Source organism: Dialister micraerophilus DSM 19965 (genome assembly GCF_000194985.1).
Lineage (GTDB): Bacteria > Bacillota > Negativicutes > Veillonellales > Dialisteraceae > Dialister > Dialister micraerophilus.
This window is the reverse complement of record NZ_GL878519.1, coordinates 512,327-619,825: the sequence shown is the minus strand read 5'-3', so window position 1 is coordinate 619,825 and position 107,499 is coordinate 512,327. Positions and strand designations below refer to the sequence as shown.

At 38.0% G+C, this 107,499-nt stretch carries 100 protein-coding genes, 2 tRNA genes, 2 pseudogenes and 1 riboswitch; of the genes and pseudogenes, 87 read left to right on the top strand and 17 right to left on the bottom strand.

Translation table 11 applies throughout. From position 1 onward, the window contains the following. Positions 1 to 231: 231 nt before the first annotated feature. Genes nrdF through nrdE form a run of 3 tightly spaced genes read left to right on the top strand, consistent with a single transcriptional unit; the run spans position 232 to position 3,884 of the window. Complete coding sequence (nrdF, locus tag HMPREF9083_RS03025) at positions 232 to 1,248, top strand: class 1b ribonucleoside-diphosphate reductase subunit beta (RefSeq protein WP_007554699.1); 1,017 nt, start codon at positions 232 to 234, stop codon at positions 1,246 to 1,248. Further along, on the top strand, positions 1,248 to 1,670 hold the full coding sequence (nrdI, locus tag HMPREF9083_RS03020) for a class Ib ribonucleoside-diphosphate reductase assembly flavoprotein NrdI (RefSeq protein WP_007555915.1): 423 nt from the start codon (positions 1,248 to 1,250) through the stop codon (positions 1,668 to 1,670). The genes nrdF and nrdI overlap by 1 nt, the downstream gene beginning before the upstream one ends. A gap of 21 nt (positions 1,671 to 1,691) precedes the next feature. Continuing rightward, positions 1,692 to 3,884, top strand: a complete 2,193-nt coding sequence (gene nrdE, locus HMPREF9083_RS03015; protein WP_007555914.1) for a class 1b ribonucleoside-diphosphate reductase subunit alpha — start codon at positions 1,692 to 1,694, stop codon at positions 3,882 to 3,884. A 148-nt stretch (positions 3,885 to 4,032) separates the two neighbouring features. Here the strand turns inward: nrdE and HMPREF9083_RS03010 are convergent. Both HMPREF9083_RS03010 and HMPREF9083_RS03005 read right to left on the bottom strand, forming a co-directional pair. Then, positions 4,033 to 4,109: transfer RNA gene (locus HMPREF9083_RS03010), tRNA-Arg, on the bottom strand. Positions 4,110 to 4,113: 4 nt separating this feature from the next. Next, positions 4,114 to 4,189: transfer RNA gene (locus HMPREF9083_RS03005), tRNA-Trp, on the bottom strand. Positions 4,190 to 4,522: 333 nt separating this feature from the next. Further along, positions 4,523 to 4,612, top strand: a riboswitch (glycine riboswitch). 94 nt (positions 4,613 to 4,706) lie between these two features. On the opposite strand from HMPREF9083_RS03005, the gene HMPREF9083_RS03000 reads away from it, so the two are divergent. The 16 genes from HMPREF9083_RS03000 to HMPREF9083_RS02920 all read left to right on the top strand — a co-directional run bounded on the left by HMPREF9083_RS03000 (position 4,707) and on the right by HMPREF9083_RS02920 (position 22,189). Further along, on the top strand, positions 4,707 to 6,062 hold the full coding sequence (locus HMPREF9083_RS03000; protein WP_007555913.1) for an alanine/glycine:cation symporter family protein: 1,356 nt from the start codon (positions 4,707 to 4,709) through the stop codon (positions 6,060 to 6,062). Between the two features lie 311 nt (positions 6,063 to 6,373). After that, positions 6,374 to 7,612 (top strand): dicarboxylate/amino acid:cation symporter, encoded by a 1,239-nt coding sequence (locus HMPREF9083_RS02995; RefSeq protein ID WP_007555912.1) that lies wholly within the window; start codon positions 6,374 to 6,376, stop codon positions 7,610 to 7,612. Between the two features lie 161 nt (positions 7,613 to 7,773). Continuing rightward, on the top strand, positions 7,774 to 8,724 hold the full coding sequence (locus HMPREF9083_RS02990; RefSeq protein WP_007555911.1) for a magnesium transporter CorA family protein: 951 nt from the start codon (positions 7,774 to 7,776) through the stop codon (positions 8,722 to 8,724). A gap of 114 nt (positions 8,725 to 8,838) precedes the next feature. Next, positions 8,839 to 9,465: a nitroreductase family protein gene (locus tag HMPREF9083_RS02985; RefSeq protein WP_007555910.1), complete on the top strand. Its 627-nt coding sequence runs from the start codon at positions 8,839 to 8,841 to the stop codon at positions 9,463 to 9,465. A gap of 204 nt (positions 9,466 to 9,669) precedes the next feature. Further along, positions 9,670 to 11,709, top strand: a complete 2,040-nt coding sequence (locus HMPREF9083_RS02980; RefSeq protein ID WP_035062629.1) for an McrB family protein — start codon at positions 9,670 to 9,672, stop codon at positions 11,707 to 11,709. Then, on the top strand, positions 11,693 to 13,450 hold the full coding sequence (locus tag HMPREF9083_RS02975) for a nuclease domain-containing protein (protein ID WP_007555907.1): 1,758 nt from the start codon (positions 11,693 to 11,695) through the stop codon (positions 13,448 to 13,450). The genes HMPREF9083_RS02980 and HMPREF9083_RS02975 overlap by 17 nt, the downstream gene beginning before the upstream one ends. Then, positions 13,451 to 13,720, top strand: a complete 270-nt coding sequence (locus HMPREF9083_RS02970; RefSeq protein ID WP_007555906.1) for a DUF1294 domain-containing protein — start codon at positions 13,451 to 13,453, stop codon at positions 13,718 to 13,720. A 274-nt stretch (positions 13,721 to 13,994) separates the two neighbouring features. Further along, positions 13,995 to 15,260 (top strand): uracil permease, encoded by a 1,266-nt coding sequence (uraA, locus tag HMPREF9083_RS02965; protein WP_007555905.1) that lies wholly within the window; start codon positions 13,995 to 13,997, stop codon positions 15,258 to 15,260. Positions 15,261 to 15,407: 147 nt separating this feature from the next. Next, positions 15,408 to 15,830: a GNAT family N-acetyltransferase gene (locus HMPREF9083_RS02960; RefSeq protein ID WP_035062628.1), complete on the top strand. Its 423-nt coding sequence runs from the start codon at positions 15,408 to 15,410 to the stop codon at positions 15,828 to 15,830. A 19-nt stretch (positions 15,831 to 15,849) separates the two neighbouring features. Further along, the gene (locus tag HMPREF9083_RS02955) at positions 15,850 to 16,443 is read left to right on the top strand and encodes a TetR/AcrR family transcriptional regulator (protein WP_155800586.1); all 594 of its coding nucleotides are present in this window, start codon (positions 15,850 to 15,852) and stop codon (positions 16,441 to 16,443) included. A gap of 313 nt (positions 16,444 to 16,756) precedes the next feature. Continuing rightward, entirely contained in the window at positions 16,757 to 17,032 is a 276-nt protein-coding gene (locus tag HMPREF9083_RS02945) for a hypothetical protein (protein ID WP_007553787.1), read from the top strand. Beyond that, entirely contained in the window at positions 17,029 to 17,586 is a 558-nt protein-coding gene (locus HMPREF9083_RS02940; RefSeq protein WP_007555901.1) for a hypothetical protein, read from the top strand. Before HMPREF9083_RS02945 ends, HMPREF9083_RS02940 begins: the two co-directional genes overlap by 4 nt. A gap of 129 nt (positions 17,587 to 17,715) precedes the next feature. After that, positions 17,716 to 18,069: a hypothetical protein gene (locus HMPREF9083_RS02935; RefSeq protein ID WP_007555900.1), complete on the top strand. Its 354-nt coding sequence runs from the start codon at positions 17,716 to 17,718 to the stop codon at positions 18,067 to 18,069. A gap of 128 nt (positions 18,070 to 18,197) precedes the next feature. Next, a complete protein-coding gene (locus HMPREF9083_RS02930; protein ID WP_007555899.1) occupies positions 18,198 to 19,598 on the top strand; it encodes an NAD(P)/FAD-dependent oxidoreductase in 1,401 nt (466 codons plus the stop codon). Beyond that, the gene (gene purB, locus HMPREF9083_RS02925; protein ID WP_007555898.1) at positions 19,591 to 20,883 is read left to right on the top strand and encodes an adenylosuccinate lyase; all 1,293 of its coding nucleotides are present in this window, start codon (positions 19,591 to 19,593) and stop codon (positions 20,881 to 20,883) included. The genes HMPREF9083_RS02930 and purB overlap by 8 nt, the downstream gene beginning before the upstream one ends. 16 nt (positions 20,884 to 20,899) lie before the next feature. Beyond that, positions 20,900 to 22,189: an adenylosuccinate synthase gene (locus HMPREF9083_RS02920; protein WP_035062626.1), complete on the top strand. Its 1,290-nt coding sequence runs from the start codon at positions 20,900 to 20,902 to the stop codon at positions 22,187 to 22,189. 115 nt (positions 22,190 to 22,304) lie between these two features. On the opposite strand, the gene HMPREF9083_RS02915 is transcribed toward HMPREF9083_RS02920, so the two are convergent. After that, the gene (locus HMPREF9083_RS02915; protein ID WP_007555896.1) at positions 22,305 to 22,733 is read right to left on the bottom strand and encodes an EamA family transporter; all 429 of its coding nucleotides are present in this window, start codon (positions 22,731 to 22,733) and stop codon (positions 22,305 to 22,307) included. A gap of 427 nt (positions 22,734 to 23,160) precedes the next feature. Between HMPREF9083_RS02915 and hisS the strand changes: the two genes are divergently transcribed. The 6 genes from hisS (at position 23,161) to HMPREF9083_RS02890 (ending at position 33,656) form a co-directional block, all read left to right on the top strand. Continuing rightward, complete coding sequence (hisS, locus tag HMPREF9083_RS02910; protein WP_007555895.1) at positions 23,161 to 24,417, top strand: histidine--tRNA ligase; 1,257 nt, start codon at positions 23,161 to 23,163, stop codon at positions 24,415 to 24,417. A 151-nt stretch (positions 24,418 to 24,568) separates the two neighbouring features. Continuing rightward, positions 24,569 to 24,790 carry a phospholipase D-like domain-containing protein gene (locus HMPREF9083_RS06675; RefSeq protein WP_007555894.1) on the top strand — a complete coding sequence of 74 codons (222 nt, stop codon included), beginning with the start codon at positions 24,569 to 24,571 and terminating at the stop codon, positions 24,788 to 24,790. Between the two features lie 41 nt (positions 24,791 to 24,831). After that, the gene (locus tag HMPREF9083_RS02905; RefSeq protein WP_007555893.1) at positions 24,832 to 27,792 is read left to right on the top strand and encodes a helicase-related protein; all 2,961 of its coding nucleotides are present in this window, start codon (positions 24,832 to 24,834) and stop codon (positions 27,790 to 27,792) included. Continuing rightward, positions 27,785 to 28,381, top strand: a complete 597-nt coding sequence (locus tag HMPREF9083_RS02900; RefSeq protein ID WP_007555891.1) for a DUF4391 domain-containing protein — start codon at positions 27,785 to 27,787, stop codon at positions 28,379 to 28,381. The genes HMPREF9083_RS02905 and HMPREF9083_RS02900 overlap by 8 nt, the downstream gene beginning before the upstream one ends. 174 nt (positions 28,382 to 28,555) lie before the next feature. Beyond that, positions 28,556 to 30,568 (top strand): site-specific DNA-methyltransferase, encoded by a 2,013-nt coding sequence (locus HMPREF9083_RS02895; protein WP_035062623.1) that lies wholly within the window; start codon positions 28,556 to 28,558, stop codon positions 30,566 to 30,568. Position 30,569: 1 nt separating this feature from the next. Beyond that, complete coding sequence (locus HMPREF9083_RS02890; protein ID WP_007555889.1) at positions 30,570 to 33,656, top strand: type III restriction-modification system endonuclease; 3,087 nt, start codon at positions 30,570 to 30,572, stop codon at positions 33,654 to 33,656. A gap of 504 nt (positions 33,657 to 34,160) precedes the next feature. On the opposite strand, the gene HMPREF9083_RS06490 is transcribed toward HMPREF9083_RS02890, so the two are convergent. The 4 genes from HMPREF9083_RS06490 to lpxC all read right to left on the bottom strand — a co-directional run bounded on the left by HMPREF9083_RS06490 (position 34,161) and on the right by lpxC (position 36,556). Next, a complete protein-coding gene (locus HMPREF9083_RS06490) occupies positions 34,161 to 34,328 on the bottom strand; it encodes a hypothetical protein (protein ID WP_155800583.1) in 168 nt (55 codons plus the stop codon). 32 nt (positions 34,329 to 34,360) lie between these two features. Then, on the bottom strand, positions 34,361 to 35,173 hold the full coding sequence (gene lpxA, locus HMPREF9083_RS02885) for an acyl-ACP--UDP-N-acetylglucosamine O-acyltransferase (RefSeq protein WP_035062622.1): 813 nt from the start codon (positions 35,171 to 35,173) through the stop codon (positions 34,361 to 34,363). Between the two features lie 103 nt (positions 35,174 to 35,276). Continuing rightward, positions 35,277 to 35,711, bottom strand: coding sequence for a 3-hydroxyacyl-ACP dehydratase FabZ (gene fabZ / locus HMPREF9083_RS02880; RefSeq protein ID WP_007555885.1), 435 nt, complete (start codon positions 35,709 to 35,711; stop codon positions 35,277 to 35,279). Continuing rightward, positions 35,708 to 36,556 (bottom strand): UDP-3-O-acyl-N-acetylglucosamine deacetylase, encoded by an 849-nt coding sequence (gene lpxC / locus HMPREF9083_RS02875; protein WP_035062621.1) that lies wholly within the window; start codon positions 36,554 to 36,556, stop codon positions 35,708 to 35,710. The genes fabZ and lpxC overlap by 4 nt, the downstream gene beginning before the upstream one ends. Positions 36,557 to 36,790: 234 nt before the next feature. Here lpxC and HMPREF9083_RS02870 point away from each other — a divergent pair, with 234 nt between their 5' ends. From HMPREF9083_RS02870 to budC, 17 genes and pseudogenes are all read left to right on the top strand, one after another. Beyond that, a complete protein-coding gene (locus HMPREF9083_RS02870; protein ID WP_035062618.1) occupies positions 36,791 to 37,198 on the top strand; it encodes an Hsp20/alpha crystallin family protein in 408 nt (135 codons plus the stop codon). Between the two features lie 783 nt (positions 37,199 to 37,981). Continuing rightward, a pseudogene (locus HMPREF9083_RS06835) lies at positions 37,982 to 38,239 on the top strand (phage tail fiber domain-containing protein); the annotation flags it as partial. Positions 38,240 to 38,254: 15 nt separating this feature from the next. Beyond that, on the top strand, positions 38,255 to 38,671 hold the full coding sequence (locus HMPREF9083_RS06830) for a hypothetical protein (RefSeq protein WP_007555881.1): 417 nt from the start codon (positions 38,255 to 38,257) through the stop codon (positions 38,669 to 38,671). Positions 38,672 to 39,038: 367 nt separating this feature from the next. Then, positions 39,039 to 39,239: a hypothetical protein gene (locus HMPREF9083_RS02860; protein ID WP_007555880.1), complete on the top strand. Its 201-nt coding sequence runs from the start codon at positions 39,039 to 39,041 to the stop codon at positions 39,237 to 39,239. A 113-nt stretch (positions 39,240 to 39,352) separates the two neighbouring features. Further along, positions 39,353 to 39,490, top strand: a complete 138-nt coding sequence (gene rpmH / locus HMPREF9083_RS02855; RefSeq protein ID WP_007553759.1) for a 50S ribosomal protein L34 — start codon at positions 39,353 to 39,355, stop codon at positions 39,488 to 39,490. Next, positions 39,483 to 39,866, top strand: coding sequence for a ribonuclease P protein component (gene rnpA / locus HMPREF9083_RS02850; protein WP_155800580.1), 384 nt, complete (start codon positions 39,483 to 39,485; stop codon positions 39,864 to 39,866). The genes rpmH and rnpA overlap by 8 nt, the downstream gene beginning before the upstream one ends. Further along, positions 39,863 to 40,072, top strand: a complete 210-nt coding sequence (gene yidD / locus HMPREF9083_RS02845; protein ID WP_035062616.1) for a membrane protein insertion efficiency factor YidD — start codon at positions 39,863 to 39,865, stop codon at positions 40,070 to 40,072. The genes rnpA and yidD overlap by 4 nt, the downstream gene beginning before the upstream one ends. A gap of 107 nt (positions 40,073 to 40,179) precedes the next feature. Beyond that, positions 40,180 to 40,848: pseudogene (locus HMPREF9083_RS02840) on the top strand (YidC/Oxa1 family membrane protein insertase); the annotation flags it as partial. 128 nt (positions 40,849 to 40,976) lie between these two features. Then, the gene (gene jag / locus HMPREF9083_RS02835; RefSeq protein WP_007555875.1) at positions 40,977 to 41,846 is read left to right on the top strand and encodes an RNA-binding cell elongation regulator Jag/EloR; all 870 of its coding nucleotides are present in this window, start codon (positions 40,977 to 40,979) and stop codon (positions 41,844 to 41,846) included. A 93-nt stretch (positions 41,847 to 41,939) separates the two neighbouring features. Then, positions 41,940 to 43,136: an MFS transporter gene (locus tag HMPREF9083_RS02830; protein WP_007555874.1), complete on the top strand. Its 1,197-nt coding sequence runs from the start codon at positions 41,940 to 41,942 to the stop codon at positions 43,134 to 43,136. Positions 43,137 to 43,409: 273 nt separating this feature from the next. After that, positions 43,410 to 46,223 carry an isoleucine--tRNA ligase gene (ileS, locus tag HMPREF9083_RS02825; protein WP_007555873.1) on the top strand — a complete coding sequence of 938 codons (2,814 nt, stop codon included), beginning with the start codon at positions 43,410 to 43,412 and terminating at the stop codon, positions 46,221 to 46,223. Between the two features lie 229 nt (positions 46,224 to 46,452). After that, on the top strand, positions 46,453 to 48,519 hold the full coding sequence (locus HMPREF9083_RS02820; protein WP_007555872.1) for a transglycosylase domain-containing protein: 2,067 nt from the start codon (positions 46,453 to 46,455) through the stop codon (positions 48,517 to 48,519). A gap of 463 nt (positions 48,520 to 48,982) precedes the next feature. Then, positions 48,983 to 50,689 carry an ABC transporter permease gene (locus HMPREF9083_RS02815; protein ID WP_007555871.1) on the top strand — a complete coding sequence of 569 codons (1,707 nt, stop codon included), beginning with the start codon at positions 48,983 to 48,985 and terminating at the stop codon, positions 50,687 to 50,689. 9 nt (positions 50,690 to 50,698) lie between these two features. Beyond that, a complete protein-coding gene (locus tag HMPREF9083_RS02810; RefSeq protein ID WP_007555870.1) occupies positions 50,699 to 51,781 on the top strand; it encodes an ABC transporter ATP-binding protein in 1,083 nt (360 codons plus the stop codon). Between the two features lie 66 nt (positions 51,782 to 51,847). Further along, positions 51,848 to 52,885, top strand: coding sequence for an ABC transporter substrate-binding protein (locus tag HMPREF9083_RS02805; RefSeq protein WP_007553719.1), 1,038 nt, complete (start codon positions 51,848 to 51,850; stop codon positions 52,883 to 52,885). 18 nt (positions 52,886 to 52,903) lie between these two features. Beyond that, on the top strand, positions 52,904 to 54,316 hold the full coding sequence (gene gndA, locus HMPREF9083_RS02800; protein ID WP_007555869.1) for an NADP-dependent phosphogluconate dehydrogenase: 1,413 nt from the start codon (positions 52,904 to 52,906) through the stop codon (positions 54,314 to 54,316). Positions 54,317 to 54,956: 640 nt separating this feature from the next. After that, positions 54,957 to 55,703 carry a meso-2,3-butanediol dehydrogenase gene (gene budC / locus HMPREF9083_RS02790; RefSeq protein ID WP_007555867.1) on the top strand — a complete coding sequence of 249 codons (747 nt, stop codon included), beginning with the start codon at positions 54,957 to 54,959 and terminating at the stop codon, positions 55,701 to 55,703. Positions 55,704 to 55,780: 77 nt separating this feature from the next. On the opposite strand, the gene pdxS is transcribed toward budC, so the two are convergent. Further along, complete coding sequence (pdxS, locus tag HMPREF9083_RS02785; protein WP_007555866.1) at positions 55,781 to 56,626, bottom strand: pyridoxal 5'-phosphate synthase lyase subunit PdxS; 846 nt, start codon at positions 56,624 to 56,626, stop codon at positions 55,781 to 55,783. A gap of 346 nt (positions 56,627 to 56,972) precedes the next feature. Between pdxS and HMPREF9083_RS02780 the strand changes: the two genes are divergently transcribed. Next, positions 56,973 to 58,460 (top strand): aldehyde dehydrogenase family protein, encoded by a 1,488-nt coding sequence (locus HMPREF9083_RS02780; RefSeq protein WP_035062614.1) that lies wholly within the window; start codon positions 56,973 to 56,975, stop codon positions 58,458 to 58,460. A 94-nt stretch (positions 58,461 to 58,554) separates the two neighbouring features. On the opposite strand, the gene HMPREF9083_RS02775 is transcribed toward HMPREF9083_RS02780, so the two are convergent. Continuing rightward, complete coding sequence (locus HMPREF9083_RS02775; protein WP_007555864.1) at positions 58,555 to 59,187, bottom strand: YigZ family protein; 633 nt, start codon at positions 59,185 to 59,187, stop codon at positions 58,555 to 58,557. 203 nt (positions 59,188 to 59,390) lie between these two features. On the opposite strand from HMPREF9083_RS02775, the gene HMPREF9083_RS02770 reads away from it, so the two are divergent. The 13 genes from HMPREF9083_RS02770 to HMPREF9083_RS02710 all read left to right on the top strand — a co-directional run bounded on the left by HMPREF9083_RS02770 (position 59,391) and on the right by HMPREF9083_RS02710 (position 72,842). Then, a complete protein-coding gene (locus HMPREF9083_RS02770) occupies positions 59,391 to 60,335 on the top strand; it encodes an FAD:protein FMN transferase (protein WP_007555863.1) in 945 nt (314 codons plus the stop codon). 14 nt (positions 60,336 to 60,349) lie between these two features. Then, positions 60,350 to 60,955, top strand: a complete 606-nt coding sequence (locus tag HMPREF9083_RS02765) for a MotA/TolQ/ExbB proton channel family protein (protein ID WP_007555862.1) — start codon at positions 60,350 to 60,352, stop codon at positions 60,953 to 60,955. 2 nt (positions 60,956 to 60,957) lie between these two features. Further along, positions 60,958 to 61,380, top strand: coding sequence for an ExbD/TolR family protein (locus HMPREF9083_RS02760; RefSeq protein WP_007553623.1), 423 nt, complete (start codon positions 60,958 to 60,960; stop codon positions 61,378 to 61,380). Further along, a complete protein-coding gene (locus HMPREF9083_RS02755) occupies positions 61,377 to 62,222 on the top strand; it encodes an energy transducer TonB (protein ID WP_007555861.1) in 846 nt (281 codons plus the stop codon). The genes HMPREF9083_RS02760 and HMPREF9083_RS02755 overlap by 4 nt, the downstream gene beginning before the upstream one ends. A gap of 20 nt (positions 62,223 to 62,242) precedes the next feature. Beyond that, entirely contained in the window at positions 62,243 to 63,001 is a 759-nt protein-coding gene (locus HMPREF9083_RS06130) for an energy transducer TonB (RefSeq protein ID WP_155800577.1), read from the top strand. Positions 63,002 to 63,021: 20 nt separating this feature from the next. Then, positions 63,022 to 64,218: an FTR1 family iron permease gene (locus HMPREF9083_RS02745; protein ID WP_155800574.1), complete on the top strand. Its 1,197-nt coding sequence runs from the start codon at positions 63,022 to 63,024 to the stop codon at positions 64,216 to 64,218. A gap of 36 nt (positions 64,219 to 64,254) precedes the next feature. Beyond that, the gene (locus tag HMPREF9083_RS02740; RefSeq protein ID WP_007553681.1) at positions 64,255 to 64,800 is read left to right on the top strand and encodes an iron transporter; all 546 of its coding nucleotides are present in this window, start codon (positions 64,255 to 64,257) and stop codon (positions 64,798 to 64,800) included. Positions 64,801 to 64,896: 96 nt separating this feature from the next. Then, positions 64,897 to 66,156 carry a DUF2318 domain-containing protein gene (locus HMPREF9083_RS02735; RefSeq protein ID WP_256998182.1) on the top strand — a complete coding sequence of 420 codons (1,260 nt, stop codon included), beginning with the start codon at positions 64,897 to 64,899 and terminating at the stop codon, positions 66,154 to 66,156. Between the two features lie 15 nt (positions 66,157 to 66,171). Further along, positions 66,172 to 67,449 carry an ABC transporter permease gene (locus HMPREF9083_RS02730; protein ID WP_007555856.1) on the top strand — a complete coding sequence of 426 codons (1,278 nt, stop codon included), beginning with the start codon at positions 66,172 to 66,174 and terminating at the stop codon, positions 67,447 to 67,449. Between the two features lie 4 nt (positions 67,450 to 67,453). Then, a complete protein-coding gene (locus HMPREF9083_RS02725; protein ID WP_174249861.1) occupies positions 67,454 to 68,590 on the top strand; it encodes an ABC transporter permease in 1,137 nt (378 codons plus the stop codon). Positions 68,591 to 68,599: 9 nt separating this feature from the next. Beyond that, entirely contained in the window at positions 68,600 to 69,265 is a 666-nt protein-coding gene (locus HMPREF9083_RS02720; RefSeq protein WP_007553765.1) for an ABC transporter ATP-binding protein, read from the top strand. After that, complete coding sequence (locus tag HMPREF9083_RS02715; RefSeq protein ID WP_007553606.1) at positions 69,262 to 69,741, top strand: FMN-binding protein; 480 nt, start codon at positions 69,262 to 69,264, stop codon at positions 69,739 to 69,741. The genes HMPREF9083_RS02720 and HMPREF9083_RS02715 overlap by 4 nt, the downstream gene beginning before the upstream one ends. Positions 69,742 to 70,148: 407 nt before the next feature. Continuing rightward, positions 70,149 to 72,842 (top strand): DNA-directed RNA polymerase subunit alpha C-terminal domain-containing protein, encoded by a 2,694-nt coding sequence (locus HMPREF9083_RS02710; protein WP_155800571.1) that lies wholly within the window; start codon positions 70,149 to 70,151, stop codon positions 72,840 to 72,842. Positions 72,843 to 72,922: 80 nt separating this feature from the next. Here HMPREF9083_RS02710 and HMPREF9083_RS02705 read toward each other — a convergent pair whose 3' ends face one another. After that, entirely contained in the window at positions 72,923 to 74,482 is a 1,560-nt protein-coding gene (locus HMPREF9083_RS02705) for an ArnT family glycosyltransferase (protein ID WP_007555853.1), read from the bottom strand. A 164-nt stretch (positions 74,483 to 74,646) separates the two neighbouring features. Here HMPREF9083_RS02705 and HMPREF9083_RS02700 point away from each other — a divergent pair, with 164 nt between their 5' ends. From HMPREF9083_RS02700 to HMPREF9083_RS02610, 18 genes are all read left to right on the top strand, one after another. After that, the gene (locus HMPREF9083_RS02700) at positions 74,647 to 75,705 is read left to right on the top strand and encodes a glycosyltransferase family 4 protein (RefSeq protein WP_007555852.1); all 1,059 of its coding nucleotides are present in this window, start codon (positions 74,647 to 74,649) and stop codon (positions 75,703 to 75,705) included. After that, positions 75,702 to 76,844, top strand: a complete 1,143-nt coding sequence (gene wecB / locus HMPREF9083_RS02695; RefSeq protein WP_007555851.1) for a non-hydrolyzing UDP-N-acetylglucosamine 2-epimerase — start codon at positions 75,702 to 75,704, stop codon at positions 76,842 to 76,844. Before HMPREF9083_RS02700 ends, wecB begins: the two co-directional genes overlap by 4 nt. A 132-nt stretch (positions 76,845 to 76,976) precedes the next feature. After that, positions 76,977 to 77,216: an AtpZ/AtpI family protein gene (locus tag HMPREF9083_RS02690; RefSeq protein WP_007553628.1), complete on the top strand. Its 240-nt coding sequence runs from the start codon at positions 76,977 to 76,979 to the stop codon at positions 77,214 to 77,216. A gap of 3 nt (positions 77,217 to 77,219) precedes the next feature. Continuing rightward, on the top strand, positions 77,220 to 77,603 hold the full coding sequence (locus tag HMPREF9083_RS02685; protein WP_007555850.1) for an ATP synthase subunit I: 384 nt from the start codon (positions 77,220 to 77,222) through the stop codon (positions 77,601 to 77,603). A 41-nt stretch (positions 77,604 to 77,644) separates the two neighbouring features. After that, on the top strand, positions 77,645 to 78,310 hold the full coding sequence (atpB, locus tag HMPREF9083_RS02680; protein WP_007553795.1) for a F0F1 ATP synthase subunit A: 666 nt from the start codon (positions 77,645 to 77,647) through the stop codon (positions 78,308 to 78,310). A gap of 93 nt (positions 78,311 to 78,403) precedes the next feature. Next, a complete protein-coding gene (gene atpE / locus HMPREF9083_RS02675) occupies positions 78,404 to 78,655 on the top strand; it encodes an ATP synthase F0 subunit C (protein ID WP_007553698.1) in 252 nt (83 codons plus the stop codon). Positions 78,656 to 78,691: 36 nt separating this feature from the next. Continuing rightward, positions 78,692 to 79,186, top strand: coding sequence for a F0F1 ATP synthase subunit B (gene atpF, locus HMPREF9083_RS02670; protein ID WP_007553731.1), 495 nt, complete (start codon positions 78,692 to 78,694; stop codon positions 79,184 to 79,186). Positions 79,187 to 79,188: 2 nt separating this feature from the next. Then, on the top strand, positions 79,189 to 79,728 hold the full coding sequence (gene atpH, locus HMPREF9083_RS02665; RefSeq protein ID WP_245526166.1) for an ATP synthase F1 subunit delta: 540 nt from the start codon (positions 79,189 to 79,191) through the stop codon (positions 79,726 to 79,728). Between the two features lie 21 nt (positions 79,729 to 79,749). Beyond that, entirely contained in the window at positions 79,750 to 81,294 is a 1,545-nt protein-coding gene (gene atpA / locus HMPREF9083_RS02660; protein ID WP_007555848.1) for a F0F1 ATP synthase subunit alpha, read from the top strand. A gap of 5 nt (positions 81,295 to 81,299) precedes the next feature. Continuing rightward, positions 81,300 to 82,190 carry an ATP synthase F1 subunit gamma gene (atpG, locus tag HMPREF9083_RS02655; RefSeq protein WP_007555847.1) on the top strand — a complete coding sequence of 297 codons (891 nt, stop codon included), beginning with the start codon at positions 81,300 to 81,302 and terminating at the stop codon, positions 82,188 to 82,190. Positions 82,191 to 82,225: 35 nt separating this feature from the next. Continuing rightward, the gene (gene atpD / locus HMPREF9083_RS02650; RefSeq protein ID WP_007555846.1) at positions 82,226 to 83,659 is read left to right on the top strand and encodes a F0F1 ATP synthase subunit beta; all 1,434 of its coding nucleotides are present in this window, start codon (positions 82,226 to 82,228) and stop codon (positions 83,657 to 83,659) included. Between the two features lie 3 nt (positions 83,660 to 83,662). After that, positions 83,663 to 84,079 (top strand): ATP synthase F1 subunit epsilon, encoded by a 417-nt coding sequence (atpC, locus tag HMPREF9083_RS02645; protein WP_007555845.1) that lies wholly within the window; start codon positions 83,663 to 83,665, stop codon positions 84,077 to 84,079. A 136-nt stretch (positions 84,080 to 84,215) separates the two neighbouring features. After that, positions 84,216 to 85,151, top strand: a complete 936-nt coding sequence (gene msrB, locus HMPREF9083_RS02640; protein ID WP_007555844.1) for a peptide-methionine (R)-S-oxide reductase MsrB — start codon at positions 84,216 to 84,218, stop codon at positions 85,149 to 85,151. Positions 85,152 to 85,173: 22 nt separating this feature from the next. Continuing rightward, positions 85,174 to 85,869 (top strand): thiol-disulfide oxidoreductase-associated membrane protein CcdA2, encoded by a 696-nt coding sequence (ccdA2, locus tag HMPREF9083_RS02635; RefSeq protein ID WP_007555843.1) that lies wholly within the window; start codon positions 85,174 to 85,176, stop codon positions 85,867 to 85,869. An 11-nt stretch (positions 85,870 to 85,880) separates the two neighbouring features. Further along, positions 85,881 to 86,423, top strand: a complete 543-nt coding sequence (locus tag HMPREF9083_RS02630) for a TlpA family protein disulfide reductase (protein ID WP_007555842.1) — start codon at positions 85,881 to 85,883, stop codon at positions 86,421 to 86,423. 90 nt (positions 86,424 to 86,513) lie between these two features. Next, positions 86,514 to 87,887: an aminopeptidase gene (locus tag HMPREF9083_RS02625; protein ID WP_007555841.1), complete on the top strand. Its 1,374-nt coding sequence runs from the start codon at positions 86,514 to 86,516 to the stop codon at positions 87,885 to 87,887. Between the two features lie 645 nt (positions 87,888 to 88,532). Then, positions 88,533 to 90,452, top strand: a complete 1,920-nt coding sequence (locus HMPREF9083_RS02615) for a TRAP transporter permease (protein WP_256998181.1) — start codon at positions 88,533 to 88,535, stop codon at positions 90,450 to 90,452. Next, complete coding sequence (locus HMPREF9083_RS02610; RefSeq protein WP_007555836.1) at positions 90,449 to 91,432, top strand: TAXI family TRAP transporter solute-binding subunit; 984 nt, start codon at positions 90,449 to 90,451, stop codon at positions 91,430 to 91,432. Before HMPREF9083_RS02615 ends, HMPREF9083_RS02610 begins: the two co-directional genes overlap by 4 nt. Positions 91,433 to 91,510: 78 nt before the next feature. On the opposite strand, the gene HMPREF9083_RS02605 is transcribed toward HMPREF9083_RS02610, so the two are convergent. Beyond that, positions 91,511 to 91,966: a cupin domain-containing protein gene (locus HMPREF9083_RS02605; RefSeq protein ID WP_007555835.1), complete on the bottom strand. Its 456-nt coding sequence runs from the start codon at positions 91,964 to 91,966 to the stop codon at positions 91,511 to 91,513. Between the two features lie 149 nt (positions 91,967 to 92,115). Between HMPREF9083_RS02605 and HMPREF9083_RS02600 the strand changes: the two genes are divergently transcribed. The 10 genes from HMPREF9083_RS02600 to HMPREF9083_RS02555 all read left to right on the top strand — a co-directional run bounded on the left by HMPREF9083_RS02600 (position 92,116) and on the right by HMPREF9083_RS02555 (position 98,944). Further along, positions 92,116 to 92,817: a YggS family pyridoxal phosphate-dependent enzyme gene (locus HMPREF9083_RS02600; RefSeq protein ID WP_007555834.1), complete on the top strand. Its 702-nt coding sequence runs from the start codon at positions 92,116 to 92,118 to the stop codon at positions 92,815 to 92,817. After that, on the top strand, positions 92,814 to 93,272 hold the full coding sequence (locus HMPREF9083_RS02595; protein WP_007555833.1) for a cell division protein SepF: 459 nt from the start codon (positions 92,814 to 92,816) through the stop codon (positions 93,270 to 93,272). The genes HMPREF9083_RS02600 and HMPREF9083_RS02595 overlap by 4 nt, the downstream gene beginning before the upstream one ends. Further along, on the top strand, positions 93,272 to 93,679 hold the full coding sequence (gene sepF / locus HMPREF9083_RS02590; RefSeq protein ID WP_007553707.1) for a cell division protein SepF: 408 nt from the start codon (positions 93,272 to 93,274) through the stop codon (positions 93,677 to 93,679). The genes HMPREF9083_RS02595 and sepF overlap by 1 nt, the downstream gene beginning before the upstream one ends. After that, positions 93,676 to 94,470, top strand: coding sequence for a pyrroline-5-carboxylate reductase (gene proC, locus HMPREF9083_RS02585; protein ID WP_007555832.1), 795 nt, complete (start codon positions 93,676 to 93,678; stop codon positions 94,468 to 94,470). Before sepF ends, proC begins: the two co-directional genes overlap by 4 nt. After that, complete coding sequence (locus tag HMPREF9083_RS02580) at positions 94,467 to 95,258, top strand: YlmH family RNA-binding protein (RefSeq protein WP_007555831.1); 792 nt, start codon at positions 94,467 to 94,469, stop codon at positions 95,256 to 95,258. Before proC ends, HMPREF9083_RS02580 begins: the two co-directional genes overlap by 4 nt. Positions 95,259 to 95,275: 17 nt before the next feature. Further along, complete coding sequence (locus HMPREF9083_RS02575; RefSeq protein ID WP_007555830.1) at positions 95,276 to 95,893, top strand: DivIVA domain-containing protein; 618 nt, start codon at positions 95,276 to 95,278, stop codon at positions 95,891 to 95,893. Beyond that, positions 95,886 to 96,743: a polyamine aminopropyltransferase gene (gene speE, locus HMPREF9083_RS02570; RefSeq protein WP_007555829.1), complete on the top strand. Its 858-nt coding sequence runs from the start codon at positions 95,886 to 95,888 to the stop codon at positions 96,741 to 96,743. The genes HMPREF9083_RS02575 and speE overlap by 8 nt, the downstream gene beginning before the upstream one ends. Positions 96,744 to 96,763: 20 nt before the next feature. Further along, entirely contained in the window at positions 96,764 to 97,492 is a 729-nt protein-coding gene (locus HMPREF9083_RS02565) for a class I SAM-dependent methyltransferase (RefSeq protein ID WP_007555828.1), read from the top strand. Positions 97,493 to 97,555: 63 nt separating this feature from the next. After that, positions 97,556 to 98,233 carry an RsiV family protein gene (locus HMPREF9083_RS02560; RefSeq protein WP_007555827.1) on the top strand — a complete coding sequence of 226 codons (678 nt, stop codon included), beginning with the start codon at positions 97,556 to 97,558 and terminating at the stop codon, positions 98,231 to 98,233. 15 nt (positions 98,234 to 98,248) lie between these two features. Beyond that, positions 98,249 to 98,944, top strand: a complete 696-nt coding sequence (locus HMPREF9083_RS02555; RefSeq protein ID WP_007555824.1) for an SIMPL domain-containing protein — start codon at positions 98,249 to 98,251, stop codon at positions 98,942 to 98,944. A 17-nt stretch (positions 98,945 to 98,961) separates the two neighbouring features. On the opposite strand, the gene HMPREF9083_RS02550 is transcribed toward HMPREF9083_RS02555, so the two are convergent. Together HMPREF9083_RS02550 and HMPREF9083_RS02545 are read right to left on the bottom strand one after the other, a co-directional pair. After that, entirely contained in the window at positions 98,962 to 99,528 is a 567-nt protein-coding gene (locus HMPREF9083_RS02550) for a nitroreductase family protein (RefSeq protein ID WP_007555822.1), read from the bottom strand. Then, positions 99,528 to 99,902 carry a RidA family protein gene (locus HMPREF9083_RS02545; RefSeq protein WP_035062608.1) on the bottom strand — a complete coding sequence of 125 codons (375 nt, stop codon included), beginning with the start codon at positions 99,900 to 99,902 and terminating at the stop codon, positions 99,528 to 99,530. The genes HMPREF9083_RS02550 and HMPREF9083_RS02545 overlap by 1 nt, the downstream gene beginning before the upstream one ends. A gap of 119 nt (positions 99,903 to 100,021) precedes the next feature. On the opposite strand from HMPREF9083_RS02545, the gene HMPREF9083_RS02540 reads away from it, so the two are divergent. Next, positions 100,022 to 101,164, top strand: coding sequence for an iron-containing alcohol dehydrogenase (locus HMPREF9083_RS02540; RefSeq protein WP_007555820.1), 1,143 nt, complete (start codon positions 100,022 to 100,024; stop codon positions 101,162 to 101,164). 387 nt (positions 101,165 to 101,551) lie between these two features. Here HMPREF9083_RS02540 and HMPREF9083_RS02535 read toward each other — a convergent pair whose 3' ends face one another. Further along, positions 101,552 to 102,244 (bottom strand): hypothetical protein, encoded by a 693-nt coding sequence (locus tag HMPREF9083_RS02535; RefSeq protein WP_007555819.1) that lies wholly within the window; start codon positions 102,242 to 102,244, stop codon positions 101,552 to 101,554. Positions 102,245 to 102,278: 34 nt separating this feature from the next. After that, positions 102,279 to 103,187 (bottom strand): LysR family transcriptional regulator, encoded by a 909-nt coding sequence (locus tag HMPREF9083_RS02530; protein ID WP_035062606.1) that lies wholly within the window; start codon positions 103,185 to 103,187, stop codon positions 102,279 to 102,281. A gap of 309 nt (positions 103,188 to 103,496) precedes the next feature. On the opposite strand from HMPREF9083_RS02530, the gene HMPREF9083_RS02525 reads away from it, so the two are divergent. After that, positions 103,497 to 104,000 (top strand): 8-oxo-dGTP diphosphatase, encoded by a 504-nt coding sequence (locus HMPREF9083_RS02525; RefSeq protein WP_007555817.1) that lies wholly within the window; start codon positions 103,497 to 103,499, stop codon positions 103,998 to 104,000. Positions 104,001 to 104,026: 26 nt separating this feature from the next. Here HMPREF9083_RS02525 and HMPREF9083_RS02520 read toward each other — a convergent pair whose 3' ends face one another. Beyond that, complete coding sequence (locus tag HMPREF9083_RS02520) at positions 104,027 to 104,536, bottom strand: hypothetical protein (RefSeq protein ID WP_007555816.1); 510 nt, start codon at positions 104,534 to 104,536, stop codon at positions 104,027 to 104,029. 194 nt (positions 104,537 to 104,730) lie between these two features. Here HMPREF9083_RS02520 and gyrA point away from each other — a divergent pair, with 194 nt between their 5' ends. Then, positions 104,731 to 107,169, top strand: coding sequence for a DNA gyrase subunit A (gene gyrA / locus HMPREF9083_RS02515; RefSeq protein ID WP_007555814.1), 2,439 nt, complete (start codon positions 104,731 to 104,733; stop codon positions 107,167 to 107,169). A gap of 46 nt (positions 107,170 to 107,215) precedes the next feature. Here gyrA and HMPREF9083_RS02510 read toward each other — a convergent pair whose 3' ends face one another. Beyond that, positions 107,216 to 107,395, bottom strand: coding sequence for a hypothetical protein (locus HMPREF9083_RS02510; RefSeq protein WP_035062605.1), 180 nt, complete (start codon positions 107,393 to 107,395; stop codon positions 107,216 to 107,218). Positions 107,396 to 107,499 lie beyond the last annotated feature (104 nt).

The window sequence follows — 107,499 nt, the reverse complement described above, 5'->3', positions numbered from 1 at the left end:
ATAAAAAAGGTATGCGTTTTTTTATTTCCTATGCTTTTTTGTAAAAAATAAATAAAATTTTTATATGCAAAAATTTATGAAACTGCAAAAAGCACGATAATTCATGGATATTTTAAAATTATTTCACTACTATATATAGATTTACGATATTTGATTTGTACTATATATTGTGTTAATCTAAATGTATCGAAAATAAGCGATAAGGTTTGAAAAGCTTTTATGAGGTGAAATATGTCAAAAGAAAATTATTACATGAAATCGCAATCTCCTGTCGAATATGCGTATGCAAAAGACAAGAAAAATATGCGTTCAATAAATTGGAATGTAATGAATGACGATAAAGATTTGGAAGTGTGGAATCGTGTAACTCAAAATTTCTGGCTTCCTGAAAATATTCCCATGTCGAATGATATACCTTCTTGGAATACTCTTTCCGACGACTGGAAACAACTTGTTACACGTACATTTACCGGACTTACATTACTTGATACCGTTCAGGCGTCAATCGGAGATATAGCTCAGATAAAAAATTCCGTAACCGATCATGAGCAGGTTATTTATGCAAATTTTGCTTTTATGGTAGGTGTGCATGCACGTTCGTACGGAACGATTTTTTCTACACTTTGTTCAAGCGAGCAAATCGAAGAGGCGCATGAGTGGGTTGTAAATAACGATGCACTTCAGGCACGTGCGAAGTTGCTCATACCTTACTATACGGGTGACGATCCTTTGAGGTCGAAGGTTGCGGCGGCTCTTATGCCGGGATTTTTGCTCTACGGAGGGTTTTACTTACCTTTCTACTTGGCGTCACGTGCAAAACTTCCGAATACTTCCGACATGATACGTCTTATATTGCGTGATAAAGTCATACATAATTATTATTCGGGTTACAAGTATCAGCAAAAAATCGCAAAGGAAAACGATGCAAGAAAAGCGGAAATGAAGAAGTTCGTATTCGACTTGATGGAAGAGGAAATAGAGCTTGAGAAAATATATTTGCGTGACCTTTACAAGGGATTCGATATTGCGGATGACGCTATAAGATTCAGCGTGTATAATGCCGGAAAATTCCTTCAGAATTTAGGTTACGATTCACCTTTCAGTGAAGAAGAAACGCATATCGCACCGGAAGTATTTGCACAACTTTCGGCAAGAGCGGACGAAAATCATGATTTCTTCTCCGGCAGCGGTTCATCGTACGTTATCGGCACAACTGAAGAAACAACAGATGAGGATTGGGATTTCTGATGAAACCATATGTAGTATACTTTTCGACAAAATCAAACAACACACACAGATTTGTGGAGAAACTCGATTGTGAGAAATCACGTATACCGATAGAGCTTGACGAGGAACTCCATGTAAATCGTGATTATGTGCTTATAGTACCGACCTACGGAGGCGGCGGACATACGAAAGACGGTAAAGTCGACACTCACGGTTCGGTAAAAAAACAAATTATACATTTTTTGAACAATGAAGAAAATCGTAAACATTGCTTGGGTGTAATAAGTTCGGGAAATACGAATTTTGCAGAGTCATATGCAATAGCCGGCCCGATAATAGCGAACAAGCTCAAGGTGCCGTGGCTTTATAAATTCGAGCTTTTAGGCACGAAGTACGATGTGGAAAAAGTACAGAATATTTTAAATGAAATGTTTAAAAAATAAAAAGTAAAAACGAGGGAAAAAATGTCAAAAACATCATCCGAAAAATATATTTCCTTGAATGCACTTACAAAGTTCAAGGACGAAGACGGCAAGTACCACTTTCAGTCGGACAAGGAAGCCGTTCAAGAATACATCAAAACTCAAATCGAACCTTCAATGATGAAATTTTCTACACTTGAAGAAAAATTGAAATACTTGGTTGACAACAACTATTATGATGAAGAAATATTGAACCGATACAGTAAGACTTTCATCCGTGAAATATATGCGATAGGTAAGGAATACGATTTCAAATTCAGAAATCTCATGGGAGCGATGAAGTTTTACACGTCATACGGACTTAGAACGGACGATAAAAAATATTATCTTGAAACATTTACCGAACGTGCGATAATGAATGCGCTTTTTCTTGCAAACGGTAGTGAAGATCTTGCGAAAAAGCTTGTCGGAGATATACTTTCAAACAGATTTCAACCGGCAACTCCCACATTTTTGAATGCGGGGAAAAAACGCAGAGGTGAATATATTTCCTGTTATCTTTTAAGACTTGAAGACAATATGGAATCCATTGCAAGAGGTGTGGCTACAAGCTTGCAACTTTCAAAAAGAGGCGGCGGAGTTGCGCTTTGTCTTACAAATTTGCGTGAAGGACAAGCGCCGATAAAGGGGATAAAAAATCAGTCAAGCGGAGTTGTTCCGGTAATGAAACTTCTGGAAGATACTTTTTCTTATGCGAACCAGCTCGGACAAAGACAAGGTGCCGGTGCAGTATACCTTTCCGCACATCATCCCGAAATTTTGAAGTTTTTGGATACGAAACGTGAAAATGCGGATGAGAAAATACGTATCAAATCTTTATCTTTGGGTGTGGTAATACCCGATATTACATTCCAACTTGCACAAAAGGGTGAAGATATGGCACTTTTCTCACCTTATGATGTATATAAAGTTTACGGAAAGCCGATGACGGATATTTCCATAACAAAAGAATATGAAAATCTTTTGAGAAATGACAAGGTAAGAAAAACGTACATAAATGCACGAAAATTTTTCCAAACTTTGGCGGAAATACAGTTCGAGTCCGGTTATCCGTACATTCTTTATGAAGATACGGTAAACGAAAGAAATCCTCACAAAAAAGCCGGACGTATAGTAATGTCCAATCTTTGCAGCGAAATAGCACAGGTGTCCACTGCAAGTACATACACCGAAGACATGAGTTACTACCATGTAGGTCAGGATATTTGCTGCAACTTGGGTTCGATAAATATTGCCGAAGCGATGAAAGACGGTAAAAATTTCGGAGAAATGATCGGACGTGCGGTAGAAGCGTTGGATAGAGTATCACGTGCATCGGATTTGAATTGCGCACCTTCGATAAAAAGAGGTAATGAGGAAAATCATGCGATAGGCTTGGGTGCGATGAATTTGCACGGATTTTTGGCAACACATCATATTTACTATGATACTCCGGAAGCTGTAGATTTCACCGATATGTTTTTCTATGCAACGGCATACTATGCATTTAAGGCATCACATTACATGGCGATGAAAAAAGGTGCTTTTACCGGATTTGCGGACTCCGAATATGCTGACGGTTCATATTTCAAAAAGTACACCGAAGAATTGAACGTGCCGAAAACCGAAAAGGTAAAAGAATTGTTTGAAAAGTACAATTTTTACATACCTACACAAGAAGATTGGAAAGTGCTTGTGGAAGATATAAAGAAAAACGGACTTGCAAATGCACATCTTTTGGCGGTAGCGCCGACCGGTTCGATTTCTTACTTGTCATCATGCACACCTTCATTGCAACCGGTAGTATCTCCGGTAGAAGTGCGTAAGGAAGGTAAACTCGGAAGAGTATATGTTCCGGCGTATGAGATAGATGATGAAAATTACAAATACTACGAAAAAGGTGCATATGAAGTCGGTCCCGATGCGATAATAGACGTGGCGGCAGCGGCACAAAAACACGTGGATCAGGCGATAGCCATGACACTCTTCGTCACATCGCAAGCAACCACAAGAGATTTGAATCGTGCATACATCAGAGCATTCAAAAAGAAATGTTCATCAATCTACTATGTGAGAATAAGACAAGACGTTCTTGAAGGAAGCGAAAAATTTGAAGAAGATTCAATAATCAAAAACGAAAACAAAGAAGTACGAAATTGTGACGGTTCCGAAGAATGTCAAACATGTATGATATAAAGAAAGGGCAACACTCGGTTGCCCTTTTTGCATGCATTATGAAATTTTGCAAATGCCTATAACTGCAAAAAGACCTTCATTAGAAAGTCTTTTTACAGTGTTTGGGGTTTTGTGACAAAAAAAGAACGATACCGCAGTACCGTTCTTTTGGTGACCCAAGAGAGATTCGAACTCCCGACACCTTGATTCGTAGTCAAGTGCTCTATCCAGCTGAGCTATTGGGCCATATTGGCAGGGGCAGAGGGACTCAAACCCCCAACCTACGGTTTTGGAGACCGTTGCTCTATCAATTGCGCTATGCCCCTGCGCCGTAGGTAAATACCCACGTGACTTATACATAATAGCAAATAAAAATAAAAAAATCAAGTCTTTTAAATGAAAAATTAAAAGCTTGAAAGTAATGCAATTAAAATTTGTAAATTTGTAAGAACTTCGATTTGGACTATAAAAACATTCGGTGATTTTTGAATTTAATTTGCATAAAAAAATAAAAATAAAAAATGCTTGCAAATTTTTTTGTATAGCGTTATAATTATTCTCAACAATTTAACATAGTGGATGAAGGTTACGTGAGAAAGCGAAAGCTTACCGAAGGAGTTACACTCTCAGGTGTCTTGAAAAAGATGGGTAACGTATCCGGACACGTCTCTGGAGAGTCCCGACGGGCGCCGAAGGTGTAAAGGGTCGTAAGGCTTTAATCTCTCAGGCAAAAGGACAGAGCAATTTACAGGATATTTTTATATTTGTGAAATTTTCCTTTAAATTCTTTTGAATTTTTACTCCGGAGTTGTGAACATCCGGAGTTTTTATTTGGAGGTATGTATGAATTTATTGGAAATATTGAGCAGTATAAACTCATTTGTCTGGGGACCGCCGCTTTTGATTTTGCTGGTGGGAACAGGTATATTTTTGACTTTGCGTCTTAAACTTTTGCAAATACATAAATTGCCGAAAGCGTTGTCACTGATTTTCTCGGCGAAAAACGAAGGCAGCGGAGATATAGATTCGTTCAAAGCGCTTTGCACCGCACTTTCGGCTACTGTCGGTACCGGTAACATAGTAGGTGTTGCGACAGCGGTTCACGCCGGAGGCCCCGGAGCGATTTTCTGGATGTGGATAGCTGCATTCTTCGGTATGGCGACAAAATATGCGGAAGGACTTCTTGCGGTGAAATATCGTGAAGTCGATGCAAACGGTCAGATTGCCGGAGGTCCCATGTACTACATAAAGAACGGTTTGGGAGAAAAGTACAAGTGGCTCGGTGCATTGTTTGCAGTTTTCGGTATCGGTGTAGCTTACTTCGGTATCGGTACATTCGCACAAGTAAACTCAATTCTCGAAATGACAAGCATGACATTGGGGGTAAATCCGATTTGGACATCGGCAGTTGTAACAATACTTGTAGCGGCAATTACATTGGGCGGACTTCAATCAATAGCGAAAGTTGCGGAAAAGATTGTTCCTACAATGGCGGTTATTTATGTAATTTCAACTTTCGGAGTTTTGATTTACTTTGCGGACCAAGTACCGGCGGCAATTGCACTTATTTTGAAATCCGCATTCACTCCTACAGCGGCAATGGGAGGATTTGCCGGAGCAAGTGTAATGCTGGCAATACGTAGCGGTGTTGCGAGAGGTGTATTCTCCAACGAATCAGGTTTGGGATCGGCACCGATAGCTGCGGCGGCTGCAAAAACCGAATGGCCCGCCGAACAAGGACTTATTTCCATGACAGGTACATTCATAGACACAATAATTATTTGTACAATGACAGGTCTGACACTTGTAGTATCCGGATTTTGGACAACCGACTTGAACGGTGCCGCACTTACACGTGCCGCATTCATGGAAGCATTCCCTATTTACGGAAGTTACATGCTTATGATAGGACTGTGCCTGTTTGCATTCACAACAATTCTCGGCTGGAACTACTACGGTGAACGTTGCATTCAGTACCTCGCCGGAGTAAAAGCGATATTGCCCTACCGTATAGTCTTCATTTTGATTATTGCAAGTACACCTTTCATGAAACTTGAAGAAATATGGGTACTCGCCGATATAGTAAACGGACTTATGGCAATACCGAACCTTATAGCACTTATAGCATTGTCCGGTGTAGTTGTGGTGGAAACAAAGAAATACATGGATCATCTCGCCGAAAAGAAAAAATTGAAATAATGCTATAAAAGTTTTTAATAGAAAAATCAATAAATAGTTTATAATTAAAATAGTTCATGCGTACCATTATTGAATGAAATTAAAAACAAGTATCTAATTATTAATAAAAAAGTTAGTAAAAATGCGATATTTTTAAAAGTATCGCATTTTTTATTCTTTTAAATTTTTCCGGAAAAAAGTTAAAAGAATAAAAACAATTAAAAGAAAAACTCATAGAATTATGAAAAAAAACTCAATTTACTATTGAAAACATACTTTAGTCTAGGTATAATATAGTAAATTTTTTATTTCTACGAAAAGAGGAAGAGTATATGAACTTATCAATTCAAATCTTTTTATCTCTCGTACTGTCCGTAGTTGTAGGACTTATATTGGGAGAAGGTGCAGCGGCTCCGGTTCAGATGTGGATAGCTCCGATAGGTACCATGTTCATCAATTTGATTAAAATGATGATCGTACCGGTAGTATTCTGTTCATTAGTTGTCGGAATGACAAGTATGGGTGATTTGAAGAAACTCGGTCGTATAGGTATAAAGACTTTGGGTATATACCTTGTTACAACTGCAGTGGCAATCGTTATCGGGTTTGCAGTTGCAGGAATAATTCAGCCGGGTGTGGGCATTACAATAGCGGCAAACGCTGCAGCTCAAAAAGTGAAAGAAGCTCCGAGCATCATGCAGGTAATTTTGAATATGATACCTGCAAATCCTATAGCTTCAATGGCAAAAGCCGATATTCTTCCTGTTATTATATTTGCACTTTTCATCGGTGCCGGAATTATTTCCGTCGGCGGACAACGTGCGGAAACTTTGATTAAATTCTTTGATGCATTTGCAGAAGTATGCTACAAAATCATCAACATGGTAATGAAATTATCTCCAATCGGTGTGTTCGCATTACTTCTTCCGGTAGTTGTAACAAACGGACCTAAAGTATTGTTGCCGTTGCTTTCCGTAATTTTGTGTATGGCAATAGGAAGTATAACTCAAGCGGCGCTGGTATACGGAGGACTTGTTGCGACATTCGGTAAAATGAATCCGATAAAATTCTTCAAAGGAATGTCTGAAGCGATGGCAATTGCATTCACAACATGTTCATCTGCAGGTACACTTCCGATAAATATGAAAAACACCGAAGAAAAACTCGGTGTACGTCGTGATATAGCAAGCTTCGTACTTCCGCTCGGTGCAACGATAAACATGGATGGTACAGCACTTTACATGGGTATTTGTTCGATATTTATCGCAAACGCATTCAATGTACCGCTTACATTTGATCAGATGATTATGATAGTATTTACGGGAACACTCGCATCAATCGGTACTGCAGGTGTACCCGGAGCAGGACTTATAATGCTTGCAATGGTACTTCAATCAGTACAACTTCCAATCGAAGGTTTGGCACTGGTAGCCGGCGTGGAACGTATTATGGATATGTTCAGAACATGTATGAACATTACAGGTGATGCAATGGTTGCGGTAGTTGTAAACCAATCTGAAGGAAAAGAAATAGTAAAAAGCAATATAGAAATATTTACGGACGAAAAATAAAACATAGAAATAAAAAAAGCCCTCCGTCGGGTGTATTCGCAAAACGGATACAACATCAAGCGGAGGGTTTTTAAATGTAAAAACCGAAAAAGGTTGACATAATCTCGAAGACTGTCTATATTAATTATGCAAGTAATAAAAGACAGATCGGAGAACGTGACATGCTCAAAGCGTATAAACACGATGAAAATCATATACTCTGCGAAATACAACCGGAAAAAGCGGAAAAAGGCTCTTGGATAAACTGTTCAAATCCCGATATGGACGAACTTTTGACATTAAACAGATTGACATCCATTCCGATTGAAACGCTCAAAATGGCACTTGACCGTGAAGAACGTGCGCACGTTCAATTGGAAGAAGGATACATATTTGTAGTTGTAAATACTCCAGTAGTACTGGAAAAAGACGCATACGATGCACTTCCGCTCGGTATATTTATCACACCGAAATTTTTCGTGACGGTATGCCTTGAAGAAAACGGAGTGATAGAAAGATTTTTAAATGAAAGTTTTTTGTCATTTTACACTTACAAAAAAACACGCTTTCTATTTCAGATACTTTTGAAATCGGCATCGACATTCCTTTACTTCTTGAAACACATTTACAAACAGACCGAAGAAGTGGAAGATGAAATAAAGAAATCTTTGCAAAACAAAGAACTTTACAGATTACTCGAATTTCAAAAATCACTCACATACTTCAACTTCGCACTTCATTCAAATCAAAATGTAATGGAAAGATTGATGCGACTTCGCAGAGGACATACACCTTCATTACTTAAAATGTATGAAGAGGACGAAGAGCTTTTGGAAGATATAATCATAGAAAACAAACAGGCATTGGAAATGGTAAGTATATACACCAACATACTTATATCTACAATGGAATCGTTCTCTTCGATTATCTCGAACAGATTGTCTCAAATAATGAAATTTTTGACATCGGTGACAATTCTTCTTGCAGTACCGACAGTTATTTACAGTCTGTGGGGAGTAAACGTGCCGTTACCCTTACAAAATTCATCATTGGGATTTATGGTAATGGTGGTATCGGGAATTGTAATAACCGGACTTTTTGCACTTGTCCTATGGTGGAAAGATATGTTATAAACAACTCGAAAGAGTTGTTTTTTATTTACAAAACAATACGCAAAAAAAATAAACGGTTGAAAAATAAATGCGAATAATATTATAATAAAAATCCGATGCACAAGGAGGAGAAACATGATAGAAGCAATTGAAAAAAGACGAAGCATACGAAGATTTATAAAAAAACCGATAGCAAAAAAAGATATTATGGAAATAATTGAAGCGGGAACTCTTGCACCGTCCGAAAAACATGCACAACCTTGGAAATTTATAGTAATCTCGGGAAGCGGGAAAAAAGAACTTGCACGCAGAATGAAAGCAGGCATAGAAAGAAACAGAAACGATTTGCATGCGACATTCGGAAAAAGCTACGAAGCATTGATACCGTCGGCAATTTACACGATGAGAATTTTACAACAAGCCGACACGATAATATTCGTAATGAATACAAAAGGTAAACCCTACAATGAACCGCTCACAATGGCGGAACATCTTCTTGAACTTACTGACGTACAATCTGTATCCGCCGCAATAGAGAATATGTGCCTTGAAGCGACACAAAGAGGTATAGGAAGTCTTTGGACATGCAATATTTATCTTGCATACGAAGAAATTAAGGAATGGCTTCAAACGGACGGTGAAGCGGTAGCGGCAATAGCGTTCGGATACACCGACAGAGAAGCGAGAAAACCGGAAAGAAAACCCTTGGAAGAGGTAATAGACTGGACAAGGTATGAAGAAGCGGAAGAAACAAGTGAATAAAAACTGAGAGAAGGTAAAAACGATTACCTTCTTTTTTTATTTAAAATACAGATAAATAAAAATAAAATTATGATAAAATAAAAATATAAAGGGAGGTGGAGATTTTCGTTTTTTAAAATAAAAACACACAAATTAAAAGACACAAAGTCTTGCGTGATATGGAAAATATTCACCATATCATCAATTAAAAAGAAAGGAAACATGATGGCATATGTAAACGAACCCTTTTCGGGCGAAGACAATAATTTCGCCATAGTAAAGCAAGCACAGGGAAAAGTGCTGGGAAGATTGAGGTATGAAGTAAAAAGTTCCATACCGTCGGCCGGAGTAAAAGACTACCGATTTTTCGCAGATCCGTTATCTCCCGTACCGAGCGAGTATGAAAATGCCGTAAAATTCGGATTTACAGGATTTATGAGCAGACTCGACTGTGAATTCGACAAAATTAAAAATGAAGAAGAAGCAGTACAATTTTTAAAAGAAAACTACAAGGACTGTCTGGTGACATTTACACCGGCATTGAGAAACAACAAATTTTTCGTATTGGACGATTTGCAAAAAGAAGGCAAAACATTATTTATGGATACGGATAAAGACTACATACCCGTACCTGTATTCGGTACGGTAGAGCATCCGGTATTCGGTGGAAATATAAATAAATTTTGCTTTCACATGAAAGAAGGAAAGCCTTTACCCGGGCTTTCAAAAAAATATTGGGATAATGAAATGGAACCGGAATTTGTCATTGCGACAATGAAAACTTATGAAGGAAAAATAGGACCCTACATAATATTCGCACCGTTGTACAATGACGTGTTCAACAGCGAAGTAATAGGAGAAGGCGGAGCGTATTTCAAATCAAAAAGAAATTCCGCACTTGGATATGCACTATACGACATGCAAAATACGGAACTTAAAAATCACGTATTGCGCTGTGCAAAATCTCCCTTATGGTTCATACCTCGTGAATACCTGCCCGAATTCAGAAAAAATTTAAAACCCGTACCTCAAGACGGCGACATATTAAAAGACTTGGGAATAGAAATAATACACGATCCGATATTTTTACCGGCAAAAGAAAATGTTTTAAAAATAGAGGAAACTTTGGCGGATATGGCAAAAAACAATCATAAAGAAAATGAAATCAAAAATGAAGACAAGAAGTACGGTGAAAAAGATTTCATCAAACATTTAATAAAATCATCCAAAGACATGGGCTTTTTATACAGTGAAAAAGACCTCATAAACTTCCATATATCAATGAAATCTTCACGACTTGTCATATTGTCGGGAATGAGCGGAATAGGGAAATCCGGACTTGTAAGAACATACGGAAAAGCACTCGGACTTCCTAAGGAAAGAACCGTACTCATACCGGTAAGACCCTCATGGATGGATGACGGAGATTTACTCGGATATGTAGACATGAAAAATATGATTTACAGACCGGCAGATACCGGACTTTCGGAACTTTTGATAGATGCGGAAAAAAATCCCGAAAAACTGTACATCATATGTTTTGACGAAATGAATTTGGCAAGAGCCGAACACTACTTTGCTCAATTCATATCCGTACTTGAAAATGAAGAAGAAATGAAAATACGTCTGTACAACCCCTCATTGGCGACACGTATTTACAACAGCAATCAATATCCTCCGGAAATAACAATCGGAAACAACATAATGTTTGTCGGAACGGTAAACGTAGACGAATCGACATATAAATTCAGCGACAAAATACTCGACCGTTCAAATGTAATAACACTTAAACAAGGAAAATTTGTGAACCTTTCGAATGTACGAAACTCAAAAGACATAAATTCAAGAGAAATAAGTGCAACGGAATTCAATACATTCAGAAAAACCGGAGATATAGAACTTACAGAAGAAGAACTCAAATTCTTGGACGAATTGAACGACTCCTTCTACGAAAGCGGAATAATGTGCGGCATAGGATTCAGAGTGGCAAAACAACTCGACAACTATTTGAAAAACATACCGGACAAAATAAATTTCACACGCAAAGAAGGCATAGACGTGCAAACGGTACAGCGTATACTGACCAAAATACATGGATCGTCACAACAACTCAAAACGCTTATAGACCATGACGAAGAAGGAAACCTCACCGGAAAAATCGCACAAGTACTGGATAAATACAAACACATATCCATGTTTGAAGAAACACGCCGAGTACTGAAAGAAAAATCCGGAGAGTTGAAATTCTATGACTACACACTCTAAAGAATTCGGACTTACATTCTATACCGGAAACGGGCAAATAATCGAATATCCGAAAAAAGCGTGGAAAAAAGATGTAAAAGATTTTATGAAAGACAAAGTTGAAGCAGGTATAACGATAGCGGAAAATCAGGATATACTCGTGAAATTTCTGGCAAACGAAAAAGACCGCATGACAATGGACGGCCTTGACGTTGCCGAAAGCGAAAAACTCGAAAAAAAAGACGGAGAAATATATATAAAACCGCAGCGAAAGAAAGAAGCGCCGTTACTTATATTCTCCGGAAAAGATTTTCCCTTGGTACCCGGATACTATGTAATAACTGTATACCATGAAAACGAAACATACTACGGACTTTTGGAAATAACACCGAAATTCATGGAAAAACAGAGTTGGCAAAATATGAGAGAAGAACTTATATCCGAAATAAAAACACTCTCATTCGACTTCATGAAAAGAAACATACAAATCACAAAAGCCATGGAAAGTGCATTGGGACTTAATGTGGATATGCTTTTGAGATTTTACATAATACATGAAGAATGCGACTACGTAATATCGGTACTTGACGAATTGGCGAAAACCGCCAACACAAGACTTGTAATAAACAAAAAAAGAGTATACGACCAAAACAAACAAAAAAGCGACGTACATATAAAACCTCAGCACATAAGATTCAGAGAAGGTTCATACTCGCAAACGATAGTATACATGGAAAACACGCTTGACGTGGAAGAAAACAGATTTGTAAAAAGAATAATAAAAAAACTTCACGCTATACTGAAAACATTTATAGAAGAACTCGACAAAAATGCGACAAGACTTGAACTTAGACAAGAGGAACTCAGAGAGTTTTCCGAAAATCGTGAATATAAAATGGGCAAAAAAGCATTGATACACTTTGACGACTTTCGTAAAAGAGCGATGCAGCTTTTAAACATTATAAAAGAAGTCGAAAAAACGAATTGGTTTATACAAACAAGCGACACAAACGAAAAAAATATACCGATGACGGTATTTCTGGATCCACGCTACTCCATACTCTATAAATTGCATAAAAATTTGAACAAACCGGAAGAAAGTTTGTCGGTATCGTCATTTTACAGATACCAATGGAAACGAACGGATAAACTTTATGAACTGTGGTGCTTTTTGCAATTCATAAAAGCACTTACAAAAAACGGATGGGAAGTAAAAAAAGGCCCCTCGGTCGAAAAGAAAGACGGTAAATATCGACTGTCAAGCCTTGAATCCGGAACGGTAATATGTCTGAAAAGAGAAAAGAAAGAAGTATATGCGGTATATGACGGACTCATACCGGAAACATCGAAAGAAACAAGCAGAAAAAGAAATCCTATATACACAAACAATCCGCACAGACAACCGGATTTGCGACTGGACTTCTACAGCCAAGAAAAATACTGCGGCTCACTCATCGCCGACTTCAAATACAGAGATATTTACTACCTCTGGCAAAACGAAGAAAAAAGCAGACTGCTCAGAAGACAATTCAACGCATATCGAGATGTAAATACGAAATATTACAAAAACTATGAAGAAAAAAGATCGCTGCAAGACATAAGACCGGTAAAAGAAGTGTGGGCAATATTTCCGAAAGAAATACCGACAACAAAAGACGAAGACTACAATTTGAGATTTGTATCGCTGGCACCGTCACTGGCATCAAATGCGACACTCTCAAAAATGCTTGAAGAATATACGAAAAACATTTACAAAAGATAAATGGAAAAAATATTTCTTACATACATATTCTTCATAAACCTTGTGACATTCATTCAATTCGGTATAGACAAAAGAAAAGCGATAAAAAACAAAAGAAGAATAAAAGAAAAAACGCTCCTTCTTACGGCAATGGCGTTCGGCGGAATAGGGGCATACCTCGGAATGCAGGTATTCAACCATAAAAAGAACTATTGGAAATTCAGTGTCGGACTTACAACTATCGGAGTAATTCAAACAGTCGCAATATACTTCATTATCGTGAACATGTAAAAGCACAATCGAAAAAGGTTGTGCTTTTTCAACGGGAAAATATTTCATAAATAAAGAAATATTAAAATACAATATGTAAAATTTGAAAAATGAAAAGAAAAATATAAATTAATTTAAAACGGACTTGATTTTATAGAAATAAAATTGTATAATCACAAAGATAAAATTTTATAAAACGAAACGAAAGGAGGAGTCGCATCATGCGATTCCTTTTTTCAAAAATCGGGAGTCTTGAGAAAGACTCTCTTGTTACGAAAAGAGCGAGGAGGATTTTATGGAAAAAAGAATTATTCATGTAGAAGAACGATTACCTTTATTACAAACTGTACCGCTCAGCTTGCAGCACTTGTTTGCAATGTTCGGCTCGACGGTATTGGTACCGTTTCTTTTGAACGTGGATCCGGCAACCTGTCTTTTTATGAACGGAATAGGCACGCTCATATACCTTGCAATCTGCAAATGGAAACTTCCGGCATACTTGGGTTCGAGCTTTGCATTTATCTCACCCGTACTTGCAGTATGCGCTACAAACGGAATGAGCTATGCGGATGCACAGGGAGGATTTATAGCATTCGGACTTTCATTTATGATACTGGCACTTATAGTCGACAGAGTAGGAACGAAATGGATAGACATATTGTTTCCGCCGGCGGCTATGGGTGCCATTGTTGCGATAATCGGACTTGAACTTGCACCCCTTGCGATGTCGATGTCCGGATACATGGGTCAAGCTCAAGGAATGACAAACGAAACCGCAATGATAATCTCCACATTTACACTCATAGTTACAATACTTGCAACGGTATTGGGAAGAGGATTTATAGCAATAATACCGATACTTATCGGAGTAGTGTCCGGATATATTCTCTCCGTATTTATGGGAGTTGTAGACTTCACACACGTAGCACAAATGCCGTGGTTCTCATTTCCGACATTCTACAGACCACACTTCAATGCCAGTGCAATAATGATGATAATGCCGGCACTCTTCGTAGTATTTGCAGAACACTTGGGTCATCTTTTCGTAACAAGCGACATAGTAGGAAGAAACCTCATAAAAGAACCGGGACTTCACCGCTCGCTCTTTGCGGACGGATTATCAAACGTACTCTCAGGACTTTTGGGATCCACACCGAACACTACCTACGGAGAAAACATGGGCGTAATGGCGATGACGGGCGTATACAGTACATGGGTAATAGCAGGAGCGGCTGTATTTGCAATAATATTCTCATTCGTAGGAAAAATAGCCGCACTCATACACGGAATACCCACACCGGTAATGGGAGGCGTATGTATACTTCTTTTCGGATTTATAGCCGCAAGCGGAATAAGAATGCTTATAGAGAAAAAAGTAGACTACACAAATTCAAGAAACCTCATACTGACAGCGGTAGTAATGATAACGGGACTCTCCGGAGCGACAGTAGTAATCGGCCCCGTACAACTCAAAGGAATGGGACTTGCGACAGTGGTAGCAATTATATTATCACTTGTATTTATACTCTTCGACAAACTCAAAATATCAAACGGTCAATAATTAAAAAAACTCTCCGAATACGAAAACGGAGAGTTTTCAATTTCTACAAATTCGGACAATTTGAAAAGAGACATATATGGTGATATATTAATAAAGGTGACTCGGAAAAAAGTAAAGTCAAAAAGGCATAAACAAGGAGAGATACAAATGATACGGTTTAAAACAATACAATCATTGACCGGTGACGAAATAAAAATCAGAACCGAAGTATTTATGCACGAACAAGGATTTAAAAACGAATACGATGAAATAGACAAAATTGCATACCACACGGTACTCTACAAAGACCACAAACCGGCAGGATGCTGTCGTATGTACTGGAATGAAGAAGAAAACTCATACGTAATAGGAAGACTTGCAGTATATAAAGAATACAGAAAACAAGGACTCGGAGCTGCACTCATAAAAGAAAAAGAAAGAATTATAAAATGGAGACTCCACGGAAAAACCGCAAAACTTCTCGCACAAGTTGAGAAAAAAGGTTTTTATGAAAAATTAGGATACAAAGCATACGGAAAAGAAGTAGATGACGAAGGATGCCCGCACATCTGGATGGAAAAAACCTTATAAGCGAAAACGAGGCGATAAAATGACACCTAAAGCAAAAAGAACAAAAGCTAAACTGCTTGAAACCGCAAAGCAATTGTTCAAAGAAAAAGGATACGAAAACGTATCCGTAGAAAAAATAACAAAAGCCTCACAAGTAGCAAAAGGAACATTCTACCACTACTTTACCAAAAAAGAAGATATAGTATTGGAACTCATATTCAAGTCGATAAAAAACAAGCAGGAAGAAGTACTTGCAAGTGAAAACTCCATCGACATGAAAATATGTGAATACATGAAAACATTGTTTGAAGAAATTGATTATATGCCTAAAGAACTTTTGCGTAATTGGGTTTGCGATTCCATACAGGGAACCGAAAAATACCAGCAAGCCACTATATTTCCGAAAAATATAAAAAAATTTATATACGAACTTTTTACAAAAGAAGTAAAAGCAAAACGATTAAAAGAAACAATACCCGAAGAAAAAATATCCGATATATTCGTAACACGAATATATGGATTTATAACTACATGGTGCATATTGGGCAAAACTGAAAGTCTGTCGGAATACGCACTGCCCGTAGTAAATTGGGAGGTCAAAAAAATACTCGACTCATATGAAAATAAAGTATGAATCGGTAAATGAAATAAAAATACGCATTCTCGAGATGCGTATTTTTTTATGCGGAAAAATTGAAAATAAAATAAAACTAAAATTGTTGACAAACCGAAACGGCCGGACAAAATCAGTTACGAAAAATCAAAGACACTTAACGGTGTCTTTTTTTGCTGAAAATGTAAACATAAAAATGTAACGATAAATTTTAAATAAATACTTTCAAAGATTAAATTTTATAATCGCTTCCGACTGTTTTTATTTTCTTTCGGGTTATAATTTTACTTTCTTTTTGCATTTATGTTGTAGAGTTATAGAAAGGAGAGTTATTGTGAAGGAATTTATAGCTGTTTTGTCGTTTATGACTACTATTGTTGCCGTTATTGCCGGTTATATCGTTCGTCCTTATATACAAAATGATCGTGAAAAGACGAAGATTACTTTGGAGCGCATGGCTTTTTTGAGTAGCGATGTCGACAGTTTGCGTGTGGAGCTTCGTAATTTGACGGAGTCGGTTTCTCGTTTGCATGCTCTTCTTTGCAGGGAGTTTACTTGTTTTTCTCATGACGGTAAGTTTATTTATAGTGAAAAGGGGCGTGTTTCATGACGGATTTCAGATTGGCTTCTTTGATTGCGGACGGGCTTGTTTCTACCGGTATCGAGGGTGATTTCGGCAGCGTGTGTTGTTCTACCGTAGGCGATTATCCTTCTATCGGGTGTTCGTCCTGGGAGGGGGAGCGTGCGGATGATTTACTTTTGCGTATAGAGGGCGGTGAACGGTTTGCTCGTCGCAGTTACAGCGATTTATTGATGTGCGGCGATTTGCCGGTTTTGAGTGATATTTTAAGAAAAAATTCGACAGTTCAGATTGAGAAGCTTTCGGAGGATTGTATTTCTTATGTAGATGCTCTTTCTTCCATTGAAACGCTTTTTGAGCCGAGGTGTATTATTTATGCCGGTATGTGGTGTCCTACTTCGGTGTCGGTGGTGCTTTCGTTTTTGAGAAGGTATGAAGGTTTGATTGATTTGAATGATATTGCTTTGCTTAATGATATGTTTATCAAGGGGTATGCACGATATGCGGATTGCAGCGAGTATGCTGCAGTGTATGAAAATCGTGCAAACGGTACGTATCGTTATGTGCTTTCAATTGAGGTGTGATTTGTTTTTGTAAATAATATTTCATTTATGAAACGTTGTGCTGAAAAATTCTTTAGAATTGCGCTTGTTTTACATTAAGTTGTAAAAAGATTATAATGAATACAGGTGTTTTACAAAGGGAGGCACAGAATGAATCTTATCGGTAGCATGGTAGCGCATAAAGTTTTCGGGATAGGATCTATTACTGATTTTGACGGCACGTATTTTAATGTCAAGTTTGATGACAGAGTGATAATGTTTTCATATCCGGATGCGTTTGAGAGTTTTTTGTCGTTTTGTAATGAGAATGAACCGACGGAAGTAGCCGAAGATGTCAGACGCCACAAGGTAGAGCAGAAGGAACGCAAGGATAAAATAATAAGGAAGAGAAAGAAAGAGGCCGATACACGTAAGCGTCTTTTGGCGGAGGCGAGAAAGCCGAGACGCGGCAGGAGAAGGGTAAGGAAGGCAAAGAAGAAAAAGGTTGAGGCCGAGTTGAATTAGAAAAAAGTTCAAAGAAAATAAATATTTTTATTGACATTTATTATATATATTTGTATGATTAAAAGGGACATAAAAGCATTCCCCCACAATCGTGGGGGTTTTTTGATGCCCGGAAAAGGGGGATTTTCTTGTCTGGAATTTATGATGTAATTATTATCGGAGCCGGTCCGGCGGGTATTTTTACCGCATTGGAATTGGCGAAAAGTAATTTTTCCGTTTTGATTGTGGAAAAAGGTCATGATATACGGGAACGCGTAAAAATTAACAAAGATAGAAATGCGCCTCCTTCTGAGAAAAGGAAAAATATCGTATGCGGTTGGGGCGGAGCAGGTGCGTTTTCTGACGGAAAATTGACACTTACTACCGAATACGGCGGTAATCTTGACGATTACATGAATAAGGGTGAACTTTCAAAGCTTATTTCTTATGTAGATTCGATTTATTGCAAGTTCGGTGGGGCTAATCGTAAGGTTTACGGTGACGAGTTCCAAGATGATTTGCATGAGCTTAAACGTAAAGCCGCTTCAGCAGATTTGGCGCTTATTCCGGCACGTATCAGACATTTGGGTACTGATGTGAATGCGGATATTTTGGCAAATATGCGTGATGCACTTCCGAGTAATGTGGAAGTTCTTTGTGATACCGAGGTTGAGGATGTATTGCATCCTAAGGAAGACGGTACATTGGGAATTATTGCAGGCGGTAAGACTTATTTGTCCAAGTATCTTGTTGCCGCTCCGGGACGTGAAGGTGCGGAGTGGTTCAATAATTCCGTACACAAGATGGGTATACATACACGTGCCAATGCGGTGGATATCGGTGTGCGTGTAGAAATGCCGGCGGAAACGTTTGAACCGATAACGAAGATTTGCTATGAATCCAAGCTTGTTTATTTCTCGAAGTCTTTTGATGACAGAGTACGTACTTTCTGTATGAATCCTTACGGATTTGTCGTTACGGAAAACAACGGCGGACTTCAGACGGTAAACGGACATTCATTTGCATATAAGAAGAGTCAAAACACCAATTTTGCAATATTGGTTTCAAAGAAGTTTACAAAGCCGTTCAATGAACCTATTGCATACGGTAAATATATAGCCACATTGGCAAATATGCTCGGCGGCGGCCCGATTGTACAAAGATTGGGAGATTTGCGTGACGGCAGAAGATCTACCGAAGAGCGTATCAAGAGGGGTCTTGTAAATCCCACAATGCCGTCAGCTACACCGGGAGATTTATCGCTTGTACTTCCGTATCGTTTCCTTAAAGATATTGAGGAAATGTTTGAAGCATTGGATGTGGTTGCACCGGGTGCAAACTCCAGACATACATTGCTTTACGGTGTAGAAGTTAAATTCTATTCATCAAGGCCGGAACTCAGTGATAAACTTGAGACGGCAATACCTAATTTCTTTGCAATCGGTGACGGTGCCGGTATAACAAGAGGACTTGTACAGGCAAGTGCTGCCGGCGTGGTAGTTGCAAAAGAAATATTAAAACGTGAAGGGGTCGACAGCATTAATGATTGAAAGATATACAAAAGAAGAAATGGGCGCCGTATGGAGCGAAAAGAATGAATGGCAAATGATGCTCGATGTGGAAATCGCCGCATGCGAAGCGAATGCAAAGCTCGGACGCATTCCGAAAGAAGCAGTTGAAGTAATAAAGAAAAAAGCGAAATTCGATGTTGAACGTATACATGAAATAGATCGTGAAGTAAATCACGATATTATAGCTTTTCTTACCTGTGTAGGTGAAAACGTAGGCGATGAAGCCAAGTACATTCATATGGGACTTACATCTACCGACGTAAAAGATACGGGAATAAATCTTCAAGTGAAAAAAGCATCTGAAATACTTTTGAAAGACCTTGAAGAATTGAAAGAAGTCCTGAAAAGAAGAGCGATAGAATTCAAGTACACACCTTCAATCGGAAGAACACACGGTGTACATGCCGAACCGACAACGTTCGGATTGAAAATACTTCTTTGGTACAGTCAGACACTCAGAAATATAGAAAGAATGAAATGTGCAGCCGAAGATATGCGTGTAGGAAAATTATCCGGCGCAGTAGGTACATATGCAGATATAGATCCGTTTGTAGAAAAATATGTATGTGAAAAATTGGGACTTAAAGTGGAACCGGTATCCACACAAGTCGTACAACGTGATCATCATGCACAATACGTAACTACATTGGCCATTATTGCATCAAGCCTTGCACAAATTGCACTTGAAATAAGAAATCTTCAACGTACCGAAGTACGTGAAGTGGAAGAATATTTCAGCAAGAAACAAAAAGGTTCATCGGCAATGCCGCACAAACGTAATCCCGTAAGAAGTGAACGTATTTGCGGAATGGCAAGACTTATACAAGGATACGTTGTACCGGCGTTGGAAGACGTACCTCTTTGGCACGAAAGAGATATATCTCACTCATCGGTAGAAAGAGTAATACTTCCCGATGCAACAACGGCACTCGACTACATATTGAAAGAAACGACAAAGCTTATCGACAAACTTCTGGTATATCCGGAAAAAATGAAAGAAGACTTAAATCTTACCGGCGGACTTATATACAGTCCACGCATACTTCTTGCACTCGTGGAAAAAGGTGCATACAGAGATACTGCATACCGTTGGGTACAACGAAATGCGATGAAGAGATGGATAGACGGGGAAGATTTCTATGAAAATCTTTGCAAAGACGAAGACATAAAGAAATATTTGACAAACGAAGAAATAAAAGCATGCTTTGATGAAAAACCGATGCTTAAACATGTCGACACAATTTTTGCGAGATACGGTTTATAACGAAAGAGGAAAAAATATGGCAACAGCTATGGTAATCGGCGCACAATGGGGCGACGAAGGAAAAGGTAAAATAGTCGACTACTTGGCGGCAAAAGCCGATGTAGTAGTAAGATCACAGGGCGGAAACAACGCAGGACACACAGTAGTGACAGGCGGAAAAGTATACCCCCTAAGACTAATGCCGAGCGGAATTATGTACGAAAACACAATTTGCGTAGTAGGTACGGGCGTAGTAATAGACCCGAAAAGCTTCATCGAAGAAATGAGAAGCTTGGAAGAAAAAGGTGTAAAAACACACCACCTCCAAATATCTACACGTGCACAAGTAGTATTTCCGTACCATATAAGACAAGATGAAGCTGAAGAAGCTATGAAAGGCAGCCGTAAAATCGGAACGACAAAAAACGGAATCGGACCTTGCTATGCAGACAAAATCAACCGTATAGGTATAAGAATATGCGACCTTATGGACAAAGAAGTATTTGCTGAAAAACTCAAATACAACCTTGAATACAAAAACAGAGTACTTGAAAAACTCTATGGAGTAGAAGGATTCGACTACGAAAAAATGCTCAAAGACTACCTCGAATATGCGGAAATTTTGAGACCGTTCGTACAAGACACAAACTACAACGTAGACAAATTCATAAAAGAAGGCAAAAACGTACTCTTTGAAGGTGCACAAGCATCAATGCTCGATTGTGACAACGGAACATATCCGTACGTAACGTCATCACACCCGACAGCAGGAGGAGCGTGCATAGGCGCAGGAATCGGACCGCACAATATGAAAAACATATTCGGAGTAGTAAAAGCATACAGCACCAGAGTAGGCGAAGGCCCGTTCCCGACCGAACTTCATGACGAAACAGGCGACTACATAAGAAACCTCGCACACGAATTCGGCACCGTAACGGGAAGACCCAGAAGAATAGGCTGGCTTGACGCAAGAGCGGTAAGATATGCGGCACAACTCAATACATTCGACTACCTTGCAATTACAAGACTTGACATATTCGACCAAATGGACGAAATAAAAATTTGTGTAGGATACGAATACGAAGGAAAAGAAATAAAAGAATATCCCGCAGATCTGAACTTCCTTTCCAAACTCAAACCGATATACAAAACATTTGAAGGTTGGAAAGAAAAAATTTCCGACATAAGAGAATATGACAAACTTCCGCAAAAAGCAAAAGAATACGTAGAAGCAATAGCGGAAATAACCGGAGTGAAAATAGGAATAGTATCCGTAGGCCCGACAAGAGAAGAAACAATAGTAGTAAAAGATGTATTTAAAAAATAATATTTGAATATATTTAAAAAGAAATATCCGTAACAATTCAATCGGAAAATGTTACGGATATTTTTATTTAAGAAAAATGCAATAAAAAAGTCCCTTAAAGGGACTGAATTTGAAACTACCTCATGACGAAAAACAAACCCACGAAACAAAGAATTGCACCGAAAGCTTTCGTCAAAGTGAAAGTTTCATGGAAAAACAAAGATCCGGAAATCATCAGAATAATTGAAACGATAGTACTATAAACCATTGCTGCGATATTAATTTGCCAACCGGCCTTATACATATAGTAAGCACCGGCCTCCAAACCGATCAGACAAAAGCCCAAAATGAAAGCAATCCAATTAATTTTTGTATACTGCCCCAAAAACTCACCGGAAGGAGAAGTATACCAACACAGAGCCAAAGCTGCAACAGATGCAAACAAGTAAGTAACGGTCAAAGACGCAAAAAGATTTACTGAAGCGGGAATCAACTTAAAACAAAAATGATAAGTCAAATTAGCCAAAACCAAAGCGCCGATAGGCCACCAAAACGCAAAATTCATAGTACCAACCTCTCAAAATTTACTATGATAAAGAAATACAGAATAAAAAGTTAAAAGCGCTCTGAATATTTATACAGAACGCTATCAGTCTAATCTTTCAAGAACCGATTTATACCATACTACCATACTTGAAAGTGCGGTTTATTCTTGAGATTGTAACCGTACTGCACTCGGTATTTCATAAATCAATATAAATTTGTCAAAATTATTCAATGCAAATAAATAATTTGAAAAAAATGCAAAAATTTACAAAATAAAAAGACAAACATAAAAATTTGCAAATTCAACAAAATAAACATTTATCCTAAAGCATTATAACATAACAAAGAACCAAATAAAAATAAAGTATGATTAAAAGATTGTTTAAACTCATTTATATTTAAACTTCATAATGCTATAATTATAAATAACAAAAGGGGGAATACCAATGAAGCGAATTAGAGGAACGCAAGATATTTTGCCGGAAAATATTTACAAGTGGCAATATTTGGAACAAAAAATCAGACAAATATGCAGCCTTTACAATTTTGAAGAAATACGAACTCCGACATTTGAAGCGACAGAATTGTTTCTTAGAGGAATAGGAGATACAACGGACGTAGTAACAAAAGAAATGTACACCTTTAACGACAGAGGCGGAAGATCCATAACGTTAAGACCTGAAAATACCGCAGCTGTAGTAAGATCGTACCTTGAAAATAAAATGTATGTGGATAATACAACGCACAAACTTTTTTACATAGGTTCGATGTTCAGATACGACCGTCCGCAAGCCGGAAGATACAGAGAATTTCACCAATTCGGACTGGAAGTATTAGGCTCACAAGATCCATATGTAGATGCGGAAGTAATAGACTTGGCAGTACAATTTTTCAAAGATTTGGGACTTAAAGAATTGGAACTGCACATCAATTCCGTAGGACACGTTGAATGCAGAAAAGTATTCCATGAAAAACTCATAGCATTTTTGGAACCGAAAAAAGACGAACTTTGCGAAGACTGCAACACAAGATTATACAAAAATCCGCTCCGTGTATTGGACTGCAAAAACACCACATGCAAACGAATAATAGAAGGAGCGCCGAACATAGTAGACTGTCTATGTGACGACTGCAGCGAAAAATTTGAAAAACTCAAAACCTACCTTGACGAACTCGGAATAGAATACATCGTAGATCCGCTTCTGGTAAGAGGTCTTGACTATTACACAAACACCGCTTTTGAAATAATGTATGAACCTTTAGGCGCACAAAGTACAATTTGCGGCGGCGGAAGATATGACGGACTTGTAAACGAAATCGGCGGAATACAAGTACCCGGAATAGGTATGGCAATAGGAATGGAACGTCTGATACTTGCACTTGAACAGCAGAATTTATTCCCCGAAGTGAAAAACGAAAATCAAGTATTCATTGCAACGGTAGGCGAAAAAGCAAGAGTAAAAGGCGTAGGAATTGTAAAAGCACTCAGAAAACAGCAAATCCACGCAGGAACTACAATGCAAGAAAAAAGCTTGAAATCACTGCTCAAACAAGCCGACAAAGAAAAATACCCGTTCGTTGTAATTATAGGCGAAGACGAACTTCAAAAAGGTAAAGCGATACTTAAAAACATGGAAACAAAAGAACAAAAAGAAATCGATTTCGAAACGCTTGTAGAATATATAAAAGAAACAGTAAAATAAAAGCATAAAAAAACGGTATAATCGAAAAAATGATTATGCCGTTTTTTGTAAAGCAAAAACATGCATAAAATTGTAAAAATATAGAAATCAAAAAAATAATTATGATAGAATAAGATAAAACAAGAATAAAATAATAATACAGGTGGACAAAATGGAAGTTATAGACAATATAAATAAATTTTTGAAAGATGATTTAAAAGAGGAAATAAAAAAAGGAAGTAAATTGTCAATAGCGGCAGCGAGTTTTTCAATTTACGCATTTGATAAACTCAAAAACGAACTGAAAAATATAGACGAACTTAGGTTTATATTTACATCACCTGTATTTATAAAAGACAAAAACAAAAAGAAAAACGAGAATTTGAAATATTAAGGCGCAAAAACGAACGAGATTTATACGGTTCGGAATTTGAAGTGAAACTTAAAAATGAACTGACACAAAAAGCAATTGCAAAAGAATGTGCACAATGGATAAAAGAAAAAGTCACATTCAAATCAAATATATCAAACGAAAACATGCAAAAATTTATAAACGTAGATGAAACGACATATATGCCGATAAACGGATTTACAACTATTGATTTGGGATATGAAAAAGGGAATAACATATCCAATTTTGTTGTAAAATCTAAAAATCAAGAAAGTAAAAAATTTTTAGATTTGTTTGAAGAAATTTGGAATGACAAATCAAGATTACAAGAAGTTACAGAAGAAGTGATAGAAAATATAGGTACCGTATACAATGAAAATTCACCGGACTACCTTTATTTTGTAACACTCTACAACATTTTCAGCGAATTTTTGGAAGACGTATCGGAAGATGAACTCCCGAACGAATCCACAGGATTTAAAGACAGTCAAATTTGGAAAATGCTCTACAACTTCCAAGAAGACGCCGCACTTGCAATTATAAACAAACTTGAAAAATACAACGGATGCATACTCGCCGATTCTGTCGGACTCGGTAAAACATTTACAGCGCTGGCGGTAATCAAATATTACGAAAACAGAAATAAATCTGTACTTGTACTATGCCCGAAAAAACTCTCGGAAAATTGGAATACATATAAATTCAACTACAAAAACAATCCGCTTTTAAAAGACAGAATGAACTATGATGTACTTTTTCATACAGACTTAAACAGAAAAAAAGGAATATCAAACGGACTTGATCTTGCACGTATAAATTGGGGAAACTATGACCTTGTAGTAATAGATGAATCACATAACTTCAGAAACGGTGGAAATCCGGTAGGAGAAAATAAAGAAAACAGATACCAAAAACTTTTGAATAAAGTAATACGAAAAGGTGTAAAGACGAAAGTACTCATGCTTTCGGCAACACCGGTAAACAATAAATTTACAGATCTTAAAAATCAACTTGCAATAGCATATGAAGGAAACAGTCAAGAACTTGACGAAAAATTGAAAACCGAAAAATCACTTGAAGAAATATTCAAGCAAGCACAAAGAGCATTCAATAAATGGGGAGATCTTGAACCTAAAGACAGAACAACCGAAAATCTGCTTCGTAAACTCGATTATGACTTCTTCGAATTGCTGGACAGCGTAACCATAGCACGCTCGAGAAAACATATACAAAACTACTACAATATGGAAAAAATAGGTAAATTTCCGAAAAGAAATAAACCTATATCAAAATTCCCCATACTTACAAATCTGAAAAAAGCAGTTACATACAATGAAATATTCGAACAATTGAATATGCTTACACTTTGCATATATACACCGACAAACTATATACTTGCATCAAAACTTGAAAAATATGCGGAAAAATATGATGAAAAACACATAATCGGAGGACTTACACAAAAAGGACGTGAACGTGGAATACAAAAAATCATGTCTATAAATCTGATGAAACGTTTGGAAAGTTCGGTGCATTCATTTAAAGTATCACTTATACGAATAAACGAATATATAAAAGAAACAATATATAAAATAGAAAAATACGAATCGAACAAAATACCTGTAGAAATTGAAACGGAAAATTTATTAAATACAGAAGAAAATGAAGAATTTTCGGTAGGCAAAAAAGTTGAAATATCACTTGAAGATATGGATTACAAGACATGGAAACATGAACTTTTGCAAGATAAAGAAATATTTGACCTGCTTATAAACATGGTAGAAGATATAACTCCGGAATACGACGAAAAACTGAAAACACTTTTTGAAATAATAGACGAAAAGCAAAAAAATCCTATAAATAAAGGAAATAAGAAAATACTTGTATTCACAGCGTTTGCCGACACGGCAAACTACATATATGAAAATGTAAGTCGATACGTAAAAAACAAATACAAATTGAATACCGCACTCATAACCGGAGCAACGGACGGAAAAACAACGATAAAAGGACTTGCAGCCGACTTTAATACCATACTCACACTGTTTTCACCGATATCGAAAGACAAAGAAATTATACTTCCGAATGAAAAAGAAGAAATAGATATACTTATAGCGACAGACTGCGTATCTGAAGGACAAAATCTGCAAGACTGCGACTGGATTATAAACTATGACATACATTGGAATCCGGTAAGAATAATACAAAGATTCGGACGAATAGACCGTATAGGAAGTAAAAATAAATGCGTACAACTCGTAAACTTTTGGCCGGACATAACACTTGACGAATATATAAACCTCAAAGCAAAAGTCGAAACACGAATGAAAATCGTAAACATGACATCAACCGGTGACGAAAATATACTCACTCAAGAAGAAAAAACAGACCTTGAATACAGAAAAAATCAACTCAAAAGATTGCAAGAAGAAGTAATCGATTTGGAAGACATGAACAGCGGAATATCCATAACGGACTTGGGACTGAATGAATTTAGACTTGACCTTTTGGACTATATAAAGAAAAATCCCGAAATAGAAAAAGCCCCCGGAGGAATGAATGCCGTTACCCAAAGTACCAAAAAACTTCCGGAAGGAGTAATATTTGTACTGAAAAACAGAAAAAATGAAATAAATATAAACAGTAAAAACAGACTTCATCCGTTCTACATGGTATACATATCTGATGAAGGCGAAGTAATAATAAATCACCTTGCCCCGAAAGAACTTTTAGACACATTCAGACTTTTATGCAAAGGAAAAACCGAAACGGAAAAAGAACTCTGCAGACAATTCAATAAAGAAACAAAAGACGGTAAAAATATGAAAAAATACTCCGAACTTTTGGAACAAGCAATAAGCTCGATAATAAATGTGAAAACCGAAAGTCAACTCGAAAGTTTTATCAGCGGAGAAAATATAAGCTTTTTAGATGAAGAAATAGATGGGTTGGATGACTTCGAACTCATAAGTTTTTTAGTAATTAAGGATAAAATAAATGTTTAATTTTCCGAAATCCACTGAAATAAAAATAAATATATACAAAAAAGAAATATACAAAAAATTCCCGAAAGAACTTAAAGGAAATAAAAAAGAACAATTCGATCGGGAAATATCGAAAATAACACTGACAAATGAAATATCCGAAAAATCGGTAAACATCTCGAAAACGGAAAAAATATCGGCGATATTTGTACTTCGGATAAAATTGAAAACAAAAGATTATAGCGAAAAAAATATAGAATTTATAGCAAAAGTTTTCAAGCAAAAAATGCTGATGATACTCGAATGCGAAAATCAATATAAACTTGCGATATATGAACTCAAGCTTCATACAAGTGAATGGAAAGAAAAAATAAATCTTGAAATAAAAGGCCTCGACCTTGAAAAAGTATGGGAAAACCTCGTAAAAGAAATCGGAAAAATAAAAATAACGGACGGACAAACACTTGAAGAACAAATTGAAATAAATACTGAAAAAGAAAAACTTGAAAACGAAATAGAAAAACTGAAAACGAAAATGTACAAAGAAAAACAATCGAAAAAGAAATACGAAATACATCAAGAAATAAAAAAATTGAAAAGCAAATTATAAAATACCGCAAGAGCAAATGAAAAGGAGCCGAAAGGCTCCTTTTTGACTGAAAATATTAGAAATTATATAATAAAGAGCATATAAAGATTTAGTAAAAATGACGAAAAATACGTAAAATTATAAAGAAAACAATTCAAAAAAATTAAAATAAATATGTATAAGAAAGGTATCAAAATGGAAAATACGAATGTAGAGCAAATGAAAATGCAGACAAAAAATCTTGCAGATGAAAAACTTGAAGCATTGAAAGAACTTTTCCCGAATGCCGTCACCGAAGTGATAGACGAAAACGGAGAAGAAACGGTTGCAATAGACAAAGACATACTCATGCAGGAAATCTCCGCAAAAGTAGTCGAAGGGAATGAAGAACGCTACCAATTCACATGGCCCGACAAGAAAAAATCAATACTTGCTGCAAATGCACCGACAACGAAAACGCTTCGACCGTGCAAAGAAGAAAGCGTAAACTTCGACACTACGGAAAACCTCTATATAGAAGGCGACAACCTCGAAGTATTGAAACTCTTGCAAGAAACGTACTTAGGGAAAATAAAAATGATATACATAGATCCTCCCTACAATACCGGAAACAATATATTATATAAGAATGATTTTAGTATACCTAAAGAAGAATATATAGATTTAAGTAATCAGAAAGATGCTTATGGGAATTTTTTATTTCAAAATACAGAGTCAAATGGAAGATTTCATACAGATTGGTTGAATATAATGTATCCAAGATTAAAATTAGCCAGGAATTTATTAAAAGATGAAGGTTATATAGCAATAGCTATAGATGATAATGAAGTTTATAATTTAAAAAAAATTATGGATGAAATTTTTGGAGAGAAAAATTATATTGGCACAATTATAATTAGAAGCAATCCACAAGGAAGAAATAAAGATAATATAGACCCTGTTCATGAATACCATCTTGTATATTCTAGAAATTATACAAAGATGCCATTACTTAAAATAGGAAAAAGAAATGCAAAAATAGATAGTTTTGAAAATTTAATGAGAACTGGAAAGAATTCTAGAAAATATGAGAGACCTTATAGATTTTATCCTGTTTTAGTAAAAAATGAAAAAATAGAAATGATAACTGATGAAGAATATAAAAAAATTTATGCTGAAAATTGTGAGTTTAATGAGGAATACATTGAATACTTAAGAGAAAAATATGAAGGAAATGGATATAAATTTATATTACCACTGTCAAAAAATGGAGAAGAAAAAGTATGGCAGAGGGAATTTTCAAGAGTAAAGAAAGAATATAGGACATATAGATTTATAGGTAATAAGGTAAAGAGACCGCCTGAACAAACTAGAACGCCGGCATCACTATGGTATGATGATATATATAGTAATGTTTCAAAAGGAACAAATAGTTTAAAAAAGATTTTTAATGATAAAATAATATTTGATTTTTCGAAAAGTCTATATACAGTCAGAGATTTAATTTCACTAAACTCTGAAGATGAAGATATAATTCTCGATTTCTTCTCCGGCTCGGCAACAACTGCTCATGCAACAATGCAACTCAATGCTGAAGACGGTGGAAATCGTAAATTTATATTAGTTCAATTACCGGAAAACTTAGATGAAAGTCTTAAAAAGGCAAATGATAATGCCAAGAAAACAATAGAAAATGCAATAAAATTTTTAGACAGCATAAATCGTCCGCATTTACTTACGGAAATAGGTAAAGAACGTATACGCAGAGCGGGTAAAAAAATACTTGAAGAAAATAAAGACAAAGAAGGAATAGAGAATTTAGATACGGGATTCAGAGTATTGAAGGTCGATTCATCAAACATGAAGGACGTTTACTATGCTCCACAAGAGTTAAATAAAAAAGATGTTTTCAGTTACGTGGACAATATCAAAGAAGATAGAAGTTCTATGGATTTGCTCTTCCAAGTGATGCTCGATCTGGGTATTTCCTTATCAAGCAAAATAGAAGAAAAAGATATATCAGGTAAGAAAGTGTTTACGGTAGACGGTAATTTCCTCATTGCATGCTTCGACAGTGATATAGATGATGAAGTTATAAATAATATTGCTGAAAAGAAACCGGTATTTGCCGTATTTAAAAATAAAAGTTTCACGAAAGATTCTCCGCTTGCAAATTTGGAAGAAATTTTTAAGACCGTAAGTCCCGACACTGTAAGGAAGGTATTGTAATATGAAGTTCAAGTTTAAAGCTCAGCAATATCAGACCGATGCCGTAGAAAGCGTTGTGAATTGTTTTATCGGACAACCTAAGAAGACTTTTGAGTATCGCCGTGATGTGGGCGGCGGTAATAAGGTATTAATTGATGAGAATACTATGTATTCGTCCGATGAAATTGAAAGTGATGAAATCGGATTTAAAAATGAAAGACTTCATTTGACGGATGCCGATATTTTAAATAATTTACGTAAAGTTCAACAGGTAAATAATATTCCTTTGTCGGATAAGCTTGTTAAAACTTCGGGTGGATGTTCAATTGATGTGGAAATGGAAACCGGTACGGGTAAGACTTATGTATATATCAAGACGATGTATGAGCTTCATAAAAATTACGGATGGTCGAAGTTCATTATCGTTGTTCCTTCGATTGCAATTCGTGAGGGTGTGAAAAAGTCTTTTGAGATGACAAGTGATCATTTCATGTTGGAGTACGGCAAAAAAATCCGCTTCTTTGTTTATGATAGTAAAAAATTGAACGAGATTGACGACTTTTCAAAAGGTATCGGCATACAGGTTATGATTATCAATATGCAGGCATTCAATTCTTCATTTAACGAAAAAAAGAGTAATAAAGATGCAAGAATTATTTACAGTAAGCGTGATGAGTTTGCATCTAGGCGTCCTATAGATGTTATAAGTGCGAATAATCCGATTATTATTTTAGATGAACCGCAGAAAATGGGCGGCGATAAAACTCAAAAGACTATTTTGAATTTCAATCCTTTGTTTACTTTGAATTATTCCGCAACGCACAAGGAAAAACACAATTTGGTATATGCACTTGATGCCGTGGATGCTTATAATCAAAAGCTTGTAAAGAAAATACAGGTAAAAGGTTTTACGGTGGATAATTTGAGGGGTAGCGACAGTTACTTGTACTTGGAGGATATCAAATTGTCTTCGAAAGAACCTCCGAAAGCTGTGCTTTCTTTTGAGAGGAGGACGAAAACTACACCGAAGAGAATTTATCGTAATTGTTCCGTTGATGATAATCTTTATGAACTTTCCGGAGGTATGGAGCAGTATAAGGGGTATCGTATTTCCGAAATAAATGCGATTGAAAATTATATTTCATTTACAAATGGAATTGTACTGCATATCGGAGCGGTTACAGGGGATGTTTCCGAAAAGGATTTGAAGCGTTTACAAATACGTGAAACGATTATTTCACATTTTGAAAAGGAAAGGGAATTGTTCAACAAGGGTATAAAAGTTCTTTCACTTTTCTTTATAGATGAAGTTGCGAAGTATCGAATGTATGATGAAAACGGCGAGGCGGTCAACGGCGAGTACGGAAAGATTTTTGAGGAAGAATACAAAGATGTTTTGCCTTATTATATAAACAGTATCGAAACGCCATATGAAAGGTATTTGAAAAATATTTCCGTAAGTGAAACTCACAAGGGATATTTCAGTATTGACAAGAAGACGGGGAATTTTGTAAACGGCAAAATAAGTAAATCGGAAGGAATGTCGAGTGATATTTCCGCTTATGATTTGATTTTGAAGAATAAGGAAAGACTTCTTTCTTTTGATGAGCCTACACGATTTATTTTCTCTCATTCTGCACTTCGTGAGGGTTGGGATAATCCGAATGTATTTCAGCTTTGTACTTTGAAACAGAGCAGCAGCGAGACGACAAAACGTCAGGAGGTAGGTCGAGGTCTTCGTTTGTGCGTAAATCAGGACGGAGTGCGTATGGATGCGGAAACGACGGGAAGTGAAGTTCATAATTTGAATAGGCTTACCGTTGTTGCCAGCGGAAATTATCGTGAATTTACCGAAGAGTTACAGGACGAGATGAAGAAGAATTTGCGTGATCGTCCTAAGTTTGCCGATGCGGAATATTTTTATGGTAAGATTGTCGAATACAATGGACAGAGTCATAAAATCACTTTGAATGAAGCCGGTGATATTTATTTCTATTTAAAACAAAATAATTATGTAGATGACGATAATAAGATAACAGATAAATATCGTGATGATGTTCGTAACAATGTTCTTGCAAAAGTACCTGAAAAGTTGAAACCTATGGAAAGCGAATTGCATAGATTGATACAAAGTATTTATGATGAGAATGCTTATAAGTTCATTGTTGAAAATTTAAATAAGACCAAAATAATGTCAAATGATTTGAACGACAATTTCAACAAAAAAGAATTTCAGGAATTATGGAGAAAAATAAATCATAAATATACATATAGGGTAAAGTTCGACAGTGAAGAATTGGTAACAAATGCGGCGAATTATATAAATAGGAATTTATTCGTTTCAAAGTTGCAATATACTATATATGATGTGGAGCAAAAGTCCGATTTAACTGAAGATGATGTAAAAGTGGGCGGATTGTTTGCCGAAACTAAAATTAAGCGTAAAGTTGCTTCATATTCTCCTTCCGGTAATGTGAAGTATGATTTGCTTGGAAAAATTGCAGAGGAAACTGTTCTTACAAGAAGAACGATTGCGAGAATTTTAAGTAATATAAGTGATGAAAAATTTGAGATGTATAAAGCTAATCCGGAGGAATTTATCAACAAGGTTTCAAAATTTATAAATGAACAAAAAGCGACAATGATTGTTGAGCATATTACTTATGATATTCTTGACGGGGTATATGACAGTTCGATATTTACCGCTGAAAAGCACGGGACTATGGAAAAAGCATTTAAAGCAAAGAAACATGTACAACCTTATGTATTTACCGACGGATTGGCTGCAAATTCCGTTGAAATGAAATTTGCGAATGCGTTGGAAAACGGTGATGAAGTTTTGGTGTATGCAAAGCTTCCGAAGGGATTTAAAATACCTACTCCGGTAGGAAATTATACTCCGGATTGGGCTATTACGTTTAAAAAAGGTTCCGTCAAGCATGTATTTTTCGTTGCGGAAACAAAAGGATCTATGAGCAGTATGCAACTTCGCAGTATAGAAAGCGCTAAAATTGATTGTGCAAGGAAACTTTTTGCAAGTATGTCAAATGAGAATTTAAAGTATGGTGTTGTAAATACGTATTTTGATTTATTGAATATAGTAAGATGAGAGTTTTAAATCGGTAAATTACAACTGTATTTTAAGGTCGGATAAAAATGTATAAATTTTTCTTGCAATGCTTGATTGAATAGGGTGCATTTTTATGGTGTTTTTTGTTTTATTTATTATTATTGCGATGTACTTTTTGGGCGGTTTTGATTGATTTGTTTTATTTTATGCTGTTTTTGTCAAAATCGTATGTTTCATGGCAAAGTGTCGATTCGGTGTTGAAAAATTAGTGATGATAGTATATAATTTAATTACCCTTTTAAAATATTTTAATATTTAAACAGTCTTGCGAGTGATTGTTTTTATTCATTTTACTTTTACTTGCGAGGCCTTGAGAAGATATGTACTTTGTATATATCTTTTTTAAGTTGTTGCTTTTATGTAGGGAAGTAAAATAGCGTTGTGTGTTTAATCGGTAAATATATCTGATGCACTTGTTTATATATTTGTTTAAGCGTATCCGATTATATAGGGCGGAATGGAATTTTGCTTTATGATTGTGTTTTATTGCAGTGTGTAGTTGAAGTATTCGGTGTGGGGAATTTTGAGTGCGGATGTGTTTTCAGGGAAATGATTGTGTATATTTTCCGTTTTCAAGTAGCTTAGATAGGTAGTTTGTGAGTATGTCCAAGATGTGTCGATGCTATGTGCAATTGATAATAGGGCAAGCAAAAAGGCGGTAACCTTTTTTCGGGTTACTGCCTTTATTTGTTTCTTGTTCTGCATAGTCCGCGGTTGCAATTTCTCAAAAATCTCAAGAGGTGTTCCGTTTCGGGTGTGGAACGTATTTCTTCTTCTATTTTGTGTATTGCATCGTTGAGCGTGAGTCCTTGTCTGAATATTATGCGGTATGCTTTTTTCAGGTCTTTTTTGAGTTCGTCTTGTAAGTGGTTTCTTGATAGACCTACGTTGTTGAGTCCGATTACTCTTGCGGGGTTTCCGTCTGCGATTACGTAGGGGCATATGTCTTGTACTATTTTTGTCATTGCTCCTACCATTGCGGTGGATCCTATTTTTACAAATTGGTGAAGTCCCGCCATTCCGCCTATTACAGCTTTGTCTTCTACCGTTACGTGGCCGGCAAGACCTGCGAAGCTTGAAATGATTATGTGATTTCCCAGTGTGCAGTTGTGGGCGATGTGTACGTATGCTTGAAGCATGTTGTATGAGCCTATGCGTGTTTCGAGGTTTTCGCCCGTTGCACGGTGTATTGTACAGAATTCACGTATGAGGTTTCCGTCTCCTATGGTTACCGTGCTGTATTCTCCGGTGTATTTCAAGTCTTGCGGATCGTCTCCGATTACTGCGTGCGGATAGATACGATTGTTTTTTCCAATTGTTACGTTTTTACGTATTACTGCGTGTGCTCCGATTTCAGTTCCACTTCCGATTTCGCAATTTGGTCCTATTACTGCATAGGGGCCGATGATAACGTTTTTATGTATTATGGCATCGGGATCGATAATGGCGGTTGAGTGGATTTGCGGTTCTTTTTCTTCGAGTATTTTTAATTCCATTAGTCCCATTCCTCCTCTATGGTGTAGCTTCATGTTATATATGTTAATATAAAGTTTACAAAAAATAAATATTTTTTACAAATTTTATATCGACAATATTTTTTTATTCGTTTTCGGTGATGTAAAACATAAATTCCGCTTCCGTTTTGACTTGGTCGTCTACGGTGCATTTGCAGTGTACTTTTGCTACACGTCCTTTTACTTTGATTACTTGTGCGTCTGTAATCATTACGTCGCCGGGTACTATCGGCGATCTGAATTTTACTTTGTCCATGCTTGCAAACATCGTTATTTTTCCTCTGTTTTCATCGGTGTATTGCAATGCTATTCCGGCTACTTGCGCCATTGCTTCGCATATAAGTACTCCCGGCATAATCGGATGGTTCGGGAAGTGTCCTTGGAAGAATGCTTCGTTCATCGTTACGCATTTGAGTCCTTTTGCGTATTTCATCGGTTCTACATCCAGTATTCTGTCTACCAATAGCATCGGATAACGGTGCGGTAGGATTTTCATGATTTGTTCAATGTTTAATTTCATTTTTGTTCCTCCGTTATTTGTGTTTTGAGCTTTTGAAGGCGTTCCGAGAGTGCCGCATTCAGTTTGTGACTTCCAAGTACTGCTATTATGTGTGCATGGAGCGGGCCTACGAGTGAGATGTCTCCAAGTATGTCCAATATTTTGTGTCTTACGAGTTCGTCATCAAATCTTGGTATGGAAAGACATTCCGTTTCTGAATATACTACTGCATTTTCGGTCGTGCCGCCTTTTCCAAGTCCCATTTTTCTCATTGCTTCGAGTTCTTTTGTAAATCCGATTGTTCGTGCCGATGCGATTTCTTTGTCGTATGAATCGGGATTGATTGTTATGTCGAGTATTTGTGTTCCCAGCATCGGGTGCGGATTTATCGATGTAAATGTTATTCTGAGTCCGTCATAGGGGATTGCAACGATGAATTTGTTTTTGTCGTAGAATGAAACGCTTTGCGGAAGTTCGAATATGTCGATATCGGCATTTTGCGTAAGTATTCCGGCTTCGTTTATCATATTTACGAATGTGCGTGCACTTCCGTCACCTACCGGCGGTTCGGGTGAGTCCATTTCTATGATGCAGTTGTCTATGTGCATTGCATAGAGTGCGGACAGTACGTGCTCTACGGTGAAAACTTTTCCGCCGTTTTTTTCAAGTGTCGTTGCACGATGTGTGTCGGTTACGTTTTTGATGTGTGCCGGTATTTTCGGAGTGTTCGGCAAATCCGTTCTGCAAAATATTATTCCGCTGTTTTCCTTTGCAGGTTTCATTGTCATCGTTACCGCAAGTCCGGAGTGAAGTCCGTTTCCTTTGTAGGTAACGTCTTTTTTTATTGTACGTTGTTTCCTTTTCAAGTTAAACACCTTTCTGCTTTCTTATAGTAACTTTCGATTAATTATAACATGATATATGTGAATACAAAATATTTATATAATTAAAGATTTAAATTTAAGAGAAATATACGTTATTAGCACTCACTTGACACGAGTGCTAATAACGTATATAATAACTACAGAAGGTGAGATGAAGATAGATAAAAAGTAAAGGTCTTGATTACATATAACGATTTGGAGAAAGGGGCGGAGTTTATGCGTAGTTTAATGCCTATGTTTGATAACGGTTTTTTGAATGATACAGGTTTTTGGGATGATTCTCGTGAGTTTGCTTTTGTTCCGAAGGTTGATGTAAAGGAACTTTCCGATTCGTATGAGGTCGTTTTCGATCTTCCGGGTATGAAGAAAGATGATTTGAGCATTTCTTACAGTGATGACGTTTTGACTGTGGAAGCCAAGAGTGAAAAATCTTCGGATGAAAAAGAAGGAGATGTTTATTTAAGACGTGAACGTTTTTCCTCTTCGTTTAAACGTCAATTTGTTATAAGGGGTGTAGATGAGAAAGCTGTGAAGGCGTCTTTGAAGGACGGAGTTTTGCGTATTACTCTTCCTAAGATTAAGGAGAATGCGGACGGTTCGGTAAGACGTATTCAGATTGATTGATTTGTTTTGAGTTAAGGTGAATTCTCTTTGTTGCTTCGGTGACAAGGGAATTCACCTTTTTATTTTTATACGCATTCTCAGGATGATTTCTTAAATCAAGAAAGGATCTGAAATGACATCTGAGATATTTAATTGTCGGACCTTTGCCGCAGACCCGCCTTATATACCGAAAAGGAGAGTAAATGATATTGACAGGTATTGTATAAATTATAAAAATTTATTTGTAATTATATGGAATTAATTTTATTCATCTTTATAACATTCGATAAATTCAGCTATAAAATTACGAATCAAAACAGCAGATTTATATCCTTTTTTGCACAAATATCAGAACAAATTTTATATGTTTTTCATTAATCCAAAATTGATAACTCATACAATGCAAGGTATAATAATACAGATGAAATACCCATGAAATAACCACGGCAGCAAAAGAAAAAGAAGAAAGAACCAACACGTAAAACATACACAAGAAACAAAACAACGGCAATAGACAGCATACCGGGTAAATAAAGGAGGAAAAGATATGAAAAAAGAAAGCTTTAAAGACAAGATGATTGAAAGAATTAAAGTTTCTATATTTTTTATTCCCTTTATATTAGGTATTTATTGGTTATTGTTTGTATAAACTGTTTAATTACCAAGAAAAGCAAGTAAAATAACAAAGATATAGAGAGGTAGAGAAACAAAAACTCTACTTCTCTTTTATTTTTACATGAAAGGAATATAAATGATTGGAGAAAGAAAAGCACAAATAACCTATAAAGGCAGAAAACATATAATTTTCCATTTGACTACCTCAGAAAAGCATTCATCAAAATAACGGTTGTAAGCTCACAAAAAAGAAACCATCTTGTACAAGGGAAAGACTATACGGTACACAATAAACAAGTAACCCTCAAAACAGCCCCCACGGACATCATAGAAATCTATCGAAAAACAACAACCGAACCCCTTGTCACATGGCCAGTACTCAAAGCAAAAGACCTCTCACTCCAAGAAATACAACTCCTTCACCTTGCAGAAGAAACATTTGACAAAGTACAAGACGGAGGAATGGCAAGAAGTGAAAGAGACAACACGTGGGATGGAAGATACTCGAGAATAAAAAACATACAAGACCCGAAAGAAGACCAAGACGTGTTGACACTCCATTGGGCAAAAGAAAACAAAGAAGGCTTATTAAAAGCACTCACTAAAACAAGCGAAGAACAACAAAAAGCAATAAATAACCTTTGTGACACACATAAACAAAACCTTACAGGACAATATCAAACATATAAAGAAAACATTGAAAACATAAAAGCAAACATAGAACAACTCTATGAAAACATAAAAACAACAAGCAAAACCGAAAAAGAAACACTTACAAACACAGGAGACATCAAGAAAAGCGAAATAGAACAAGCAGGTAATACGTGGAAAACACAATTAGGAGCGGACTGCTACATACAAAAGCGAAAGAAATCTTAAAAGCACAAACGGAACAAAGACGATCTTGACGGCAGTTTTGATAATATCGTAAGGTTGTATGAAAATAAATTAATAACATCGGAAGTACAGGTAAAAGGCTAATCGAACATAATTTTTGCGGTATAAAACGGTAAAGGCACGCTGCAAGAAAACGCATGAGGCACAGGTATATTTTAAAAATTACGTTTTTATATCGATATAATATGTAAAATAATAAAAAGCGGTAGTGCAAATAAATTGAAAACAATGTAAAATAGACGGTATGATGTCGTTGTATATATAAATATAATGAGTTACACGGAAAATATTAAAACAACGATAAATACAAGCAACATTATGATATTTAATATGTTTAAAGGAGATTTATATGTTCGGTTCGATTTGGATAAATGTGCTTGTCGCCGTACTTGTCGTTATATGTATTGCAGGGGCGATATATTTCCGCAAGTTTTATAAGAAGCGCATGGAGCAGAAAAAAGAGTATGAGCGTTTGGCAAAGAAGGCTGTCGAGCTTAATCGCCGTCAGTATATTATGAAGGCTTCCCGCTTACGTAAAAAGAGACGTTGATTTTGTATTTGAAAAGCATGTTTTTGTTTGACATGGACGATGACTTTAGCTATAATTAATTCGTTATGGTATGTGTGGTAAGCACTGCCATGTCATTGTGAGGAGGTGTAAACATGACAAAGAGAACATTTCAGCCTAATAATCACTGGCGTAAGAAGACTCACGGATTCCGTGCGCGTATGAAGACTCGTGCAGGTCGTATCGTATTGAAGAGAAGAAGAGCAAAAGGCAGAAAGGTATTGAGTGCTTAATCCGGCTATGAAAGATTTTAAACCGGATTTTTCGTTGCATCGTTCTTATCGTGTTCGCCGAAGTAAGGAGTTTCGCAGAATTTATTCCCGAGGGCGGCGGTTCAGTAATCGTTCAGCACTTATGTATGTCTTTAATGTAAGGCGTAGCGGTGTGCGTATCGGTTTTGTAGCGACAAAGAAAATCGGTACGGCGGTTATGAGAAATCGTGCGAAAAGATTGATGAAGGAAGTATATCGTTTACATCGCCATGAGCTTAAGAGCGGACATGATGCGATTATGCTGGCTAATGCTTTCCTTACGAGGGCAACTTATGAGGAAGCGGAAGAGGCTATTCTCTCTTTATGGCATAAGGCCGGACTTTTGGAGCAGGTATGAGGACAATTTTTATAGGATTGATTAAGGGGTATCGTTTCTTTGTTTCTCCTTTGAAGGGTCCTTGTTGTCGTTTTGTTCCTACTTGCAGTGAGTATGCGTTTGAGGCCGTAAAAAAATATGGAGCCCTTAAAGGCAGCTACTTAGCAGTTAAGCGGATATGCAAGTGTCACCCTTTTCATAGGGGTGGTTATGATCCGGTACCGTGAATGGCTGCTTTTTTGCATTTGCAATACGTTAATTTGCGTTTTGTCGATGAAATTCAGACGACAGAATGATTAAACGGTTGAAATCAAGACCGTATAAGGAGTAAAAGATGGCTGATTTTCAAATTCCGGTGTTGAGTACACTGGTGGGATATTTGGCGGAAATTATGAGGTTTTGCTTGCAGTTTTGCTACGGCATTACTCAGGATTTAGGATATCCCAGTTACGGTATTGCGATAATTGCGCTTACCGTTATTATCAAGGTTATTCTTCTTCCTCTTGCTATAAAGCAAATCAAGTCGATGAAGGGGATGCAGGAAGTTCAACCTCAGCTTGCCGCAATTCAGAAAAAGTATAAGAATGACAAGATGCGTCAGTCTCAGGAAATACAGCGTTTGTATGCGGAAAAAGGTGTGTCGCCTTTGTCCGGTTGCTTACCGCTTTTGATACAGATGCCTTTTCTTATCGCAATATTTTATGCGTTGCAGGGATTTCCTTATGATCCCAATCATGTAAGTTTCTTGTGGTTGGAGAGTTTGGCTGTACCGGATCCGACATATGTTCTTCCGGTTATTTCCGCAGTTTCTACTTGGATTATTTCAAAACAGACGAGCGGTGCAAATGTAGCCGGTCAGCAGAAAATGATGATGATGGTTATGCCGCTTATGATCGGTTATATTTCGGTAAAATTTCCGAGCGGTCTTGTTATTTATTGGATTGTAAGTAACTTGTTCCAGGGTATTCAGCAGACAATAATGTTTTGGGGAAATAACAAAAATGTGAAGAATGTTGCAACTCCTCAAAACGGAAATAAAGTTGTTCGCAAGGTTATCCGTAAGAAAGTTTTGAAGAAGTCGGATTCCGTAAAGTCCGACAAGGTAGGTTCCTCCGAGGAGGCGGAAAATAAATGAGAACGGTAAGAGCAGAAGGAAAAACGATTGATGAAGCTATAGCAAAAGGTCTTGAAGAATTAGGGGTAGATCGTTGTGAGGCAATTGTAAATGTTGTCGAAGAACCTTCAAGCGGATTGTTCGGATTGCTTAATAAAAAACCCGCAATAGTGGAAGTTTCGGCTCCTGACTCTATCGAAAGTTTGTCAAAACCCGTTGAAGTTGAAACGGATGAAGTTTCGGCAAAGGATACGGTATTTTCCGATACCGAGGATTCGAAAGCCGATGTTTCGGATGAAACGTCTTCTCAAGTTGAAGAAGTGATTTCCGAAGTTGAACCCGTTGAAGTTCAAAAAGATGCACTTGAAGATGCAAAAGGTGAAGAGGTTTGCGCAAAGGAAGAGAAAAAGCGTGAGTTTGTCTTTTCAGAAGAAGAACAGGCTGAAACGGCGGAAATTGCAAAAGAATTTTTGACAAACGTTTTCAAAGGTATGAATATTGATGTAACTATGGAGAAGATGATAAACAGTGAACGTATATTGTTCAATCTTCATGGTGAAGGTCTGGGTATTTTGATAGGAAAACACGGACAGACATTGGACGCTTTGCAGTATCTTACAAATCTTGCTGCAGGAAAGAAGTATTTCAATCATTACTTTGTAATGCTCGATGTGGAGAATTACAGGGAAAGACGTTGCCGTACATTGGAATCTTTGGCAAGAAGATTGGCGGAGAAGGCAAAGCGCACCGGTGAAGCTGTAAAGCTTGAGCCGATGAATGCGGCCGAAAGAAGAATAATTCACTTGGCACTTCAAAACGACAATGAAGTTACTACTGAAAGTGAGGGAGAAGGACGATACAGACATATCGTCATCTCGTTGAAGTAAACAAAGAAACCCTTCCTTATGGAAGGTTTCTTTTTTCTTTTGATAAATGTATATATTTAAAAGGGTCTATATAAATGTGCGAGGAGGTATAAGATGAAAAATTGGAAATCTGCGGTGTATGTTGTATCCGCAATACAGATCGGTGCCGGAATGGCCATTATCGGTGTAATGGCATTTTTACCGCTTTTTTTAAGTCAGATAGGTATAACTGACAGCGGTGAGGCGGCATTTTGGTCGGGTATTCTTACAGCAGTTACACCGCTTACTTTAGCTATAAGTTCACCGTTTTGGTCGCTTGAAGCCAAAAAGCGCGGAGCCAAACCGGTTATGGTAATGATTTTGCTTGTGGTTGCCGTTTCGGCGATTTTGTGTTCATTTACAAATTCACCCTGGCAGCTGCTTGTTTTGCGTACGGCTCAGGGGTTGGCGGGTGGTTTCATACCGATAGGACTTTCTATCGTTACTGAAATAACACCCGAGGAAAAAACTTCTTGGGCTATGGGATTTTTCCAAGCGGCACTTGTTGCCGGTACGATGCTCGGACCGCTTGCGGGCGGTATTGTAGCCGACATATTCGGATATCGTGCACCGTTTTTGTTTTTTGCATTATTGCTTGTGCTTTGCGCTTTGGCAACGAAGTTCTTTTTGCCGGAAGTTAATAAAACGTCCGATGAAAAAGAAGACGGCAGTTCAATGTTTTCACAAATTGCTTACTTCATAAAAATTCCTGAATTTCGTGTTTTGGCGGCGATACAATTTTTGTGTAATTTCGGTATTACCGGTATGGGACCTATATTTCCTTTGTATCTCGAGAAGATGGTGGGCGGTGAAGCTACCGCCATTGCTTCATTGGTAGGATTTCTTATATTCCTTTCCGGTGGAGCGGATGCACTTGCGTCTTTGTCCGCCGGAACGATTACACAAAGATTTGATATGAAAAAAGTTTTGTTTGTTTCTACAATTTTCGTAGGATTTACTTTCATATTCCAATACCTTATGACTACCGTATGGGGATTGGGTGCATTTCGTGTAGTTACCGGCTTGGGTATAGGCATAATCATGCCGATTACAAATACACTTATCGCAAAATCCGTACCGCCCGAAAAGCGTTCGATAGTGTTCGGCGTGGTTGCAAGTATTTCCATGCTAGGAAACGTTGCCGGTCCTGCTACCAGCGGTGTGCTTGCAATGTACATGGGCTATGCATCCGTATTCTGGCTTACGGCATTTGCCTTCTTTTTAGGAGGAATATTGTTCTTTATAACCGACAGAAGAAAAAAAGCGGTATAAATTTCTTGACATTTTGCGTTGATATTTGTATATTATAGGAAATATTTATTAAAGGCGTTGAGAAAGACGTTTTGTCGATATTTTGTCAAAAGAGAGTTCCGTTTGGTGAAAAGGGACGGCAATACGACAAATAAATCACTTTTGAGCCGCGGAGAGGAAATGCTCCGACGTTGCACACGTTACGTGTTCCGAGTGGCATTTTGTCATTAGGGTGGTACCACGGGAATATTCTCGCCCCTTATCGGGCGGGATTTTTTTATTAGGAGGTAAAGAATGGATTATGGTAAAACACTGCAATTGCCGCAGACAGAATTTCCTATGCGCGGCAATTTGCCTAAAAGGGAACCGGAGTTTGTAAAGTTTTGGCAAGAAAACAATTTGTATGAAAAAAGAATTGAAAAAAGAAGTAGTGAAAATGCACCGTTGTTTGTTCTTCATGACGGACCTCCGTATGCAAACGGCAAAATTCACATAGGTCATGCGTTGAATAAAACTTTGAAGGATATTATCGTTCGTTACAAGTTCATGGAAGGGAACAATGTAAATTTCGTTCCCGGTTGGGATACTCATGGACTTCCGATTGAATATGCGGTTTTGAAGGAATCGGGCGAAGATCGTGCAAATATGACTCCGATTGAATTACGCAGAAAATGTCTTGAGTATGCAAAGAAGTGGATTGCAATTCAAAAAGAAGATTTTATCCGTATGGGTGTAATCGGTGATTGGAATAATCCTTATGTAACTTATGACAAGCATTTGGAAGCAAGACAGATTGAAGTTTTCGGAGAAATGGCAAAGCGCGGTTATATTTACAAGGGTAAGAAAACCGTTTATTGGTGTGCAAATTGTGAAACCGCTCTTGCCGAAGCTGAAATTGAATATAAGGAAAGCAAGTCTCCGAGTATTTATGTAAAATTTCCGGTACGTGATGTGAAAAATCTTTTACCGGAAGGCGTTTCAAAGGAAAAAGCTTTTGCGGTTATTTGGACAACCACACCTTGGACAATTCCGGCAAACCAGCACATTTGTGTAAATCCCAAGTTCGATTATGTATGGGTACATAATAAAGATGCCGATGAATACTACCTTATGAGTAAGGAACTTGCACCGAAAGCGCTCGAAGAATGCAAAGTTGAAAATTATGAATTTGCCGGTCGTGTGATGAAGGGTGAAGAACTCGAGATGATAGAATTTTCTCATCCTCTTGTTACCGACAGAGTAGTACATGTGCTTGAAGGCGATCACGTAACTTTGGATGCCGGTACAGGTTGTGTACATACAGCACCGGGACATGGTAGTGACGACTTCAATATACATTTGAAGTATGTACATGCCGGAAAAATTGATGCTGAAGTAATTTGTCCGGTAGATGCAAAAGGAAGAATGACAAAAGAAGCCGGAGAAGAGCTTGAAGGGCTGCTTGTTTGGGATGCACAGGGCAAGGAAATTTCACTTCTTGCACATGCGGGACGTCTTTTGGGCAAGAAATCCATGCGTCACCAATATCCGCATTGCTGGCGTTGCAAAAATCCTGTAATTTACAGAGCGACGGAGCAGTGGTTTGCATCAATCAACGATTACAGAGATGCAGCACTCAAGGTGGTAAACGATACGAAATTTATTCCTTCATGGGGACATGACAGATTGTACAACATGGTACGTGACAGACAAGACTGGTGTATTTCACGTCAACGTTCATGGGGTGTGCCGATTCCGGTATTCTATTGTGAAGATACGGGTAAACCGATTATTACCGATGAAACTATAGCATCCGTAAAAGCATGGATTGAAAAGGAGGGTTCCGATGCATGGTGGACACACAGTGCAAAAGAACTTCTTCCGGAAGGTTTCAAATCTCCATACAGCGGTAAATCCAATTTCAGAAAAGAAACGGACATCATGGACGTATGGTTCGACTCGGGTTCCACATGGAACGGAGTTGTAAAACAACCTCGTGAAGAGTGGAAAGGCATGTCATTCCCCTGTGATTTGTACCTTGAAGGAAGCGATCAGCACCGCGGTTGGTTCCAAAGCTCACTTCTCACCTCTGTTGCCGTAAACGGAAAAGCTCCTTACAAAGCATTACTCACACACGGATTTACCGTAGACGGTGAAGGCAGAAAGATGAGTAAATCCGTAGGTAACGTAGTTGCACCTCAGACAATCATAAACAGATACGGTGCGGACGTAATGAGACTTTGGATTGCAAGCTCCGACTACCAAGGCGATGTACGACTCTCGGACAAAATTATCAAGCAGATGAGCGATGTATATCGTAAAATCAGAAACACATACAGATACCTTTTGAGCAATCTCTACGACTTCGATGTAGAAAAAGATGCAATTCCGTACAATGAAATGGAAGAAATCGACAAATGGGCATTGCTCCGCTTGGAACAAGTGCGTGATCAAGTGACGAAAGCATATAAAAATTATGAATTCCATGTAATGTACCACGTAATACATAACTTCTGTACGGTAGATATGTCGGCAATTTATCTCGATATATTGAAAGACAAACTTTATGAAGAAGTACCGAATTCAAAAGAAAGAAGAAGTGCACAGACTGCAATTCATGAAATACTCGTAACACTTACAAAACTCATGGCACCGGTATTGGCATTCACGACCGAAGAAGTATGGCAGGCAATGAAACACACCTCAAAAGATGAGAAGAGTGTGCATCTTGAAAACTGGCCTGAAGCAAAACCTGAATACCTTGATGAAAAACTTGAAGAAAAATGGAACAAACGTCTTGCACTTAGAGGCGAAATCACCAAAGCGTTGGAAGAAAAACGTAAATTGAAAGAAATAGGACATTCCTTGGATGCAGATGTAACGGTATATGCAAAAGGCGAAGCATACGATACACTTGTTGAAATGGAAAAAGAACTTGCGGATTTCTGTATCGTTTCTACAATAAAAGTAGAAAAGAGCGATGACGAAGAACTCAAAGTCGACGTAAAAATTTCAACACGTGAAAAATGCGAAAGATGTTGGAAACATTTGCCGAGTGTAGGAAATGACGAAAAACACCCGACAGTATGCGCAAGATGTTCAAGAGTGCTTAAAGAAATGGGATTATAAAACGAAAAACTTCCGTGAGAGAAACTTGCGGAAGTTTTTTTCATGCGTAAAATATGAATTATACAAAGTGAAGTACGAACGTATACAAAATAAAATATCAATGCACATAAAGTAAAATATTAACGTATATAAAGTAAAACACTAATGTATATAAATTCAAAAAATATGATATAATAAGCTAAACTGCGTAATGGACTTTAAGTCTTTATCATAGAGGTGCGAAATAAACATGAAAAATTCGGAAATTCACAGAAACCGAAACAAAAAAAAGTCGGTATTCGGCAAATTTTTAAAAGTAATTATAATAGTTTGCATAATTGCATTGGCAGGTATAGGTGCCGGACTTGCATTTTCACTAAGAGGATTGCCTGATGTCGAATCGAATATGACACCGAATATTTCCTCAAGAATATATGATGTAAAAGGCAGATTGATTGCAACCGTACATGCCGAGGAAAACCGTATACCGGTACCTATTACGGAAGTACCGGAAAATTTGCAAAATGCGTTTATTGCCGCTGAAGACGTGAGATTTTATGAACATCACGGAATAGATCCCAGGGGAATATTGAGAGCGCTTTTCAGCAATATCATACATGGTCAAGCGACGGGACAGGGCGGAAGTACGATAACTCAGCAGCTTGCAAGAAATGCGTTTTTAAGTCAGGAACAAACAATTAAGAGAAAAATATTGGAAGTGTTCCTTGCATTTGAAATAGAAAGCAAGTATGACAAACAGAAAATACTTGAAATGTACATGAATCAAATATATTTCGGACAAGGTTGCTACGGTATAGAGACCGCATCGAAAGTATACTTCGGCAAAGATTCGAAAGATTTGACTCTTGCACAATGTGCGATGCTTGCAGGATTGCCCAACAGTCCGAATTACTATTCTCCGTTCAGAAGTCTTGAAGCGGCGAAGTCAAGACAGGCGGTAGTACTTGATCAAATGGCGAAGTACGGATACATTACCGAAGAACAGGCAGAAGCTGCAAAAGTTGCGGATGTAGGACTCATGAAACCTTCCAAAGTAAAGAGTGATGTAAATAAAGCGCCTTACTTCGTAAATTATGTAATTCAGGAAATAAGCGACAAGTACGATTCCGAAGCGATTTACAAAGAAGGACTTCAGATTTACACAACGCTTGATTTGGATATGCAGGAAGCTGCAGAATCGGCAGTAAGAAATGATTTGCCTCCGGGAGCAAAAGACAAAAATGGAGTAAGTCAGCCTCAGGCGGCATTACTCTCACTGGAAGTAGGTACAGGATACGTAAAAGCGATGGTAGGCGGAAGAGGCGAAGACCACTTCAACCGTGCGGTGCAGATGATACGTCAACCGGGATCGGCATTCAAACCTTTCGTATATGCTGCGGCATTGGACAGCGGATTAAGTCCGTCAACTACACTCAGCAACGAAAAGAAAGAATATGCCGGCGGATGGGTACCGAAGAATTACGGCGGAACATACGGCGGAAAAGTCAGCATGATAGAAGCCCTTGTACACTCGATGAACGTACCTACAATCGACCTTGCAAATAAAGTCGGAATGAGTAAAATTCTGAAACTTGCAGAATCGTGCGGAATATCCACACTTGTAAAAGACGGAAAATACTCGGACAACAACCTTGCAGCATCCATCGGCGGACTTACAAACGGTGTTTCGGTAATCGACATGGCAAAGGCATACAGCGTATTTGCAAATGACGGTGTACTTGTAGAACCGAGAGCGATTATAAAAGTTGTAGACAAAAACGGAAATACACTTGAAGATCACTCCGAAAAACCGCAAGGAAAACATATACTTGACCAAACAACTGCGGACAAACTCACAAGCATGCTCGAACAGGTAATAACGAAAGGTACCGGCGGCGGTGCATACATCGGAGGAGCGGCTGCAGGAAAAACAGGTACAACGGACGATGAACACGATGCATGGTTTGCAGGATACACTCCCCATCTTTCAACGGTCGTATGGATAGGTGACGACACATCGACAAATGCGGGATATACGGGAGGAACCGTACCGGCGGTTATCTGGAAAGATTACATGAGAGTTGCGGAAGGAATTTATCCTTCAAAAGGATTTGAAATCTCCGACAATATAAGACAGCAGACTCAATACATGTCGCAAAAGGAAAAGGACGAAAAAGAAAAGAAAGAGAAAGAAGAAAAAGATAAAAAACAAAAATTGCAACAAACGGTAGATAAAGCAAAGTTAAATGTAAAACGAGCCGGAGAAAAACTTCTTGATAAAATAGCGGGAAAAGGCTCGCAAGAAGACAGCGAATAAATACCCCTCTTTACCGAATAAATCGGTAGAGAGGGTATTTTTATGAAATAAAATATAAAGTGAAATGATTGACAGCATATTTGAAAACAAAAATATAAGTGTATAGAAAAAAGTTTTATAACAAATGAAACCCGTTTTAAATATCAAAATAACCATTTTAAGTCGACAATTGATGAATAAGTGTATACTTATGTTTTTTATCCGGAAATTTTCACGATACACAAAATAAAACAACCTTGAAAGTTTCTGAAAACAAAGCAAAAAATACGATAAAAAAGTCCCTTTTTATTATCCTGAATGATATTTACAAGTAAAAAAAAGTATAATTTAATGTGCTTTGTGACAATTATTCAATTTAATAGATATGGTATACTTATTAACCTTTTAATGGTATAATTGTAAAGTTAAAAGTAAGAGAGATTTATGGTAAAAATGTTAGATAAATGTTTTAGGGGGTTTTCTTTTGAATCGCGTTTCATCTTATTTGTCAAATCAAATAAAAATCACGAAAAATACATTTCGCGATCCTGTGATAGCCATAGTAACTGTAGCGGTTATTATAGGACTGTGTGTATTTGTAGTTTGGCCGCTTCTTGAAGTGGTAAAACAAAGTTTTGTAGATACAAGCGGAAATGTATCTATTACCGCATACAAGAATATTTTTACAATGAGTGCGACATATACCGCTCTCATAAATACTCTGTTTCTTGCAGTAATAGTAAGCGTGCTTGCAACTGCAATAGGATTTCTTTTTGCATATTGCACATCGCATCTGAAAATGGGCGGTAAAAGACTTTTCAGTTTGATAGCGATGATGCCGATGGTATCACCGCCGTTTTCGGTTGCATTGTCGATTATAATGCTTTTCGGAAGTCGTGGACTTATTACATACAATCTTTTAGGTTGGAGCAATACGAACATTTACGGATTGAAAGGTTTGATATTCGTACAGACCATTTCATTCTTCCCGATAGCATTTCTTCTTCTTGCCGGTATGCTTCGTTCAATAGACTCGTCAATTGAAGATGCCGCAAGAGATTTGGGTTCTTCCAAGTGGCGTACATTCAAAACGGTTACCGTACCTCTTGTAAGTCCCGGTATTGCAAATGCGTTTTTGCTTGTATTTATAAAATCCATCGCCGACTTTGCAAACCCTATGGCAATCGGCGGAAACTTCTCGACATTGGCGACACAAGTTTACTTGCAGACCATCGGAAGCTATGACGTACAAGGCGGAGCGGCGGTTGCGGTAATGCTTTTGGATATTGCAATGGTACTCTTCGTTTTATCCAAGTATTGGATTGAAAAGAAAACATATGTAACCGTTACGGGTAAAGCATCACGTGAACGTACAATGATTTCAGATCCTCACGTAGTGTACCCGATAGCCGGATTTTGTTTCTTGGTATCGGCAATCGTTATAGCCATATACGTACTTATACCGGTCGCATCGTTTGTAAAAATGTGGGGAGTGGATTATTCATTTACTTTAAACCATTACAAGTATGCGTTGAGTGTAGGTAAGAGTGCGTTCCAAGATACGACATGGCTTGCAATTGTCGCAACACCTATTGCAGGTATTTTAGGAATGATAGTTGCATACCTTGTAGTACGTAAAAAATTTATCGGGCGAATGTTCATAAACTTCGCATCACTTTTGAGTATTGCCGTACCGGGTACAGTTATCGGTATAGGATATATACTGACATTCAATGAAGAACCGTTGCAGCTTACAGGTACTGCTGCAATTTTGATAGCAGCATTTGTAGTAAGATCGCTTCCTATCGGTATACGTGCCGGAGTATCCAGCCTTCAGCAAATAGATCCGAGCATAGAAGAAGCGGCAGCGGACTTGGGAAGTAACTCCACACGTGTATTTACAACCGTCACACTTCCGTTGATAAAGAGTGCATTCTTCAGCGGACTTGTTTACTCATTTATCAGAAGTATGACAAGTATCAGTGCGGTAATATTTTTGGTATCGGCAAAATACAGTCTTTTGACGGTTCTTGTACTTGACCAGGTAGAAGACAACCAATTCGGAGTTGCATCCGCATTCTCCACATTGCTTATTTTAATAGTATACATTGCCGTACTCGTTATACAATTGATTTTGAGCCGATTAGGTTCCAAGCAAGTAACACCGGAAACGGAACCGGCAAGTTTTTAAGGAGAGAACATGACAAAACAGGTAGATATACAATTGAAAAACTTGACAAAAAAATATGAAAGTCCTGAAGGAAAAGGCACATTTCTCGCCGTAGATCACATAAATGTAAATATATCCGCCGGACAATTCGTAACCCTTTTGGGACCTTCCGGCTGCGGAAAAACCACTACACTGCGTATGGTTGCCGGATTTGAAACCATAACGGACGGAGAAATACTCTTGGACGGAAAAAGAATAAATGAAATGACACCCGACAAACGTGATTCATCAATGGTATTTCAAAGTTATGCACTTTTTCCGCACTATGACGTATTCGGAAACGTGGCATACGGACTTGTCAACAAGAAAATGGACAAGAAACTTATAAAAGAAAAAGTATTGGGAATGCTCGAACTCGTAGGATTGAAAGGATTGGAACACAGATTTCCGAATCAATTATCCGGAGGGCAGCAGCAACGTGTGGCACTTGCACGTGCGCTTGTAATGGAACCGGCAATGCTGTTGTTTGACGAACCGCTTTCAAACCTCGATGCCAAATTGCGTATTTACATGCGTAAAGAAATAAGAAAAATACAACAACGTATAGGAATTACAAGTATATACGTAACACATGACCAATCCGAAGCGATGAGCTTGTCGGACATGATAATAATAATGAATAAAGGTAAAATCGAACAATGCGGTACACCTCGTGAAATCTACCATTATCCGAAAACAAAGTTTGTGGCGGACTTCATAGGAAATGCGAACTTCATACCGGCAAAAGTTGAAAAAGTCTGTGATGAAGAATTGGAAGTGGATGTACTGGGAAGCAAATTTTCGGTACACTGTTCCGCAGACGATGTAAAAGTAAACGATACCGTAGACATAGTAATAAGACCTGAAGCGATTGAACTTGCCGACGGCGGAGACATTGAAGGTGAAGTAATCACATCCACATACATGGGAGCATTGCAGGAATACGTAGTAAAAGCGGGCGACCATGAACTGGAAGTTGAAGCGTACAACCCTATAGGAAAGAAAATATACGAAGTCGGCGACAAAGTATGGCTTAAAATACACAGAGAAGCCTTGCATGCAGTGAATAAATAGCTGAAAGCTAGTATTCTATATTCAATTTTCTAGACGAAAGTCTCTATTTTCCAAAGGAGGAAAAGTATGAATCGTTTTTTGAAAACGACAATTGCAGCTGTATTGGCAGGTGCGGTGGCGTTGAGTTTTTCAGGCTGCGGCAGTGAAAAAGAAGCTGCAAAAGCAAACAACAGCAAAGAAGTAACCATTTATATGGGCGTTGTCGAACAGTCGGCAAAAGTAGTTGCTGAAGAATTTGAAAAAGATACAGGTATACATGTAAACTTCGTACGTATGAGCGGCGGAGAAACATTGAGCCGTATCCGTGCAGAAAAAGACAATCCTCAAGCCGATGTATGGTACGGCGGAAGTGCCGACTCATTCATCATGGCAAAGAAAGAAGGACTTCTTGAGGCATACAAATCACCGAATGCGGAAAAAATAAAACCCGAGTTCAAAGATGCTGACGGATACTGGACCGGTATTTACCAAGGATACTTGGGATTTATTCTTGACGGAAGATACTTCGATGAACACAACCTTCAAGAACCGAAATCATGGGACGACCTTTTGAAACCCGAATTCAAGGGACAAATCGTAATGGGTAACCCGGGATCGGCATCCACAGGATACGTAATCGTATCTGCAATCGTTCAGAACATGGGCGAAGAAAAAGGTATGGAATACCTCGCTAAGTTGAACAAGCAAATCAAGCAGTACACCAAGGCGGGAGCCGCTCCGGCAAGAAGTGCCGCATTGGGAGAAGCTGCAATCGGAATTACATACATTCACAACGGTATCCGTTTGATGAAAGAAGGAAATACAAACGTAAGACTTTCATTACCTGAAGAAGGAACTGCATACGAATTGGGCGCAGTAGCAATTATAAAGAACGCACCGAACATGGAAAATGCCAAGAAGTTCGTTGACTGGTGTCTGACAAAGAAAGCACAGGAAATCGGACAGCACAACAACTCTTACCAGTTCTTGACAAATCCGGATGCAAATCCGCCGGAAGAAGCAATGAAATTCAAGGATGCTAAGTTAATGAAGTACGACTTCCAGTGGTCCGGCGACAATCGCGGAAGACTTTTGGAAGCATGGAATGCAGCAGTAAAAGAATAATAAACGAAGGAATAATAAATGACGCAAAAAGCAAAACTCGGACTTATCGGATTGGCGGTAATGGGAGCCAATTTAGCACGTAATGCAGCAAGAAACGGATTTACAACTTGTGTGTACAACCGTACATACTCAAAAACCGAAAACTTCATGAAAGAATTCGGAAACAATCCTCACCTTGTAAGTGCGGAAACATTGGAAGAGCTTGTGGAAAAACTTGAAAAGCCGCGTAAAATACTTCTCATGATCAAAGCCGGAGAAGCTGTCGACAAAACAATCGAACAAATTCTTCCGCTCATAGAAAAAGGCGACATAATTATAGACGGAGGAAACTCCTACTACAAAGACACGCAAAGACGTGAAAAATACCTTTCAGGAAAAGGTATCGAATACGTAGGAATGGGAGTGTCCGGCGGAGAAGAGGGAGCATTGAACGGACCGAGCCTCATGCCCGGTGCAAACCTCAAAGCTTACAACGAACTCAAACCGATTTTGGAAGCCATATCGGCAAAAGCAAACGGTGAACCCTGTGTAGACTACATAGGGAAAGACGGTGCAGGACACTATGTAAAAACCGTACACAACGGAATAGAATACGCAGACATGCAAATGATTGCCGACGTATATATGTTCATGAAAGAAATTCTTTGCATGACAACCGATGAAATGGCAAACACATGGGAAAAATGGAATAAAGGAAAACTTTCATCATACCTTGTAGAAATCACATCTCAAATACTCCGTAAAAAAGATGATGAAACGGGTAAACCGATGGTAGACGTCATACTCGACAAAGCAATGCAAAAAGGTACAGGCAAATGGACAAGCCTTTCTGCACTTGAATTGGGTACGGCGGCACCTACCATAACCGAAGCGGTATTTGCAAGAATAATGTCAAGCAACAAAGAAGAAAGAACGGCACTTGCAAAAATTTACGAAACGGTAAACTTGCCGAAAACGGATATAGACAAAAAACAAATTATAGACGATTTGGAAAATGCACTCTACGGAGCGAAAATTTGTGCATACGCACAAGGATTCAATCTCATAGCGCAAGCAAGTAAAACATACGACTGGGACGTAAAACTAGGTAACATTGCCAAAATATGGAGAAACGGTTGCATAATACGTGCAGGATTTTTAGATCGCGTAACCGAAGCATATGAAAAGCAAAAAGAAATAGAAAACTTGCTTTTCACCGACTACTTTGCAAAAGCGTTGAAAGAATCAAGAGCAGGCTGGGGACGCATCGTATCGACAGCAGTACTGTCGGGAGTTGCAGTTCCGGCACTTGGCTCGGCACTTCAATACTTCGATGCATACAGAAAATCACAATCAGGTGCATCACTTATACAAGCACAAAGAGACTACTTCGGTGCACACACCTACGAAAGAAACGATAAAAAAGGTACATTCCACACCGAATGGTTCTAAAGAAAAGAGTCTATTGCATGATATGCCTTGTCACAAACAGGGCATATCGGCAAAAGACTCTTTTTAATTTATTATAAATTTAAATTAGAGAATGCTATAAATAAAATCAATCTCATAAAACGGGAAATATAATTGACAATAAATAATAAGTATGATAATTTTTTATACAATATAAAACGTAGCAAAGTAGTAAAATATGAAGGCGATAAAAAGATAGTATATAAAAAAGCATGAAACGGCAATCGAGGTAAAAACAGAAGAAAAGTAGTGATTGTAGGCATGCACTATAAATTCGGATTGAATTTAAGTGGATGTTTTTTTGTTGCATAAATCTTGATGAATACCGGCGTACTTACGGGAGCATTTACGTGCGTATTCATCAAGAAAAAATAAAACCGATTCTATGATTTGGCAATTTACATAGAAATCGGAAAACAAATTGCCAGTAATATTATATGCAAATGCATAAGCGATATTACACAATATTTAATACTCCTTGTAGTAAAACACTGTGTAGAAAGCACATAGTCGGGCGACCTCCCGGACTCTGTGCTTTTTATATGGCAAAAACATATTTATTTAACAAGTAAAATTGATATAATCAAATAAATAGAATATTTATTTTAAATAGGAGAAAAACATGAGACTAGAAAACAAAGTGGCAATAATCACAGGCGCGGGTTCAGGATTTGGAAAAGCGACAGCAAAACTATTTGCAAAAGAAGGTGCAGAAGTAGTTCTAGTAGGAAGAACAAAAGAAAAGCTAGAACAAGTAGAAAAAGAAATAAAAGAAATAGGCGGAAAAGCACTAGTAATACCAGCAGATGTAACAACATACACAAATGCAGAAAAAATAATAGAAAAAACACTAGAACATTTTGGAAAAATAGATATACTATTCAATAATGCCGGTACATTTAGAGCCGGAACAATAGAAACAATGTCAAATGAAGATTGGAAAGATGTAATATCTGTAAACTTAACGGCGCTTTTCTACATGGGAAAAGCGGCGATACCGCATCTAAAGAAAACGAGAGGAAATATAATAAATACAGCATCAGCAGGTGGACTCATAGGATTTCCACAAGCGGTAAGCTATGCAGCATCAAAAGGCGGAGTAATTTCATTTACAAAAGCGGTAGCAGTAGATTTTGCAAAAGACGGAGTGAGATGCAATGCAATTTGCCCAGGAACATCTGAAACGGAAATGACAAAAGACGTAATGAATATAGAACCACTTAGAAAAAACTTTTTAGATCCGATACCGATGCAAAGATTCGGAAAAGGAAATGACGTAGCATATGCAGCATTGTACTTAGCAAGTGATGAATCAAGCTACTTAACAGGAGTGGTACTACCAGTCGATGGTGGTTGGACAATGTCATAAAATAAATAAAATTAACGAAATAAAAAGAAGTCTCTATTTTTTAGAGACTTCTTTTGTGTTGGAGGTCATGAGTACGATTAACGAGAACTCATGATTATTTCAATTTCATCTTCATTTATGCCTACCATTGCTTCACCTAAGTTTTCACTTACTTTAGCAATTACTTTTGGATTATCATGATGTTTTACTGCTTGAACGATAGCTTTTGCACGTTTTTCTGGATCACCGGACTTAAAAATACCGCTGCCAACGAATACTCCATCTGCACCAAGTTCAACCATTAAAGCAGCATCTGCTGGAGTTGCAACACCACCGGCAGAGAAGTTTGCTACTGGCAATTTACCGTTATCGTGTACGTATTTTATAAGTTCATAAGAAACTGCATATTCCTTTGCAACTGTGTAAAGTTCATCTTCACGAAGAGATGCTACATGACGCATTTCTTCTTGAATAGTGCGCATATGCTTAACAGCTTGCACAACGTCACCAGTTCCAGCTTCACCTTTAGTACGTATCATTTTTGCACCTTCTTGAATACGTCTTAAAGCTTCACCTAAGTTTCTTGCACCGCAAACGAATGGTGTTTTAAATTTTGTTTTATCAACATGGTTGTTGTTGTCGGCTGGAGAGAGTACTTCAGATTCATCAATGAAATCAATTCCGATAGCTTCAAGTACTCTTGCTTCAACGATGTGACCTATACGACATTTTGCCATAACCGGAATTTTTACCGCTTTCATAATGTCCTTGATAATTTTAGGATCACTCATACGTGAAACGCCGCCTGCTTTACGAATATCCGCTGGAACTCTTTCCAATGCCATTACAGCAACAGCGCCAGCTTCTTCAGCAATTTTAGCTTGTTCCGGAGAAGTAACATCCATTATTACTCCGCCAATAAATTTTTTTGTAACGTTTTCCATAATAAACCTCCGCAGATTTATATAATTCACATTAAATAACGATTGCATATTTATAATAACTCCTGTCTGATATTATTAATAGTTCCAAAATAATTATATTTAATATAACCAGAATAGATAAAAATCTTTGTTTTTTAATGCTATATAAGAAAAATAAAAGTTTTAAGAAAAAAATAGTAATTTAAATATACTATTACAAAAAGTAATAAAAAAAAAGTATATCAAGATACTTGAATATTGAAATTATTTATGCTATACTTTGTTTGCTTCAAAATGTTAAGCGATTTTGGTTTATTTGTTAAATTTTAATTTTATTTTTAATATATTTTCTGAAAGGATGAATACAATGGAAAAGGTAAATCTTCAGAAACAGTACGGTTTGTTTATTGACGGTGAATGGAAAGATGCTTCTGACGGCGGATTGTTCAAGTCATACAGTCCGGCTACGGGAGAAATGCTTGCGGAAATTGCCGAAGCTACCAAGGAAGACGTGGATCTTGCGGTAGCTGCAGCACACAAGGCATTACCTTCATGGTCAAAGACATCTCCGATTGAAAGACAGAATTTATTACTCAAGATTGCAGATATTATCGATGCTAACGCAAAGCATCTCGCAATGGTTGAAACTTTGGACAACGGTAAGCCGATCAGAGAAACAAGTACGGTAGATATACCGATGAGTGCAGATCACTTCCGTTACTTTGCAGGAGTTATACGTGCAGAAGAAGGAACTGCAACAATGCTTGATGACAATACAATGTCACTTGTATTAAAGGAACCAATCGGTGTTGTAGGTCAGATTATTCCGTGGAACTTCCCCTTCCTTATGGCGGCATGGAAACTTGCTCCGGCATTGGCGGCAGGAAATACGGTAGTTTTGAAACCGTCCTCACACACATCACTGTCACTTCTCGAACTTGTACGTTTGATTAAAGACGTACTTCCGAAGGGTGTATTGAATGTAATTACAGGTGCAGGCAACAAGTCCGGACAGTGGATTTTGGAACATGACGGATTTGACAAGCTCGCATTTACAGGATCTACTCAGGTAGGTTACAAGGTATACAAAGCAGCTTGCGACAAACTTATTCCTGCAACATTGGAACTCGGCGGAAAATCTGCAAACATGGTTTTCGATGACTGCGATATAGATCAGGCTGTTGAAGGTGTACAAATCGGTATACTCTTCAATCAGGGACAGGTATGTTGTGCAGGATCCCGTGTATTCGTTCAGGAAGGTATTTATGACGAATTTCTTGCCCGCTTGAAGACGGCATTTGAAAAAGTAAAAATCGGAAGTCCGCTCGATATGAGTACCGAAATGGGTTCGGCTATATATGAAAGGCAAATGCAGAAAGTTCTGGACTACGTAAAAGTCGGAGTTGAAGAAGGCTGCAAGCTTATCACCGGTGGAGAAAGATACATGGAAAACGGATGTGACAAAGGTTACTTCGTTCGTCCGACAATTTTGACGGCATCAAGCAACAGCGAACGTGTATGTCAGGAAGAAATATTTGGACCGGTAGTAGTTGTACAGAAGTTCAAGACTGTAGATGAAGTTATAGCACTTGCAAATGACAGCGACTACGGCTTGGGCGGCGGAGTATTTACAACCAACTTGCAAACTGCAATGAAAGTATCTCGTGGAGTACACACAGGACGTGTATGGGTAAATACATACAACGACATTCCGGCAGGTGCACCGTTCGGCGGATACAAGCGTTCGGGAATAGGTCGTGAAACACACAAGATGATTATGAGTGCATACTCACAGACAAAGAGCGTTATTATAAACCTCAAAGAAGGAACAAAAGGACTTTACAATGTAAAGTAATTAAATAAAAAAAGATCGGATTGAATTTCAGGTAATCCCCCTTAAATTCATCCGGTCTTTTTTATTTGTCTATTTAATATTGTGAAAGGAAACATTATAACGGAAGCTTTACGTATTCTTCGTTTGGAGTTTCGATAATTGCGGTTCCGCTTGTCATATTTGTAAAAAATTCAATATGTTTATCCGAATTTTCCGTCAAACACAACATAGAAATTTTCACTTTATCTGTAAACAGTCTGTCGGTGACTATAATGTCCGTATCTTTTATGTAATTTTCAAACGCACCGACAAAAGTGTAGTTTACGGTAAGAATAATTTTTTGATGCGGAGTAAATCGTATAATTTTCGAGTCGTTGAGTGCATTTGCAAGTGAAGATGAGTAAGCACGTGTCAATCCTCCGGCACCGAGTTTTATTCCTCCGAAATACCTTGTGACGGTTGCAACCACATTTGTAAGATTATTTGTCTGTAAAACGTGAAGCATCGGATGGCCGGCGGTACCTTGAGGTTCACCGTCATCGCTTGAACGTTCCGCAATTTGTTTTATCCCGATACGATAAGCCGAACAATTGTGAGTGGCGTCACGCATATTTTTTTTAACTGAAAGTATGAAATCTTGCGCTTCCTTTTCACTGTTTACGGGAGCGATTTGTGCAATGAATAAAGATTTTTTTATTTCGGTATTTTGCTTTGTAAGTTTTTCGATAGACTCGTAAGCTGTAAGCATATGAAACTCCTTTCTTTTTTATTCTAACATACTTGAATTATTAAACAATTTTCGTAATTGATAATCTAAATGATAATCATTATTGACATGTTTTTTTTGTTTTGTAAAATAACTAAAGCACATATTTTAGTTTTATAAAAATATTATCAGAATATTATCAAAAATCGGATAGATAAAAGGACAATTATTTTCGGGAGGCAATATTGCATGTAGAATCCGGTGAAGCGATGGGGACATTTTTGCAAGTAAGATCCGAAAATGAAATCCCTTGCGATGTATCGTTGCACATACGAAAAATTTTCGGAGATATTGAATCTGTGTGCAGCAGATTTTTGAAAGAAAGCGAAATTTCACGAATAAATGAAAATTCCGGAATCTGCTCCGTAAAAGTTTCACAAACTTGCATGAAAATTATAAAAAAATCCATGCAAGTTGCAGAATTTACAAACGGAGTTTTCGATCCTTCAATCGGTGCAATGTCATCATTGTGGAATATAGGAAGTGAAAGTGAATATGTTCCGACCGAAAAAGAAATACAAAAGGCATGGAGCCTTGTAGATTATCGCAATATACTGATTGACGGAAATTCCGTATTTCTTGAGAATAAAGGCATGTCGCTTGATTTGGGCGGTATTGCAAAAGAATATGCAATTCATCAAGCTGCAAATTTCTGCAGAAAAAAGAAGCTTGAAGGAATTATAATTGATTGCGGAGGCGATATTTCTACCGTAGGGAAAAAACCGGACGGAAGTGATTGGCGTATCGGTATACAACATCCTCGCAGAAGAAATAATTTGATTGCTTCCGTTGTCCTTGCATCTTGGAATACGGTCGAAACTTCCGGAGATTACAGACGTTTTATAAAGAAGGACGATTTATTTCAGAGTCATATTTTTTCAGTAAACAATGAAAAAAGAGTGCCGCTTTTAAGTGCGACATTGGTATATGACGGAATTTGCGATTTTCCCTTGACATCTTCTGCGCTGCTTGCCGGAGGATTGGACTTTTCAAAAAGAATGCTTAAAAAATGCAAGGGTATGGAAGCGATTTTGATAACTGACAAGTTTGAAGTTTTTGTTACGAAAAATCTGTATGATTACTGTAATGTGATTTCCGATAATTCGGAAAAAATATTACTTGATTTATAAAAGGGGTGTAGTAAGTGGAAATTATAGAATTATTTCAAAAAGGCGGTTTCGTCATGTACTTGTTGCTTCTTGCATCTATATGCACGATAGCGATTTTGGCGGAACGTTTTATGTTTTATAGAAAAGCTTTGAAAGGTATTGTACCTTATACCGACAATTTGGAGAAAATTCTTTCCGGCAAATCTTGGGAAGAAATTATGCAAAGTTCACTTATATACAACAATGTGGCGGTTATTATGGTGAATGAAACCGCAAAAGCGGTTTTGAACGGATATGATGCGGAACTTGCTTTGGATCGTACATATACCGCTTTGGCGGCACAGTTCAGAAGAGGCTTGAATTATCTTTCCGCAATTGTCACACTTTCACCTTTGCTCGGACTTTTGGGTACCATTTTTGGTATGATAAATTCATTTCAGATTTTCAATTTGCAAGCCGGACAGCCTATGGCGATTACCGGAGGTATAGGTGAAGCGCTTACAGCTACGGCTTTCGGATTGATCGTTGCCGTTTTTTCACTTGCAGTTCACACGTATTTTGCTTCACGCATGGATAATGCACTTACGATAATGGAAAAAACAGGAGCCGTTCTTCTTTCTGAAGTAAGAAAGAGAGGTTAATCATGTTTGGTAAACGTAATTTTCACAAAGTGAAAGAACCGTCGATAATTATCGTTCCGATGATAGATATTATGCTTTTTCTTCTCGTGTTCTTCATGATGGCGACAATGTATATGACCGAACTTAATACAATGTCGGTAAATTTGCCTCAAGCGTCCGCATCGAAACGTGAAACGAAACCCGAGGTTATTCCCGTAACGGTACTGGACAACGGAGAAGTTTATTATGATAAAGATACCTCTCCGTCCCAAGATGTGGTTCAACGTATGAAGAAAAATATTTCCGAAAATCCTGAAGTTGTATTTGTACTTCGTGCCGACAAGAGTACGAACTATGATGATGTGACGAAAGTGCTTGATGCTTTGAAGCAATCGGGTGCCAAGCATATTTCACTCGCAACGGAAGTGAAGGCTGATAAGAAATGAAGTATTCGGCAAATTGGCGATTATGCTTTGTAGTTTCGCTCATTGTGCATTTCATATTGTGGTCGGTTCTGACATTTGTCGTACCGCTTTTGGATTTTTCATCTGCCAAAGTTTCGGATGACGCAATAATGCTTGAAGATCTTCCGACAGGATATGAAGGCCCCGGATGGGGAAACGGTGAAGGTGAAGGTACCGGCGAAGGCGACGGAACGGGAGTCGGCGCACCTCAAAATGAGGATGATAAAGCCATAAACAAGGAAATAGGTGAAAGCACTACTTCAGAAGACAATGCGGGTGACGTCATGAATTATGACGAGTCCGATGACGAAGTATTGGATTCGTCCGAAGAGAATGCCGAAGATACTGAAACAAGTCCTATTATTGCAGATAACGAAGCCGATGCAATCGCTCAGCTTGAAGAGCAGGTAAAACAAGCAAAAAAAGACTCGACAAAGAAAGTTTCAAGTTTAATTATTATAGGAAAAGGCACTGAAGGAGGCGGCAGCGGCGGAAACGGTCGTGGAGGCGGAAAACCTCAAATAGGTACACCTCCGAAACTTATAGAAGATTTTTATCCGCCGAACAATCTTATTCCTTTCAAGGGACGTATACGTGTATCTGCGACAATCGGCAAGGACGGATTGATTCACAAAACGAGTATTGCAGTTACATCAGGTAAACGCAGTTATGATGAAATAGCAATGTCTGCGGCAAGAAAATGGAGATTCAAGCCTGCACTTGATGAAAACGGTGAGCCTATGGAAGTTACCAGAATTATTTCAATTTCATTTAACAGACCGAATATAGCAAGGCAAATAAATGAACGTAAATACTCCGATTAAATATGGAAAGGATGTGCGATGTGATAAAGAAATTATTGTTTACAGTATGTTTCATATTGTCTTTGCTTATGCTTCCTTTTTCCGCTCGTGCATCTGAAGCTCATAAGAAACCTCAAATGGGTGAACCTCCGATAACGATTTCATATTTCTTCCCGCCGAAAGATTTGATTCCTTATAATGGAACTATTATTGTTGCCGCATACATAGGTAAAGACGGTAATGTATATAAGACAGAAATCATAAGGAGTTCCGGTAATAAATCTTATGACACTATTACTGAACTTTCGGCAAGAAAATGGAAGTTCAAGCCGGCACTTGATGAAAACGGTAAACCCATGGAATGTGTAAAGATGATTTCCTTTCCTTTTAACGGAATAAAAAAACATAAAGAAACTTCGAAGTCTGATAAAATAATTTTCGAAGAGAAAATGGAAGAGTACCGGAAAGGAAGATCGCCGATTTTATTGAATGTAAAAGATAATGTATTGAGTGATTTTTTGATAGAAAAAATTATTAATGAAGATTTATCGGTGGATTTCAAAGTTGTTGATTTTGTGCTTTATATAGATTCCGCAGGTTCGGTTTTACATGTTGATATTGTAAAAAGTTCAGGGAATGAAATATCGGATTATTTATTGAAAAATACGTTAATGCGATGGAGATTCAAGCCGGCACTTGATGAAAACGGTGAGCCTATGGAAGTTACGAGAGTTATTTCAATTTCATTTAACAGACCGAATATAGCAAGGCAAATAAATGAACGTAAATACTCCGATTAAATATGGAAAGGATGTGCGACTTGATAAAGAAAATATTGTTTGCCGTAATTTTTGCGACATCATTGGTTTTAGTGCCTTTCTCGTCAAGAGCATCTCAAGATTGGGAACAAATATATGATCATATAGACAGTATGATACACACTTCCGTAGAGCAATATGCATCGGGTGACCTTGAAGGTTCGAAAAAAACCGTCAACGACACTTACTACGGAGTATATGAAAAAGACGGACTTGAAAAAGCGATACGTTCCACAATTGCATCAAAAAATGCGAATTTGACCGAATATCAATTTTCAAAATTGAAAAAAGCTATAAGAGAAGACCAAGGTGAAGCATCGGTAAAGAGTGAAGCCGAAACTTTGCTCACAATGATTAAATCCGATGTGATCACTCTTGAAAACAAAAATGTCGCAGGAGGACGTTGGGCATCGTTCTTTACGTCATTACTTCTGCTTTTACGTGAAGGTATGGAAGCGATTTTGATGCTTGTCGCAATTATCGCCTACCTTCAGAAATCCGGAAATACGAAGTACATGGGAATGGTATATAATTATTCCATAGGTGCTGTGGTTGCAAGTTTTATAACCGCCTATATATTCTCGGAACTTATGGATAAGTTTGCCGCAGGAGCAAATCAGGAACTTATCGAAGGTATAACGGGACTCGTGGCCGTATGCGTACTCTTGTCCGTAAGTATATGGATGAGCGGAAAATCCGAAGCGAGAGAATGGAAGAAATACATTGAAAATATGATTAATCACAGTATAACTTCCAAACACGCAAGAGCATTGGGTATTGCAGCATTCCTTGCAGTGTATCGTGAAGGTGCCGAAGTAATTCTGTTCTATCAGGCACTGTTCAACAACTCGAGCGGAGATACCGAAATGATTTGGTTCGGATTCGGTACGGGATGTATTCTGCTTTTGATTATATTTGCTGTAATCCGTAAAGGTTTGGTACGTATACCTTTGCGACCGTTCTTTATAGTTACGAGCCTTTTGATGTTCATCATGGCCGTAGCATTTGCCGGTGGAGGAGTAAGCGAATTACAGGAAGCCGGCATTATACCGCAATCTGTTATAGCATGGGAGTATTTCCCGAATGCAGACTGGTTGGGTTTGTATCCGACTTATGAAACCGTAGGTATACAGATTGTTATATTACTTTCAGGTCTTATTACGCATTTTGTAAGAAAACGTCGTAATAAAAATATTTAATTTTACATCAAAAAATGATGTAACAGGAGGTTTAAAATGTACAAGAAATTATTGGCTGCCGCAATGGCAACTGCTCTTACTATGACAGGTGCATCCGTTATGGCTGCAGGTTTTCAGGAATATCCTATCGGAGATGAACAAGAAAGCCCCGAAAATCATTTCAAAGTAGCACTCGTTTACTTCCAACCGGTACAAATGGAACCGGCAACATCTCAACTTCCGCCGGACAAAGCCGATATACATATAGAAACCGATATTCACGCAACGGAAGGCAATGAATGCGGCTTCGGTGTAGGTGAATGGATACCGTACCTTACGGTTCATTACAAAATGACGAAACAGGAAACAGGAGAATCGATTGAAGGTGTATTCATGCCGATGAGTGCAGATGACGGTCCGCACTACGGTGCAAACGTGAAAATGTTGGGTGCCGGAACATACGACTGTGAATTTACAATCGACAGTCCTGAAAGACAAAATTACTTGCTCCATGTAGACAAAGAAACAGGAGTAGAAGGACATTTTTGGAAAGAACCGGTAGTTATGAAGTGGGTATTTAACTACGTTCCGCGTCACTGGTAATTTTTGCCGGACGGAGAAAACGTTTTTTCCGAATTGAAATTCAGCCGACCGGCGGGGAAACCCTCGGTCGGTTATTTATTTGAAAGGAAACCTCGAATGCAAATGTTGCAATTGTTTTTGAGACAATTAATACCTGTCATGGAACACGGTATAGCACTTCTGATACCGCTTTCCGTATTGGCGGCAATGCTTGACAATCGTGAAAAAGGTCGATTTGTACGTTACTTTAAAAAAGCTGCATACTGGGGATTTTGGGGTTCGATTTTCATTATGGCGGTAAAACAAGGTACGAGAACTGCCGTAAGTCGTGAAGTTTTTGAAGGAATAACGGCATTTACGGCAATTTGCGGTGAAGTACTGCTGCTGCAATTTTTGAGATCGGAAACTGTAAGTGAATTAAGAAAGGAATTGTTCAGAAATTCCATAATGCTTACGGTCGTATCACTTTTCCTGTATTACGGAATGGAAATTTTGATTGTGCCGGTGACGACTGTAACCACTGCCGAAGTAATTGTTTCAATTGAAACTGCAATAAAAATTTTGGGAGCGGTTGTAGGACTTTTATTTGCATGGATGGGTTCGATTTTTGTTTATCGTTCCGCACGTTCCTTGAGAAGTAAAAGACTCTATGTCGTATTTGCAATTCAAACGGCGGCACTTCTTTTCCAGCAAATTGTATACATAGTACAAATATTGATGGCAAGAAACATACTTCCTTTGCAAAAACTCATAAACATAATGGGTCCGCTCATAGATCATCAATCGCAATTTGTATTTATAGTTTTTGCAGTTGCATTTGCAGTACCTTTTGCACTCTTTCTTCAAAAAAGGCCGGCACGTAAAGATAATGAAAATCCGGCACAATACAGAAAAGTCATTGCATCCGACATACATAAGAAGAGATGGGGCAAAGCCATGGTTGTATATCTTGTCGCAATGATTTTGATTTCAAGTGTCGGAAATATGTATGCGCACAAAAAAGAAGAACTTGTTCCGGCAGTAAACGTAACAGCCGTAAACAATGTCGTGTCGATACCGCTAAGCAAAGTAAATGACGGACACTTGCACAGATTTGCATATCACACGCAAAAAGGTACGGCGGTAAGATTTATAGTTGTACTGAAAGGCGGCTCGGCATACGGTGTAGGATTTGACGCATGTGAAATTTGCGGAGCTACCGGTTACATTGAACGTGAAGGACAAATAGTATGTAAACTCTGTGACGTAGTTATGAACAAGTCCACAATAGGAATGAAGGGCGGATGTAACCCCATTCCTCTTAAATACTCGGTAAATGACGGTAATTTACAAATAGAGCAAAATTTATTGGACGAAGGTGAAAAATACTTCCGTTAAAGAAAGGAGAAAACAGTGTTTTGGCAAATGGTGAAAAATGCCATGTTAAGACAGGGAAGACAACTTCTTTTCGTGGCATTGACGGTTGCACTGGGTATATCGCTTGCTACAGCGATGCTTAATGTAATGTTTGACGTAGGAAGTAAAGTAAATCAGGAACTCAAAGCATTCGGCGCAAACATTACCGTAACACCCAAAAATTCATCGATACTCAAAGACATATACGGACTTGACGATGAAAAAGCACCGAAAGAATACTTGCCCGATTCGGCAATAGGAAGTTTGAAAACGATTTTCTGGGCAAATAATATTGTGGCACTTTCTCCGCATCTTAACGGGAAAGTAACACTCAAAGGAAATAATGAAGTTCCCGTTACGGGAACATGGTTCGACCACAACATGGTACTTCCTACCGACGATATATTTTCCACAGGTGAACAATATATGAAATCATGGTGGCAAGTATCCGGAAGTTGGCCGAGCGAAAACAATCCCTCCGAAGTACTTGTCGGGAAAAAACTCGCCGATAAAATGAATATTAAAAACGGTGACGAACTTTCATGCCAAGGAAAAGGCGGAGAAGAAAAATTGAAAGTCGTAGGAATAGTAAACGGCGGCGGCGAAGAAGACGGAGAAATTGTCGCACAACTTCCCGCAGTACAAAAAATGTTGGGACTTGAAGGGAAAGTGGACTCCATAACGGTAAGTGCGATAACCACACCGGAAAACGATTTGGCAAGAAAAGCTGCGGCAAACCCGAAAAGTCTGTCGTTGAAAGAATACGAAGTGTGGTACTGTACGGCATACGTGGGATCCATAGCTTTCCAAATAGAAGAAGTAATACCCGACTCGGTAGCAAGACCCGTACGACAAATAGCGGAATCCGAAGGTAAAATATTGAACAAAACCGAAATGCTCATGTTGCTGATTACAATACTTTCACTTCTTTCCGCAACAATGGGAGTATCAAACCTTGTAAGCGCAAACATTATGGAAAGAAGTCGTGAACTCGGACTTTTGAAAGCACTCGGAGCTACAGACAGAGCTGTTGCAATATATGTACTGACGGAAATTTTTATAGCGGGACTTGTAGGAGCAGTTGTCGGATACATAGTAGGACTGGGATTTGCACAAATTATCGGACATGCGGTATTCAACTCCGCAATCGCTGTAAATCGCGGAGTCATTCCTATTTTATTTTTACTTCTTGTATTTATGATTTTATTGGGAAGTTTGCCCGCAATCCGTATGATACTCAAATTACGTCCGGCAAATGTATTGCATGGCAGGTGATGAAATGAATATAAAGAAACTTAAAATGTACTTGGTTTTGGTAACTAATGCATTGATGCGAAGAAAATTGCGTATGTTCATTGCACTCCTTGCAGTTGCAATCGGAGCGACAATAATATCCGGAATGATGACGGTATACAAAGAAGTACCCGAACAAATGGGAAGGGAATTTCGTGCTTACGGTGCGAACCTGCTTTTAATACCGGCAGACGGAAAAAAGACATTCGATCAAAGCAAACTTGCTGAAATATATAAACTCTTGGATAAAAAAGAACTTGTAGGAGCATCACCGTTCCTATACGAAAGACTTAAAATAAATGAAAGTCCCGTACTTACGGGCGGAACGGACTTCGACGTTTTGAAGAAAGTCAGTCCGTACTGGCAAATAGAAGGTAAAATGCCTAAAAAAGGCAGCAAAGAAATACTTCTCGGAAACGACATAGCACAAAAATACCGTTCAAAAATCGGAGACACTTTAATAGTAAGCACACATGACGGAAACGTGGAAGAAAAATTTACCGTAAGCGGAATAGTAAGAACGGGCGGTAAAGAAGAACAATTTGCATATGTCGACCTTCCGATACTTCAACAAATGACGGAAAAAGAAGGACAAGTAAGCGTTGTACAAGTATCTGTAGTGGCAGACGAAAGCAAACTGCAAGCATTTGAAAACAAACTTCATTCGCAAGATAAAGAAGTACAATCACAAATAGTTAAACAAATTGCAGGCTCGGAAGCTGCGGTGCTGGCAAAACTGCAAGCATTGGTACTTTTGGTAACCCTTGTCGTACTGCTCCTTACATTGGTATGCGTAGGCACTACAATGACTGAAGTGGTATCCGAAAGAAGAAAAGAAATCGGACTGAAAAAAGCACTCGGAGCAAGCAACAAAAATATAGCGTTTGAATTTTTGGGCGAAAGCGGAATGCTCGGACTCTTCGGAGGAATAGTAGGAACCGCATGCGGATATATATTTGCACAAGCGGTAGGAATGAACGTATTCGGAAGAGAAATAGGATTTTCATTCAGCGTGGCGATATTTTCAATAATAATTTCCATATTGATTACATCACTGGCAAGTCTTATACCGGTAAGAACTGCGGTAAAAATAGAACCGGCGATAGTTTTACGAGGTGAATAAGGAGAAAATATGAGTTTATTACAATTAAAAGACGTATCCATGCTATATGGAGGGAAAGTGCCGGCACTTAAAGAAGTAAATTTGACAGTTGAAAAAGGCGACTGGCTTGCAATCATGGGACCGTCAGGATCGGGAAAAACAACTCTTATGAACATAATAGGTTGCATGGACAGAGCAACATCGGGAGAAGTAATACTTGACGGAATAAATCTGCGTGACGTTACAACGGATGAACTTACACGTATAAGGCGAGACAAAATAGGAATGGTATTTCAACAATTTCACCTTATACCGTACCTTACAGCAGTCGAAAATCTGATGGTTGCACAATACTATCACAGCGTACCCGACAAACAGGAAGCGTTGGAAGTACTCGAAAGAGTAGGACTCAAAGACAGAGCCGACCACTTACCGCGAGAACTGTCCGGAGGAGAACAACAACGTGTATGTATAGCAAGAGCATTGATAAATTACCCCGTATTGCTTTTGGCGGACGAACCTACAGGAAACCTTGATGAAAAAAATCAGGAACTTGTAATGGAAATATTCCGTGAACTCAATGCCGAAGGACATACGATTATTACCGTTACACACTCCGACGAAGTGGGAAGAGCGGCAAAACACAAAGTAATAATCGAACATGGACATATGAGGAAAGCGAGAGAAAACGAATGAAAAAATACACACTTTTGTTGATGGCAAGCGCACTTGCAATTGCAAGCGCAGGATGCGGAAACAACGACTCCGCAAAACCTGAAAACGAAAATGAAAAAAATGTATTGAACAATACAAAAGAAATACTTGAAAAAGCAAAAGACGGAACATATACGGGAACCAGCTCACCGGACAACAGAGGCGGAATAGGAAAACTCACAGTAACCATAAAAGATCACAAAATAGCCGATGTGCAATTTGAAGGAATACAAAAAGACGGAACCGTAAAAGGTGAAGACTACGGAAAAACAAACGGAGAAATAGAAAACAAAGCATTCTACAACAAAGCGCAAGCGGCAGTAAAAGCAAACGGTGAATACGCACAAGCACTTTTGCAGAAACAGGAAATTTCAAAAGTGGACGGAATATCCGGCGCAACAATATCCTACAAACAATTCCTTGAAGCGGCGCAAGACGCATTCGAAAAAATGAAATAAAACACATTTAGGTATAAGCTAAAATAAAAGCTTAAACAACTTGAAAATAGAAATAAAATTAAAATTTTATTTATTATTAAAAAATATTCTGAAAAGACTTTTCAAATGCACTTAAATTTGTTATAATGAATTCGGAAGCGATGGAAAACCACGCTTTTAGAGAAAGACGGACAAAATCCGTTAAGAGATTATGAAATCCCAATCATAAATCTCACTCCTTTCTAACTCCCTTTATTTTTTACACTCCTAGTGAAAAAAACGACCCTCGGGGTCGTTTTTTCTTTACCTGAAAAATGAAATATTTACATTCTTGACGTAATTTAGTTAAAGTTCTATTATAAAGATGAATAAATATACGGGAAAGTAATTATTCGCAGAACGGAAATAAAATTATTTGGAGAATGGAAATGAAATTCATAACAAAAGATGATTTTATAGATGTATTGGAGCTTTCGACAAGAACAAACAACTGTTTAAGACGAGCGGAAGTTCATACAATAGGAAGTTTAATTGAATATGCCAAAAACAATGATTTAAGTATGATTTACGGAATGGGACGCCTCAGTGTGGAAGAAGTGGAAAGAGTTCTCAAAGAACTTGAAACGGGCGATAATTCCAAATTTATACTTATAGACAAAGGTACGTTGGACATAAAAGAAAAAACGAAGTGCAGATCTGAAAAAGATGAAAATATAAGGAAAGAAAATTTACTTATAAGCGCAGGCGACTTCGATGACGAGATGAAAGAAAAACTCTGCGAAAAAAATATATTTCTTTATACCCAACTGTGGGACAAATCCATATCTGAAATATATTCACTGGGAATAGCGAAATATAAAAGCATGTGGGACTTCTTTTACAAAACATTGGAGTCGAGAGATTTATACGATAAAGCCACCTCGGAAGAAGCGAAATTCCTTCTCAAAAATTACAAAATTTTAAACCGTATAATTGAAGAACTTGTACCGTATGTAAATCGAAATAAAAATGTAGCAGTATTGCAACTTCTGCACATATTCATCACAAACAGATACGATGAAAAAACATTTTTGAAATCGCTTATCGAATATGAGCCGATAAAAATGTTTTTGAACGGCAAAATAATATTTTTCCTGAAAAGAAATCATTATGCAAGTAAAAGCGAAATATTTGAAATAATTCCGGCATGTCTGCAAAAAACGGAAATTATGGAAGATATTTTGAAAAATATGGAAAAAGGGAAAATAATTTGCTTTGAAAAAGGGAAAATATGTCTTTACTTACCTTCCTTTTCGGAAATTTTGGATAAAATACCGAAACAGAGGACAAAAGAAATAGTGCGTAGCCGTTTCTCCGGAAAAACGCTTGAGGATGTTGCAAAAGAATTCGATCTTACACGAGAACGTGTAAGACAAATAGTAAGCAAGGTAATTTCAGGTTTTCCGGATGTAAAAGAAAACAAATATATTTACCTTTACGAAAATTACCATATAAATGAAGACGAATTTTGTGAAGCGTTTTCCGAACCGGTAGAAACGTATATGTACTTGAAAACCATATGCGGAGTAAAAAACGGCGACAAAAAAGAACTGGACGAAGAAATTCTTTTTGACGAAAACATACCTCAGCAAATGAAAAAAATGCTCGAACCCGTAATTTACAAAGATTATGTAAGAATAGGTGCGACCGCAATAAGAAAAAATCGTCCGGAACTTGTCAAGTACGTAGTGAAAAAGTATTGCAAAGAACAAACGAGGTTTGACAAATTTCGTGAAATATACATGAATTTTTTAAAGGAAAACGGTATAGATAACGAAACGGCGCTTTGGATAGAGGACAGAGCATATATAAATCAATTGAGTGAATGCAATTACGTTTTATGGAATCAGGGAAAGAGTTTCAGATATTACGATATAGCCGGACAAGATTATGAAGATTTATTCGACACATTGGATTTGGAGCAATACGAAGACGTGGAACTGTCGACTTTGAAATTTATAAATGACTATCCTAAACTCATGGGAAGATACGATATACATGATGAATACGAATTTCATAATTTACTCAAAAAGATAATCCCGAAAGAAAATACATATATAAAATTCGGGAGAATGCCCACAATGGAATTCGGAAATCCCAATACCGACAATCAAGTATTGGAAATGCTTTTGCAATATGCACCGATTTCGGTAAAAGATTTTGCAAAAATGTATGAAAAGCAATACGGTGTAAAAGCTGAAACGGTAATAGGAAGTTACATGAAGAACTTTGACGATTATTTTTATGACGGTATTTATACATTGTCGGCAGACAATTTACCTCATGAAGAATTTGAAAAGATGAAAGAACTTCTTACTCAAGATTGCTATGCGATACTCGAAGTAAAACAAATATACAAATCTCAATTTCCGTATAAAAGTATATCTGCGATAAATCCGTATACATTAAAAACGCTGGGATTTAAAGTATATACGGGTTACATTATAAAAAATACATACGATTCGGCATTGAGTTATTTCAAACACATGCTTACGAAAGACGATATAATAGACATCGGCAATTTGAACAGACACATAAGAAATTGCGTGACATTTATATCGACACTTTATGACATTTGTGCAAAATATGAAATAATTGAATTTGAACCGCATAAATACATAAATATAAGGAAATTGGAAGAAAAAGGAATAACAAAAGACACATTGAAAGACTATTGCAATGCGGTAGCGGAAAAAGTAAAACCGGGAGAATTTTTCACCGTAACATCACTTCGTAAAGACGGATTTACGCACAAAATTGACGATGCGGGATTCGGATATTGGTTCTATGTATCCATACTTGCTGAAGATTACGAACATTTCTCGTGCAGAAGAATGGGTAAAACACGTCTGTTTTACAGAGGACGTGAAAAGATAAGAATGTCGGACATGCTTTCCGTACTGCTTTCAGTCAGAAAATATATTTCCCTTGAAGAACTTCATCGTCTTTTGGCCGACTACTACAACATACATGTAAACATGTACAAAATAATAGAATTTATGAAAGAAACCGATTTGCACTACGATCCTATAGACAAGAGAGTTTATCGGGATTATGAAACATATGAAAAAATGAAAAAATGAAATCATGAAAAAAGATGACAATGCGATTTGATATACCGTCATATTCGATAAGGTATCATTTTGCAAAGTCATCTCTTTTTTTATTTCTGTGTTTTGTGCCAAATTGTATAACTTGCATCACTTTTTACAATTTGTATATTCGCACCCTTTATTTTACTTATTTCATTTTTGAATTTATCGATTTTTTTATTTTTCGTGATTATGTAGCAATCTTTGTCGTTTAATGCCGTACTCTTTTTTATAAGAGGCATAACATTTTTTGCGTTCCAATCCAATTTTCCGGGTTTTACATCTTCAAACTCGTTATCCTCGACAGTGGAATATATTTTTCTGTCACTGTAAAAAACCATACTTGTACTGTAATTTTCATAAAAGTAAACGGGTTTTTCGTATGAAGCTTCAAACTTCAGAAATTCTCCCGTTGCTTTGCCGGCGTTCATGGCCATGTAAGGCGGTGCAGCAAAAATTAAAAGTAAAGTATAAATTACGGAAAAAACAACGGAGACATTTATTATTTTTTTGAAATTCGAAGTGTATAATTTTGCCGTCATTATGGAAAGTGCAAACAACATCGGGAATGTATAAGTCGTATACTTTGTAGCTATACATTGGAAAAATGCAAAAACAACAACGGAATAAATTATCAAAAGCTGAAATAAACTGTCAGATTTTTTGAAAGAAAGAGTTTTTTCTCTATATTTTTTGTACATTTTGTATACAAGGAAAAAGCTCCAAGGTGCAAATCCGACAAAGAACATAAGTATGTAGAAGTACCATACATTCTGTGCAGGATGCTCGGAAACCGTCGCACGAAGGTAATTATGAACTCCGAAGAAATTAAGCAGGAAATCGTTTCCGTGTATACCGTACATTGTTCCGTACCAACTTGATGTAATAATCAAGAAAAGAATTATTCCGAAGATGAGTTTTACCTTGAGAAGTTCTTTAATATCTTTTTTGTACAAAAGGAAGATTACACAAGCAAGTCCCGGAAGTGCAAGTCCGACAGGACCTTTTGTCAAAGTCGAGAGTGCAGCGGTAATGTAGCACAAGTAATAATAATTTTTGTTTTGTGTATAACCCAAGTAAAAATACGCTACCGACATACTCATAAACAAAAACAGCGTTACATCGGTAAGTACCGAATGAGTTAAAAGCGACATTTCAAAAGACGAAATTAAAATAAACGATGCAAGAAATCCCGTTTTTCGACTGTAAACTTTTGAAGTGAAGTTATAGGTGAAAAGCACTCCGAGCATACCGAAAACGGCTCCGGGTATACGTGCCGCAATTTCCGTAAAACCGAATACGGAAAATGAAATCATCAATTCCCAATAGTAAAAAATCGGTTTGTCATACCAATATCTTCCGTAAATTTGCGGTGATATCCAATCTTTTGCAATAAGCATTTCTTTTGCAGTTTGAGCATAATTCGACTCAACCGTATCGGTTATGGGAAGATTGTAACTTCCGAGTAAAAAAATTATAAGTGAAAATAATCCCAAGCATATATATGGATGTTTTTTTATAAAATTCAAAGTTGAAGCTCCTTCTTTCAAAATTAAAGCTCTTTCTTTCAAAATTAAAGCTCTTTCTATACGTTTTATTAATGTAATACCATTTGCATTATAAATCATCATGGACTTATGTCATAAGTCGATTATAAATCTTAATATTTCTTTGATACAAGTAGACAATAATTGTATAATAACATGAGTAATGTAAAATATATATGTCCCTTTTTATTTTGTATGGTAGTATAAAGACGTAAACTTAAATACATAAACTTTTTGGAGGTGTTATTTTGGCATATGTATGGACCTTCATTACTGCACTTGCGGTTACATTTGTATTGACACCGTTAGTCAAGACTCTTGCAGTAAAGTGGGGAGCAGTAGATAAGCCGAATGCCAGAAAAGTTCATCATGGTTTGATACCGCGTTTGGGTGGATTGGCGATATATGCGGGATTTGTCGTTTCCGTTGTTTCAACCATAGGATTGACTTATGAAATGACGGGAATTCTTATAGGTGCTACCGTTTTGGTGCTTGTGGGTATATCGGATGATAAATTTTCATTGCCGGCAAAAGTAAAGTTGGCCGGACAAGTAATATCTGCGGCAGTATTGGTATGTGTTTTCGGTGTAAGTATAAAATGGTTGGTACTTCCTTACTTCGGAATGATATATTTATCCGAATTTATTTCAGTTCCTCTTACCATATTTTGGATAGTGGGATTTGTAAATACGGTAAATTTGATTGACGGACTGGACGGTTTGGCTGCCGGAGTCGCATCTATCGCATCCATTGCAATTGCGTTGATGGCATTTCAAATGGGACAATGGATACCGGCGGCGGCAATGATTGCAATGTCGGGATCTTGTATAGCGTTTTTGCAGTACAATTTCAATCCCGCAAAAATATTTATGGGTGATACCGGATCCATGTTTTTGGGATACGTTATTGCTGCGGTGTCGGTAATAGGAGCGGTGAAAACTGCCGCCATGGCAGTACTTTTGGTGCCGCTTATCGCACTTACGGTGCCTATTATGGATACACTTCTTGCGATTGTAAGACGTAAATTGTCCGGAGTACCGATTTTTTCACCGGATAAAAATCATTTGCACCACAGATTACTTGCGCAAGGTTTGAGTCAAAAACAAGTTGTTTTGATAATGTATGCGCTTACGGCATTCTTCTCATGCTTTGCATTACTCGTTATACATTTAAGTTTGTGGATAGGTGTATTGCTTGCGTTGATTGCACTGATTCTATTTCTTATATGGGTAAAAAAATTGGGAGTAATGAGCGGTAAAAGAAATCAAAAAAAGGAATGTGAAACGAACGGAGGAAAAAAGTCGTGAAGGTTATGACAATATTCGGCACACGTCCGGAAGCTATAAAAATGGCACCGGTAGTGAAAGAACTTTTGAAACATGAAGAATTCGATGTAAAAGTATGCTTAACCGCACAGCATCGTGAAATGCTCGACCAAGTGGTAGATTTATTTAATTTGCCGGTAGATTACGACTTGGACATAATGAAAAAAAGTCAATCTTTGTACGACATAACTTCACGTGTACTTTGCGGACTTGAAGAAGTCCTTGAAAAAGAAAAACCTGATTATGTACTCGTACATGGAGATACGACTACAACGTTTTCCGCCGCACTTGCAGCATTTTACAAAGGAATAAAAGTTGCACATGTGGAAGCTGGACTTCGTACGGGTAATTTGAGATCCCCGTTTCCTGAAGAAGCAAATCGAAGATTGACCGGAGTTGTTGCAAATATACACTTTGCACCCACGGAATTTGCACAATCAAATCTCCTTCGTGAAGGCAAGAATCCCGATACCGTTTTCGTTGTAGGAAATACGGTAATAGATGCACTTTTTCATACGGTGAAAAAAGATTACGAATTTGAAGATAAAGAAATACAAAACATAGAAGAACATAAGCGTGTAATACTTGTGACTACACATAGAAGAGAAAATTTGGGTGCACCGATGCACCATGTATATCGTGCATTGAAAAGACTCGTGAAAGATGTACCGGATACGGAAGTAGTATTTCCCGTACACAGAAATCCTTTGGTAAGAAAATCTGTAAGAGAGGAACTTTTGGGAATACCTCATATACACCTCGTTGAACCTATGGAATATGAACCGTTTACCAACCTTATGTCAAGATGCGACATAGTTTTGACGGATTCGGGAGGAATACAGGAAGAAGCGCCGAGTTTGGGTAAACCCGTACTTGTACTTCGTGATACGACCGAACGACCGGAAGCAATAAATGCCGGTACCGTAAAGCTCGTGGGAACCGATGAAGATAAAATATACAATGAAGCGTATAAATTATTGACCTTACAAGATGAATACCGCAAAATGTCGGAAGCTGTAAATCCCTACGGAGACGGAAAGTCGTCACAAAGAATTGTGCAAACTCTCTTGTATATAGAAAAAATAAGTAATAAAAAACCGTCTTTATTTATAGCAAAGTAAGATTTCTTATGATACAATAGGGAATGTGTAAGTGGTATTATGCTTATTTATTGAAGTTGTATGCCGTTTGCGTACAATCTTTAATTTGTATAAATTACATTTATCGGCCGAGTTGCAAATATAGGTACGGTTATGAAACAAAAAGTTAAAAAAGAAAGCGGTAAAAAATCCGAATTCAATCCTGTACATATCGTTGCATCTGCAGCGGCAGCGGGAATAACACTTTTGATTTTTATAGCTATAGGATTTTGGCTTGGAGATACTTGTGATAAATATTTGGCATCAGGACCGTTCGGCGTAATGCTCGGAACGGTTTTCGGTGCGATTTTAGGACTATTATCATTAATAAAGCAGATGTTGGAGAAGAAATGACAAATGATGTATGATCAGACTTTCCCTATGTATGCAAAGCGAATGATTATTTGGCTTACCGGCATGCTTATTATCGGGACTGCATTAATTACAGTTATATGGGGTTGGAAAGCCGGTCTTGCATGGGCAATAGGATCATTTTTCCATGCTGCTTTTTTCTATGTATTGAGAATTCGATACTTTAAATGGGTATCGAAAGATGCAGAACCGACCGCAATAGGTAAAAAAATTGCAGGTTATGCCGGATTGAGATTTATACTTGAGATTGTAATAGCGGCGGTAGTTGTAATCTATACACCGCTTAACGTAATCGGTCTTATAGGTGGCTTACTTTCATTGCCGCTGGCGTCATTATTTGAACGTGCGGTCAATGTTATTAAGAAATAAATCTTTTCTTGACATTCTCGTAAGAGGGAGGAGGTGAGATTATGCATCTTCATACGGGTACACACGTTGTTGCACAATTTTTGGGTATGGGTGTCAATTTGGACACTCTCTTTACTACATGGCTTACAGCTATTATAGTTTTCATTGTTGTCTTTATGGCAAGTAGAGGAAGAGCATTGGTTCCGAGCGGAATTCAAAATGCGGTAGAATTTGTTATTGAAGCACTCTGCGACCAGTTTGAAAAGAATGTGGGAAAAAACTACAGACAAGTAGTTTATGTACTTCTTACATTATTCATGTTTATATTCGTAGCAAACGAAATAGGATTGTTGCCGACAGAACATTTAACGGCATCACCTACAAACGATGTAAATACGACATTGGGACTGGCTATAGGATCATCGCTGTTCGTTCATTTCTTCAAAATTAAAAACAGCGGATTTGGACATTGGATTAAACATTTTTTCCAACCGATGCCGTTCTTTGTAGTTATCAATGTAGTTGAAGAGATATCAAAGCCTATTACATTGGCAATGCGTCTGTTCGGAAATATTTTGGCAGGTGAAATTCTGCTTGAAATTTTGTGTTTCATGGCGCCGTGGTTAGTACCTATTATCTGGATTGCATTCAGCCTTTTCGTGGGGTTGATTCAGTCTTACATATTTACCACCCTCGTGTCGATTTATTTGAAATCGAGTGTCGAGTAAACCGCGAACCGTACCTTCGGTAAAAGGAAATACGGTGCCGGCCGAAATCCGGTAAAAATAGAAAAAGTTTAATTCTCAGGAGGAATTATTATCATGGATCAGACAATTGTTGTTCAGTTTTCTCTTATTGCAGCTACTATCATTGCTTGTGTGGCAGCAGCTTGTGCATCTTTTTGTGACTCCCGCGTAGCAGTACGTGCTATCGACGGAATGACTCGTCAGCCGGAATTGGCAGGCCAGCTCTTCACAAACATGCTCGTTGCTATCGGTTTGGTAGAATCTATTCCGATTATCGCAGTAGTTATCGCTATCGTTCTTGTATTCGCCAACCCGTTCCTCGGCTAATTCAATTTTATTTGTTAGCCTAAGGAGGGGAGCTCATTGGTAGAACTTAATGGTACACTGCTGATTCAGATCCTCAACTTTATTATTCTCGTCGCTATTTTGGGGCATTTTGCATACAAGCCGATGCTTAAGGTATTGGATGCGCGTAAGCAGCGCATTCAAAACGACTTGGATTCAGCTGCTGCATCTAAAGCCGATGCGGCAAAGTTGAAAGACAGTTATGAAGAACAGCTCCGGAACGCACAGGCGAAAGCGCAGGAAATTGTAACTCAGGCGGTAAAAGAAGCGAAAGTCAAAGCTGAAGAACAGATTGAGGCTGCTCATATCGCTATAGAGCAGGAAAAAGAAAACGCAACGAAACAGATTGAAAGGGAACGCAAGGATGCTCTTGATGATCTGAAAGCACAGGTTGCCGTTCTTTCTTGCGATATTGCTGCGAAGATCATCAGCAAAAATATGACTCCGGAAGAAAATGGCCGGATTATAGAAGACAGCATCACAAAATTGGGTGCGGTCAAATCGGGTAAATGATTATGGATAAGAACGTAATCCTTGCAAAAAAGTACGGACGTGCTATCTATGACATTGCCGCTGAAACGCAGAGTTTGGAATCGATTGGCAACGATTTGAAATTGATTGCGGATACCTTAAAGGAAAACGCGGAACTTTCAAATTTGCTGACTCATCCTATTCTTGCAAAGAATATCAAGAAAAATACTATAGAAAGTCTATTTACAGACAAAGTTTCAACGTTGGTGCTGAATTTCTGCTATGTAGTCATTGATAAAGAACATATGAATCTTTTCGGTGATATGGTGGAAATATATAACAATTTGGCATGCCACGGATTGGGAATGGAAGAGGCAATTGTTACAACTGCCGTTCCATTGACAGACGAACAGGCGGAAATGATTAAAGAAAAACTTGGAGCACAGCTCGGTTGTAAAATCATTTTGAAGCAAAAAGTTGATGCGGCACTTATCGGAGGTTTCACAATTCAAGTTGGGGACCGATTGATTGACGGTTCTGTAGTTAGACAGCTGAATGCACTTAAAGCGATGATGATACAGTGAGGTTGAGGTGACTTATAGGAAATGAAAATCAGTTCAGATGAAATCATATCTGTGATTAAAAAACAGATTGAAAACTACAAAGTAGACCTCAATGTTGATGAAATAGGTACAGTTCTGGAAGTCGGTGACGGTATTACCCATATTTATGGATTGGAAAACTGTATGGCCGGCGAATTGCTCGAGCTGCCGAATGGCGTATATGGTATGGCGTTAAACTTGGAAGAAAGCAACGTAGGTGCCGTTCTTTTAGGTAAACACGAAACCATTAAAGAAGGCGATACGGTAAAAAGAACCGGTCGCTTGATGCAGGTGCCGGTAGGCAATGCGGTTATCGGCCGTGTTGTCAACTCCCTGGGTCAGCCTATCGACGGAAAAGGCGATATCAAAACTGATGCTTATCGTGACATTGAAATTAAAGCACCGGGCATTGCCGAAAGACAGCCGGTTAATGTACCGCTGCAAACAGGTCTTAAATGTATTGACTCGATGGTTCCGATTGGCAGAGGCCAGCGTGAACTTATCATAGGTGATCGCGGTACAGGTAAAACAGCTATTGCGATCGACACCATTTTGAACCAGAAAGGTCAAAATGTAATTTGTGTATATGTATCCATCGGACAGAAGAACTCCAACGTAGTTCGTGTGTATGAAAGACTTAAAGAAGCAGGAGCAATGGACTACTCCGTAATCGTACACGCAGGTGCTGCGGAAGGTTCTCCGATGCAATACTTGGCACCGTATTCAGGTGTTTCCATTGCGGAACACTTCATGCATCAGGGCAAAGATGTTCTCATAATTTATGATGACTTGTCCAAGCACGCTGTTGCATATCGTGCCATGTCACTCTTGCTTCGTCGTCCGCCGGGACGTGAAGCTTATCCGGGTGACGTATTCTACTTGCACTCAAGATTGTTGGAACGTGCTGCACGTTTGTCCGAAGAATTGGGCGGCGGCTCCATTACCGCACTTCCGATTATCGAAACACTGGCAGGTGACGTAGGTGCTTATATTCCTACAAACGTTATTTCTATTACCGACGGTCAGATATTCCTTGAAACAGGATTATTCTACTCAGGTGTACGTCCGGCTATCAACGTAGGTTTGTCTGTATCCCGTGTAGGTGGATCCGCACAAATCAAAGCGATGAAGAAAGTTGCCGGTACACTTCGTCTTGACTTGGCACAATTCCGTGAATTGGCTGCATTTGCGCAGTTCGGTTCCGACCTTGATGCCGCAACAAAGGCACAAATCGACCGTGGTCAAAGAACAACGGAAATTCTTAAACAGCCGCAATATAACCCATATCCGGTAGAAGACCAGGTTATGGCTATATATGTAGGTGTTAAAGGATATCTCGATGATATTGAAGTTGATGAAGTTGTAAACTTTGAAAAGCAATTACTCGACTTTATGCATACAAACCATCCGGAAGTAGGAGAATCTATCCGCACGGAAAAGAAACTCATCGAAGAAACGGAAGAAAACTTGCGTAAAGCAATTGCAGAATTCAAAGAACGTTACAATGCAATAAAATCAGCAAAGCAGTCTGAAACGGTAGAGGGGTGATCTGAGTGGAGAGTACGCGTGATATAAAAGGGCGCATTAAATCTGTCACCAACATCCAACAGATTACGAAAGCAATGAAGATGGTAGCTGCTGCACGTCTGCGTAAAGCAGAAGAAAAAGCAAAAGGCTCCCTTCCATATGCTGAAAAGATCGGAGAGCTTATGCGCCGTGCTTCTTCGGCGACCCCGGATTTCGACAGTCCTTTGCTAGACGTACGTGAATCCAAGAAAGTTGGTTACTTGGTAATTTGCGGTGACAAAGGATTGGCGGGCGCTTATAACTCTAACGTTATGAAACGCACTATCCAGGAGATCTCCGGCAAAGATCCGTCTACATACAAACTCTTTGTATGCGGAAAACAGGCTAAAAAATACCTGAATTTCCGTGGATACAAGACGGATTCTTACCACTTCGGCTTTTCAGACAAACCTCAAGCTTACAATTCTATAGAACTTTCTGAACAAATGATTCAGCAATTCTCAGATGAAGAAGTAGATGAGGTATACATTATTTATACTAAATTCTATACGGCTCTTCGCCAGAAGGTCATGGTTTCTCGCTTGCTTCCTATAGAAGTTCCGAAAGATCATGAGGCGGCAGCACCGGAAAATATTGAAATGGAAGAAGTTCAGGAAGAAGAACCATATATTTTCCTTCCGAACGCTTCGGAAGTATTATCCAAACTGCTTCCCCAGTATATCCAAGTGCAAGTTTATAATGCGATGCTGCAATCAGCGGCATCCGAACTGGGCAGCCGTATGGCGGCAATGTCCGCAGCTACCGACAATGCAGCGGAAAAAATCTCGGAACTCAACCTTACGTACAACAAAGCACGTCAGGCACAAGTTACCAACGAAATTTCCGAAATCGTCGGCGGTGCGGCAGCTCTTGAATAATCTGCACTAAATCAAAGAAGGAGGAATGCTTCTTCATGGCAAATGAACATGAGGGGCAGGTGGGTAAGGTCGTTCAAGTAATCGGCGCAGTTGTCGATATTGCTTTTAAGGACGATCAGGAACTCCCTGCCATCTATAACGCAATTCACGTAAAAGATGAAAACGGCAATGTTCCTGTTGATGTCATCTGTGAAACCATGCAGCACTTGGGCGACGGTGTCGTTCGTGCGGTAGCAATGAGTTCCACCGACGGCATGGTCAGAGGAATGAAAGCCGTAGATACAGGACGCGCAATTGCAGTACCGGTAGGTGACGGATGTCTCGGACGTATATTCAACGTATTGGGACAAACCGTAGACAACGGTACTGAAGAAGTAAAAGCGTCTGATTATTGGCCGATTCACCGTGTTGCGCCTGCATTTAAAGATCAGGCACCGGCGGCTGAAATTTTCGAAACCGGTATAAAAGTCGTAGACTTGATTGCACCATACGCAAAAGGTGGTAAGATCGGTCTGTTCGGCGGTGCCGGCGTAGGTAAAACGGTCTTAATTCAGGAATTAATTCACAACGTTGCAACCGAACACTCAGGATGCTCAGTATTCTGCGGAGTAGGTGAACGTACCCGTGAAGGTAACGACCTTTGGGGTGAAATGAAAGAATCCGGCGTATTGTCCAAAGCCGCATTGGTATACGGACAGATGAACGAACCGCCGGGAGCACGTATGCGTGTTGCACTGACAGGACTTACAATGTCTGAATACTTCCGTGACAAACAAGGACAGGACGTGTTGCTCTTTATCGACAACATATTCCGTTTCGTACAAGCAGGTTCAGAAGTATCTGCATTGCTCGGACGTATGCCGTCAGCCGTAGGTTACCAGCCTACACTCGCAACCGACATAGGTGAACTGCAAGAACGTATTACATCCACAAAAGACGGATCCATTACATCCGTTCAGGCGGTATACGTACCGGCAGACGACTTGACAGACCCGGCACCGGCCGGAGTATTTACACACTTGGACGCAACAACGGTATTGAACCGTTCAATTGCAGAATTGGGAATTTATCCGGCAGTGGATCCTCTCGATTCCACAAGCCGTATACTTGACCCCAATACCTTGGGTGAAGAACACTACGAAGTAGCACGTGGAGTCCAGGCAATACTTCAGAGATACAAAGAATTGCAAGACATCATTGCAATTTTGGGAATGGAAGAATTGTCCGACGAAGACAAAGTCATCGTTGCACGTGCAAGAAAGATTCAGAGATTCCTCTCACAACCTTTCTTCGTAGCGGAACAATTTACAGGTTCTCCGGGACGTTATGTACCTTTGAAAGAAACCATCAGAGGTTTCAAAGAAATACTCTCAGGACAGCATGACGACTTGCCGGAAGGTGCCTTCTACATGGTAGGTACCATTGACGAAGCAATTGAAAAGGCTGCATCGATGAAGAAAGGGGAATAAGCCATGGCTGATACCCTTACATCTCCAATGCACGTTGAAATCATTTCACCGGACGGCCCGATATATGTAGCCGACGGCGTAACAATGGTAGTAGCTCGTGCATCGGACGGAGAATTTGCAATAATGAAAAATCACCTGCCTTTAGCATCCGCATTGGATATGTGCGCAGTACGTATCCATACAGGAAATAAAGAGCAGAAAGTTGCGGTATTCGGCGGTTTTCTTGAAAACAAAGACAACAAAGTAACGATTATCGCACCGCTGGCTGAACTTGCTGAAAATATCGACGAAGCTCGTGCAATAGAAGCACAAAAAAGAGCTCAAGAAAGAATTAAAGCACGCAAAGCCGGTACGGACATCGAACGTGCAAAACTTGCACTCCAACGTGCAATAGTACGTTTGAAAGCAATCCGAAATTAAAATTAAGACCTTGCTTATACAGCAGGGTCTTTTTTTTACGCAAAAATATGTTAAAAAAATAAAAACATTGTTTATTAATTTGTAAAATAAACAAATATGAGTATAATATATATAAATCTCGATATAGGAGGCACAAATGAAAGAAATATACTTGGCAGGAGGATGCTTCTGGGGAATGGAAGCATATTTTACAAGAATTCATGGAATAAAACATGTAGACTGCGGATACGCAAACGGAAAAACAAATGAAACTGACTATGAAAAAGTAGCTGTGACGGGACATGCCGAAACAATACATGTAATATATGATGAAAATGAAATTACACTTCGTCAAATACTGCTCTTTTACTTGAGAGTAGTAAATCCGACCACATACAACAGACAAGGAAACGACTACGGAGCGCAATACAGAAGCGGAATTTTTTATGTAGATGAAGCGGATGCGCAAGTGATAAAAAAATTTTTTGACGAAAAACAAAAAAATTACGAAAGGAAAATACTCGTAAAAATTGAACCGTTGAAAAATTATATTTTAGCCGAAGAATACCATCAAAAATATCTGGAAAAAAATCCTAACGGTTACTGTCACATAAACATAGCAAAAGCATACGAACCTTTAATAGACGAAGGAATGTACACAAAAAAGAGTGACCAAGAACTGAAAAAAGAACTTACACCGGTTCAATATGAAGTAACTCGTGAAAATAAAACCGAAAGAGCATTTGAAAATGAATTTTTCGATAAATTCGAAGAAGGTATTTACGTAGACATAACAACAGGCGAACCGCTTTTTTCATCAGAAGACAAATTCGATTCAGGCTGCGGATGGCCGGCATTTTCAAAACCGGTTGCAGACGAAGTAATAAAAAAACATGAAGACTACAGTTACGGAATGCACAGAACGGAAGTAAGAAGCAGAAGCGGAGATGCACACTTGGGACATGTATTTGATGACGGGCCGAGCGAACTCGGAGGCAAAAGATACTGTATAAACAGTGCCGCACTTCGTTTCATTCCGAAAAAAGACATGGAAAAAGAAGGCTACGGATACCTTCTGAAAAGCAAGAGATAATTCGTAAAACAGTGGAGGAACCATGAACGGAAATTACGACATATTTGTCGGAACGGTTTTCATATCGGGAATACTGTCATTCTTTTCACCATGCGTATTTCCTTTGATTCCTGTATACATAGGAAAACTTACAGATGAAACGGAAAAACATGAAAAAAGTGTAAATATATACTCGATACTGAAAACGCTATTTTTCATACTGGGGCTGTCCGCCGTCTTTTTGAGCTTCGGATTGGGAGCCGGAGTCTTGGGTAAATGGATACATCATCCGTATACACGATATATAACGGGATTCATAGTAATTCTTTTAGGAATACATCAAACGGAACTCATAAATATCGGCATACTTCAACGACAAAAAACAATGACGGCAATAAAAAGTGAAAAAACGGGAATACTAAGCTCATTTTTACTCGGGCTTACATTCAGCTTCGGATGGACACCATGCGTAGGACCCGTACTTGCATCCGTACTTGCAATAGCTGCAACTCAAAACGGATCGGCAATATACGGACTCATACTTACAGGCGTATATGCATTAGGAATGGCAGTACCGTTTATGATTATTACACTTGCGGCATCATGGTGTATGAACTATTTTACATCAATAAAAAAACATATGGTACTTTTGAAGAAAATCGGCGGAGCGATAATTATTTTTATGGGAATTTTACTTATAAGCGGACAAATAAACTCACTTACCGCACTCATTTCGTAAAAGGAGAAAATATGAATAAAACAATAAAAAGCATAATGATGATTTTTGCCGCCATGTTTATGATATGTGCAATCTCGGGCTGCGGAATTATATCTGACGATGTAGAAAATAAAGATGAAGCGACAAGTAACGTATACGACGAACCGTTGGACTTTGAACTTAAAGACGTTAACGGAAAAACATACAAACTTTCCGATTACCGCGGTAAAAAAGTATATATAAAATTTTGGGCAAGCTGGTGCGGAATTTGCATCAAAACACTGCCGGAAACCGATGCAATGACAAAAAACAGCGAAGATATTGTTGTTCTGTCGGTAGTATCACCCGGTATAAACGGAGAAAAAACAAAAGAAGAATTTATTCAATGGTACAACAAAAACTCATTTGAAAATTTACCGGTACTTCTTGACGAAGACGGTGAACTTTCGAAAAAAATGAGCATACAAGCATATCCGACATCCGTATTTATCGACAGTGAAGGAAAAGTAAAAGAAATAATCCCCGGAGCGATAAACGAAGAAATGATAAGAAAACTCATGAAAAAGTTGTCATAATTCAATAAAAATCCGAAAATCAGTGAAAATTGTATACAATACAAAAGAAAAGATATATACTAAGTACATAATGAAAAGGGAGGATACGCAATGAAAGAAACATACAGCAGAAAAAAAACAGTTTGGCAAAGAATGAACGAAAAAGAACGTCAAGCAGCAATTGACCTTTGTGAAAAATATAAACAATTTTTGGACACCGCACGCACCGAACGTTTGGCAACTGCGGAAATTATAAGACGTGCAAAAGAGGCCGGATTTAAACCCCTATACGATATGAAAACACTCAAAGCCGGCGACAAAGTATATTGGAATCAAAAAGGTAAATCCGTAATTTTATCCGTAATCGGTAAAAAACCGGTACACGAAGGAACAAAAATTGTAGGATCGCACATCGATTCTCCACGTCTGGATTTAAAACCAAATCCCGTAAATGAACAAGACGGACTTGTATACTTCAGAACACACTATTACGGAGGAATAAAAAAATATCAATGGACATGTATTCCTCTTGCACTTATTGGAGTAGTATTTACAAAATCCGGCAAAAAAGTGGAAATTTCAATCGGAATGAATGAAAACGATCCGGTATTCTATATAAGTGACTTACTTCCGCACATGGCACAAGAACAAATGAAAAAAACCATGGCACAAGGAATAACGGGAGAACAATTACAAGCACTTATCGGTACACACTCCCAAGACGGTGAAACACCGAAAGAAGCAATCATGAAATTGCTCAAAGATACATACGGAATCGAAGAAGAAGATTTTGCAACCGCAGAACTTGAACTCGTACCTGCAATGAAGAGTCGTGACGTAGGATTTGATAAATCCATGCTCGCATCATACGGTCAAGACGATCGTGCATGCTCATTCTCCAATATGGAAGCAATACTTGCCGCAAATGCAGGCGAATACACACAAATCGCACTGCTCACCGACAAAGAAGAAATAGGATCCTACGGAAACACAGGAATGGAATCCTCATATTTTGTAAAATTCGTAATGAAAATGCTTGCACTTCAAGGACAAGGAAGCCTTTTGGAATTTTACGAAACAATGGAAAACAGTGAAATGCTCTCGGCGGACGTAAACAGCTGTATGGATCCGATGTTCCCCGAAGTATCTGAAAAATCCAACTCGGCACTTCTCGGATACGGAATAAGCGTAACAAAGTACACAGGATCACGAGGCAAAGCCGGAAGTAACGATGCAAATGCGGAATTTTTACACAAAATAAGAACAATATTCAACGAAGCGGGAGTATGCTGGCAAATCGGAGAACTCGGCAAAGTAGACCAAGGCGGCGGCGGAACAATCGCATTCATGATAGCAAACTGGGGCGCCGAAGTAGTAGACTGCGGAACCTCAATGCTCTCAATGCATGCACCGTTCGATTTGGTAGAAAAAGCGGACATTTACGAAACATACTTGGCATACAAAGCATTCTTCGAAAGTAAATAAAATTAAAATATAAAAAAATCGGAATATGGAGAAATCCCTATTTCGATTTTTTACTTAAACACCTGTAGTAAATATCTCTTTTAAAAAAAGTTATGATGAAAGGTACGGATTAAACAATTCAAAACCCTTACGCCGCAAAACATCATATTTCATCATTGTGTATGTCGATTCCTATTCCTATATTTATACTATTTTGTGTTTCTTTTGTTGTTTTGTGTTTTATTCGCACATTGTATGTGTTTGTATTATCTCTTTTTCGTTTCCTTTGTTTTTCATGTAACTTAAATTTATTTCTTGCATTACTTGTATTCCGATGATAAACCGAAGTCGGCCTATAGTATGCGTATTGACGACAGTCAAGGTACATAACGGCAAAGTATATTGTCAGAGTGATTGCACTGAAATCTTCTTTGCAAAATTTATTTAAATCAAGTGTGAACATATTATTTTTTATATTAAATATTTATGAAACATCGAGGTATTATATATTTTCAATGATGATCTTTTAAAGGCGGAAAGAAAAAGTATGAGGACTGAATTTTTAGTAAAGGAAAATTGCGTTTGGTAAATAATTTCAAGTAAGATTGATCAATTAAATGTAAAAGGCTCTTGAAAAAGGAGATTTATTTTTATAAAGTTAAAGACATGGAAAATAAAATTTACGAAAAAGAAAATGATAATAATGAAGGCACAAAATTTCGCAAGTATGACGGAATAATGAGAAAAATCGTCATGCTTCTTTTGTGTGCGTGGACAGTATTTCAATTGTACTTTTCTACTGTAGGAACGATAAGTGCGATAAATATGCGTGCAATACATTGCATATTTCTTTTGGTTTTTACATTTATACTGTTTCCGGCAAGTAAAAAAGAAAATATAAAGCGATATAAACCGCCGATTTCGGATATAATTTTTGCAATACTTTCTTCGGTTACATTCGTATACCTTATTTGCAATTACACTTTTATAACGCAAAGCGGAGGGCGTGTAAGTACACCGGATATTATAATTGCAGGTATCGCCATACTTTTGGTACTTGAGAGTGCAAGACGTGTTGCAAAAAATTTGTTGCCGTTGGCACTTGTATTTCTTGCATACAGTTATTTAGGTGAGTATATAACGGGATTTTTGGGACATAACGGATTTACGTTAAAACGTATACTCATCACACAATTTTGGGGAACTGAAGGAATATTGGGAATAGGCAGCGGAGTATTTTCAACGTATATATTTATATTTGTAATTTTCGGTGCATTTTTGAAGTACGGCGGCTTTTCGGATTTTATAAATGAAATAGCTCTTGCATTGGTCGGACATACTACAGGAGGGCCGGCGAAGGTTGCAGTTATCGCATCGGCACTTATGGGAATGATGAACGGATCTGCGGTGGCAAATGTCGCAACAACGGGTACGATTACCATACCGATGATGAAAAAGACAGGGTATAAAAAAGAATTTGCGGCGGCGGTAGAGGCGGTGGCATCTACGGGAGGGCAATTTTGTCCGCCGGTAATGGGTGCCGTAGGATTTGTAATGGCGGAGTTTTTACATACAAGTTATATACAAATAATGATAGCTGCGACCGTTCCTGCATTGCTTTATTACATAAGTCTTATATTTGCGGTACATTTTGAAGCGAAACGTATGGGACTTTCAGGAATAAAAAAAGAAAATATTCCTGATACTCTTAAAATAATAAAAAGAAAATGGTATCTTGTACTTCCGTTTATCTCGCTTATAGGATTGATGGTAAGCGGATATACACCTGTATATGCGGCACTTGTATCAATACTTGTTACGATAGTTACGTCTTATATCGGAAAAGATACGAAAATGACAGTCGGAAAAATAATACAAGCGGCAACCGAAGGTGCTTCAAATGCAATAAGCGTAGGAATATGTTGCATAGTAATAGGAATAATAATAGGAAGCGTAACACTCACCGGATTGGGACTGAATATGGGATATTTCATATTGTCTTCGGTAAATTCCGAGAACATATATATAACGGGAATATTTGTAATGATAATGTCGACAATTTTAGGAATGGGAGTACCGGGGGTAGCAGCATATGTAATTGTACAAACGGTAGCCGTACCTGTACTTATAAAATCCGGTATAACACCGGTATCCGCACATATGTTTTGCCTTATATATGCGTGTCTTTCAAATATTACACCGCCGGTAGCGATAAGCAGTTATATAGCATCCGGAATAGCAAATTCGGATCAAACGAAAACGGCATTGATTTCAGTAAAACTCGGATTGATAGGATTTATAATACCGTTTTTCTTTCTTGCAAGTCCGCAACTTCTTATAAGCGATATAAGCACACATACAATAATTGCGATATTTACCGCAATAATCGGAACTGTACTTTTTACATCATCAATAGAAGGATACATGCTTTGCAGCATGAAAATATATGAACGTGCAATACTTTTCATTTCTGCGATGATGCTTTTGGATTCTTCGACAACAACCGATATAATCGGAATAATTATGTTTGTACCGATAATAATGAAACAATATTTCAATGCGAAAAATGCGGAGAAAAAAATATGAAAAAAACAAAAATTTTTATGATTGCAATAACGGTAATTATTGTAATTATTGCAAGTTTCAAAGCATTCGGAGATATGAAAAACACAACGCCGGACGGAAAAATAAAAATCAGAATGCCTACTGCTACATCATCGGGGACATTGTATGCAACGGGAGCTGCAATAACTCATATGTGGAACGAAAAAATACCGACAATAAAAGCATCGGTACAATCATCGGCGGGCGGAGTTGAAAATCTGAATATGGTAAATGACGGTGAAGCGCAAGTATCAATTGCAATAAGCAGCAATTGCTACCAATCATTTCATGGAACCGACATATTTAAGGGACATGCAAATCCTCACCTCAGAGTTATAGCAGGATTATACTTGAATCCGAATCAGGTAATTGCAACGGACAAATCAGAAATAAACAAAATAGAAGATATAAAAGGAAAACACTTTGCAATAGCGAGCGCAGGCTCAAGCGTATACAACGAAGTAAAAACTCACCTTGAAACCGCAAATATAAAAGTACCCGATGACATACAAGCCGAATACATAGGATTCGGAGAAGCGGCGGCAATGCTTCAAAACAAAACGATAGACGGAGCATGGATAATGGCGGGAGTACCTTCATCATCGGTAATGCAGACATTGTCATCGAATTCGCACCTTGTAAACTTGTCGGACGAGTTTATAAAACAAATGCAAAAAAAATATCCTTGGTACGTAGCTTACACCATACCGAAAGGGACATATCCGACTCAAAAAACGGATATACAAACAACTGCGGTAAAAATGGTAATGTTCTGCAACGAAGATCTTCCCGATGAAGTAGTGTACGAACTTACAAAAGCATTCTGGGAAAATGTGGAAGAGCTGTCAAAAACACAAAAAAGTCTGAAAAATTTGACACCTCAAGAAGCGGTAAAAAATATAGCGGACCTTCCGATACACAACGGAGCTATGAAGTACTACAAAGAAATAAATGCAATATAAAAGCATATCACTTATGTGCCGACCTCTCAAAAGTTGGATTTTGGTTTGACTTTTTGGAATCGGCACACTTGGATATGCTTATTTTTTTTGAAGTTTACCGTCAAGAAATTCCGGAACGTTTTTATTGGAGCGTAAATCTTCGAGTTCTTTTTCAGTCGGATAAGAAGGACGGTCACGTTCAATATTTACCATACATAAAAATCCGAGCAATGTGCCTCTGTCTGCTCTGAATTGATGCCATTGCCATGAATTTATTGTAAGAATGTCGCCTTCTTCCACTTCATGTACTTCATTTCCCAAAAGTACATGTCCTTTACCTTTGTAAATCATTACGAAATGGCTGTGCTTGTGATGCTCGAGTGAAGAGTATCCGCCTTCTTCCACTTGAAAGTAGCGAAATTGCACAGGTAAATCAAAAGCACCGTCAAAGAGTACTTGCCTTGTAACATCTTTGAAAATATCGGGATTTTCTTTATAAATATGAGTAGGTGTATCTTCCCAAGTGTTTTTATTTTTCTTGAATTTTTTGAACATTAAATCACCTCGAGTATATTTTAACATGAAAAGAATTTAAAAATATGTAAATAAAAGTGTAATTATGAATAAACTTTTGTTTTTAGCTTGCTTAGTGTGTGATATAATACTTTTTAGAAGTAAAAGATTTTTTAGAAAAGGGGAATACTATGTCAGAGATAGAAAAGCGTATTGCAGATGTGCGAAAGCGTATGGAAGATGCAAAGAAACGTTCTCCGTACAAACAAGATGTAACGCTTGTTGCAGTAACAAAGTTTCATTCGCTTGCCGAGATGGAAGAAGCAATTGATTGCGGGATAACATATGTAGGTGAAAACAGAGTTCAAGAAATGGAACAAAAGTACAGATTACTTCAAAAACCCGTACATTGGAATTTGCAGGGACATTTGCAAAAAAATAAAGTAAAGAAAGTTATTGCGATGGATTGCCTTATACATTCGGGAGATTCATTGTCTATTTTAAAGGAAATAAATAAACGTGCGGCTGCTATAGGTAAAGTGCAGGATGTTCTTCTGGAATTCAATATTTCCGGTGAAGAAACGAAGCATGGGCTTAAACCCGAGGAATTCGAAGAAGCCGTTCAACTTGCAAAAGAATTGCCGAATATTTGTGTAAGAGGTTTGATGTGCATGGCACCTGAAGAGGGTGAAGATGTAATTCGTCCGGTATTCAAAAAGGGTCATGAAATGTGGGAAAAGTTGAAAGAATATTTCCCGAAAGGACAGATTTCAATTTTGTCGATGGGTATGTCCGGAGACTTTGAAATAGCAATTGAAGAAGGATCTAATATGGTTAGGGTAGGTACTGCGATTTTCGGTGCCAGAGACTACACGAGAGGAGTTAATTTATGAGTTTCTTAGATAAGTTGAAAGACCAGTTCGTTGATCGTGACGAGGATTATGAGGAAGAATATGAGGATGAAGAAGAGGAAATTTCCGTACCTTCGCAACCGGCACACAGCAGTGCGGCTGTAGCTCGTGGAGTTTCCGTAAGACAGACAAAACCGTATACCATGGTTGTCGTAAGTCCTCAAAGTTATGAAGATGCCGAAAAAATCGGAGATCATTTGAAAGAATCTCGTCCGGTAGTTATGAATATGGAAAAGACCGATGATGAGCAGGCAAGAAGAATTGTAGATTTCGTACAGGGCATAATGTATGCTCTTGACGGCAGAATCGATCATATTTCTGAAAATATTTATCTTTGCGCGCCGAACAATATGAGTGTATCTCGTGAGAGTTTTGCCGACATAGGTAACAATACCGAAGGTGCGGCAGTACCTCAGTGGGAAGCCGTAAGTCGTTAATGTCATTTATTCGTAAATTGATAAATTGGATAAAATCCCAATTTGTCGAAGATGAAGTAAATGATTATGAAGAAGAGCAATCCGTACAGGCAGGCGCGCTGCCTGCCCGCACAGCTCGACCGCTTGAAGCGGTAATTATCAAACCCGAAAAGTATTCTGACGCAAAGAAAGTTACAAATGAATTGCAGAATGACAAAGTTGTGATAGTTATTTTACAAGATAATATTTTACACGAAGATGCAAGTAAATTTGTCGATTTCATGAGCGGGGCGGTATATTTCGGAAAAGGTACCGTCGAATACTTTGAAGATCGTGTACTTATATGTGCACCGTCATGTGTACGCATGCAAACAGACGAATTACATAGATATTCGGATATTCCGGTATGGAAAGGAGTAGATGAATGAACGTAATTATAGTCGGATGCGGAGCAATGGGAGGTGCGGTTCTTTCAGGATGTCTTGAAAAAGGTATATGGAAGAGACGCGAAGTAAAAATCTTATCTAAAAATGAAAAATCATCAAAAGAAAAAGCGGAAAAATATGGCGTTTTTTACATTAAAGATGAAAAAGAAATTGAAGAAGCGGACGTTGTATTGATAGCGGTAAAGCCGCATATCGTGCCGTCCGTTTTGGATAAAATATCGAAGTATGGCCCCAAGCATGTAATTTCACTTGCAGCTGCGGTGACGCTTTCGGATCTTTCAAAAAAACTTCCGAAAGAAACCGAAGTGGTACGAGTTATGCCGAATACTCCGGCATCGGTAGGTGCAGGTTTGACGGCAATAACATGCAAAGACAATGTAAGTGAAAAATTTCTTGAAGAAACGGAAAAAATATTCAATGCACTCGGTGAAACGGTTGTAGTTACCGAAAAAGAACTGGATGCATTGGGAGCATTGTCCGGATCCGGTCCCGGTTATGCGTTCGTAATAATGGATGCACTTTCGGATGCCGGAGTTGAAATCGGACTTTCAAGAAAACTTGCCACGAAAGCTGCCGCACTCACATTATATGGTGCAGGCAAAATGGCACTTGAAACGAAAAAACACCCCGGAGAATTGAGAGATGAAGTGACAAGTCCCGGCGGAACGACAATCGCTGGAATACATGCCATGGAAAAAGCCGGAATAAGAACTGCGTTGAAAGACGGAGTTTTAGCGGCATTTCAAAAAACAAAAGAAATGAGCAAAAAATGAAAGAAAGAGAAAAAATAATAAACTTTTTCTCCTCATCGGGAGATGAAGCGAAAGAAATGGCAATAAGGCTTGTCGATCTTGCCGAATCCGTAGAACGGGGACGACCGTTTACAGTAAGTTCATTCATGTCGCCCCTTTCCATACAGATAGGGCAAACAATTGCCGCACACATGAAAACCGTCACAAGCTCATACAACGGCGGATATCATGAAGCGGAACGTGTAAAAGTGGCATTTCAGTCAAATGATTACGGAGGCAAAGTAAATTATGAAATAAGTTTGCTTTCCGTAACATGGGATGACCGTTTCAGACTTATAGGACACAGAGATGTATTGGGAAGTCTTATGGGACTGGGAATTGAAAGAGAAGTGCTTGGAGATATACTCATGCAAGGCGCACAAGCGCAAATACTTGTAGACGGTAAAATGTCGGAGTACATAAAAAGCAATTTCACAAAAGTTGCAATGGTACCGGTACAAGTAGAAGAAATTCCGCTTGAAGAATTGAAGGTACCGGAGCAAAAAGCGAAAGAAATACGTGCGATGGTAGCATCAATGCGACTTGATGCGGTGGGTGCCGCAGGATTCGGACTGTCAAGGACCAAAATGGTACAAATGATAGACGGAGACAGAGTACAAGTAAACTGGCAATCCGCAAAAAGCGTATCTCAGACAGTAAAAGTCAAAGATATAATAAGCATACGCGGAAAAGGACGCATTGAAATTGAAGAAATAACCGGAAAAAGCCGAAAAGGCAGAACCGGACTTTTAATAAATCGTTTCAAATAAGATTTAGGAGGAACAGCATGATTACACCGATGGATATACATAATAAAACATTTTCACGTCAACTTAGAGGTTACTCACAAGAAGAAGTAAACGCATTTTTGGAAGAATTGGCAAGTGACTATGAAAAAATATATCGCGAGCATCGTGAAGCGGAAGAAGAAATGGACACCATAAGAACAAAATTACGTAATTATGAAAAAATGGAAGCAACGATGTCCTCCACTTTGGTAATGGCACAAGAAACTGCCGAAAACGTAAAAAGAGCGGCGGAAAAAGAAGCGGAACTTTGCATACGTGAAGCAAAAACAAAAGCAAGTAAAATAGTAGCGGATGCGGAAAGCGCACGCCGAGAAATAAATGCAAATCTGATCAAGACGGAAGGCGATTTGAACCTTTACATAGAAAAAATACTTTCAAACTTCAAATCAGCATTCTCACTTGTCGAAGCATGCAAATCGACACCGGCACCGGAAATAATCGAAGAACCGGAAAACGCACCGCATGAAGATGATTTATATGCGGAAGAACTTTCGTCAAAAGCGGAAGAAACTGAAGAAATTGAAGAAACGACAGAAAATAAAGAAGAAAACGTTGAAGCGGACGCTCAGGAAAAAACGGAAGAAAGCAATGAATGAAAAGAATTGGATAACGGAGTATGTCGATAAAAATCTCGGATTTACTCTGAAAATAAAAGAAATGCTCCTTGACGAGCAAACACCGTACCAACACATACAAGTTGCGGAAACCGAAAGATACGGACGAATTCTCATACTTGACGGAGTATTTCAAACATCGGTAAAAGAAGAATGGACATACCACGAAATGATAACGAACATACCGATGATGGCACATCCGAATCCCGAACGAATACTTATAATCGGAGGAGGAGACGGAGGCGCCGCCCGAGAAATATTAAGACATGAAACCGTAAAACAATTGGATATATGTGAAATCGACAAAAGAGTTGTAGAAGTATCTCAAAAATATTTTCCGACAATATCAAAAGAAATAAACGAAAAAAACGGAAAACTGAAAATGCACATAGGTGACGGGATTGCATTTGTAAAAGAAATAGAAAACTTTTACGATTTGATAATAATAGACTGCTCCGATCCCATAGGGCCGGGAGAAGGACTTTTTACAAGAAACTTTTACAAAGACGCAAAAAAAGCACTTCGTAAAAACGGAATTATAGTACAACAGACCGAATCGCCGATAGTACAACAAAAAACCGTACACGAAGTATACAAAGCGATGACAGACGTATTTACAAATGTAAATGTATTTTTGGCATATGTACCGATATATCCGGAATGTCTGCACTCATTCATGGCGGCATCGGACGATATTGACATAAGAAATGCAAAAATAACAAGAAAACATCCTATACCTATGAAGTACTACAACGAAGAAATACAAAAAAGCGCTTTTGTATTGCCTGAATTTATAAAAGAAGCCATATATAAAGGGAAATATACATTTTAAATTGAAAAAGGAGGAACGACATGGAATGCATAAATAAAATTATTACGGAAGTGCTGAAATTTTTATGTCGATACCTTAACCTATGCGCAATACCGTGGTTGTGGGGAATATCTCACGTAACGATCGGACACGAAGACCATGTACTTGAAATAGGATGCGGAAACGGCAAAAGAATTAAAAATCTCATACAAAAAGCACCGTCCGGACAAGTATTCGGACTGGATAAATCCGAAGAAAAAATAGAAGAGGCGAAAAAACTCAACAAAAAAGAAATAGAAGAAGAAAACTGTGCATTCGTAGCCGGAGATCCCGAGCACCTTCCTTTCGAACGCAACTATTTCCACTTGGTAACTGCATACAACTCATTGTACAAATGGGAAAATCCGGAAGAAGTATTCAAAGACATATTGAGAGTACTGAGACCCGGATCAGTATTTTTACTCGTAGACAAAATGTCGAACTGTCCGATTTGTGAATACATAACAGGAATTTGCAAAACGGAATGTGAAAAAACATACACACTGGATGCGTTAAAAAGTATGCTTGAAAAAACAGGATTTGTAGAAATTGAAACGGACACGAAATTCGGTAAAACTGCAATAGCCGCACGCAAACCGGAAAGACTTGCGGAAAGATACGACAATCATGAAAGATTTGCACAAACCAAGAAATATTTCAATCGTATTTTAAGTACGCTTCTTTGCATCGGAATTATGGCGGTAATTATAAAGTTGATAAAGAGAAAATAACAAAGCTTCTCCGTAAGGAGAGTCTTTGTTATTTATGTTATAATTAAAGGAGGCTTTTATAAAATGAAAAATATTCAAAAAATTATAACAGCACTTATAACGGTTGTATTTGCAATTGTATTACCGATTGGAATAAATGCAAACGATTCCTTCATTGCAGGCGAAGGACTTGAACCGCTGGAAAAAGTACAAAAAGATTTTATATATGAAAACAGAGAAATACAAGGACAAACGATAGCGGTACCGATTAGCAAAGACAAATGCATACTGTATCGAGTAAGAGTAAACCTTGCAATAGAAAGAAAAATAAATGAATTTGTAGAAGAACTTAAACAAAGAAATGTAGAAAGCGAAACTAGCGGATGGATGCAATGGCAAATCGGGCAAAGGAAAGTTGAAAACGAAAATACCGGAGATAGTTTGGTATTGATAAAAACCTACTATGTAAAAGGCGGAGTGCATCCCGTATCGTTCATACAAGGAATGACATTCGATAAAAAGGGGAATGAAATACCGTTTAAAGAACAAAAATCCATAGAAAAATTATTGAAAACCGATATAGACAAATGGGTAAAAACGACGGCAAAAAAAGAAGGGCATCAACTATTTGAAGATACAAATGTAGAAGAACTTCCGCAAAATTATTACATAGGCAGAAACGGAAAAACATATGTATTATTTCAAGAATACGACATTGCGCCCTACTCGGAAGGATGGATAGGGCTTCCGGTTGAAATTTGAAAGTGAGGAAAATTTATGAAAAAGGCACTATCTATATTACTGGCATTGGGATTGATTGCCGGAACATACATTACAGCACATGCACAAGATGATCGCAGAAGCATAACCGTAACTGGAACAAGTGAAATCAGCGTACCGTCAGACCTGGCGATAATGAGAGTAAGTGTAACGACACAATCGAAATCTGCAGACGAAGCCGTAAAAGAAAATGCAATAAAAATGAATGCGGTAAAAGCCGCACTCCAAAAAGAAGGATTTTTAAAAGAATCTTTGAAAACGGACAACTACAGACTTTACAAAACAAATAAATACGATGAAAAAGACAAAGACGAAATGGAAACGTATGAAGTGGTACATACAATAAAAGTAAAAACAGAAGATTTGCAAAAAACCGGCATGATAATTGATGCTGCGACAAATGCAGGTGCGACCGACATAGATTCACTCTCATTCACATTGAAAGACAGTAAAAAATATCAAAGTCAAGCACTCGCAAATGCAATACTCGATGCAAAAAGCAAAGCTGAAACAATAGCGAAAACACTTCATAAAAAAATAATAAACATCATATCAGTAAGTGAAGGAAGCGTGGATATAAATCCATATAATTTCAGAAGTAAAATGTTGGCAGCCGACATGGGATCAACATCAATAGAAAGCGGAGAAACGCATGTAAGCGGAGAAATAACCGTAGTATTCGAAATAGGATAAAAAGAAAAGCCGGAGGCTTATCTGAATTTACAGATATCCTCCGGTTTTAATTTCGGAACAAAATAATTTTCGTCTTTATCCACATAATACTTAAGCGAGTTGTCCTTTACATCAACAACGGTAGACGTATGAGAAGGATAACCCAATGCGAGAGTAAGCAAAGGAGTCAACCCATCGGGAATTTCAAGAATTTCTTTTAATTTTACGAAATTTACATTACCGATAACGCAACTTCCCACACCATGCACATACGCATTGAGAGCCAAATTGCGTACTGCGATACCCGCATCTGTTTCTGCAGGATAATTACCTTGCTTGCAAACAACGATGAGAAGCGTAGGAGTTTCACCCTCTTTAGGAGTGCCGATTTCCTTAGGTAAAGAAGCGGCCCAATGAAGACAAGGGAAAACCTTTCTCAAAACGTCATCGGAAGAAATTACATAATAACGCAACTTCTGTGCATTTCTGCTGCAACTTACCAATGAAACATTTCTCATCAATTCATCAATTACAGACTTGGGAACGGGAACTTGCTTAAAACGTCTGTAAGATCTGCAATGCAAACAAAGACTTGAAAAATCCATTATTTAAACTCCGCAATAACTTCAATCTCGCAAACTGCACCGCTCGGCAAAGCGGTAACACCGATGCAACTTCTTGCCGGTTTACTTATGAAATGCTTTGCATAAACGGCGTTGAACTTTTTGAACTCACCCATATCGGTCAAGAAACAAGTTGTTTTTACAACATCACTCATGGAAAGACCCGCCTCTTTCAAAACGGCCTTGATGTTGGCGCAAATTTGTTCAGCCTGTTCATCAACGGAATTGCCGGCAAGTTTTCCGGTAGAAGGAATAAAACCTATTTGACCGGAAATAAAGAGAAGATTGCCGGTCTTAATTGCCTGAGAATATGGACCGATAGCCGCCGGCGCATTTTCAGAATAAATAATTTTCATAAAAAATACCTCCTTGTCAACTACAGTATACAACAAAAAAATAAAAACGTCAGTCAAAAAGCTTGTAATTTCATATCCATATAATTTAATATATATACAAAGGAGGGGGATAAAACGACATGGAAGATTTTCAATTTTATACACCCGTAAAAGTATACTTCGGACAAGACTCACACGAGAAACTTGCTTCAATATGCAAAAACAAAAAAGTGATGCTCGTGTACGGACAAAAAGCGATAAAAGAAAACGGAGTATATGAAGAAATAACAAGAATACTCAACGAAAATGATATTTCCTACACAGACTTCGGAGGCAACAAACTTCCTTTATACAAAAAAATACTTGAAGCGGTAGAAATATGTAAAAAAGAAAAAATAAATTGCATCATCGGAATCGGCGGATGCACCTGTATGGACATGGCAAAAATAATATCGTTCGTATGTATGAATGAAGACCATGAAGACTATATATTTGCAAAAAAAGACCCCGTAGGCAAAAAACACATCGAAACAATACTCATACCGACATACGCATCGGGCGGAAGTGAGATAGACGCCGTATCGGAAGTGGACGACTTGGAAGAGCATCGTCACGGTTCACTCTACGGAATATACGCCGACTATGCAATACTGAACCCCGAATTTACATACTCTGTAAGCAAAAAACTCACTGTAAACGGAGCATTGGTCAGCTTTATACAAATGGCGATAAGCTATATAAAAAATGAAAATCCGGTAGGAAAAGTAATCGGACGAGCATTGATGAAAATGCTTCTGCAAGACATCGACAATATTGCAAACAGACTTACAAACTACGAACTTCGTGCAGAATTTATGTGGCTGTCATCAATGTCGACAGTAGGATTTCTGTCGGCAGGTATGGGCGGATCATACGCATGGAGCATATACTCGTTTGAAACCATAGCGGAAGCACTCTATGGAATAGATTATCGTACATCCATGGTAATATTCTTTCCGGCATGGCTTAAAGTTGCAGTAAAGAAATTTCCCGAAGAAATAAAAGCGTTCGTAGTGGAAATATTCGACATAGACGGAAGATTTCTCCCCGAAAAAGCGGTAGAAAAAGCGTGCAAAAAATGGTACAAACTTTTAGATGAAGCACAACTTCCCACATCCTACGACCAAATAGGAAAAAGACCGGAAGAAAAAGATTTGAAATTTGAAATAAAAAGATACCTTGAAAAACCTTTCACCGAAGAGGAAGTATATGAAATGATGAAATTGTCCTTCAAAGGTAATTGAAAACAAAAAAATAAACAAACTGAAAATCGGAGCAATCACTTCGATTTTTTCAATTTCTTATTTAAATCTATAGTAAATAAATTAAATCGGATATGAATTAATTTAAAATCATAAATAACGGTTTTTAAAACGGTATACATTGTATTAATATTGAAGCAAGTTCCTTGTAAAATTATAAAGATTTAAAAGAAATTTATCGTATCGACAAAAAGTAATAAACAATATGTGTTTTATGGACTTGAAAACAATCGGAGTTCTAAATTAATAAAAGAATACATTAATTATTACAGTAACGGAAAAAATTCAAAAGAAAAAACGGATGCCCTGTAACTTATAGGTCGGCATCCGTTTTATAAAATTAAATTATGTCCGGTTTTCGGTTTTAAATTATTTTTGTTTTTCCGTTATCAAATTATTTACTACACGAACAATCCATTGTTCTCCGCCGGTGAAGCGGCTGTTGTATTTTCTTGTTTCAAATTCCAGTTTCGTTTTCAGATTTTCTACGAGAATTTCCGTTTTTTTCAATTTTTGCAACAAAGTTGCATTTCTCAGTTCTTCATTGCAGAGCGGGCAATTGTAATTTTTTACGTATTTCATGTTCAATCTGGATTTACAATTTTTACATGTCAGAAATTCCGCTTTGAATTTTTCTTTTATTTCTTTTTTATAATTTTCAAGCAGAGTTTTTTTCTTTTCAAGTTTTTCCGAAAGTGTAATTATTTTCGGTGAGGGTTTTATACCGATTTTATACTTTACCGCATATGTGTGAGGAATTTCCGTAAGGTATTGCATTGCTTGAAATTTTGTGTTGAATATTTTTTCTTTGAAAAACAATCCTTTTAAAATTTTATTTATTTCTCTTTTCTTCAGGCCTTCGTCAAGATAGAGTTTTATTATATAGTCTTTTATTTCCTGTGTTCGCATTGTGAGTGCAAATTCAAGGTAAAACTCCTTTTTTGAAAGCAGTGAAGGTTCATTTTTTTCGGTTTCTTTTGTAATTTTTTGTGCAGTTTTTTTGTTCGTTTTGTTTTCCGTTTGTGTATTTTTTGTAAAGTCGAAAAGTGATAATTCTTCCATATATGCTCCGGTAGGTAAAATAGATCAGAATTGATTATCCTTTTTTGTATGTGTAATTTTTTGCAAATTCCATGAAATTTTGTATTATGAATTCTTTTACGATTTTTGCCGGTTCCGAAAGTTCTTTTCCTTCTGTCCATGACAGATTAAGATATCTTTCGCATTTCGGCGATTCGATTTGGAGTAATTTTATTTGTGTTCCTCTAAGTCCGTGCCATGTGATTTCCGGTACTAGGGATATACCCAGACCTGCACGTATAAATTCGGTTACCGCAGTTATACTGTCGCTTTCCAGTATTGTTTGCGGTACGAATCCGGCTTTTTGACAGAAGTGATCCGTTATCGTTTCACCCGTTTTTGAAGGTTCGAGTGATATAAATCCCGAGTTTTTATAATCTTCGAGTTTACATGATGTTTTTTTTGTATTTTCATCTGTTTCTGCAAGTGCAAGAATTATATTCTCTTTCAAAAGAGTAACGATGTTTTTTCCTTTCGGTGGTGTAAAACTTGTCGTAAAGAATAAATCTGCCGATTTTGCCGAAGTTTTTGAGAGCTGGTTTGTTTTTTGATGGATTTCAAAATGTATTTCCGGATGATGACGGTGGAATGTGGTTAAAAATGCAGGAAATGTAATAGAATTTGACGATATTGATATTTTTACCGTCATTTTTTGTTTTTCTTTTATTCTTGCAATTTCTTTTTTTGCTGCATCGAGTTCTTCCATTATATGATTTGTGTGAAGCAGCAGTATTTCACCGTAGTGTGTGAGTACGATATTTCTTCCACGTCTTTCAAACAGCGGTACGCCAAGTTCGGTTTCCATAACTTTTACGATATGGCTCAGTGACGGTTGTGATATGTGTAAAATTTCCGCAGCTCTTGTAATGTGTTGCAGTTCTGCAATTTTTTGGAAATATCTGAGACCTAAAAGAGTAAGTTTCATAGGCATCTCCTTGTAGGAACAATAAAAATTTGTAAATAATGGTACTCTTGATTAATTGTATAACATGTAGGTAATATCATCTTTATTTGCGTCAATATTTTATATTAAAATATTGATAGATTTATAAATTATAAATACGTTAACGCAAAAATTGAATATCTGGTATGAAATACAATTATTAAGAGATAATTTTTATCATACATTTTAATTATACACTATTTTAGATAAATAAAAAAATTTTACATATTTATGAGTTATATATTTTTATGAGCTCATTAAGTGTATAATGTTTATCGAGGGGGGATTTGTGTGCGTGCTACTTCGTTGGTTTTTCCTATATATGCCGACGGTAAGGTTTTATTAGGACGTAAAAAACGCGGAATGGGTTTCGGCAAGTGGAACGGTTTCGGCGGTAAAATAGAAGACGGTGAAACGATGCGTGAGTGTGCGGTTCGTGAGTTGTATGAGGAGTGCGGTATTTCGGCAGCGGTTGAGGATTTGGAGTTTGTTGCGGATATTTATTTCGATCAACCGTCCGACAGAAGTTGGTCGCATCCCGGAGCGATTTATTTTTTAAGAAAGTGGAAGGGAACTTTTACGTCTTCGGATGAAATGGAACCGAGAGTGTTTTCACTTGAGCATTTTCCTTATGATGAAATGTGGCAGGCGGATAAAATTTGGTTGCCGATGATTTTTTCGGGGAGAACCGTAAAAGGTTTGATTACTTTTGATTTTGACGGAAGTACCGTTCTTTCGTATTCTTTTGAAGATGCGATATTGTCCGATAGCGATAAGAAATATGATTGTAAATAAAAAAACATCGCTTTTTGCGATGTTTTTCAGCTTTTGGCACTACTCAACGTGGTGTCTATTTTATTTTCCGGTTTTTGCGATATACGTATTATTTCTTTTCGTATTTCTTCTTTTTCGGTATCGTTTTCTTCGGTGAGTTTTTGCAGTTTTACGTACGATTTATCTTCGTTCTTGAAAGGCGTTTCTATCTGTTTTGAAAGTCTTTCGTATGCCAGTGTGAGTTCTCTTTTTCCGTTTTTCGGTGTTATTACAAGTCTTCCTCCATCGATTTTTCCTGTTCCGCAGAGTAAACCGTCCACCTCTTTACTTCCGTGTTGAACTTTGTGTAATACATTTATTGTACCGTCGTCGTTTTCGGTGAATGTTACCGTTTCAAGATTTTTTATATGATCTCCGGTCCAATTTATTCCGGCATCTTGCACGCCCCACCATGTTCCTTGCCAAGGTTCACGTTTCGTGTAGAAGAAAAAAGCAATTGTGACGCCTATTATAGCGATGAGTAGAATCAAAAATGCAATCAGTTTACTTTTTTTCATACTTCTTCCTCCATGTGTAAATTATACAATTAATTATCTTCTATGAAAAGTAAAAAAATTTATTTTCATGGAATTTGAATTTAAACGACATGTGAAGTTTTGTTTTAAAACAGTCAAAAAATGCTTTAAAATGCTTTTAAATGCGTTTCTATGGTATAATGTATATGTAAAAATTGTATAAAAAAGGAGTAATTATGGATTGGCAAGAAGGTAAAATAGTTTCTACACCGCTGGAAGGTCAGATGAAAAATTCTTACATCGACTATGCCATGTCGGTTATCGTTACTCGTGCATTACCTGATGTGCGTGACGGTTTGAAGCCGGTGCATAGACGTATTTTGTACGCCATGCAAGAATCCGGTATGATTTCATCGAAACCGTTCAGAAAGTCTGCACGTCTTGTCGGGGATGTACTCGGTAAGTATCATCCGCACGGTGATACTGCCGTTTATGAGTCTGCAGTTCGTATGGCTCAAGATTTTTCGACTCGTTACCTCTTGGTTGACGGTCACGGAAATTTCGGTTCGGTTGACGGTGACTCCGCTGCTGCAATGCGTTATACGGAAATGCGTATGGCAAAAATTTCTGCAGAAATGTTGCGTGATATTGATAAAGATACTGTCGATTTCATGCCGAACTATGACGGTTCATTGCAAGAACCCGTAGTGCTTCCTTCACGTATTCCGAATTTATTGGTGAACGGCTCTTACGGTATTGCCGTAGGTATGGCAACGAATATTCCGTCACATAATTTGGGTGAAGTTGTTGACGGATTGTGTGCGATGATTGATAATCCTGAGATTACCGTAGATGAATTGATGAATTATGTAAAAGGTCCGGATTTTCCTACCGGCGCAATCATCATGGGTAAAAAGGGTATTCAAGATACATACCGCACAGGCCGAGGCAGTATAAAAGTACGTGCAAAAACGGAAATTGAAGAAATGTCGCACGGAAAAAATCGTATTGTCGTAACGGAGATTCCTTACCAGGTAAATAAAGCACGTCTTGTTGAAAATATAGCGGAATTGAGCAAGCAAAAAGTTATTGAAGGAATTACCGCTTTGCGTGATGAATCGGATCGTAACGGTATGCGTATCGTTATCGAACTCAGAAGTGATATAAATCCGCAAATTATGCTCAACAACTTGTTCAAGCATACTCAACTCGAAATAAATTTCGGTGCGATAATGCTTTCTCTTGTAGACGGTCATCCACGTGTATTGTCCTTGAAACAGATGATGTACTACTACTTGAAACATCAGGAAGAAGTTATTACAAGAAGAAGTCGCTACGAGTTGGACAAAGCGAAAGCAAAGGCACACATACTCGAAGGTTTGCTTATTGCACTCGACCATATAGATGAAGTAATAAAAACCATTCGTGCATCGAAAACGGACGGCGAAGCAAAAGATTCTTTGATGTCGAAATTTGAATTGTCCGAAAAGCAATCGGTTGCGATATTGGATATGCGTTTGCGTCGTTTGACAGGACTTGAACGTGAAAAAATTGAATCCGATTACAAAGATGTAATGGAAGTAATAGCATACTTGGAGGATTTATTGTCCGACAGAAACAAGATTATGAAAGTCGTAAAAGACGAATTAATCGAAATAAAGGAAAAATTCGGCGATGAAAGAAGAACTCAATTCGAAAAAAGTACGGAAGGTTTCGATTTGACGGATCTCGTTCCCGATGAACCTATGACGATTACCGTTACAAAGCATAATTACATCAAGCGTATGGAATCAAGTGATATACGTATTCAACGTAAAGGCGGACGCGGTGTCAGCGGAATGAAGATGAAAGATGACGATTATGTTTGGAAAATAATGAATACGTCCACACACAACAGATTACTTTTCTTTACCGATGAAGGTAAAGTATATCTGAAATCCGTTATCGAGTTCCCGCTTTCAAGCAGAACTGCACGTGGAAGTGCGTTGATAAACTTCATTCCTACACTTGAAAAAGATGAACGTGTAACGGAAATGCTCGATCCGGACATGTCGACTGAAGGCGTAAAATACCTGCTTATGATTACAAGATACGGTTATGTAAAGAAAACATTAATCGAAGAATACAAGCATATAAATAAAAACGGTATTATAGCACTTCGTTTGAATGAAGGTGACCGTCTTGTAAAAGTTATTCCGGTTGTCGGTGATGAAGACGTTATATTGGGTACGAGAAAAGGTATGGCGATACGTTTCTCGATAGCAGATGACGAAATAAGAGCGGTAGGGCGTGTAGCCGCCGGCGTTCATGGCATAAAATTATCCACAGGAGATGAAGTTGTCGGTGCGGTAATAGCCGATGAAAAAGATATTTTCACAATATCCGCAGACGGAAATGCAAAACGAAATAAAGAAAGCGCTTACCATGTACAAGGCAGAAACGGTAAAGGCGTAAGAAACTTCAAACGCGGATTCGAAGTAGTTGCACTTGTAGCTGCAGATGACAATGATGAACTTGTCGGAGTATCCGAAGGCGGTATTACGATAAAAACATCGGCATCTCAAATTTCAAGCAAAAAAGCGAAAGCCGGTCAGGGAGTAATTCTCCAACGTCTTGAAGAAGGCGATCGTATAGCATCAATTGATGTAGTACCGGAAGAAAACGAAGAAGAATAAAAAATAAAAGCATGAAGTACTTATATGTACCTCATGCTTTTTCATTTCAAAAACGTTTAGATAATTTTATCGCACGCCATTTTGCAAGTGCTTCATGAGCCTCTTTCGGAGCATCGCCTGTAAGATTGAAATGTCCTTTTATTCTTTTTGTTATATCATCGGTGTCGATATATGCCTCAAACGTTTTATACAACTCCGTTTTCCTTATTTCATCAGCTAAATTCATAGGGCCTCCTTTTCTATATAATAACATGAAAAATTATCGTTACAATTCCGAAATTATTTACTTTGAAACAAATTTAAGAAAATATAAAAAAACCTTTGACAAAA

What these genes read in the sequence shown, in the direction of transcription:
- pdxS (WP_007555866.1), bottom strand. Translation starts at nt 56,626, where the DNA reads ATGGAAAACGTTACAAAAAAATTTATTGGCGGAGTAATAATGGATGTT.
- hisS (WP_007555895.1), top strand. Translation starts at nt 23,161, where the DNA reads ATGAAGCGAATTAGAGGAACGCAAGATATTTTGCCGGAAAATATTTAC.
- HMPREF9083_RS02555 (WP_007555824.1), top strand. Translation starts at nt 98,249, where the DNA reads ATGAAAAAGGCACTATCTATATTACTGGCATTGGGATTGATTGCCGGA.
- HMPREF9083_RS02895 (WP_035062623.1), top strand. Translation starts at nt 28,556, where the DNA reads ATGGAAAATACGAATGTAGAGCAAATGAAAATGCAGACAAAAAATCTT.
- HMPREF9083_RS02625 (WP_007555841.1), top strand. Translation starts at nt 86,514, where the DNA reads ATGAAAGAAACATACAGCAGAAAAAAAACAGTTTGGCAAAGAATGAAC.
- HMPREF9083_RS02725 (WP_174249861.1), top strand. Translation starts at nt 67,454, where the DNA reads ATGAATATAAAGAAACTTAAAATGTACTTGGTTTTGGTAACTAATGCA.
- HMPREF9083_RS02920 (WP_035062626.1), top strand. Translation starts at nt 20,900, where the DNA reads ATGGCAACAGCTATGGTAATCGGCGCACAATGGGGCGACGAAGGAAAA.
- HMPREF9083_RS02575 (WP_007555830.1), top strand. Translation starts at nt 95,276, where the DNA reads ATGATTACACCGATGGATATACATAATAAAACATTTTCACGTCAACTT.
- HMPREF9083_RS02780 (WP_035062614.1), top strand. Translation starts at nt 56,973, where the DNA reads ATGGAAAAGGTAAATCTTCAGAAACAGTACGGTTTGTTTATTGACGGT.
- HMPREF9083_RS02890 (WP_007555889.1), top strand. Translation starts at nt 30,570, where the DNA reads ATGAAGTTCAAGTTTAAAGCTCAGCAATATCAGACCGATGCCGTAGAA.
- HMPREF9083_RS02520 (WP_007555816.1), bottom strand. Translation starts at nt 104,536, where the DNA reads ATGAAAAAAAGTAAACTGATTGCATTTTTGATTCTACTCATCGCTATA.
- HMPREF9083_RS02545 (WP_035062608.1), bottom strand. Translation starts at nt 99,902, where the DNA reads ATGAAAATTATTTATTCTGAAAATGCGCCGGCGGCTATCGGTCCATAT.
- HMPREF9083_RS02810 (WP_007555870.1), top strand. Translation starts at nt 50,699, where the DNA reads ATGACAAAACAGGTAGATATACAATTGAAAAACTTGACAAAAAAATAT.
- proC (WP_007555832.1), top strand. Translation starts at nt 93,676, where the DNA reads ATGAACGTAATTATAGTCGGATGCGGAGCAATGGGAGGTGCGGTTCTT.
- budC (WP_007555867.1), top strand. Translation starts at nt 54,957, where the DNA reads ATGAGACTAGAAAACAAAGTGGCAATAATCACAGGCGCGGGTTCAGGA.
- HMPREF9083_RS02740 (WP_007553681.1), top strand. Translation starts at nt 64,255, where the DNA reads ATGTACAAGAAATTATTGGCTGCCGCAATGGCAACTGCTCTTACTATG.
- HMPREF9083_RS02870 (WP_035062618.1), top strand. Translation starts at nt 36,791, where the DNA reads ATGCGTAGTTTAATGCCTATGTTTGATAACGGTTTTTTGAATGATACA.
- HMPREF9083_RS02605 (WP_007555835.1), bottom strand. Translation starts at nt 91,966, where the DNA reads ATGTTCAAAAAATTCAAGAAAAATAAAAACACTTGGGAAGATACACCT.
- HMPREF9083_RS02900 (WP_007555891.1), top strand. Translation starts at nt 27,785, where the DNA reads ATGTTTAATTTTCCGAAATCCACTGAAATAAAAATAAATATATACAAA.
- HMPREF9083_RS02565 (WP_007555828.1), top strand. Translation starts at nt 96,764, where the DNA reads ATGGAATGCATAAATAAAATTATTACGGAAGTGCTGAAATTTTTATGT.
- HMPREF9083_RS02550 (WP_007555822.1), bottom strand. Translation starts at nt 99,528, where the DNA reads ATGGATTTTTCAAGTCTTTGTTTGCATTGCAGATCTTACAGACGTTTT.
- yidD (WP_035062616.1), top strand. Translation starts at nt 39,863, where the DNA reads ATGAGGACAATTTTTATAGGATTGATTAAGGGGTATCGTTTCTTTGTT.
- uraA (WP_007555905.1), top strand. Translation starts at nt 13,995, where the DNA reads ATGGAAAAAAGAATTATTCATGTAGAAGAACGATTACCTTTATTACAA.
- HMPREF9083_RS02775 (WP_007555864.1), bottom strand. Translation starts at nt 59,187, where the DNA reads ATGCTTACAGCTTACGAGTCTATCGAAAAACTTACAAAGCAAAATACC.
- HMPREF9083_RS02720 (WP_007553765.1), top strand. Translation starts at nt 68,600, where the DNA reads ATGAGTTTATTACAATTAAAAGACGTATCCATGCTATATGGAGGGAAA.
- HMPREF9083_RS02915 (WP_007555896.1), bottom strand. Translation starts at nt 22,733, where the DNA reads ATGAATTTTGCGTTTTGGTGGCCTATCGGCGCTTTGGTTTTGGCTAAT.
- HMPREF9083_RS06830 (WP_007555881.1), top strand. Translation starts at nt 38,255, where the DNA reads ATGGCAAGAAGTGAAAGAGACAACACGTGGGATGGAAGATACTCGAGA.
- atpA (WP_007555848.1), top strand. Translation starts at nt 79,750, where the DNA reads ATGAAAATCAGTTCAGATGAAATCATATCTGTGATTAAAAAACAGATT.
- HMPREF9083_RS02760 (WP_007553623.1), top strand. Translation starts at nt 60,958, where the DNA reads ATGTTTGGTAAACGTAATTTTCACAAAGTGAAAGAACCGTCGATAATT.
- atpE (WP_007553698.1), top strand. Translation starts at nt 78,404, where the DNA reads ATGGATCAGACAATTGTTGTTCAGTTTTCTCTTATTGCAGCTACTATC.
- HMPREF9083_RS02940 (WP_007555901.1), top strand. Translation starts at nt 17,029, where the DNA reads ATGACGGATTTCAGATTGGCTTCTTTGATTGCGGACGGGCTTGTTTCT.
- HMPREF9083_RS02860 (WP_007555880.1), top strand. Translation starts at nt 39,039, where the DNA reads ATGTTCGGTTCGATTTGGATAAATGTGCTTGTCGCCGTACTTGTCGTT.
- HMPREF9083_RS02960 (WP_035062628.1), top strand. Translation starts at nt 15,408, where the DNA reads ATGATACGGTTTAAAACAATACAATCATTGACCGGTGACGAAATAAAA.
- HMPREF9083_RS02600 (WP_007555834.1), top strand. Translation starts at nt 92,116, where the DNA reads ATGTCAGAGATAGAAAAGCGTATTGCAGATGTGCGAAAGCGTATGGAA.
- nrdI (WP_007555915.1), top strand. Translation starts at nt 1,248, where the DNA reads ATGAAACCATATGTAGTATACTTTTCGACAAAATCAAACAACACACAC.
- HMPREF9083_RS02970 (WP_007555906.1), top strand. Translation starts at nt 13,451, where the DNA reads ATGGAAAAAATATTTCTTACATACATATTCTTCATAAACCTTGTGACA.
- HMPREF9083_RS02990 (WP_007555911.1), top strand. Translation starts at nt 7,774, where the DNA reads ATGCTCAAAGCGTATAAACACGATGAAAATCATATACTCTGCGAAATA.
- speE (WP_007555829.1), top strand. Translation starts at nt 95,886, where the DNA reads ATGAATGAAAAGAATTGGATAACGGAGTATGTCGATAAAAATCTCGGA.
- jag (WP_007555875.1), top strand. Translation starts at nt 40,977, where the DNA reads ATGAGAACGGTAAGAGCAGAAGGAAAAACGATTGATGAAGCTATAGCA.
- atpD (WP_007555846.1), top strand. Translation starts at nt 82,226, where the DNA reads ATGGCAAATGAACATGAGGGGCAGGTGGGTAAGGTCGTTCAAGTAATC.
- HMPREF9083_RS02935 (WP_007555900.1), top strand. Translation starts at nt 17,716, where the DNA reads ATGAATCTTATCGGTAGCATGGTAGCGCATAAAGTTTTCGGGATAGGA.
- atpH (WP_245526166.1), top strand. Translation starts at nt 79,189, where the DNA reads ATGGATAAGAACGTAATCCTTGCAAAAAAGTACGGACGTGCTATCTAT.
- fabZ (WP_007555885.1), bottom strand. Translation starts at nt 35,711, where the DNA reads ATGAAATTAAACATTGAACAAATCATGAAAATCCTACCGCACCGTTAT.
- HMPREF9083_RS02755 (WP_007555861.1), top strand. Translation starts at nt 61,377, where the DNA reads ATGAAGTATTCGGCAAATTGGCGATTATGCTTTGTAGTTTCGCTCATT.
- HMPREF9083_RS02715 (WP_007553606.1), top strand. Translation starts at nt 69,262, where the DNA reads ATGAAAAAATACACACTTTTGTTGATGGCAAGCGCACTTGCAATTGCA.
- HMPREF9083_RS02535 (WP_007555819.1), bottom strand. Translation starts at nt 102,244, where the DNA reads ATGGAAGAATTATCACTTTTCGACTTTACAAAAAATACACAAACGGAA.
- HMPREF9083_RS06675 (WP_007555894.1), top strand. Translation starts at nt 24,569, where the DNA reads ATGGAAGTTATAGACAATATAAATAAATTTTTGAAAGATGATTTAAAA.
- HMPREF9083_RS02595 (WP_007555833.1), top strand. Translation starts at nt 92,814, where the DNA reads ATGAGTTTCTTAGATAAGTTGAAAGACCAGTTCGTTGATCGTGACGAG.
- nrdE (WP_007555914.1), top strand. Translation starts at nt 1,692, where the DNA reads ATGTCAAAAACATCATCCGAAAAATATATTTCCTTGAATGCACTTACA.
- HMPREF9083_RS02980 (WP_035062629.1), top strand. Translation starts at nt 9,670, where the DNA reads ATGGCATATGTAAACGAACCCTTTTCGGGCGAAGACAATAATTTCGCC.
- HMPREF9083_RS02685 (WP_007555850.1), top strand. Translation starts at nt 77,220, where the DNA reads ATGATGTATGATCAGACTTTCCCTATGTATGCAAAGCGAATGATTATT.
- HMPREF9083_RS02610 (WP_007555836.1), top strand. Translation starts at nt 90,449, where the DNA reads ATGAAAAAAACAAAAATTTTTATGATTGCAATAACGGTAATTATTGTA.
- HMPREF9083_RS02540 (WP_007555820.1), top strand. Translation starts at nt 100,022, where the DNA reads ATGGAAGATTTTCAATTTTATACACCCGTAAAAGTATACTTCGGACAA.
- lpxA (WP_035062622.1), bottom strand. Translation starts at nt 35,173, where the DNA reads ATGGAATTAAAAATACTCGAAGAAAAAGAACCGCAAATCCACTCAACC.
- rpmH (WP_007553759.1), top strand. Translation starts at nt 39,353, where the DNA reads ATGACAAAGAGAACATTTCAGCCTAATAATCACTGGCGTAAGAAGACT.
- HMPREF9083_RS02690 (WP_007553628.1), top strand. Translation starts at nt 76,977, where the DNA reads ATGAAACAAAAAGTTAAAAAAGAAAGCGGTAAAAAATCCGAATTCAAT.
- HMPREF9083_RS02705 (WP_007555853.1), bottom strand. Translation starts at nt 74,482, where the DNA reads ATGATGATTTATAATGCAAATGGTATTACATTAATAAAACGTATAGAA.
- atpB (WP_007553795.1), top strand. Translation starts at nt 77,645, where the DNA reads ATGCATCTTCATACGGGTACACACGTTGTTGCACAATTTTTGGGTATG.
- HMPREF9083_RS02995 (WP_007555912.1), top strand. Translation starts at nt 6,374, where the DNA reads ATGAACTTATCAATTCAAATCTTTTTATCTCTCGTACTGTCCGTAGTT.
- msrB (WP_007555844.1), top strand. Translation starts at nt 84,216, where the DNA reads ATGAAAGAAATATACTTGGCAGGAGGATGCTTCTGGGGAATGGAAGCA.
- HMPREF9083_RS02630 (WP_007555842.1), top strand. Translation starts at nt 85,881, where the DNA reads ATGAATAAAACAATAAAAAGCATAATGATGATTTTTGCCGCCATGTTT.
- HMPREF9083_RS02955 (WP_155800586.1), top strand. Translation starts at nt 15,850, where the DNA reads ATGACACCTAAAGCAAAAAGAACAAAAGCTAAACTGCTTGAAACCGCA.
- gndA (WP_007555869.1), top strand. Translation starts at nt 52,904, where the DNA reads ATGACGCAAAAAGCAAAACTCGGACTTATCGGATTGGCGGTAATGGGA.
- HMPREF9083_RS02510 (WP_035062605.1), bottom strand. Translation starts at nt 107,395, where the DNA reads ATGAATTTAGCTGATGAAATAAGGAAAACGGAGTTGTATAAAACGTTT.
- HMPREF9083_RS02985 (WP_007555910.1), top strand. Translation starts at nt 8,839, where the DNA reads ATGATAGAAGCAATTGAAAAAAGACGAAGCATACGAAGATTTATAAAA.
- HMPREF9083_RS02710 (WP_155800571.1), top strand. Translation starts at nt 70,149, where the DNA reads ATGAAATTCATAACAAAAGATGATTTTATAGATGTATTGGAGCTTTCG.
- nrdF (WP_007554699.1), top strand. Translation starts at nt 232, where the DNA reads ATGTCAAAAGAAAATTATTACATGAAATCGCAATCTCCTGTCGAATAT.
- HMPREF9083_RS02580 (WP_007555831.1), top strand. Translation starts at nt 94,467, where the DNA reads ATGAAAGAAAGAGAAAAAATAATAAACTTTTTCTCCTCATCGGGAGAT.
- HMPREF9083_RS02560 (WP_007555827.1), top strand. Translation starts at nt 97,556, where the DNA reads ATGAAAAATATTCAAAAAATTATAACAGCACTTATAACGGTTGTATTT.
- ileS (WP_007555873.1), top strand. Translation starts at nt 43,410, where the DNA reads ATGGATTATGGTAAAACACTGCAATTGCCGCAGACAGAATTTCCTATG.
- HMPREF9083_RS02830 (WP_007555874.1), top strand. Translation starts at nt 41,940, where the DNA reads ATGAAAAATTGGAAATCTGCGGTGTATGTTGTATCCGCAATACAGATC.
- HMPREF9083_RS02805 (WP_007553719.1), top strand. Translation starts at nt 51,848, where the DNA reads ATGAATCGTTTTTTGAAAACGACAATTGCAGCTGTATTGGCAGGTGCG.
- HMPREF9083_RS02615 (WP_256998181.1), top strand. Translation starts at nt 88,533, where the DNA reads ATGGAAAATAAAATTTACGAAAAAGAAAATGATAATAATGAAGGCACA.
- atpC (WP_007555845.1), top strand. Translation starts at nt 83,663, where the DNA reads ATGGCTGATACCCTTACATCTCCAATGCACGTTGAAATCATTTCACCG.
- HMPREF9083_RS02530 (WP_035062606.1), bottom strand. Translation starts at nt 103,187, where the DNA reads ATGAAACTTACTCTTTTAGGTCTCAGATATTTCCAAAAAATTGCAGAA.
- HMPREF9083_RS03000 (WP_007555913.1), top strand. Translation starts at nt 4,707, where the DNA reads ATGAATTTATTGGAAATATTGAGCAGTATAAACTCATTTGTCTGGGGA.
- HMPREF9083_RS02820 (WP_007555872.1), top strand. Translation starts at nt 46,453, where the DNA reads ATGAAAAATTCGGAAATTCACAGAAACCGAAACAAAAAAAAGTCGGTA.
- HMPREF9083_RS02735 (WP_256998182.1), top strand. Translation starts at nt 64,897, where the DNA reads ATGCAAATGTTGCAATTGTTTTTGAGACAATTAATACCTGTCATGGAA.
- ccdA2 (WP_007555843.1), top strand. Translation starts at nt 85,174, where the DNA reads ATGAACGGAAATTACGACATATTTGTCGGAACGGTTTTCATATCGGGA.
- purB (WP_007555898.1), top strand. Translation starts at nt 19,591, where the DNA reads ATGATTGAAAGATATACAAAAGAAGAAATGGGCGCCGTATGGAGCGAA.
- HMPREF9083_RS02975 (WP_007555907.1), top strand. Translation starts at nt 11,693, where the DNA reads ATGACTACACACTCTAAAGAATTCGGACTTACATTCTATACCGGAAAC.
- gyrA (WP_007555814.1), top strand. Translation starts at nt 104,731, where the DNA reads ATGGATTGGCAAGAAGGTAAAATAGTTTCTACACCGCTGGAAGGTCAG.
- sepF (WP_007553707.1), top strand. Translation starts at nt 93,272, where the DNA reads ATGTCATTTATTCGTAAATTGATAAATTGGATAAAATCCCAATTTGTC.